53 protein-coding genes, 1 rRNA gene and 3 pseudogenes are annotated in these 85,223 nt (G+C 37.9%); 36 read left to right on the top strand and 21 right to left on the bottom strand.

The features are described from left to right. From ACFILH_RS00460 to ACFILH_RS00450, 3 genes are all read left to right on the top strand, one after another. Positions 1 to 136 (top strand): autotransporter outer membrane beta-barrel domain-containing protein (locus ACFILH_RS00460; protein WP_375667198.1); only part of this gene is annotated, 136 nt, incomplete at its 5' end. Between the two features lie 638 nt (positions 137 to 774). Next, positions 775 to 6,459 carry an autotransporter outer membrane beta-barrel domain-containing protein gene (locus ACFILH_RS00455; protein WP_375667195.1) on the top strand — a complete coding sequence of 1,895 codons (5,685 nt, stop codon included), beginning with the start codon at positions 775 to 777 and terminating at the stop codon, positions 6,457 to 6,459. 650 nt (positions 6,460 to 7,109) lie between these two features. After that, positions 7,110 to 10,859: an autotransporter outer membrane beta-barrel domain-containing protein gene (locus ACFILH_RS00450; RefSeq protein WP_375667194.1), complete on the top strand. Its 3,750-nt coding sequence runs from the start codon at positions 7,110 to 7,112 to the stop codon at positions 10,857 to 10,859. Between the two features lie 111 nt (positions 10,860 to 10,970). Here ACFILH_RS00450 and ACFILH_RS00445 read toward each other — a convergent pair. Next, a pseudogene (locus tag ACFILH_RS00445) lies at positions 10,971 to 11,560 on the bottom strand (integrase arm-type DNA-binding domain-containing protein); the annotation flags it as partial. A gap of 2,367 nt (positions 11,561 to 13,927) precedes the next feature. On the opposite strand from ACFILH_RS00445, the gene ACFILH_RS00440 reads away from it, so the two are divergent. The 3 genes from ACFILH_RS00440 to ACFILH_RS00430 all read left to right on the top strand — a co-directional run bounded on the left by ACFILH_RS00440 (position 13,928) and on the right by ACFILH_RS00430 (position 21,579). Next, complete coding sequence (locus ACFILH_RS00440; protein ID WP_375667193.1) at positions 13,928 to 16,399, top strand: autotransporter outer membrane beta-barrel domain-containing protein; 2,472 nt, start codon at positions 13,928 to 13,930, stop codon at positions 16,397 to 16,399. Between the two features lie 518 nt (positions 16,400 to 16,917). Further along, positions 16,918 to 19,335 carry an autotransporter outer membrane beta-barrel domain-containing protein gene (locus tag ACFILH_RS00435; RefSeq protein WP_375667192.1) on the top strand — a complete coding sequence of 806 codons (2,418 nt, stop codon included), beginning with the start codon at positions 16,918 to 16,920 and terminating at the stop codon, positions 19,333 to 19,335. Positions 19,336 to 19,482: 147 nt separating this feature from the next. After that, the gene (locus tag ACFILH_RS00430) at positions 19,483 to 21,579 is read left to right on the top strand and encodes an autotransporter outer membrane beta-barrel domain-containing protein (protein WP_375667191.1); all 2,097 of its coding nucleotides are present in this window, start codon (positions 19,483 to 19,485) and stop codon (positions 21,577 to 21,579) included. Between the two features lie 291 nt (positions 21,580 to 21,870). On the opposite strand, the gene ACFILH_RS00425 is transcribed toward ACFILH_RS00430, so the two are convergent. Next, positions 21,871 to 22,329, bottom strand: coding sequence for a hypothetical protein (locus ACFILH_RS00425; RefSeq protein ID WP_375657851.1), 459 nt, complete (start codon positions 22,327 to 22,329; stop codon positions 21,871 to 21,873). A 223-nt stretch (positions 22,330 to 22,552) separates the two neighbouring features. Here ACFILH_RS00425 and ACFILH_RS00420 point away from each other — a divergent pair, with 223 nt between their 5' ends. Continuing rightward, on the top strand, positions 22,553 to 24,697 hold the full coding sequence (locus ACFILH_RS00420; protein WP_375667197.1) for an autotransporter outer membrane beta-barrel domain-containing protein: 2,145 nt from the start codon (positions 22,553 to 22,555) through the stop codon (positions 24,695 to 24,697). 1,326 nt (positions 24,698 to 26,023) lie between these two features. Next, positions 26,024 to 26,138, top strand: a 5S ribosomal RNA gene (rrf, locus tag ACFILH_RS00415). Between the two features lie 405 nt (positions 26,139 to 26,543). Here the strand turns inward: rrf and ACFILH_RS00410 are convergent. The 6 genes from ACFILH_RS00410 to parA all read right to left on the bottom strand — a co-directional run bounded on the left by ACFILH_RS00410 (position 26,544) and on the right by parA (position 33,723). Continuing rightward, positions 26,544 to 26,948, bottom strand: a complete 405-nt coding sequence (locus ACFILH_RS00410) for a flagellar protein FlgN (RefSeq protein WP_273790974.1) — start codon at positions 26,946 to 26,948, stop codon at positions 26,544 to 26,546. A gap of 3,857 nt (positions 26,949 to 30,805) precedes the next feature. Next, entirely contained in the window at positions 30,806 to 31,024 is a 219-nt protein-coding gene (locus ACFILH_RS00405) for an EexN family lipoprotein (RefSeq protein ID WP_273790972.1), read from the bottom strand. Positions 31,025 to 31,027: 3 nt separating this feature from the next. Continuing rightward, a complete protein-coding gene (locus tag ACFILH_RS00400; protein WP_375654526.1) occupies positions 31,028 to 31,297 on the bottom strand; it encodes an EexN family lipoprotein in 270 nt (89 codons plus the stop codon). Positions 31,298 to 31,486: 189 nt separating this feature from the next. Then, the gene (locus tag ACFILH_RS00395; protein WP_273790970.1) at positions 31,487 to 31,774 is read right to left on the bottom strand and encodes an EexN family lipoprotein; all 288 of its coding nucleotides are present in this window, start codon (positions 31,772 to 31,774) and stop codon (positions 31,487 to 31,489) included. Between the two features lie 1,092 nt (positions 31,775 to 32,866). Continuing rightward, positions 32,867 to 33,097 (bottom strand): plasmid partition protein ParG, encoded by a 231-nt coding sequence (locus ACFILH_RS00390; protein WP_273790969.1) that lies wholly within the window; start codon positions 33,095 to 33,097, stop codon positions 32,867 to 32,869. Next, positions 33,094 to 33,723: a ParA family partition ATPase gene (gene parA, locus ACFILH_RS00385; protein ID WP_273790968.1), complete on the bottom strand. Its 630-nt coding sequence runs from the start codon at positions 33,721 to 33,723 to the stop codon at positions 33,094 to 33,096. Before parA ends, ACFILH_RS00390 begins: the two co-directional genes overlap by 4 nt. A gap of 994 nt (positions 33,724 to 34,717) precedes the next feature. Between parA and ACFILH_RS00380 the strand changes: the two genes are divergently transcribed. Continuing rightward, entirely contained in the window at positions 34,718 to 35,047 is a 330-nt protein-coding gene (locus ACFILH_RS00380) for a TIGR01244 family sulfur transferase (protein ID WP_375610590.1), read from the top strand. 654 nt (positions 35,048 to 35,701) lie between these two features. On the opposite strand, the gene ACFILH_RS00375 is transcribed toward ACFILH_RS00380, so the two are convergent. The 3 genes from ACFILH_RS00375 to ACFILH_RS00365 form a co-directional block, all read right to left on the bottom strand. Next, complete coding sequence (locus ACFILH_RS00375) at positions 35,702 to 35,842, bottom strand: hypothetical protein (protein ID WP_375637739.1); 141 nt, start codon at positions 35,840 to 35,842, stop codon at positions 35,702 to 35,704. A 1,317-nt stretch (positions 35,843 to 37,159) separates the two neighbouring features. Further along, positions 37,160 to 38,161: a bifunctional riboflavin kinase/FAD synthetase gene (locus tag ACFILH_RS00370; RefSeq protein WP_273790966.1), complete on the bottom strand. Its 1,002-nt coding sequence runs from the start codon at positions 38,159 to 38,161 to the stop codon at positions 37,160 to 37,162. Continuing rightward, positions 38,161 to 39,006 carry a TIGR01459 family HAD-type hydrolase gene (locus ACFILH_RS00365; RefSeq protein WP_375660101.1) on the bottom strand — a complete coding sequence of 282 codons (846 nt, stop codon included), beginning with the start codon at positions 39,004 to 39,006 and terminating at the stop codon, positions 38,161 to 38,163. Before ACFILH_RS00365 ends, ACFILH_RS00370 begins: the two co-directional genes overlap by 1 nt. 1,182 nt (positions 39,007 to 40,188) lie before the next feature. Here ACFILH_RS00365 and ACFILH_RS00360 point away from each other — a divergent pair. Further along, complete coding sequence (locus ACFILH_RS00360; RefSeq protein WP_375637740.1) at positions 40,189 to 40,548, top strand: helix-turn-helix domain-containing protein; 360 nt, start codon at positions 40,189 to 40,191, stop codon at positions 40,546 to 40,548. A gap of 1,115 nt (positions 40,549 to 41,663) precedes the next feature. Here ACFILH_RS00360 and ACFILH_RS00355 read toward each other — a convergent pair. Both ACFILH_RS00355 and ACFILH_RS00350 read right to left on the bottom strand, forming a co-directional pair. Then, complete coding sequence (locus ACFILH_RS00355) at positions 41,664 to 41,765, bottom strand: hypothetical protein (protein WP_375662725.1); 102 nt, start codon at positions 41,763 to 41,765, stop codon at positions 41,664 to 41,666. Positions 41,766 to 42,845: 1,080 nt separating this feature from the next. After that, complete coding sequence (locus ACFILH_RS00350; protein WP_375667190.1) at positions 42,846 to 43,571, bottom strand: hypothetical protein; 726 nt, start codon at positions 43,569 to 43,571, stop codon at positions 42,846 to 42,848. Between the two features lie 398 nt (positions 43,572 to 43,969). Here ACFILH_RS00350 and ACFILH_RS00345 point away from each other — a divergent pair, with 398 nt between their 5' ends. From ACFILH_RS00345 to ACFILH_RS00250, 20 genes are all read left to right on the top strand, one after another. Beyond that, positions 43,970 to 44,290, top strand: a complete 321-nt coding sequence (locus ACFILH_RS00345) for a TrbC/VirB2 family protein (protein ID WP_273790962.1) — start codon at positions 43,970 to 43,972, stop codon at positions 44,288 to 44,290. Then, positions 44,291 to 44,599 carry a type IV secretion system protein VirB3 gene (locus tag ACFILH_RS00340; protein ID WP_273723684.1) on the top strand — a complete coding sequence of 103 codons (309 nt, stop codon included), beginning with the start codon at positions 44,291 to 44,293 and terminating at the stop codon, positions 44,597 to 44,599. A gap of 22 nt (positions 44,600 to 44,621) precedes the next feature. Then, a complete protein-coding gene (locus tag ACFILH_RS00335; protein WP_375637760.1) occupies positions 44,622 to 46,976 on the top strand; it encodes a VirB4 family type IV secretion/conjugal transfer ATPase in 2,355 nt (784 codons plus the stop codon). Further along, on the top strand, positions 46,973 to 47,458 hold the full coding sequence (locus ACFILH_RS00330; RefSeq protein ID WP_375667189.1) for a type IV secretion system protein VirB5: 486 nt from the start codon (positions 46,973 to 46,975) through the stop codon (positions 47,456 to 47,458). Before ACFILH_RS00335 ends, ACFILH_RS00330 begins: the two co-directional genes overlap by 4 nt. Beyond that, the gene (locus ACFILH_RS00325) at positions 47,445 to 48,422 is read left to right on the top strand and encodes a type IV secretion system protein (RefSeq protein WP_273790982.1); all 978 of its coding nucleotides are present in this window, start codon (positions 47,445 to 47,447) and stop codon (positions 48,420 to 48,422) included. Before ACFILH_RS00330 ends, ACFILH_RS00325 begins: the two co-directional genes overlap by 14 nt. A gap of 210 nt (positions 48,423 to 48,632) precedes the next feature. Continuing rightward, positions 48,633 to 48,947 carry a type IV secretion system protein VirB7 gene (locus ACFILH_RS00320; protein ID WP_273790959.1) on the top strand — a complete coding sequence of 105 codons (315 nt, stop codon included), beginning with the start codon at positions 48,633 to 48,635 and terminating at the stop codon, positions 48,945 to 48,947. Then, the gene (locus ACFILH_RS00315) at positions 48,901 to 49,605 is read left to right on the top strand and encodes a virB8 family protein (protein WP_273790958.1); all 705 of its coding nucleotides are present in this window, start codon (positions 48,901 to 48,903) and stop codon (positions 49,603 to 49,605) included. The genes ACFILH_RS00320 and ACFILH_RS00315 overlap by 47 nt, the downstream gene beginning before the upstream one ends. Further along, positions 49,602 to 50,468 carry a P-type conjugative transfer protein VirB9 gene (gene virB9, locus ACFILH_RS00310; protein ID WP_273790957.1) on the top strand — a complete coding sequence of 289 codons (867 nt, stop codon included), beginning with the start codon at positions 49,602 to 49,604 and terminating at the stop codon, positions 50,466 to 50,468. Before ACFILH_RS00315 ends, virB9 begins: the two co-directional genes overlap by 4 nt. Beyond that, a complete protein-coding gene (gene virB10 / locus ACFILH_RS00305) occupies positions 50,461 to 51,621 on the top strand; it encodes a type IV secretion system protein VirB10 (RefSeq protein ID WP_375631334.1) in 1,161 nt (386 codons plus the stop codon). Before virB9 ends, virB10 begins: the two co-directional genes overlap by 8 nt. Continuing rightward, positions 51,618 to 52,688 (top strand): P-type DNA transfer ATPase VirB11, encoded by a 1,071-nt coding sequence (gene virB11 / locus ACFILH_RS00300; protein ID WP_273790955.1) that lies wholly within the window; start codon positions 51,618 to 51,620, stop codon positions 52,686 to 52,688. The genes virB10 and virB11 overlap by 4 nt, the downstream gene beginning before the upstream one ends. 107 nt (positions 52,689 to 52,795) lie before the next feature. Further along, positions 52,796 to 52,969 (top strand): antitoxin VbhA family protein, encoded by a 174-nt coding sequence (locus ACFILH_RS00295; protein ID WP_375631348.1) that lies wholly within the window; start codon positions 52,796 to 52,798, stop codon positions 52,967 to 52,969. Between the two features lie 10 nt (positions 52,970 to 52,979). Further along, positions 52,980 to 54,611 carry a BID domain-containing T4SS effector gene (locus tag ACFILH_RS00290; RefSeq protein ID WP_375660104.1) on the top strand — a complete coding sequence of 544 codons (1,632 nt, stop codon included), beginning with the start codon at positions 52,980 to 52,982 and terminating at the stop codon, positions 54,609 to 54,611. A gap of 155 nt (positions 54,612 to 54,766) precedes the next feature. Then, a complete protein-coding gene (gene traG, locus ACFILH_RS00285) occupies positions 54,767 to 56,683 on the top strand; it encodes a Ti-type conjugative transfer system protein TraG (RefSeq protein ID WP_375667188.1) in 1,917 nt (638 codons plus the stop codon). 1,065 nt (positions 56,684 to 57,748) lie between these two features. Beyond that, positions 57,749 to 57,970, top strand: coding sequence for a hypothetical protein (locus ACFILH_RS00280; protein WP_375643570.1), 222 nt, complete (start codon positions 57,749 to 57,751; stop codon positions 57,968 to 57,970). Further along, positions 57,964 to 59,562, top strand: coding sequence for a BID domain-containing T4SS effector (locus ACFILH_RS00275; protein WP_375667187.1), 1,599 nt, complete (start codon positions 57,964 to 57,966; stop codon positions 59,560 to 59,562). The genes ACFILH_RS00280 and ACFILH_RS00275 overlap by 7 nt, the downstream gene beginning before the upstream one ends. Before the next feature lie 310 nt (positions 59,563 to 59,872). Next, positions 59,873 to 61,447, top strand: a complete 1,575-nt coding sequence (locus tag ACFILH_RS00270) for a BID domain-containing T4SS effector (RefSeq protein WP_375667186.1) — start codon at positions 59,873 to 59,875, stop codon at positions 61,445 to 61,447. 343 nt (positions 61,448 to 61,790) lie between these two features. Continuing rightward, positions 61,791 to 62,633: a BID domain-containing T4SS effector gene (locus ACFILH_RS00265; protein WP_375657844.1), complete on the top strand. Its 843-nt coding sequence runs from the start codon at positions 61,791 to 61,793 to the stop codon at positions 62,631 to 62,633. Positions 62,634 to 62,986: 353 nt separating this feature from the next. Then, positions 62,987 to 64,267, top strand: a complete 1,281-nt coding sequence (locus ACFILH_RS00260) for a BID domain-containing T4SS effector (RefSeq protein WP_375667185.1) — start codon at positions 62,987 to 62,989, stop codon at positions 64,265 to 64,267. A gap of 211 nt (positions 64,268 to 64,478) precedes the next feature. Further along, the gene (locus ACFILH_RS00255; protein ID WP_375657842.1) at positions 64,479 to 66,359 is read left to right on the top strand and encodes a BID domain-containing T4SS effector; all 1,881 of its coding nucleotides are present in this window, start codon (positions 64,479 to 64,481) and stop codon (positions 66,357 to 66,359) included. A 317-nt stretch (positions 66,360 to 66,676) separates the two neighbouring features. After that, the gene (locus ACFILH_RS00250; RefSeq protein ID WP_375667184.1) at positions 66,677 to 69,889 is read left to right on the top strand and encodes a BID domain-containing T4SS effector; all 3,213 of its coding nucleotides are present in this window, start codon (positions 66,677 to 66,679) and stop codon (positions 69,887 to 69,889) included. A 288-nt stretch (positions 69,890 to 70,177) separates the two neighbouring features. Here the strand turns inward: ACFILH_RS00250 and ACFILH_RS00245 are convergent, their stop codons facing one another. Beyond that, positions 70,178 to 70,336 (bottom strand): hypothetical protein, encoded by a 159-nt coding sequence (locus ACFILH_RS00245; protein WP_375631323.1) that lies wholly within the window; start codon positions 70,334 to 70,336, stop codon positions 70,178 to 70,180. A gap of 401 nt (positions 70,337 to 70,737) precedes the next feature. Here ACFILH_RS00245 and murJ point away from each other — a divergent pair, with 401 nt between their 5' ends. The 4 genes from murJ (at position 70,738) to ACFILH_RS00225 (ending at position 74,632) form a co-directional block, all read left to right on the top strand. Then, positions 70,738 to 72,309 (top strand): murein biosynthesis integral membrane protein MurJ, encoded by a 1,572-nt coding sequence (gene murJ / locus ACFILH_RS00240; RefSeq protein WP_273790944.1) that lies wholly within the window; start codon positions 70,738 to 70,740, stop codon positions 72,307 to 72,309. Between the two features lie 60 nt (positions 72,310 to 72,369). Then, a complete protein-coding gene (trpS, locus tag ACFILH_RS00235) occupies positions 72,370 to 73,440 on the top strand; it encodes a tryptophan--tRNA ligase (protein WP_375631322.1) in 1,071 nt (356 codons plus the stop codon). A gap of 62 nt (positions 73,441 to 73,502) precedes the next feature. Next, positions 73,503 to 73,994: a universal stress protein gene (locus tag ACFILH_RS00230; RefSeq protein WP_273790942.1), complete on the top strand. Its 492-nt coding sequence runs from the start codon at positions 73,503 to 73,505 to the stop codon at positions 73,992 to 73,994. A 59-nt stretch (positions 73,995 to 74,053) separates the two neighbouring features. Then, a complete protein-coding gene (locus ACFILH_RS00225; protein WP_273790941.1) occupies positions 74,054 to 74,632 on the top strand; it encodes a NifU family protein in 579 nt (192 codons plus the stop codon). 448 nt (positions 74,633 to 75,080) lie between these two features. Here ACFILH_RS00225 and ACFILH_RS00220 read toward each other — a convergent pair. From ACFILH_RS00220 to ACFILH_RS00210, 3 genes and pseudogenes are all read right to left on the bottom strand, one after another. Further along, a pseudogene (locus ACFILH_RS00220) lies at positions 75,081 to 75,161 on the bottom strand (DUF4102 domain-containing protein); the annotation flags it as partial. Positions 75,162 to 76,036: 875 nt separating this feature from the next. After that, positions 76,037 to 76,372 carry a zinc ribbon domain-containing protein YjdM gene (locus ACFILH_RS00215; RefSeq protein ID WP_375667183.1) on the bottom strand — a complete coding sequence of 112 codons (336 nt, stop codon included), beginning with the start codon at positions 76,370 to 76,372 and terminating at the stop codon, positions 76,037 to 76,039. A gap of 1,066 nt (positions 76,373 to 77,438) precedes the next feature. Continuing rightward, positions 77,439 to 79,067 (bottom strand): alpha-D-glucose phosphate-specific phosphoglucomutase, encoded by a 1,629-nt coding sequence (locus tag ACFILH_RS00210; protein WP_375667182.1) that lies wholly within the window; start codon positions 79,065 to 79,067, stop codon positions 77,439 to 77,441. 217 nt (positions 79,068 to 79,284) lie between these two features. Between ACFILH_RS00210 and ACFILH_RS00205 the strand changes: the two genes are divergently transcribed. Continuing rightward, on the top strand, positions 79,285 to 79,809 hold the full coding sequence (locus ACFILH_RS00205) for a peroxiredoxin (RefSeq protein WP_375667196.1): 525 nt from the start codon (positions 79,285 to 79,287) through the stop codon (positions 79,807 to 79,809). 881 nt (positions 79,810 to 80,690) lie between these two features. Here the strand turns inward: ACFILH_RS00205 and ACFILH_RS00200 are convergent. From ACFILH_RS00200 to pyrF, 4 genes are all read right to left on the bottom strand, one after another. Next, the gene (locus ACFILH_RS00200) at positions 80,691 to 81,224 is read right to left on the bottom strand and encodes a replication protein (protein ID WP_375637754.1); all 534 of its coding nucleotides are present in this window, start codon (positions 81,222 to 81,224) and stop codon (positions 80,691 to 80,693) included. 591 nt (positions 81,225 to 81,815) lie between these two features. After that, the gene (gene hisS, locus ACFILH_RS00195) at positions 81,816 to 83,300 is read right to left on the bottom strand and encodes a histidine--tRNA ligase (protein WP_375637755.1); all 1,485 of its coding nucleotides are present in this window, start codon (positions 83,298 to 83,300) and stop codon (positions 81,816 to 81,818) included. Positions 83,301 to 83,342: 42 nt separating this feature from the next. After that, positions 83,343 to 83,600 (bottom strand): hypothetical protein, encoded by a 258-nt coding sequence (locus ACFILH_RS00190; protein ID WP_375667181.1) that lies wholly within the window; start codon positions 83,598 to 83,600, stop codon positions 83,343 to 83,345. 49 nt (positions 83,601 to 83,649) lie between these two features. Next, positions 83,650 to 84,495, bottom strand: a complete 846-nt coding sequence (gene pyrF / locus ACFILH_RS00185) for an orotidine-5'-phosphate decarboxylase (RefSeq protein WP_375660904.1) — start codon at positions 84,493 to 84,495, stop codon at positions 83,650 to 83,652. A 479-nt stretch (positions 84,496 to 84,974) separates the two neighbouring features. On the opposite strand from pyrF, the pseudogene ACFILH_RS00180 reads away from it, so the two are divergent. Next, positions 84,975 to 85,223, top strand: a pseudogene (locus ACFILH_RS00180) (DUF3792 domain-containing protein); the annotation flags it as partial.

Below are 85,223 nucleotides of genomic sequence, written 5' to 3'. Positions count from 1 at the left end.
TGAAGGCGGCGTTGGCATTAATGCGCAACTGTCTCACAATTTCTCCCTTCATGGTGATGTCAGCTATCAACAAAAGCTTCAAAAAACTGGTATAAGTGGTGCAAACTTTTCAGGCGGCATACGCTATCAGTTTTAAATCAAGGTTGAAAAGTAGCCTATTCATTCTATTCAATTTTAAAAAAAGGCAGCACATCGTGCTGCCTTTTTATCTCTCCCCTATTCTTCTCTACCAATACACACCGCCAACATTTTTCTTTAAGAAAATTAGTTAAAAAACTCAAAACAATAAAATATCGCGCTTTCAACTAGTAAAAATATCCCTTGAAAAAAACTAAACGTCGATTGAAAAATCAATGAGCGCTATTTTATCGTAACCGTGTTAAAGAAAAACATGAAAGCTATGGTACCATCTTTGGTTTCATGATGTTGAAAGAGATCCCTATCAAGCTCAAGCATACAGTTTTTTTTAATTTTCTTGCCTACTCCTTTTCTTTAAGCATAAGAAACAAGTTTTATGCAAACATAACACATATCTTGAATAGAAAAACTTATAATACTTATATAATATTAACATAATGCATTCATATAATACTAAATGAATTTAAGTATAATACATTATATATTAAATGTATAATTTATTTTATACTTTACATAAAAATAAAAATCGCCTATTCACGTTCCATCTCTAAAGTACCCATCCATTTGATATCCTTCTTATAAGCGGGGGAAGAGTGTGTGGCACTTATAATTTACTTATAATTTAGGAAAATCTTGATGTGTAAAAAGTCCCTTTTATCCTGCACGGCTGTCATAACTGTCATGCTATTAAACACCCATCTCAATGTATATGCTGAAACTCTTGAAGTTTCCGGCGAGAAAAAAGAAGTATCTAACACAACGTATGAGATTATTAATGCGAAAGACAACGGGGAAATCACCGGCACACATTTAACTGTGGTTGGGAATAAAGACACGGATATTTATGCTGTAACAGCTGACGGTCTTGGCAGTGCGATTACATTACTGCAAGACACAGCCATTAAAGGAACTGATTTTGACATTCGTCTCGGTCTTAATGCAAAAGATGGTGCTACAATCAAAATGACTGGAGGCATTATTACGGTTTCTGAAATTGGCGCTTTCTTCGAAAACAGTATGAATGATAAAAACAAGCTGGAAGGTGTAACAATATCAAGCGGTAAAGATGACCACTTCATGGACAAGGGAATAAATGCCGACAACAAAAGCAAAGTTACTTTAGAAAACGTAACGGTTACGCAAGCAAACACCAGTATATTTGCAAATGATCATTCTGAAGTAACGATTTTAGGAGGAGCATTTGATGGAGAACTCAAAGGAATATCTGCTACGGAAGGCAGCGCTATTACTTTAACCTATAGTGAATTAGCCGATAATAAAAAAGGCAGTGTTCAAGTTACATCATCTCATGGTGACGGACTCTATGCAAATGGTGCACAATCCACAATCACAATGATAGGAGGATCAGTCACTGGAGAAAATACAGCATTACTTGCAGAAAATGGCGGACATATTGACGTCACAGATGTTACTTTAAAAAAAGATGGCACCGGAATCGGTGCAATAGCTAATGATGTTGACAGCACAATTGAACTGCACGGAAATACGGTAATTAATGACGCTGTAATTGGGCTTTATGCAACAAACGGTAGCACAATCACAATGACTGGAGGAACCATTACGGCTTTTGAAACTGGTGCGTTCTTCAATGAGAGTAAAAGCGATAAAAACAAGTTAGAAAATGTAACCATTACTTATGCAAATACCAGCATAAGTGATCAAGACAAGCTAGAAAATGTAAAAACATCGGACAATGAATTAGACCCTGGATGGGAAAGTGAATTAGAAAATGAAAAAGAAGAGTTTTTATTCACAGGAATAACGGCCTTTGCCGGAAGTCATCTCACTTTAGAAAATGTAACCATTACGCAAGCAGACACCAGCATATCCGCAGAAGATGGTTCACAAGTAACGATATTAGGAGGAGCATTTGATGGAGGATACACAGGGCTATCCGTAATGAACGGCAGCTTCATTACTTTAGCCAATAGTAAAGAAGGCAGCGTTCAAGTTACATCATCTAATGGTGATGGACTCTATGCAGAAGGTTTATTCTCTACAATCATAATGATGGGAGGGACAGTGACTGCGGGAAACAGAGCATTATTTGCACAAAAAGGTGGATATATTAAGGTCACAGATGTTGCTCTAACAACGATGGACGGAAACGGAAACGGGGCAGCTTCCACCGATCCTTACAGCTTTATTGAATTGGATGGAGAGACAACGATTACTAATGCTATAAATGGACTTGATGCGGAAAACAGTGGTGTCATCATAATGACGGGAGGAGCTGTAACTGCGAAAAGCGCAGCATTGTTTACCATGAACGGTGGATATATTAAGGTCACAGATGTTGCTCTAACAACGATGGACGGAAACGGATACGGTGCAGCTTCCACCGATCCTGAAAGCTTAATTGAATTGGATGGGAACACAACAATTAATAATGCTTTCATCGGACTTTATACAGAAAATAGTGGTAATATCGCAATGGCGGGTGGAACTGTAACCGCAACAAACATGGCATTGCTTGCAAAAAGCGGTGGACACATTAAGGTCACAGATGTTGCTCTAACAACAATGGATGGCAACGGATACGGTGCAGCTACCAGCGATCCTGAAAGCTTGATTGAATTGCATGGAAAGACAACGATTAATAATGCTTTCATCGGACTTTATACAGAAAATAGTGGTACTATCACAATGGCGGGTGGAACTGTAACCGCAACAAACATGCCACTGTTTGCAAAAAGCGGTGGATATATTAAGGTCACAGATGTTGCTCTAACAACAATGGATGGCAACGGATACGGTGCAGCTACCACTGATCCTGACAGCTTGATTGAATTGGATGGAAAGACAACGATTAATAATACTTTCATCGGACTTAATACAGAAAATAGTGGTACTATCACAATGGCGGGTGGAACTGTAACCGCAACAAACATGGCATTGCTTGCAAAAAGCGGTGGACATATTAAGCTCACAGATGTTGCTCTAACAACGATGTATGGCAACGGATACGGAGCAGCTACCACTGATCCTGACAGCTTGATTGAATTGGATGGAAAGACAACGATTAATAATGCTTTCATCGGACTTAATACAGAAAATAGTGGTACTATCACAATGGCGGGTGGAACTGTAACCGCAACAAACATGGCATTGCTTGCAAAAAGCGGTGGACATATTAAGCTCACAGATGTTGCTCTAACAACGATGTATGGCAACGGATACGGAGCAGCTACCACTGATCCTGAAAGCTTGATTGAATTGGATGGAAAGACAACGATTAATAATGCTTTCATCGGACTCAATGCAGAAAATAGTGGTACTATCACAATGGCGGGTGGAACTGTAACCGCAACAAACATGGCATTGCTTGCAAAAAGCGGTGGGCATATTAAAGTCACAGATGTTGCTCTAACAACAATGGATGGCAACGGATACGGTGCAGCTACCACTGATCCTGACAGCTTGATTGAATTGGATGGAAAGACAACAATTGATAATATTTTCATCGGGCTCAATGCAGAAAATAGTGGTACAATCACAATGGCGGGTGGAACTGTAACCGCAACAAACATGGCATTGCTTGCAAAAAGCGGTGGGCATATTAAAGTCACAGATGTTGCTCTAACAACAATGGATGGCAACGGATACGGTGCAGCTACCACTGATCCTGACAGCTTGATTGAATTGGATGGAAAGACAACGATTAATAATGCTTTCATCGGGCTCAATGCAGAAAACAGTGGTGCAATCACAATGGCGGGTGGAACTGTAACCGCAACAAACATGGCATTGCTTGCAAAAAGCGGTGGGCATATTAAAGTCACAGATGTTGCTCTAACAACAATGGATGGCAACGGATACGGTGCAGCTACCACTGATCCTGACAGCTTGATTGAATTGGATGGAAAGACAACAATTGATAATATTTTCATCGGGCTCAATGCAGAAAATAGTGGTACTATCACAATGGCGGGTGGAACTGTAACCGCAACAAACATGGCATTGCTTGCAAAAAGCGGTGGGCATATTAAAGTCACAGATGTTGCTTTAACAACAAAAAATGGTAACTATGGTGCTGCTGCAACCGATCCTGAAAGCTTGATTGAATTATATGGAAAGACAACAATTAATAATGCTGTAACCGGACTTGATGCAGAAAATAGTGGCACAATTATAATGACTGGTGGAACAGTAACTGCGAAAACCATGGCATTGTTTGCAATGAACGGTGGACATATTAAGGTCACAGACGTTGCTCTAACAACGATGGATGGCAACGGATACGGTGCAGCTGCCAGCAATCCTTACAGCTTAATTGAATTGCATGGAAATACAGCGATTAGCAATACTTTCATCGGACTTTATGCAGAAAACGGTGGCACAATTAAAATGAATGGAGGGACCGTAGCAGCAAAAGGATCAGCATTTGTTTTAAAAAATAGCGGATATATTGATGTAACAAATGTTTCTGCAACAGCAGAAAACAGTGGCATAACATTTGATAAATCCGAGGACGATAATGCCTTAGAAATCAACTTGACAAATACAAAGATTCGCACTGAAAATAGTATTGGAATTAACGCAGACCAATCAATCGGTATAGCCAATCTCAAAAATTCAGAAATCAGTGCCGATATTTTATTAGCAGCAAAAGCTTCAACTAAAGAAAATAATTTTGCTTTTACATTAAATGCTAATCACTCCGTATTAAAGGGAAGAGCAAAAATTGCAGAAAACAGAACTGTACGCTTTGATTTGACAAACAAGACAACATGGATATTGAAAACCAGTACAAAAGAAACCGATGATGACGGAAAACTGCTTGCTATTGCTCAAAGGTCACGTTCTGATATTTCTGTGCTCAATCTCAATGATAGTTCTATTGTTTTTAATGGACCGGTAGAAGATCATTATCATACATTGCATATAGGATCTGGAATACCGAACATTCTAGCAGTCTATAATGCCTCTGGTGAGGCAGAAATTCATTTCAACGCTATATGGAGTGATGGTGTTGCAATAGATGCACAAAAAACCGATAGGCTTCTCATTCACGGTGATGTAGCAGGCACCACAACAGTTTATGTCAAAAATGTTTCAGGGGATAAAGAGAGTGTAGAAAATGCCTCTGATCCTTCAAATATAGGTGGACTTTCACTTATTCAAGTTTCTGGAGAAGCAAAAGAAGACTCCTTTAAATTGAAAAATGGCTATACCACCATAGGAGGAACTCCTTATAAATATACGCTGACTGCCTATGGACCAGTCTCAAGCTATGGCAAAGCCAATGCTAACCAAAACTTATTCGATGAAAAGGATAAAGATTTCTGGGATTTCCGTTTGCAGCCTGAATTTTTTGACCCCGATTCAAAAGTAAGAGCAGTTGTACCACAAATGGCAAGCTATTTGGTTATGCCAAATGCCCTCTTTTATACTGGATTGGCCGATATGGCCAAGCAAAATGCACTTTTAGCCAATATGAGAACAACAGTCTTGGGAGAGCAGAAAAATCTAAAAAACAGTTTCTTCCTCTCTACCTATGGGGGTACAGGAACCTTATCCTCGAAACGCGGTCCCCTTAAATATGGTTATGGTGCTGATATTCGCTACGCTGCTATACAAGGTGGGGTTGCATTGACTACGTTAGAAGGGCACAGCACTACTACACATCTTGGTCTTTTAGGTACCTATGGGCAGCTGTCTTTCACTCCAAAAGAGATGCAGGATGCAAGTAAAAGCACCCTAGATAAATGGTCTCTCACTGCCTATGGTAGTGTACAACATGACAGTGGTTTCTATATCGATACGCTTTTATCCTATGGGATAATAAAGGGCGATATCACCAATGCTATCATTGGTAAAACCGCGAAATTGAACAATGTAAAAATGTTGAGTATTTCCACCACCGTTGGCAAACAATTTTCTACCGGAATGGAAGGTTTAACCTTCGAGCCCCAAATACAACTTGCTTATCAACATTTGATGTTTGATACCATTGAAGATGCTGATAATTTAAAAATTGATATGAACAATCCTTCTCAATGGTTGATCCGTGTTGGTGGACGTTTAACCAAAACCATTATGATCACTGAAAATGGTCCTGCCATTTCCTTCTATGGAAAAGCAAACTTGATCAAAACCTTTGGTGATGATGGTACCATCCAGATTGGCAGAGATTTTGACCTTGATCCCATGGGAACAGCAATTGAGGGCGGCGTTGGCATCAATGCACAACTGTCTCACAATTTCTCTTTTTACGGTGATGTAAGCTATCGACAAAAGCTTCAGAAAACTGGTATAAGTGGTGCAAGCTTTTCAGGTGGCATACGCTATCAGTTTTAAATCAAGGCTGTAAAAATAGCCTATTCATTCTATTCAATTTAACAAAAAGGGCAGCACAATATGCTGCCTTTTTTGTACATTAAAGTCATCCTTTTTCCTTTTAAAGCACCCTTCCCTCTTAATACTTAGTTCTTTACGAAAATCCCCAAGACAAGACACAACAAACGCAACAGAGCACTTCTATCCCCAGTGGATGAAGAGTACTTCCTACTTTGAAAAAAAGAGAAGTCTATTAGAAATAAATTAATACCACTGTGTTGAAAGATGACAACCCACTTTAAGCCCAAGTAAGTTAGCTTTTTTATAAGCTTCTTCTACATCCTTTTTTGTTCCCTCATAACCCCAATTTGCGTCATATAATAATCCCTACCATCACGTAAAAGATGTTATGGTACCACTATATCAGTATCTCAGAATATTTCTCTGAATAATAATATTCAAAATTATAATTCTTTAAATAAAATCAATTATAAATACATTTTGTATTAGACATAATTAATATCAATTATTTTTTAATTTTGACAAAAAACCAAAAATGTCTTACCAAATAAAGACAATTACTGAAATTAATAACAATTATCCATTTTCACTTCTTCTTATGAAGTTCGCGGGGAAATGAATATTTGGGGGCTATCATAAGGAGAATACTAGTGTATAAAACATCCCTTTTATCATGCACGGCTGCAGCCGCTATCATCCTATTCAATATCCAGTTCAGTGCACATGCTGAAACCCTCGTAGTTTCTGGGGGAAAACAACAAGAAGTATCCGATAAAACCTACGAAACTATTCACGCAAAAGACGGTGGCAAAATCATTGGAAAACATTTAACCATTGTTACGAATAAAGATATAAACCAAGGCACAAACCAAACCGTCTATGCTGTAACAGCAGAAGGTGCTAACAGTGCGATTGAGTTACTGGATGGCACAACCATTAAAGGCACTGGTTCTGGTATTTTCTTAGGCCTTGAAGCCAAAGACGGTGCTACACTTCAAATGACTAAGGGAACAATTACATATTCTGGAATGGAGGCCTCCTCATCTGGCATTTTATCTAGCACTGGTGCTTCCTTTTCTGACAGTAAGAGTAAAAAAAACAAGCTGGAAGACGTGGTAATATCGAGTGAAAACGATAACAGTTCACTATCCTTAGGAATAAGTGCTAAAAACAGCACAGTAACCTTGAATAATGTAACCGTTACTCAAGCACTAACAGGCATATCTGCAGATGATCACTCGACAATAACAATCTCTGGAGGATCATTTCGTGCAAAAAATACAGCAATATCTGCTCAAAATGGCAGCACCATTACTTTAAACAACAATGTTACAGTCGCATCATCTAATGGTACTGGACTCCATGCAGATGGTATAGAATCCAAGATCACAATGAAAGGAGGGGCTGTCATAGGAGGAAGTTTGAATGGACATGAAGGCGCATTATTTACAGAACATGGTGGACGTATTGAAATTACGGATGTTACTCTAACAACCGATAACTTCGGAAACGGTGCACTTGCACTTGGTTCTGATAGCATAGTTGAATTAAAAGGCAATACAAAGATTAACAATGCTTTGAACGGTCTTGGAGCATTTGATGGTGGTAAAATCACCAGCGAAAATTTAACACTCATCGGTTCTGGAGCAAAAGAAGAAAGCACTGGTGTAGGAGTTGACCTGCCTAACAGCAAGATCGAACTAAATGGAAAAACAACCATTGAAAAATTCACACATGGGCTTGAGGCACGAAATGGTGGACAGATTGATGTCACGGATATAGCTTTAACAACGAATGACGCGGGAACCGGTGCACTTGCACTTGGTCCTGATAGCAGAATTGAATTGCATGGAACGGCAACGATTAATAATATTTTGAAGGGTCTTAGAGCAATAAATGGTGGCAAAATTACCAGCGAAAATTTAACAGTAGTCGGTGGTAAAGCAATTAATGAAAATCTCGGCAAAATAAGCATTGGTGTACGGACAGAGGATTCTGGTAGTGAAATTCAGTTAACCGGCAAAACAACCATTCAAAATGTCGATGAAGGTCTTTATGCAGACGGTGGAAGTCAAATCATTAGCGGAGATTTAACAATAACCGGTGGTGAGTCCGAAGCAGCAACCGTTGGTGTAAACATTTGGGATGCCGATAGTATAGTTGAATTCAATGGCAAAACAACCATTCAAAATGTTGATGTTGGTCTTTTTGTCATTGAAGGTAGCACAATTAAAACGAGCAATCGTGCTATTGATACTAATTCTAAAGGCCTAGATACCCAATCCGATACTCCTCAGAAGGGGAAGAAAAATACAATAGAAGCAAAAATGGCTGCGCTGGTTGTAATAAATGGCGGACATATTGATCTGACAGATGTTTCTGCCACAGCAGAAGTTGCCGGTTTACAATTCGCAACTTTCTTTGATAATAATCCGAATAGCTCGCATGATCCGCAAAAATATCATAGTAATGAGATCAATCTGACCAATGCAGAGCTTCATGCTGAAAATGGCACAGGAATTTTCGTTAGAGCTGTTGTTGAAAAAAGCATCGAAGATGCTACAGCTCCATCAATCGGCACAGTCAATCTTAAAAAATCAGAAGTCCATGCTGACGTATTATTAGGAGATGGTATTTTTTGGGACAAAACATCATGGAAAGATGAAGATTTGTGGGATGGTAAAGAGGTTAAAACGATCTCCAACGGCACCTTCACATTAAGCGCAGATCAGTCTATTCTAGAGGGCAGAGCAAATATTGCTAAAGACAGAAATGTGCACTTTGATCTGAAAAACAATACAAAATGGACGTTGAAAATCAGCAAAAATGAAAAAGATGATGATGGCAATCTCCTTGATATCGCTCAAAGATCTCGTTCTGATATTTCCACGCTTAATCTCGATAACAGCTCCATTATCTTTAATGGACCAACCGAAGATCATTACCAAACATTGCATATAGGTTCTGGTAAACCAGACACGCAAGAAGTCTACAATGCAATGGGTGATGCAAAGATTTACTTCAACACGGCTTGGAGTGATGGTGCTGCAATAAATGACCAAAAAACCGATAGACTTTTGATCCATGGGGATGTCTCTGGCAACACATCAGTTTATGTCACGGGGCGCTTAGAAGAGAACAATATCGAAGCAAATACCTCTGCTGCTGCCAATGTCCGGGGTCTTTCACTTATTCAAGTTTCTGGAAAAGCAGAGGAAAACTCTTTCAAACTGGTAAATGGCTATACCACAAGAGGTGGCTTACCAGATATGTATACACTACGTGCCTATGGACCAGACTCAAGCCAAGGCAACGCCGATATTGCACAAAACCTCTTTGATGAAAAGAATGAAAATTTCTGGGATTTCCGTTTGCAACCCGAACTGCTTGACTCCAATTCTGGTTCAAATCCTGATCCTGAAACAAATATCCCTACCGTTGCCCCTGTACCACAAACAGCAAGCTATTTGGTCATGCCAAATGCTCTCTTCTATAGTGGATTAACCGATATGGCTAAACAAAACGCACTCTTAGCCAATATCAGAACATCTGTCTTAGGAAAAGAAGAAGAAAAACAAACCGGTTTCTTCCTCTATACTTACGGAAACACAGGAACCTTATCTTCTGAACGCGGACCTCTCAAATATGGTTATGGTGCTGATATCCGCTATGCTGCTCTACAAGCCGGTGTTACATTCGCGGCATTAGAAGGACAAAATACCACAACACATTTCGGTCTTGTAGGCACCTATGGGCGGCTGTCTTTCACTCCAAAGGATATGGATGATGTAAGTAAGAGCACATTGGATAAATGGTCACTAACAGCTTATGGCAGCGTGCAGCATAACAATGGTTTCTATATGGATACACTGTTATCCTATGGAATTCTAAAAGGAGATATCGGCAATGCTATCATTGGCAAAACCGCAAAATTGCAAAATGCCAAAATGTTGAGTATCTCCACCACTGTTGGCAAAGAGTTTGCAACCGGAATGGAAAGTTTAACATTTGAGCCGCAAGCACAAATTGCCTATCAACATTTGATGTTTAATACCATTGAAGATGCTGATAATTTTACCGTTGATATGAACAATCCTTCTCAATGGTTGATCCGTGTTGGTGGACGTTTGACAAAAACCATTTCCACTGAAAACAACCGTCCTATGTCTTTCTATGGAAAAGTAAACTTGATCAAAACCTTTGGTGATAATGGTACCATCCAGATTGGCAGAGATTTTGACCTTGATCCTATGGGACCTGCAATTGAAGGCGGCGTTGGCATTAATGCGCAACTGTCTCACAATTTCTCCCTTCATGGTGATGTCAGCTATCAACAAAAGCTTCAGAAAACTGGTATAAGTGGTGCAAACTTTTCAGGCGGCATACGCTATCAGTTTTAAAATAAAACTGTCAAAACAGCGTATTTCTTTTCTATGCATTAACAAAAAAGGCAGCTACAATATGCTGCCTTTTCGCTTTATAAATCCTAATAACACTACACTATCCCTCCTTAAGAGAGCCCTTGCTTTTTCTACTGCCTGTAAAATCAACATCCACGCGCAACGCCCATGTTTAAAACAAAGCTTGAGACGCATCAGTGCTGTATTAACAGCTCCAGCTTTTGTATGACAGATGGGAGCGAGGATATTGCGTATTTCTGTTTGTGTAATCTCTGAAATAGGCAAACAGCCTAATTTGAGGAGAATATGGAGTTTTAAAGGTGAAAACCCGTTTCCATCTTTACCATCATTTTTAATTCAGCTTTACAACTTTCAAAAGCATCTAAGGCAATGTCTTTTAAGTAATGGAGATTACGCATTGCCTCACGTTTTCGTTTCTCACGTTCTTTAATGGGGGCACGCCCCTCACGTAAAACAGCACGCCACCCAGTTGCCAATTCACGAGCTTGTTTTAAAGAAACATCTCTCAAGGCACCCAAGTCCATTTAGCAACAGCGCCCCCCGTGAAAGATATAACGGTAAAGCCATTGAGTACCACCATCTTTACGTTTGTGAAGGAGCAATCCGGCACCATCATTATATTTTCCAGCTCGTGGGTGTTGCTAAAGCCCTTGGCTCTTGAGACGATTCATAAGAGCCATTTTTAGTCCTTTCTTATACATTTTTTACCCACACGCCAGCCCCGCTTGTGGTGTGCAAGAGAATGGTTTTTCTTGATTTAAGACAAACAGGTTTAAAATGAGAAAATCTTACGTTATTCAGAACTCTAATTCAATGAAAGTACCGATAAATTATCTTTATAAATCATTACATTATACCATTTTTATCAAGATAAAAGATAAGGTATTTTTATCTAGAATATGTCACAAAGTATGCAGCCTTTTCGAACATGAAATCCATTTTTTCCTGAAGTGTTTTCTTTTCTACTTAAATACAATTTTCCTCCTCTTCACATGGGTTGCGCAGCTATTCATCATCGAATTTGCCCATAAAGCTAAAAAAGTGTATTTTTAGATAATATAAAGATAACAGCATTAAGAATAAATCTTAAAAAATAGAAGATTTCTTGCTTTTTCACTTATGGAAGTACAGAAACTCTACCGTTTGATTATGCTCCTCTTTGAAGATAGATATGGTGCTAATATGCGCCATAGAGCTGTCCAAGCAAAGATGATATTAGAAAAATGAAAAGTTAATCACTACACATTTGAAATAGATAGGAACCTACAGCCACTCTCATTCACTCCAAAGGATATAGAAAATGAAAAAAAGCACACTGGATAAATCATCAATCATAGCTTACAATATAACAGAGCATAATGGTGTTTTCATATGGCTACACTCTTCCCTTGTGATATCTGTACAGCAGATATCTCTAAAACTTCTATAAAAAATACTATTAAAGTTATGCTGTAAAAATGTTAATTGCCTCAACAATTATTTGTCAAAAATTTGCAAAGAATAATCAGAGAACTAACCTTTTGAACCACGAACATAATTTGTGTGCTAAGGATTTGATTTTTACCAACTTTTAACATATTGATGATCTTAAAATTAAATCAGACAGCCTCCCCAGTTAGTCCGGATAGGTAGGTATCTAACAAAAACTATTGTTAGGACCGTAGAAGATTGTACCCCATCCTTGTATGAGAAAGTGAACTTCCTTAAAAAACTTTGATATTGATGATACTAAACAGATTGGTATTCATTTTTACCTTAATCCGATAGATCCTGCCATTAAAGGTGCGTTTAGCACAATACACAGTTATCTCACAATTTAACCTTCTATATTGATGTAAACTATCAGAAAAAATTTTAAAAGACGTATAGCCGAGACAAGTTTTTCTGATAGAATACACTACCAATTTTAATATAAAATTATAAAAAAATAAGCATATTGATCCGTTTACTATTAACAAAAAAACGGAGTGTATTTTTTTGTTATTTACAATCTATTATAGAAATAAAATAAATTCTTTCTTTACGATGTGTTGTCGCTATCTATAAAGATTTATTTACACTTCCATTGCTGGTTCTTCTAAACAAACAGTTTTGAGAAAATTAATGCATGAAAAGAAAATCTAACAACAAGCGCTTTATCTTTCACATACAAAACGCTCAAGAAAGCTAATTTTTTCATTTATAAAATGAAATAACTCAATAAAGTTCTTTTTGTATCAATAAAAGATGTTTTAAATGAAATATTCAAAATATTGATTTATAATGATAATTTAGCGTTACTTTCATTGAGTTAGAGTTCTGAATATCGTAAATTTCTCTCATTTAAAATCTGTTCCATGTTGAACTAATCAAAATCATTCACTTACACATTACAAGCGGGACTGGCGTGTGAAGCAAAGTTATATAAGAAAAGCCTAAGAATTCCTCTCATGCACCGCCTCAAGTGCCAAAGGCTATCCACACAACATTGGGAGCTAGCAAAGTATGTAATGGGGTTGCTCTTTTATTAAGCCGTAAAGGTATCGGCTTGCTCCTTCGTAAGTATAAAGATGATGGGACTCTATAGCTTTAGCGTTATAGCATTCATGAAAACCATCGCGAAATGGGCTGTGCGACCTTAGAAAAATGGACTTTGCTACCCTTAAGGAAAAGCTTCTTTAAAGAAAGCCTGTGAATAGCCCCCTCATCACTTCTTCTAGCAGAGAAAATTTTCTGATCGTTTTGGTGAGTACATCAAATAATACATCTCAATGCGATAGAGCTTTTATAGCGATTATCTTTAATAGACAGTTTTTAAATATCATACTTCATAGTGCTTTTAGCATAAGCTTAACCAAGCTAGGTTTTATGAAATCCACTTTTCTCGACTTTTTATGATCATGAACAAATTTTTCTGAAGCAAAACTTCAAATCATAGAGAACACCATAAATATAATTCGTTTTGTTATTTACAATAAAAACGTAATGATATAAAAACTGATCGGGTACTTGCGCCATCAGGGGAATGAAGTAAGCATCAAAGCATACCAAATACTAAAGGCATATCTATGTGTAAGAAATATATTTATAAGAAAAATTTTTTGTTATGTACAATTGCTGGAACTTTCATTTTTTCTCATTTTGCTCCAACTTATGCAAATAGACAACCTCCTGAAATTATTAGTGAGTTTAAGCTGGAGAAAGGAGAAGAAAAAACTCTTAATAATGTTTTTATCCGCAATGGACCGAGCGCAGTGTATGCCAAAGAAAAAGCAATTGCCACAATTACAAACTCAACAATACATTCAGCTTCGTTTGCTTTTGCTGCATCACAAGGTGGACGTATTAATGCTAAAGAAGTGAAAGTCAATGCCTTGGATACTGGTCTATCAATTGAAAACGGTATCATTAACATTGAAGATTCATTCATAGAAACCAAAAGAAAATCCGGTATTGTTTTTCATAGCATAAATTATCTGAAAGATGGTGAAGAAGTTATCAATAAGGCAATTCTTAACAATACAAAACTTCTTGTGAGAAATGGTGTCGGTATTTTAGGACCGTCATCTTCAAAGTCTGTTGCCGAAGTTCAACTTAGAAATTCAGAAATTCGTTCTGATGTATTATTACAAAACAATGTAAAAAAGAAAACAGATTCAGATCCTCATCCTGTGACTTTCGTATTAACTGCCGATAATTCGATTATAGAAGGAAGAGCAAGAACCTTAGCAGTAAATACGACTGTTTTTAATTTAAACAACAATAGCAAATGGTATTTAAATGTAAGTCAATACGACATAAATCGTGATTTTAGTCCATATAATTATGCACTCCATGACATTAAGCAACGAGCGCTGTCTACCGTTTCAGTACTGAACTTTAGTAATAGCTCTATTGTGTTTAATGCGCCACATAGGCTGGCAAAGAGTCAATATCAAACCTTGAGTGTAGGACGGACAATTGAGCTCCCTAATCCACATGAAAACAGGGACTCCGCTATAGAAACCGTTTATAATGCAGTAGGCAATGCAAGGATTTATTTCAATACAGAATGGAGTGATGGTTTAGAAAGAGAACAACAAAAAACGGACCGCCTTCTTATCCATGGAGATGTAACAGGCACCACAACAATTAGTTTCAATAGCCTTTCAAAAGGTGTGTCATCAAAAGAAGAAGCTTCTATTCCCGCGAATATGCGTGGACTGTCGCTCATTCAAGTATCTGGAAAAACAGATAAAAATGCCTTCAAACTAGCAAATGGCTATGTCACAATGGGCGGCTTGCCTTATAAATATGTCTTAAATGCCTATGGACCGACATCACGTCTTGGAAAAGCAGAGAGCACACAAAGCCATTTAGGAGAAGTAAGTCAACAATCACAAGAAAAGGACTCAAAAACCGACACGACCTTCGCTGCATTTGGCGGAATAGCTTTAAGGGATGAGAATAATATAAAAGTTGAATCAACACCAAATTCTGAGCAAATAGGGAGCATACAAAACCATTTGAGAGAAAATCAGAATTTCTGGGATTTCCGCTTGCAAAGTGCAACGCTCGATGATGAAGGAAAGATCAGAGCTCTCGTTCCTCAAGTGGCAAGCTATTTGTCCATGCCTAACGCACTATTCTCAGCTGGACTGGCTGATGTAAACAATCAAAACACTTTACTGAACACGATACAAGAAACAGGCTTTGAGAAAAAAAATCATAAAAACAAAGGGATCTTCTTCTCGACTTATGGCAATAAAATGACATTATCCTCTCACCGTACGCCATTACAATATGGCTATGGTGCCGATATTCACTATGCTTCTTTACAAGCAGGCTTTACATTAGTAGCTCTAGAAGATCAAAACATGACCACCAATGTGGGGCTTTTCGGGACATATGGGAAATTAGCTTTCACCCCAAAAGACATGGAAGGTGCTGACAAGAGTACACTCAATAAATGGTCAATTGCTGCATATAGTGGACTGCACCATAATAATGGTACATATATCCATGCTCTCTTTTCCTATGGAATGCTCAAGGGAGATATCACCACAGCTCTCATAGGAAAGACTGCAGAATTGAAAAACGCTGATACATTCAGTGCATCGGCGACCATTGGACAAAAGTTCGAAACCAGTACGAAAGGATTGGTCTTTGAACCACAAGCACAAGTTGTTTATCAGCGTCTCATGCTTGGCACACTCTCAGATGTCGATGGGTTTGATGTAGATATGGGAAATCCTTATCAATGGTTAGTGCGTGTTGGTGGGCGCTTAACACAAACGACGATTTCTATTGAAAAAGGCAGTATGCTTTCTTTCTATGGTAAATTAAATATTGTTAAAGCTTTTTCTAACAATGGCACCATACAGATTGGTGAACCATTCCACCTTGATTCTATGGGAGCTGCCCTTGAAGGTGGACTTGGTATAAATGCACAATTATCACAAAATATCGCCCTTCATGCTGATGTTAACTATCAACATAAGCTTCAAAAAACTGGTATATCAGGAGCAAGCTTTTCAGGTGGAATACGCTACCAGTTTTAAGAAAAAGCAAAAAACAATTTATAGTCTATTCATTTTTAATAAAAAAGCAGTACGAATGTGCTGCTTTTTTCAATCTTTCGGAAAGAGGCATCAATGATGGTTCTTTCTATACAGCTTTCTTGAAAGGATTAATTTCATTCAAACCAAATGCAATAAAACTCTTTATCTCTTAATGACTGTTGAAGTCTTTAGAGAGCTGCCTTTTTGATTTATAAAAATCGAATGGATTCAATAAAAATTATTGTATATCGATAAAAAATACAAAATATTTTGATTTTTAGCACTTTAAAACAAAAATACTTATCAAGCTCGATTTTATGAAGTCCATTTTTCCCGACTTTTTATGACCATGAAAAACGCTTTTCTTTAAAAAACTTTAAATCATAGAGAACACCATAAATATAATTCGTTTTGTTATTTACAATAAAAACGTAATGATATAAAAAACTGATCGGGTACTTGCGCCATCAGGGGAATGAAGTAAGCATCAAAGCATACCAAATACTAAAGGCATATCTATGTATAAGAAATATATTTATAAGAAAAATTTTTTGTTATGTACAATTGCTGGAACTTTCATTTTTTCTCATTTTGCTCCAACTTATGCAAATAAACAACCTCTTGAAATTCCTACGGTCCAAGTAGCTAATGGAGAAGAGAAGAGCCTTCATAATGTTTTTGTTCGTGGTAAGTATGATGCCGTGGTTGCTAAGAAAGGTCATATTGCCATTACAAACTCAGTAATGCACTCAGGCTTTACTTTGCTTTCTGCAACATCAGGTGGTCAAATTAATGCCAAAGGAATTGTGGGAGAGGCAAAAGAGCATGGTTTGTCACTCACAAACGGCACAATCCATATTGAAGATTCAACATTAAACGTCATAGGCCACGGCAAAGCCTATGGTATCAACTTTGGTTATATTGCAAGCTCTACAATAAAAGAAGGAGAAGAAGTTGTAAACAAAGCAATCCTTAATAATACAAAACTTCTTGTAAACGACGGTGTAGGTATTTTCGGACCTTATTATTCCAAAGCTGTTGCTAATGCAGTGTACCTTAAAAACTCAGAAATTCGTTCTGATATGTTATTAAAGAATGACGTTTTACCCTTCTTCAAGATTCAACCTACTACTTTTACATTAGACGCTGATAATTCGATTATGGAAGGAAGAGCCAAAACGTTTCCTCAAAATACAACGGTTTTCACCCTAAACAATAACAGCAAGTGGCATTTAAAAATTAGTCTATTTGAATTGGAAGATAGTTTTAGTCTATTTGATTACAAGCTCCTTGATCTTAAGCAACGAGCACAATCAATCGTTTCAGTCCTAAACCTTAATAATAGCTCTATCATATTTAATGCGCCGCATAAATTAGCAGACAATCATTATCAAACCTTGCATGTAGGAAGACATCCACAAAAAGCAGAGCAAAACAGAAGCTCCGATGCAACAACGGTTTACAATGCATTGGGCAACGCAAGGATTTACTTTAATACCGAATGGAGTAATGGTCTTACAAAAGAACAACAAAAAACTGACCGTGTTCTTGTTCATGGTGATGTCTCAGGCACCACAACGATCTATTTCAATAATCTTTCAAAGCATGCAGAACCATTCGATGATGAAGAAGATTCAATTCCTTTGAATGCGCGTGGTCTCTCACTTGTTCAAGTGTCTGGAAAAGCAGAAGAAACCGCCTTCACGCTGGCAAATGGCTACACCACAATGGATGGATTACCCTATAAATACATACTCAATGGCTATGGACCAACATCCAGCCGTGGGAAAGCTGATAGGGCACAAAGTCATTTAAGCGCAATACCACAAGAATCAAAAAAGCAAGATGCGCAAAATACCAATGCATCATCTCTTGGAAAAGAAAACAACGGACAAGCTCCCTTGGAAGAAAATGAGAATTTCTGGGATTTCCGCTTGCAAAGTGCTACTCTCGATGATGAAGGAAAGATCAAAGCTCTTGTTCCTCAAATGGCAAGCTATTTGGTTATGCATAATGCAATATTCTCCTCTGGCTTGGCTGATATAAACAATCAAAATACACTGTTAGATAATATGCACTCAACAGTTTTCGGATTAGAAGGTCATAAACAGAAAGGGATATTTTTATCGACTTATGGCAACAAGATGACGTTATCTTCCAGCCGTAGTCCATTGGAATATGGTTATGGTGCTAATGTTCACTATGCTGCTATACAAGCAGGCATGACATTAGCAACGTTAGAAAATCAAAATATGACCGCGAATCTTGGTCTTTTAGGCACATATGGAAAGCTCGCTTTTGCGCCAAAGGATATGGAAGGTTCTGACAAAAGCATACTGGATAAATGGTCCTTTACGGCCTATGGGAACCTCCACCATGACAGTGGTCTCTATGTTAATGCACTTTTCTCTTACGGCATTTTAAACGGACATATTACAACAGCCCTTATCGGCAACACCACAGAATTAAACAATACGGATACATTAAATATATCAGCTACCGTTGGGCAAAAACTAGCAACTGGTGTTGAAGGAGTGTCATTTGAACCACAAGCACAACTTATTTATCAACATATTGCCTTTGGCACTCTTTCAGATATTGATGGCTTCCAAGTTAATATAAAGCCCCCTCATCAATGGTTGGTCCGTATTGGAGGGCGTTTAACAAAAACAATGCTTCCTATTGAAAAAGATCGTGTTCTTTCTTTTTATGGTAAATTGAATGTCATCAAAGCTTTTGGTGAGAAGCGCACTATCGATGTTATGGAATCTTTCCATCTCGATTCTATGGGCTCGTCCCTTGAAGGTGGGCTTGGCATTAACGCGCAGCTTTCTAAAAATATCGCACTTCATGCTGACGTTAATTACCAACATAAACTTCAAAAAGCTGGGTTCTCTGGAATTAATTTTTCCGGTGGAATGCGTTATCGCTTTTAGAAATCTTAGCTCTCTATTTTGACGCGTAAGCAGCGCTGAGATGAAAAACAGTGCTGCTTATATTTTGCTACATTACAAAAAAACGCAATGTGTCAAAAAGTGGTTCATTTTTAGCAAAACAAAGAAAATATCTTAAGGAACATCTCTATGCATAAGAATATTTTGTTATGTACAGCCGCTTGTGCTTTATTTTTTTCTTCTTTTAATTTCACATCTACCAGCACCGACTCTGGTCTAAGCCACCAGGAACGCCATGCTCTTGAAGGGATCATGAAATTACCTGAACAATATCGCCATGCCATTGATTCAATAAACACACCAACACAAGCAGAAAAAAATCTTGAGAAGATAGCCTCTGGCGCCATGATGGAAGATAATTCGCACTTCAACCAAGCACTTGAAAATCATATGGATCGTGTAAGAGATACGATTAACAACTCTTTTGCAGGTGAAAGTCGTTACGGTTCTGATGCACATATGAACGTGGTGAACCACGAAGTGGATAATATACGTGCCCAAGCCATGGCAAACAAACACCATCTGGATATGCAACATATGATGAAAGCCATAGCATACCTTGAACAATTACGTCAGAACCGATTAAAAACAAGAGAAAATTTATTACGTGGCTACGACAAAGTAGTTTCCGATGCCGTGCAAGCAGAAAAAATTCTTGATGCTGATAATCAACAGCGTGTTAATACCGCGCGCCAACAATGGGTGAGCCAAGACAATCATAATTGGTTTGAACTGCAAAATAAAGCAGAAATATTACATAAAGCAGTACAAATAGATAGTGCTTTACAAGAACACAACAAGGAACTTTCCAACACTTTACGCAAAGCGGTATTAGAAGCTTTGAACAATAATGAAATAACCAACGTGGAGAGAAAAGGAGATATAACCTCTCCTTCATCTGAAGAGAATAGACAACCTCTTATTGTCTCCAGTACAAGACAAAGACGCTCTAGTGATAAATTACCACCCGCTCATGTTGCTGCCCAACACAAGGATAATTCAAAGGACAATTCATTCACAAGAACAGATCATGGAATGAGACAGCCTAAAATAAATGAAAATTCGCAATCTGATATTGATCCCCAAACAAACACCACTTCCTCGGAATCGAAAACGACTCTTCCATCCGAAAAAGCGCATATGAATTTGCTCCCAAAAGTTGGAAATACCGCTACCGCGGCTACAGAGAGCACCTTTAAACTTACAGATGATGATAAAGCAACTGCAACTTCTACTTCTCTTGAAGGGACAGCAAAAAGAACAATTCTTACACCACAAGAAGAAAGCTCTTTAGTCATGCCTATCGCGATGTTTGCTGTTGGGTTTAGTGATGTCAACAATCAAAATATCTTGTTAGACAATATGCAAATAACAATGTTTGAACCCAAAGATCATCCAGAAAGAAGCGTTTTCTTATCCTCTTATGGCAATAAGAGCACGTTTTCTTCCAAGGTTCAAGCAGAACAAGATGGTGTCCAAGCAGATATTCGCTATGCTGCATTGCAAGCAGGAGCAACATTAATAGCGCTAAAAGATAAAAATATCAGCAGCAACTTTGGCCTTTTCGGAACATACGGAAAATTATCTTTTACTCCTAAAAACAAGGAGAGCTTTCAAAAAAATATGTTTGATAAATGGTCACTCACCGCATATGGAAATATTCAGCATGACAGTGGCATCTATGCAAGTGCATTTCTCTCTTATGGAATTTTCAAAGAAAATAACGCCACAGCTCTCATCAAACATACCTCAAAAGTGAAGAATAGTAAAACATTAGGAGCCGCTGCAACTATTGGTCAAAAACTGTCAACCAGTTTGGAAGGTGTAATCCTAGAACCGCAAGCACAACTTGTGTATCAACGTCTCATGCTTGGTTCTTTATCAGATAGGAGCTCTTTCTCAGATGACGATAACTCTAAATCAGATGGCGATAACTCTAAAATAGACATAAGCAAACCTCATCAATGGTTGATCCGTATTGGTGGACGTTTGACACAAAACAAAGGCCATGCCCTTTCCTTCTACGGCAAACTGAACATGATCAACACTTTTAGTGAAAACTTTCCGTTTGCTGCTATGGAATCTTTAATCGAAGGTGGTTTTGGTATTCAGGCGCACTTATCGCAAAATATCGAGCTTCATAGTGATCTCAGCTATCAACATAAACTCAAAAAAGATGGCATCTCTGCAATAAATATTTCCGCTGGAATGCGCTATCACTTTTAAAAATACTTATATTCCTATCTTGAAATATAACGTGCTCTCATTATGTTTCGTTTTGTCTCTTACAAAATAAACATAATGAGGCCAAGGTTTTATCTTCTATTAAGAGAGGGGAAACATTTAGGAATACATCCATATGAAAAAAAGTTTTTTACTATACACAGTTTCTGGAGTTCTGTTTTGTTCTTCCACCAGCTTGTCTAATGCTCTTCATGATACGAATACACAACCTACGATAGCTCTCTCTTCTCTGCAACCCACTCATCAAATAGGTGCATCCAGACCTTCTAATCCCTATTCAAATGCATCATCTTCGTATCCACCTTCAACATCTAGGTCTACAAGAACGACCAGAAGCTCTTCTCCTACAGGGAGTGAATCTACAACGCCTACTTCCACGAGCACTCTACCTCCCAAAACGCAACTTGAAGGAAATACAGAAGATGTACAATCTACCCCTACAGCCACACAAGACACTATTACACAATCTCCAGCGATAGGAACAGCTTCAACGACAGGAATGGAAGCAAAATCTAGAAGACGTTCAGGGGCGCCATCCTCTTCTACAAACTCTTCCAGAAAAAAAACGCCCGAAAATTCTGCTGTATCCTCACAGTCAGAACCTACAAGCACGGAAGCTACAAGACTAACAACAGAGCTATCGCCAACGCCTAAAGAACCAGAACTCGCACAGCCAATATCTTTAAAAGTAGAAACTGGACAATCAGCATTACCGGTACCGCCAAAATTCATAAAACCAGCGCCCGTGCAATCTGCCTCAACACAAAAGGTATCTGCAAAATCAGAGCTTGAAAAACCAATATCACCAACAAAACAACCTGAAAAGCCTGCACAAACTGAGGATATAAGCTCTGGAGTTGAGGCTACAAACGGTAAGACCATAACGCTACATAACAAAAAAATTCAAGACAATGGTTTTGCTGTACATGCAGATGGAAATAATTCAAAAGTCAACATGATAGGGGGAACAGTTGATGCACGTTTTGTTGCACTAAGCGTATCAGATGGTGGAGAAATTGATGCTACAGGTATTACTGCAACAGCAGAAACAGCTGGTTTGCTAAACATGAGGGGCACAATCAAACTTAAGGATTCAAGCGTACATGTCACGGGAAATTATGAAGCAGACGGTATTATTTTCCGCAATAATCAATACTATACCCCTAGAAAACAATATACACGCAATGCTGAAAGGAATAACAATGTCGTTCAAGAACAAGCTATTCCTAATAAAGATAAAGTAACTCTAGAGAATACAAAGCTTTTTGTTGAACATGGTAGCGGTATCAACCTTTATGGAACAGGCGTAGACGGAGAAGTCAACCTTAAAAATTCAGAAGTCCATGCCGATATTTTATTAAAAAATATAAAGAACGAAAGTGCCTCCACAAACACTATTACATTAGTTGCAGACCACTCTTCTTTAGAAGGTCGGGTAAGAACTTCTAAAGATAATAGAACAGTTTTTGATCTAAAAGAGGGGACGAAATGGCTTTTAAAGGCGAATAAAAATGCCACAAATAATGATAATATTTTAAATGACTATAGACAGTTTGATGTTGATGAAAAATCATACTCTAATCTTTCTGAATTGCACCTTACAGACAGCGTCATTATGTTTGACAAGCCAATGGAGGGACATTATCAAACTCTGTTTATAGGACCTAATCTTTCTCAAGAAGACGAAACGACCCACACAGCAGCGGTTTACAGTGCAACAGGTGTTGCAGAAATTTATGTAAATACTCAATGGAATAAACATTCTCCTATCACGGAGCAACAGACTGATCGCATTGTGATTAATGGTGATGTCTCAGGGAGTACTGTTGTTCACATCAATCTCCAAGAAACAGATAAAAAAATAACCGATAGCTCTGCTGTTTGGGAAGAACGCATGGCGTCACTTCCTTTAGGGACACATGGGATTTCAATCATTCAAGTTTCCGGACAAGCAAATGAAAATTCCTTCACGTTAACAGGAAACTATATGACAATAGGGAAACAACCTTATAAGTATGTACTTACAGGCTATAAACCTGGAACATCTCATGAGAGCCAAAATCTTTTTGGTAAAAACAGTAATTTCTGGGATTTTCGCTTACAGAATGCCTACATTGATAAGGATAAAAAGGTTCGAGCCCTTTTACCACAGGTAGCAAACTATTTAACCATATCTAATACTTTGTTTTCTGCTGGATTTACTGATGTAAACAATCAAAACACGTTGTTAGACAATATGCGCACAACAGTATTTGGGGCAAAAGACAATAAAAAAAATGGTATCTTTTTCTCTTCCTACGGCGAGAAAGTCACCTTATCTTCCAACCGCGATCCATTACATTATGGCTATGGTGCTGATGTAAACTATACTGCTTTACAAATAGGTGTCATATTAGCCGCCTTGGAAGGCAAAGACATAAGCACACATTTTGGTCTCTTAGGAACATACGGAAAACTTGCCTTTACGCCCAAAGAGATGCAAGATTCTGAAAAGACAACTCTTGATAAATGGTCTCTTGCCGCTTACAGCAGCATCCAACATAGCAATGGTATATATGTAAACACACTTCTTTCTTACGGAACCTTAAAAGGAAATATTACCACGGCTCTTGTTGGGAATGCCGCAAAATTGGATGGCACCGAGATGCTTAATATATCTGCAACCATTGGTCAGAAATTAGCAACCAATACAAAAGGGCTGGTCTTTGAACCACAAGCTCAATTCATTTATCAAAATCTCATGTTTGATATTTTCTCAGATACCAATGGCTTAAAAGTAGACATGGGCAATCCACATCAATGGTTGATCCGTTTTGGTGGACGTTTAACAAAAACGATAATGGCTGTTGAGGAAAACAAGGCTGTTTCCTTCTATGGTAAAATGAATGTTATCAGAACTTTTGGCGATGGTAAAACAATAAAAATTGCTGATACCTTTCATGTTGATCCTACCGGCTCTTCAGTTGAGGGAGGCATGGGGGTGAACGCATATCTTTCTCAAAATATCGTACTAAACGCCGATATCAGCTATCGGCAAAAACTGCAAAAAGCCGGTGTATCTGGCACCAATTTGTCTGGCGGAATACGTTATCGTTTCTAAAGCAGAAGTTAATTTTAACTTAAATAAAAAAGCAGCACAAAGTGCTGCTTTTTTATTTAAATTTATATATATTTTTAAATTCTCAAAAATCATTATCACATCAAAGAAGATTTTGACTTATAATATTTCTTTTGCATATTGAATAAAAAACTGAATATCTTAGCATTCTCTCATCAAAATACCCCATAAAGTTTTATGTCTTATATCACCACACCTCAAGCGATGATGTTTTTACAGCACAACAGAATAAGCATTCATGCATATTTTTAAAAAAAGTCAGCCCCTTCTTCGCTGTGGACGCTCTATTTATTTTAGATGATGTGCATTTAATATACCTGCTATAAAGACTTAGTATCTGGTATAAATTCTTAAAGGCATGTTTTTCCTCTAAAATCTCAATGCTACAGCAACTCCATCATAAGACAAGCATTTGATTTATAAAGAAAATTAATTGTTTTGCATGTTAAATGAGAATCCAGAATATCGTAAGATTCTTTCATTTTAGACCTGTTCCATGTTGAATCAACCAAAACCATATCTCTTGCAAGTGACAAGGGGGAAGAGCCATAGGGATAAAAAACTATTAAGAAAGGATTAAAAATGCCTCTAATGAACTATCTCAAGTGCCAAGGGCTGTAGCAACATTGGAAGAAAGCAAAGAATATAACAATATCAAATTGCTCTTTTATTAAGCATAAAGATGGTCGTACCCTATAGATTTTATATTATTTCCATGGGGACTTTTTATTATACCATTCACAAGCGCCGTTGCATCAAAGATATCGTTGCGCCCCACAACCACCATCACGAAATAGACTTGAGAGCTTAGATATCTCTTTAAAACAAGGCCGTGAATTAGGAATAACAAATCCATTCTATTTTGAGCATTTTGTCGTGCATAAAGGACGTGCCCCCAGTAAAAAACACAATAAAAAAAGCGTGAAACAATACGTAATCTTCATTATTTAACAGATAGTGCTTTAGATACTTTTGAAAGACATAAAGCTAAATTAAAAGACGGCAGGACAGAGGGAAGCTGATTTCTCCCCCTTTATTCTTTCCCAATGAGATTGCCGCCCCATTTCAAATATTACGCCAACAAAGATATACGCAATATATCCACTCAAATCTGGATGCTCTCTCCAATCTGACATACAAAAACTAAAAACAGCAGAAAGAAAATACTAAACCGCTTTAATTTTTATCTCAAACATATAGATTTAAACAACGAACCGCTTCATATCACCACACTTCAAAGGACAATACTCCATGAGGCTTATAGGCAATACTCATCACATACTCTTCATCATTCATGCTTTTTGCTGACTTGGTGGTTATGGCGGAGTGAATGCACCAGATCCCATCCCGAACTCGGCCGTGAAACGCTCCAACGCTGATGGTACTTTGCTTTAAGGCACGGGAGAGTAAGTCGCTGCCAGATCTGCTAAATGCATGCAAAAGACTCTAATGTATGAACCTTACATTACCACAGCCCCAAGGAAGCTGTTTTTAAGGCATCACAGGCTGGTCTAAATATCCTCTTGATCGCCTCTCCCTAAACTAAAAAATGAAGCTCCCTATTAACTTAGTCTGCAAACAATTCTCTGTAAATAATCCGCCTTCTCTGAGTTCTCTTTCAGCCAGTTTCCCAAAGCATGCGGTTCACATCACTACACCTTAAAAGACACTGTTTTAAGAACAGCATTTTACAGTACAACAGGATAATAATTTAAATACCCAAATGCACTTAAAACAAGTCTACTCACTAAACGCACTATTTATCCAAATCAACTGCCCTACCTAATCATTGTCATGACTTAGAACAGCCCGTATTAAGCAGATTTGATCATTCCTCTATTTCTTTTGCACGTCCAGATAGCTGTATAGCTCTAGAAAGATCATTAACTGCATTTAAATGTGTTTGAAGTAATTCACTATTACGCTGTAATTTTTCTTGTAAATCAGACAACAAACTTTCAACCTCATGCTCAATATCTTGATTCATATAGCGCTTCACATCACTCATGGATTTATTAAGATCACGCAAACCACGTATTTTACGCAAATTTATTTCTTCGTAATCTGGAACACCACTGCTCTCTAGCATATTGCTTTCATAATCAACAACTTGAGCTAATCCTTTAACAGCAGCAACAAATTTTGTCATCGCCCAATCACGATCAATAAGATTATTATCAAGAACTTTTGCTTTTGCTGCAAAACTATCATCACCATATTGCACTACAGACATTTTTACTTCCCCTTCAACACTATTGTTCAATCTTACTTTCAAATGAGGGAGATTAAACAGGTTCTCTTCAATGCTGATACACTCAACCAAGCTCGTGGTGCAAACATTGCTCAAACAACAGCACGACAATCCTTCAAAGCGTATACCACTTCAACTTTCAACGCATTCTCTTCAAATATTTTTCTTGCTTTGCTCCAAAACCATCATTGCGGCTATACTAATTCATCAAAACGCTATAAACTCAAACCTTACGACAATATCGAAACTTCCATATTTGTTCTGTCTATTTCGCTTTACCGATTTTATCTTTGCCTATTTTATCACCAGTACGTCTTCAACAGAAAACAACAATGCTCTCACGAAAACTTCGGCCACAAAAACTATCTGCCGACAAAAACCCGCAGCCTATCTTGCAGCATATAAAAACGTAAGCCCATTAAAAATTTCAGCATTTTACCGATAGCAGCATTTTACCCTCCATAACCGTATGGCTCTCTCTGCACCTAAACCTGTATACCTTCTGGCGTCCCATAAGATGGCACCCTACAAGATCAGTTTGCACCCATTCAAAAAGACACCCCCTCTCCCATGCTCTTTCCGCACACATGCAGTATTTCGCATAAAACACAAAAAGAATGCTCTTTTGAACAGATCAGCCATACAGCAATATAAAAAAAGACATCTTAAAATAGCTAAACAGCCATCAATCTTCCTTTTTTAAGTTATCATTCGCTTTTCTTTGCAATGAACGACTATATAAGATTTTTTGAACCTTTTCAAGAGTTTCTTAGCCAATCAGTTCGATACGTCTTCAATCGCATATTCACGCGCTTGTTTTAAAGAAACATCTCTTAAGTGCACCCAAGCCTATTTCGCGCCGCGGCCCATGAATGGTATAATGATAAATCTTCCATGACATGTATAAAATCCATTGAGCACTTTCCATCTTTACGCTTAATAAAAGAAGCAAGCCAGCACCATCACATATTGTTCTAACCCCTTATGTTCTGATACCCTTGGCACTTGAGATGGTTCATAAAAGCGTGGCCTTTCTTGTACAATTTCTCTGCGCATGGGAGCTCCCTGCTTGTAACTGCAAAAGACATTGTTTTGGTTAATTCACCACGAAACAAATTTGGAATGAAAAAAATTCCAGTATTCAGGGCTCTAATTCAAGTTGAATAACGATAGATTATCATTATAAATCAAAATATTATCCAATGCATAATGCTTCATGCTCCCCCACATTGATATTTTCAGAATTTCCACAGTATCTTCCTATAGATTATTTCGCTCCATAAAACAGTTTGCTCTTAATATCGCGACTTTACATGCGCTACTAGTATAAAAACAGAGAAACAATCATTTTATAATCAAGGTACAATTTTTGTTACGAACTTTCTCTCGTTTTTAACCTTTTAAATGCGGCTCTTCTCTTTCATAATCATCACATTTCAAATCTATTCCATGTTGAATAAATTAACATCACTTGCTTGCACATCACAAACAACGCCCTGATGTGTTGATAAAATACGCTGAAAGAAAAATGCCTCTTATGAACCTTAGCAAATGCCAAGAACTATAATAAATATTGGAAGCAAGCGTACGATGATTGTGACTTGCTCTTTCATAAGTATAAAGATGATAGCATTCTACAGATTTTTATATTATTCAAAGTTTATATTATTTCACGAGAGCTTTACTGTTATACTAGTCACATTTACCGTTATACCATTTACGAGTGTCATCGTAAAATGTCTGTCGTGTGCGTTGAGAGATGTTTCTTTAAAACAAGTACATAAATATGCAATACTAATATACAACATAAGTATATTTCGTTTGGAACGTTCTTTACTTTTGTGTAAAACATGCCCCATTAGAACAGCATTAACCAATCTTGCTATGAGATAAACGATCAAAAAACATTTTTGTCTTCCTCCGCTCACTTTAAAGGACCAAGATCTTAACTCCATCTGCTCTGTACGCAGTCCGAATTTTTGTCAAACGATCTTCTCTTGACTTCCACTCTTGTGATTCACTTAAACGAAAGGCTCAACAAATAAACCTACGAATATTCATCGCACACTAAAAAATACTTAAACGTTCCAAGAAAACTTATATGCCTTATATTACCGTTATAAATGACAGTGCTTTATAGCATAACAGGAAAAAAAAGTTTCCAGCAACACAAAACTTACAAAAGCAATCAATAGTCCTTTTAAAGCTTTCTTTTTTAGGATTCACAATACTCCAACTCCTTAAGCTTTTATAAAAAAAGAACGATTTATAAGCTTGCCGAATATGTTGTATCAGCATATATTACAGATATGTAACATATTGTTATTCATAAAATCACCTCAAAAAGAACAGAAAGAGGTTTTTATGGCTGATCTCGTAAAAGCCGCTATGCTTTATTCAACCTTGATTATCACCATCAATGCTTTTGTTGTTATTTTAGTTCTCGTAATAGAAATATACTAAGCATACTCTCTTGGCTTATTGTAATTTGCGCAAATAAGCATCTTAATTTCACATAAGAGCAAAGCAAAATTTTAATTCTACAGATAAACCACACACAAAATTTCAAACATCGCTTGCAACTATTTGAGTGTAAACTCTGCTTTTTGTATGCATTTTTAACCATCAGTGTCCGTCTTTTCACGCTATCTTGAATCTCAACTTCATTCCCACCTTAAAAAACGAAATTTTCTACCAGATCCGATCTGTAAATAATTTGTCTCCTTATTGAGTAAGTTTCTCTTGCTCCCCCTTCAAGGGCATATCACAATTTTAAAGGATAATATTTCATGAAGCTTATAATAAATCTATTGAAAACCATCTTTACCCTTATGAGAAAATAAACCAGCAGCATCACACACTTTTCCAACCCCAAATGTTGCAAACAATCTTTAGCACTTGAGATCGTTCATAAGAGGCATTTTTACTTCTTTCTTCAACAGTTTTTATCCACACGGCTCTCCATGCTTGTAACGTGCAAGCAGATGGTTTTAATTGATTCAACCTAGAACAGATTTGGAATAAGAGAATCTTACTATATTCGAGATCCTTATTCAGTATAAAATAATTAAATTATTTTTATAAATAAAAGTGTTATTCAAAAAAAATATTCATCACACACTCGAGAACAAAAAACACCTCATACGTAAATTTTTATATGAGCTCCACCGCTCAACATGATAATATCACGACACAATCAAGATAAAAAAATAACAAGGGAAACCCTTGCAAACTCAGAAAAGAGAGGGGAAAAATAAAAAGGTGTGGAAGGCGCTCAATTCCTCACAAATCCGGCAAAATCGTCCTAGCAAAACTGCCTCACATCTTAACTAATGTTATAATATTCTCAAATCAAAAGCAATTTTTTAAAATAGTTTGAGAAAAACATTTGAGTATGAAACGATAATAATTACATTCAGAATGTTTTTCTCTTTATTAAAACAGAGAAAAGTAATTCCCAAACAAATGTTTCCTCCCAATTTTTCCGAAATTAGCCGCAACGCTTAAAGACGATCTTAGTGTGATGAAACATTTATTTGTGATAAAGGCAAAAAAACACCCCAAAGATAAATTTAATCTCATATTTTAAATACATGTAACCAAAACATTAAAAAATTAGTAGTAACACGTAACAACTCATTGGGAGGAAATACTATCTACAATTGAAAGCACTTTTGGGCTGAACAAATGACAGTATAGCATCCGTTTACACAAAGAGTACAGATCGTAAACGACTAATTCTTGAAGCCATAAAAAGACTCTCTAAAAGTTAGAGAGATCCTAAAAAACGCAATAGAATCAAGAACTAAACAATTCCTTACTTATTGAACTGTATGTTTTTAATGAATGCCAAACATAAGTTCCATATATGCTTGTCTGGCATGTTGGCAATTTTTAGATTTCTCCATAGAAGATTGATCCAGCTTTTCACATTTTTTTGCCCACTCTTCGAGTAATGTTTTATCTTTCTTAAATTCCGCTACGCTGTAAGTTTTTTCGCAACCAGCAACGACAAGTCCAGTACAAACCAGCAATGCTATAATAATGGCTTTATTCATGATTTAATTCTCTTCCTTTTTCTCTTCAGTGTTTTTCTCGTCATCATGTACAAAGCTCGAACCAGGCCAATCTCGGGCATGAACTTCACGATACGCTTTATCTGCGTTTTTACAATTTTGAGAATCTAAATCCCCTGATATCATGCATTTCATTGCCCATTGCTCGAGTAATTTTGGATCTTTCTTAAACTCTGCTACGCTATAAGTTTTTTCACAACCAGCAACGACAAGTCCAGTACAAAGCAGCAATGCTGTAATAATGGCTTTATTCATCAATAAAATTCCCCTTTTTTTCAAATTTACAAAGTTTAGGACACAATTTAGCACCCGATTAAAATTGTACATTCGGTTCATTGTGCATTTTCAAAAATTTTAAAATCCACTTCTGTGCGCGATTTTTCCCAATCTATGATGATAAATCGCGTACAAAGAAAAATACCGCTATCAATATATTTTTATGATTTAATTATTGTCCTGCTGTTTTTCAGTTTCATTCCCCTTTTTGCTACTTTCACGAAGTTCCTTTGCAAGATTTCTATAATGCTCTTGAAAAAGTTCCATATCGGCTTGCATGACATTTTGACAATTCTTGGTTGCAAAAGCAGAGGGGCCCATTTTATCGCATTTCTTTCCCCATTCTTGCATCAATTTTTTATCTTTCTTAAATTCTGCTACGCTATAAGTTTTTTCACAACCAGAAACGACAAGTCCCACGCAAAGCAGTAGCGCTGTTATAATGATCTTGTTCATGATTTAACCCCTCTCTTTGTTTTATATTTTATTAACAATATCTTTGGATTCACATCCCCTCCTATATTGTGACCTTGCGTCTAATTTTCCTTTGCAAATACGTACACTTCCAACGCAAACATGTTAAATCATGAAAACTGCCTTTCATTTATCAGACTTGTATTTGTAACATTATCTGCACGGCAGCTCTTTGTATTTGAAGTGTTAAAACTTCAGCAAAAATTCTGATATCTTGACACTCTCAAAAAGCTTTTTAATCATTTCTTTTCCTTCAAGAACCTCTTGGTAACGAGAAGCAGCACGATATCTTACCCAAAATTCGTCATGCCTATATTCATTGCAAATTCCCTGCAAACGAAAAAATACACCTTTTAATCAACAGATTGCGCTCTTATCATTTCTAAACCACCGGAAAAGAAAGAAAGCTTTAAGTCCCCCCTGTACTTTTTAAAAGCCAATAAAAATGCTAAAAAAGCGATCTTATACATTCCAATTGAAGAAAAAAGCCTATTGCCTTGCGTACCATTACAACTGGCATTAACTATTTAAGACTATAAAATCATATAAATGTAAGAAATATTGTCTATAATATGCTCAATGACTTCTTTTGTTTATTAGGAAAACTTATAGCGCGTCAATATCAGTAAATTTTACTTATTTTTAGCCCCCCCTTTATAAACAATGAATATAATTTAATAAAACGGATTGCTGCATAACAGAAAAAAATAATCAACGCTACTCTTAATTACATTATTTACGCATGTATTAAGTACAATAAACAAAAAAATAACCTGATGTTTAAAATCATTATCAAGATAATTTTTATGGAAGAATAAACTTATCTACTCATCTAGCGGATAAGATCACAAGTAGTATGATGATTATCACATTTATAGGGAAAAGTTTGAAACGGAGAATTTTTCGCAAACTCATAGCTCTTTCATGCGATGATACAGAACCTTATGAAAAACAACTTGAATGAAGCAACCATCGTGAAAAAAGAAGAGCACTTTTATTATTAACTTCGTATAAAAACAATCGATATCATCTCTAGAAAAAGCACTCAAACCAACGAAATTATCGTATCATTTTTTACACTTTTCCGTATTTTTGTGAAAGCAATTCGCGGACCTCATCAGCTATTTTAGTTCCACGACTTGCACAACTGACCTTAATCAACCGATGCAAACTTTCTGGTATATCAATCGTGAGGCGCTTCATACCTCCACTCATGCTCCCTTTGTGGCTTCCTACCCATGCATCCGCTGTTAAAGGAATTGATTTATTCGTTGGTTTTGTGCCGATTTTAATTTTTTTATTCATCGCGCTAACTCCTTGATTTCGGCTGCAACCGCTTCAATCTCTGCTGCTGCTGGTCCTTGCTTATCAACTTCATAAACCGCCTTCCCCTGTGCTGCTGCTTCTGCAAAAATCACGCGCTGCGCAACGCTAGAAGAAAGAACATGCACAGGGTATATGCCAAGAGCTTCGTTCACATCACGCCCTATCGCTGTATTGACTATTTTACGATTAATGACAAAAGCAGATTTGAGATTTTCTTTATAAACACGTGCTTCGTCAATCAGCTTTACAATTCCATCCGCTGCCCAAATATCATAGGGACTAGGCAAAACAGGTATAAGCACCAAATCCGAAGCCATAAGAGCACTACGAGCAAGATCAGTTACACGCGGAGGACCATCGATAATAATATGATCATAACCATGACCAATCTGTGTAATCTCTTTGTGAACCGTTGCACGCGGTAAACCAATAACCGAAAACAAAGGTGCATCTTCACGCGCAGCAGCCCAATCCAATGCGCTTCCCTGTGGATCAACATCAATAAGCAATACCCGTGCACCGGTACGGGCAAAACTGGCCGCAAGATTAACACTCAACGTCGTTTTTCCGACACCTCCCTTTTGATTCAAAAGTCCAATAATCATTTATTACGCCTTTCAGCATTATCGTTTTTACGATTATACAGAAAGTAATAAAAGAAACAAGCATCCAATACGTGCAAAATAACCATTTCTCCTATTTTTAGGATAAATAACAATAGCCCGCAATTTTTTATAATATTCTTTTAGCATGAGCAAAAACATTATGAAGATGATATTCTTGAAAAGAACAAAATAAATTTAAAAGAGGCATGCTCTTCTTCCCCCTCCCTAAAACGAAGATTCTTAAATCCATGTCGATCTGTAAACAATGCGCTGTAAATGATCCAGCTTCTTATTTTGCACCTGCCATTTGGGCTTCTCCCTTCATGCTATCCACTTAATACAACTCTACAAACAAGCTCCACTCTGAATATACAACAAACTATAAGGAGAATTCATTGTTTTACGCATTGAATGAGAGAGCTGAAATCAGGAAGATTCTCTCATTTCATGCCTCTTATATTAAATTAATCAAAATCATATCTCTTGTACGTTACAAGCGGGATTGGCGTGTGGGCAAGAACTGTACAAAAAAGGATTTAAAATGCTTCTTATGCAGAATCTCCAGTACCAAGAACTATTACAATATTGGGGGCTGGCAAATATAATAGGTGCCGACTTCCTTCTTCATAAGCGTAAAAAGGGTGGTGATCCATGAATTTTATACTCTTTGACGCTCGACAGAGTAAAATGGGCTTAAGAGAAATAAGGGTGCCTCTAGCAAGCGCGTAAACAAGCAACACAATGAAATGTCTATGTTTAGTAAACACTATAGATTATCCACAAAGACCAAACATCCGTCTTTCATAAATCGCATAACGAACATGTTGCGGAGTGAGATATTTTGCATCTTATAGCTCATTTTTCCCAAATAGATTTTCTCGACAAAAAGAATATTTTTGTTAAGATGCCACTGAAAAACTTACCTTCATTATGTTCTTTCTATATACCAGACCAGAGGGTATCGTGAAGATCATGCAATTGGGAATAAACAAAAATGAATTTACAACAAATTGAACCTGATATTTTTATCAGCGCCCAACTTAGCATAGAAAATATCAAAACATTGGCACAAGCTGGTTTTAAAACAATTATCTGTAACCGCCCCGATCACGAAGAGCTCCATCAACCTGACTTTTCTAGCATTAAAACGGTCGCAAATGAATATGGCATAAAAGCCTATCACATTCCCATTTCTCCTCCAACTATAGAAAAGTCAGCTGTTGAAGCCATGCAAACAATTTTAAAAACAGCCTCTCTGCCTCTTCTTGCCTATTGTCATCACGGATCACGCTCGCTGCATCTTTATCGTTTAGCGCGTCTTTAAACAGAGGTTTCGCACACTTCCTCCTCGCCTTAAAAGACGAAAATTCTTAAATACACATCGATTTGTAAAAAACAATCTGTCAATAATCTTTGTCTTGCGCCTTTCCCTTGGCTTGCCACTTCATAAAACTCTACAAGCAAGCTTTGCTCCTCAATATACAACAAGCATGCACACCCGACGCCATAAAAATGCGTGAAAATTCATATGATGATCAAAGAAAATTATTTTCACCTCACTTTTTATCACTGCTCCACCTTTTTTTCTCTTCCTTTACCAATACGAGCTCATTCGTACGCCACAGACACCTAAAACGACAGTAAAACCACTAAGAAAACCCCATATTCCGAATAAAAGGCGTGCAGAGTATTTTATAAAAAAAGCCGTAAGCCATAATCTATGATTAACTACAACATATTGATTTATAACAATTAATTATTTTGCACGTTGAATGATAAATCCTAATACCGTAAGATTCTCTCAAGTCTATTTATAGTGAAGCAATCAAAAGCGTGTTTCTTGCATGTCACAAGCAGGAAGTATTCGTGTGAAATAAAACGAGTTAAGAACAAACTCTCATAAACGCTCTCAAATAGCCAAGACTGTACAAAACTGAAGGCTTGTCAATATAACGGATGGTGTCGGATTGCTCTTTTATTAGGCATAAAGATGATAGCGCTCAACGAAGCTTGCACGATACCATTCATGAGAGCCATCATGAAAATGAATATGGGAAGCGTTGAGAGATATTTCTTCAAAAGAAGCGCATAAATTAGCAAAACAAGGATATTCCAGCATTTTATTTTACCTGTGGGGCGTGATATCCTATTCAAAGAACAACAAAAGCCTGAAGCTGTTATTTTCATGATTTAAGAGATATTGCTCTGGACCCTTTTGAAAGTAGCAAAGCCGAATTTAAAAAAGACTGTCATCTGGACTGATTTTCCCCTTTATAACTTCATATTTTCCCCAATAAAGCTGTAAACCGGTTTCAGAGATTACGCAAATGGATAATGCAATAGGGCTCTCCTCATCTAGCATACAAAAGCTGTAACAGTAGAGAGAGCATTAAAGCGCTTTAATCTTTGTCTCAAACATACTGCTCGCGTTGAGGAACACTAAAGAAAAAGTTTTATAAGAAAAACAACACCATAAAGTCATGAATAGACCGAACATAGATTGGAAAGATGTTCTAACTTTTATCCAATATTTCTATCAAAAAACAACAAAACATTATTGGCTTTGTGTTTTCATATCCTTACAAGACTGTCTTTCCTTTTCATTATAGGCGTTACATTTGTGAAAGACAAAGGAAATATATGGATAGTTTTTAACTTGAAAATCTGAAAGATTGACGTGTTACGACAACAAAATTGTGCCTTTATCCATCAAAAGCATTAGAAATTTTGAAACAAATACACCTGCTTTCTCGCAATGATTTCTTTTATCTACAATCAATCGCAGTCTCCTTAATATGCATTCCCCATCACAATATACAAGAGAAACGAAACGTAAAGCATTTTCCAGCAGCTTCATTCTCGTTTACGTGATTGGTTAGCACGAAAACTGCTGCTGAGCACTAAATCTTCTTCACAAGACTCGACAAACAAAACTTTTGTAAAAATATTCATTACATAATACAAAATATCACATGCGTAAGGTTACACGAACCAACTCTCATCATAAACGATGATACGGCATAAATGACATAATAAGCCAAATTAGAAAAAAGAAACAATAAACTTTTAAAATAAAAAAAGTCATCAATTAAATTTTATCAAACTATAAGCTTAAAATCGCAAGAAATTTTAAAAACAGCCTTTCTCCTTCTTCACGTCTATTATTGCTAAATAGGCTGGTTGCTTATTCTTTACTGCATCTTTTATGATGAGTTTTAACGTATCAGAAAGAAACAAGCAGTAAAGTTTTGAATGACAACAAAAACCATAAAGTTAACTTTGAAAAAAATGATGCCAAAATCAGATCTTCAGATATTCGATTCTCCCTCTCAACAACGGAAAAAACATATATTCCACGATGTTTTGGAATATATGTTTGTGATTATAATCACTTTAAGTGCTATTTTTACGGCTATTCTCTCTTTTTCAGATCAGTTTAGGACATATTTTTAAAAGTAAGCAGCCTATCCAACGTTGATAATGGTTGTACTGTCTTTAAAATTTCTTTTGCTTTTTTTTCATCACGATGCATTTGCGCAATCAAAGGTTCAAGCCCATCAAATTTTTCTTGTCCTCGCAAAAACTGGAAAAAAGAAACGGTACAGCTTTCCCCATAAAGGTCGTCGTTAAAGTCAAACAAATAGGTTTCCAAAAGGGGCGCACCATCTTTAACAACCGTTGGACGACAACCAAAGCTTGCAACACCATCATACAAAACACCGTTCGCACGACGCAAACGTACCGCATAAACACCATGAGCCAAACGAACTTGGGGAGGCAACATTTGATTAGCGGTAGGAAATCCCAAAAGACGTCCAAGTTTTTCACCTTGAATAATATTGGAGCGTATCCGATAGTGATACCCTAATAAATGGGCTGCTTTGTCCACTTCCCCTTGTGAGAGAAGTTGCCGAATAAAACTAGAAGAAATGATCAAAGGTTGTGAATCTTGAGAACGAGAAACGCAAGAAACTTGCACAACCTCAAATCCATATTTCTCTCCCCTTTGGCAAAGAAGATGTACATTTCCGCTTTTCTGATGACCAAATTGAAAATTTTCGCCTGTCACCACAACTGAAACATCAAAAACTTCCTTTAAAAACGACTTGATAAATTCGTCCGCTGAAAGAGCGGCAAACTGTGCATCAAACGGCTGTTCAATCACGCAGTCAAAGCCAAGGGTTTTAAAAATTTCAGCTTTTTCAGCTGCCTCTGTCAAACGATAGACAGGAGCTGAATGTTGAAAAAAACTTCTTGGATGGGGTTCAAAGGTTAAAACAACTGCTGGTTTCTTTTTTATACGGGCGAAATCAAGCGCTTTTTGCAACACCACCTGATGTCCGCAATGAACACCATCAAAATTTCCAAGTGCCAACACTGCTCCCCGCCAAGCCGAGGGAAACATATGAATTCCCTGAAGACGCAAAAAATTAGTCATTACTGAAGTGCCCACATGATTGCTTGTGGTTTATAACCATGACGTTCAAGAAAAGAATGCAAAGCTTGCTTATCAACCACACCATTTTGCGTATAATCATAATGATGAATCCCCCCCATAATATAAAGGGCATCAAGACCAAAATGAGCCGCCCCCTTAATATCCGTTAAAAGACCATCACCAATAGCTAAAACTTGACTTTTTTCTACTGTTCCCCGTATTTTTTGAAGTTTTTCAAAGGCACATTCATAAATAGGCGCGTGAGGTTTTCCAGCAATGCGCACCTCCCCCCCTAATTGTTGATAAAGACGAGCCAATGCACCAGCGCACCAAAATTCTTTATTTCCATAATGGACAATCACATCTGGGTTCGCACAAATAAAAGGTAAATTCCGCGACCGCATGCGACGAAACATCTCCTCATAAGCAGAGGGTTCTTCGTCAAAATCCTCAAGAAAACCGCTACAGACGACAACAGAAGCCTCCCATTCTTCAACAAATTCACACTCTAACCCTTCAAACAGCACCAAATCATGCTGTGGACCAATGAAAAAAACTTTACGCGGAGCAGTCAGAATAAGATCGCGCGTTACATCCCCTGAAGTGATAATGGCATCATAATAGTCGCTATGAACATTCATACTTTGTAATTGAGCAGCAACATCTTCCCGTAGCCGAGGAGAATTGGTCAATAAAATGACAGTTTTTCCCATTTGTCGGATTTTATACAACGCCTTCAACGCTGGTTCAAATGCATGTACACCGTTATGCACAACACCCCACACATCACAAAAAACAGCATCATAATGCGCTATAATAGTCTCAATATGGGTAACTTCATTCATGGTGCACCTATCTCTATTTGTCATTTAAAGCTGTCTTTTACTTCAAAATTACTTACCGAAAGATAATACTTGTGTCATCTGCTTTCTCAAACCATATCCCAACTTTTTATCGTCTATAGAGATCATAAGAAATGATAAAATAACTAAGTTATCATTAAGTTGTGCAAAATTCTAAAATGCTTGATAGCAAAAGCTTATCATTCCCCAATGCTCATTTTTCTCATAAAAATTTTAATTCTAACAACAAAGACGTTGGTAGAGTTTTTTATCTAAAATACTCAAATTCTTCACTGAGAAAATAAACGTATCCCCCTCTTAAAAACATGCATCATGAGAAAGCCCAATATATTTTCTCATTTCAAATCTGTTTATATTGAATCAATCAAAACTATTGACTTGCACATTATAAGCGGAGAGCCTACAGATAAAAACACGTGAAGAAAGAAAAAATAGCTCTTATGCTCCCTTTCAAAGGCAAAAACTGTCGTAATATTTTGAACTGGCCGAGAGTATATGCCGTCCGAGCATCTTTTTTTCAATATAGCTTTTATCCCATTCATAGAGGCTTTTACACAACACACTTTACGAAGCACCATTGTAAAATAGGCGCTAACATTGAGAAATATCTTCTTAAAAAAATGTGTGAATATACAACAATCAGATCTATAATGTTTTGAGTTTATTTTGCATGAGGGCTCTTTACTCATAAAAGCTTTCCCCTATCATCATGATATCTCAGACGCATCAAAACAAGCCATTTTGGTTATTGGTTAAGAGCAACACCGTAAGCGGTGCCTTGAGCTTAAAAACCAAGGTTTACCTTCGTAAAATGCATATCTGATGTCATGCGTTTAGTAAGCAAACCTTAAAAGTTTGAAAGGCAAACAACCTCTCATTTGGAAAAATCTTGTCCGTCTCAAGAAAAACTATTTTTATTGCCAATCTCCTAAAATTACTTTATGAGTCAGAAAGTGTCTTGGTCGCATACGCAACGACCAATAGGGATTAAAAGCCTGAAAACTCAAACATGAATTGACCCCGCTTTGCGGGTATCCCGGAATTCCGGGAGATTTTGCTATGTCCAAGTTCTTCTCAGCACTAAAAGCAAAATGCTGATTTGAGTTCAGTACTTTTAACTCCCGGAATACTCATGCGAGGGCGCTCGCAACCGGTGGGGGAAAAATGCAAGCTCCAAATCTTAATATTGATCTTTTTGTAGGCAAAAAGATTCGCTTTAGGCGAAAAATGCTAAAAATGTCTCAAAAAACATTAGGGCATTATTTAGGTGTCACTTTCCAACAAATCCAAAAGTATGAAAAAAGCTTAAATCGCGTGAGCGCAGGGCGTTTAAAGGAAATTTCCGATATTTTGAATGTTCCACTTGCCTTTTTTTACACTGATATCATCAAAAAAGACAACACCCCGTACCATTATGACGAAATCGCCTCGAGCAAAGAGGAATATTTGCTTTTAAAAAGTTTTAGAGTCCTCACATCTGTCAAGCAGAAAGCGATTTTAAACTTAATTTGTGATCAAAATTAAAACGCTTTAAAAGCATAGCTATAGGGTACTACACGCCCTATTCTTGGCTTTCTCCCCACACCTTCAAAGGATGCAACCCCCTTCTTAAACCGGTTGATGAATAATCCGCCTTCTCAAAAACAGCTCCTTCTCAGATTCCCATTTCATATGGTTCCTTTCACAAAATTATACAAGCAAGCCCTCCCTTGAATATTCACCACACTCTCTCATCAAAACACCCCATGTATAAAGTCTTATGTCTTATATCACCACACCCGCAAACGATAGCGTTTTACAGCACAACAGAATAAGCATTTATCCGTATTTAAAGGGGGCCCTTTTTTCGCTATGGACGCTCTCTTTATTTTAGATGATGTGCATTTAATATATCTTCTATTAAAGACTTAGTATCTGTTATAAAGTCTTAAAGGCATATTTTTCCTTTAAAATCTCAATGCTACAGCAACTCCATCATAAGGCAACACATTGATTTATAATGAGTATTCATTATTTTACATGTTAAATGAGAATCCAGAATATCGTAAGATTCTTTCATTTCAAATCTGTTCCATGTTGAATCAACCAAAACTATATCTCTAGCAGGTTACAAGTGGGAAGAGGCGTATGGATAAAAACTATTATGTAAGAATTAAAAATGGCTCTTATGAACCTTCTCAATTACCAAGAGCTGTAAGCAACACCCACAAGCTGACAAACTGTGTCATGGTGCAAGGCTTACTCCGTTATGAAGCGTAAAGATGGGGGGCTCAATGGATTTACCCTTATACCCTTTACGAACAGCGTCGCAAAATAGGCTTGGATACCTTGAGAGATATTTCTATAAGACAATGTATCTAGTTCTCTCATGATCATAATCCTCAATCTGATAAAGTTGAAACAAACAATAGGATTGCGAATATGATTTAGGGAGCTCATCTGAAAGATGAAAAATGATAAAAAATTCCGCTATAACAATTGAAGAAGCGAGCATTCGTTGAGCCGTAACTTCTTTATTTTAGAATTTTTATATCACACTTTACTGTTGAGATGCATGACCACTGTCTGTAACATCAAGCTTTGGCGAGAAAAACATTTCAGTATCTGCTTGTAAGACATTTTGACAGTTTTTAGATTCCTTAACAGCTTGTCCTGAAAAAAAAACACTTCATTCCCCATTCTTCTTTTAATTTTGCATCTTTTTTAAAATCTTCTACGCTATAGTTTTTTTCACACCCCACGACGAATAATAGAGCCGTGCATAATAAAATAATTTTTTTTCATTTTATCCCTCTTTAAATATCTTATCTGTTAATATCATCCCCCCAAATGAGGGTTGAATTTTCACACTGTATGAGAATACAGCCTCACTATCACTTACTTGCTTTCAAAGTGAACACTCTGAGTAAAATAACGCAAAGAAGAGCTCACAATAGCTATCATATGAGTTTGTCATAAAATACAATGAGAAGGAAAGAGCCCAAACTAAACACAAATGACGAAATCAGAAGGCGCATTAATGCTTTTGTCCAACTAATTTCAAATAGTTACATTGCAATAAGCATCGCCCCTAGCCCTATAGAAAGCCTATGAGCATTATAATACTTAAGTCTCACGATCAATGGGTGACAAAGCCATAACAAAAAAGTATGAGCTCTTTTTACCTATTTGTATGTTGATTATTGTTCCCCCATCGAATGCTTAAATAGAAACGTTTTACGGTACATAGAAAACAATCAACAAGGCAAATCATTTTTACGAAGATTTCTTCGTGTAGAGTCTACTTGAAATCCATCCATCTTTTAGAAATCTGAATTTAGAAGCAGATAATTATGAAAGCTTTTCAAGGAATGCAACAGATTGATCACTTTTAAAGAAGTAAAAAACGTGATCCAATCCTGAAGATAAAATTCTGATGAAGAAAACTTTTGCTAGGAATTCTTTTAAGGCATTGTAAAATATTCTATCAGTTATATCAAACGTTATCCCATTTTGGGGGCTGTTCATTTTTCACTTTTTCAACTTCGCTCTAGAAATCCGTTTCTTGAGCGTTTTTTATCGTCTCACTTTCTCCTTCAAACACAAATACTCAAAAATGCTTTGCCACCAACAATGAAGTTTTCCTGCTTGTATAAAACACATAAGTAAAAATAGAAGAGCGATTTTGAGAGCAAACCTCCCTGAAAAAGGAAGTATCATCCATTTACTTCATAAACGAAAATAATCTCACGGTTTATTCAAATTTGCTCTATGGTTTGGTACAATTTTATTGATAAAGCTTTCTCTATAAAGATTTAAGTAAATATGTTCGTTAAAACCAATCACGGACTTGCAAAGGGGTTGTAAGATCCATTATCTCTCCGCCATTTTAAAGGTTCAGTGAAATCACTTGACCAAAGACCAATCTTGTTGCCACGTGCTTTTTCTTCCGCATGATGATACTGGGCTGGAATAGGATTTTTTCTCTCTTTTGAGAGTACCAACATACCTTCTGTAAGACCTGCCTCAGCTAAATCAACCCCTTGAACAAAACATTGCGCATAATAAACACCATTGTGCATCAAAGCCTGTTTACAGGATAAATCCTGCCCAAGTGTTTTGGTGACAAGCCAAGCCATTGTAACCACACCACAGGGCCATTCTTGATCATTTAATCTTGCTTTTTGACGGGGTGCACATGTGTCTACACCATAAAGATGAATATCACGGATGATATGTGATCGCCAAGATTGTGCAGAAGGCGTCAGTAATTTAAATGTAACCCCACTTGTAACAGAGGCCTTACCATGAAAAACAACAGCATTATTTGCAACATCGTTTAATGAAACACTCTTCTGCAAATCGAGAGCTGATTCATTTTTTTCTAATTGCTGTTTGGTGATAGATTTACCCAACTTTTTTTCTTCTCGATAGAGATCGACAATATCTTGTATATCTTGCGTCTCAAATGTTTTAAGAATGCTGAAATCCATTTTATCTTTATATTGGCTTAATCCCCACACTATGGAACCCATAATGTAAACAATAACAATCAATTTAAATAGCATTTCTTAACACGCTCGCTCAAAAAATTCATTGTTTTTCTATCCTTTCACATTATTTATCAGCAATCCCCTTGTTTTTAAAGAAAAAATTCAAATATCTGTGTTGCATATTAACTACACTTTGTAAAGAATAATATTCCTTCTTGCATTGTTTTAATATTGTTGTTTTTACAAACGAGTACAACTTAAAATTGCCATTTTCATGTAGCACAATCTCAATTTGAAAAGACTTCTGTCTCTTTAAGAAGAAGAGCTTGAGAGTGAACAGATCCACGATCAAGGCTTTTAAAACAAACAAACGAGGAGAATTAAACTGTCATCAAATGACAACACTCTCCAGTTTGTTAGAGGCAATGGAATGTCGACATATGAACAAATATTATTTGTTAAAGAGAGGTAAAATGACAGATAATAGATTCCAAAACATCATTTTTATCGTGACCATGCTGCTTTTTACGGCAGTTTTTGTATCTGATCTTTCTTATGCTGCTCCTGCTGCTAGTGGAGGTGGTTTCGGGAATCTTGATGGTGTTTTAGGCAACATTGTCGCAATGATGACGGGTGCAACGGCAAAGCTTATTGCAATTATATGTGTTGCTGCTGTGGGGATTGGTTGGATGTACGGCTTTATTGACTTACGCAAAGCAGCTTACTGTGTTCTGGGGATTGCTATTGTTTTTGGTGCCCCTGCTCTCGTTGGTAAATTAGCGGGCACAACATAAATGAACGAAGATACTCTTTTCCTTGCCTGTACGCGCCCAGCCATGTTTGCTGGTGTTACAATGGAAGCGATGGCGCTTAATGTCATGGCGACATCCATTCTTTTCATTTTGACCAGTGATTTTACCATGTTTGGTCTTGGGATTGGGATACACTTTATTTTGCGAGAAGTGACAAAGTATGATCACAACCAATTTCGCGTATTATTTGCATGGCTCAATACTCGAGGAAAACAAAAAAACCTCAACAGATGGGGAGGAGGTTCGACCTCCCCTTTACGCCTTATCCGCACTTATAAGGAACTAAGCTGAAGGAACGAAGCCGGTGAAACAGATGTCAATAATGAAACGGGAAACTTTGCCTGAAGAATATATTCCCTATATACGCTACATCAACCAACATGTCGTTGCTTTAAATTCACGTTGTTTAATGGTTGTGTTGGCTGTTGAGGGTATAAATTTTGACACTGCGGATATTGATCAATTAAATTCTTTACACAACCAATTAAACACCCTTTTAAAAAATATCGCAGACGAACGGCTTGCTTTATATTCTCACATCATCCGCCGCCGTGAAACGATATACCCAGAAGGTCATTTTCTTTCATCTTTTGCAACAACATTAGATGAAAAATATAAAAAGAAAATGGTTTCACAAGAACTGTATAGAAATGATTTGTTTATTTCACTGCTTTGGAATCCGGCAGCGGATAAAACAGAAAAGCTGGTTTCATTTTTTCAGCGCTTGAGCAAAGCGAAGAAAACACAATCTGAACCCGATGAGGAAGCTATTCGTAAACTCGAAGAGTTAAGTCAAGATCTTATGCAAGGTTTGGAAGAATATGAAGTCCGTCTGCTATCAATCTATGAACATGAAGGACTTTTATTTTCCGAACAAAGTGAATTTCTCCACCAGCTGGTAGGGGGAAGACGTGAGCGTATTCCTCTCACATTTGGAACTATTGCTTCAACAATTTACTCAGATCGTGTTATTTTTGGGAAAGAAATTATCGAAATTCGCCATGAAAGCAATGAACGCTTTGTGGGCATGTTTGGATGGAAAGAGTATCCTTCTAAAACACGCCCAGGTATGACTGATGGTCTGCTTACGGTGCCATTTGAATTCATTTTAACACAATCCTTTGTCTTTAAAAGTAAGGCAGCCGCCAGTGCGATTATGAGCCGCAAACAAAATCAAATGATCAATGCAGCTGATCGTGCTAGCTCACAAATCGATGCACTAGATGAAGCGCTAGATGATTTAGAATCAAACCGTTTTGTTTTGGGAGAACACCACATTTCTTTAGCTGTTTTTGCTGATCATCCCAAAATATTGTCTGAAAACTTATCAAAAGCACGTTCCCATTTAACCAATGGGGGAGCGGTGATTGCCAGAGAAGATTTAGGATTGGAAGCAGCATGGTGGGCACAGCTTCCTGGAAACTTTAGCTATCGGGCGCGTTCAGGCGCCATTACTAGCAGAAACTTTGCCGCTTTATCGCCTTTCCATTCTTTTCCCGTTGGCAAACTGAACGATAATGTTTGGGGAGCTGCTGTCGCATTGCTAAAAACACAGGCTGGTTCACCTTACTATTTTAATTTTCATTATGGCGATCTTGGAAACACGTTTGTTTGTGGTCCATCGGGATCCGGTAAAACAGTGATTGTTAATTTTCTTCTTGCACAATTACAAAAACACAATCCAACAATGGTTTTTTTTGATAAAGATCAAGGAGCAGAGATTTTTGTACGGGCTGGAGGAGGGAAATACAAACCTTTAAAAAACGGGCAGCCCACGGGTATTGCTCCCTTAAAGGGCATGGAATACACCGAAAAAAATAAAATCTTTCTTCGTAATTGGATCTTAAAGCTGGTAAGCGCTGAAGGGCAAATCGTAACAGAAGAAGAGCGACAAGATATCGCCAAAGCTATTGATTCCTTAGAAAACTTACCCCCAACCCAGCGCTCTCTTGGTGCACTTCAACTGTTTTTTGACAACACATCCAAAGAAGGGATTGCCATACGGCTGCAACGCTGGATTAGAGGCAATGATTTAGGATGGGTTTTTGATAATGATCAAGATGATCTCAATTTAAATGCGCAATTCATTGGATATGACATGACCGATTTCTTAGACAATGAAGAAATTCGGCGTCCCTTAATGATGTATCTCTTTCACCGCATTCTTGATTTGATTGATGGGCGGCGCATCATTATTGTCGTTGATGAATTCTGGAAAGCTTTGGAAGATGATTCATTCAAAGCTTTTGCTCAAGATCGGCTAAAAACAATCCGTAAACAAAATGGCATGATGCTCTTTGCAACACAAAGCCCTAAAGACGCTTTGAACTCAACAATCGCGCACACAATTATTGAGCAGTGCCCCACTCAAATATTTTTTCCAAATCAAAAAGCAAATTATAATGATTATGTCGAAGCTTTCAAACTTACTGAGCGTGAATTTGAACTGATACAGTCAGAATTAAGCAGAGAATCCCGTCGTTTTCTCGTCAAACAGGGGCAAAGTTCCGTTGTTGCAGAACTTAACTTACGTGGAATGAATGATGAGATCGCCGTTTTAAGCGGCACAACAAAAAACATTGAACTCATGAATGAAATTATCAACGAATATGGAGCTGACCCTGACAAATGGCTGCCCATATTTTATCAAAGGAGAAAAAATCAATGAAAAAATATGGCTTAGTTACACTGTTATCTTTTTCTTTTATTTCTCATGCAATATCACAAACGACACCCGATGCGGAGGAATATTATAAACAAGCACTCGAGAACACACAAAAATTAGATGCTGCAAAATCAGAAACAGCTGAAAGCATTTATAAAAGTGCAACAGATACTGCAAAAAAAATTAAAGAAATAAGTAATCAACTTGAAAATATTAAATCAAAACCAGACACAAAACCCGAAGAATTGCAAGCCATTCGACAAGAGATTCAAGTAAAGCTTTCTCTTCTTCAAGCAGGTCTTCAAGTAAGTTCTTTAAAACTTCAGTCTCTTGATATGATTCAAGCAAGAGATACGAAAACAAAAGATGAATTACGTGAAGAAAAGGAACAACAAAAGCATAAATATCTTGAGGCACAATTAAAAGAAAAAGAAAAACAATTAAAAGAAAAACTTGAAAGTACGAATACAAATGTCAGACTTTAGTTTTTCTCCCTTTGAAAGCGTTTCTGGGTATATTTTAAAACCCTTAGATAATGTGATGGACACAACGGTGAGTGGGCTATCTTCTGCTATTTCAGCGCCCTTAAATCTCGCTGCAATCATTTTTATCTTTCTTTATGGCTATAATGTTATGACAGGTCGCGTTGCGCTTTCCATGCATAGTCTTCTCAATAATGTTGTTAAAATCGTTGTTGTTACAACAATGGCAACGAATGCGGATACATTTAATACTTACGTCAAGGATATTTTCTTCAAAGATTTATCCAACGCTATTGGGAATGCGCTTAACAGCAATCCTGCAAGCTCCAATGTTTTTGATTATATTTTGTTAAAGGCAAGTTCGCGCTATCAAGAAGTCTTATACAATGCTTGGTTTTTTGAAAAGATCATTGTGGGTCTTCTTGGTTCTATCATGCTTCTCGCGGTTATTCTTTTTTGTATAGGTGGTTTTATTGTGCAAATGTTTGCACAAGTTGCACTCGTCATGATTATAGGTCTTGGTCCTCTATTCATTAGTTTGTATTTGTTCAATGCAACGCGAAAATACTCCGATGCATGGATTACAACTTTGATCAATTTTACCATTTTACAAGTTCTCGTGATCATGCTTGGAACCATTATATGTCAAGTTATCCTCCAGGTTCTCAAAGTTTCATATGAATCAATCTATGTTCTTTTCCCCCCTGTCATCGTCATTTCGATCATAGGGGTTATTATCTTCCGTGCGCTTCCCGGTATTGCAACAGCGCTGGCCTCTGGCGGACCATACTTTAACACTGCTGTCTCTTCAGGAGGACAGGTTTTCACAATGCTTGCCAATAGTGCAAGAGCGAGTGGGAATGCAATAAAAAGTGCCACTTTACAAATCTCAGGAGCTGCCGGTAAAGGTGCGGCAGGTGCGGCGGCAAAAGCAGGAAGATCCGGAGGTGGACGTGGTCGATTTTAAGATAAAGCACCTCTTTAAAAGAATAAGCATTTTTGTTTTTGCCTTGCGTGCGCCCTTTGGCGCACGCACCATGATCTTTTTCCATGAAAGATCTAGCATCTTGGGTCTTACAACAAAACCAATAAAAATCTTGCATCATATAAATTTGTAAAAATGTTCAGAATAAAGGCTCTCATGCATTGTATTCCAAGATATTTGTGAGTTCAAAAAATGAAACGAAAAATAACTTTTGTTATGGTCCTAACAATCGCTCTTACTGGTTGTGCCTCTTTGAGTGGCCCTAAAAAACCACCACGCTGTAATGGCAAACATACACGTGCTTTAAATAAAGATAAGTGGAATTGGGACAATAAAAACGTTGTCCACTCAGAAAAGAGCGTAAAGCCTGTTACCACTCCCATCATTCTCAATACTTTGGAAAGTGAAAAGGTAACAGCCAATTTGGCACTCAATTCAGCTTTATTAAAGCCGGTTATTCATGAAGCACGATCTGATAAAAAAGTGGAGGTTATGCGTGAAAAGTGATGCCCTTGAAGAATATATAAAAGAAGCGCGCTCATTTGACATTGATCGCATGCATAGCATGCGCGTGCGGATGAAAATTTCCATGGCTTTAACAGTGCTTTTGGGATTGATGACGATTGCGCTGGCTTTAGCTGTCGCAGCTTTGACGCCTTTGAAAACAGTAGAGCCTTTTGTTATCCGCGTTGATAACTCAACAGGCATTATTGATACTGTAAGCGCCCTAAAAGAATCCCCTAACGACTATGATGAAGCGATAACGCGTTATTTTGCCAGCCAATATGTTCGTGCTCGTGAAGGTTTTCAAGCATCCGAAGCAGAAAACAATTTTCGCTTAGTTTCTCTTTTATCTTCTCCAAAAGAACAAAACCGTTTTGCAAAATGGTACGCGGGCAATAATCCAGAAAGTCCGCAAAATATTTATCATAACATGATTGCTACGGTCACAATCAAATCAATCTCTTTTATAAGCAAAGATCTTATCCAAGTTCGTTACTATAAAACGATCAGAGACTTTAATGAAAAAGAAAATATTTCCCATTGGATTTCAATCTTAAATTTTTCCTACGTGAACGCACACATTTCAACGTCTGATCGTCTTATCAACCCTCTTGGTTTTCAAGTATCGGAATATAGATCTGATCCAGAGGTGATAAAATGATCAGACTTTTACAAACAATCTCTTTAATTTTTACGATCACTTTCAGCTTTCACACAGTTCTCTCACTTGCAGAAACAGCGCCTGTCAGTGCACGTAAAGATAACCGCATCAGATTTGTCAATTATGACCCCTACAACGTCGTACAAATCATTGGCTCCATTCGCTCTTCGGTTCAACTAGAATTTGCCGTTGATGAAGAAGTAACCTATGTAGGAATTGGAAATTCGGTTGCTTGGCAAGTTGCTCCGGCTGGACACTTTGTTTTTCTCAAACCACGTGAAGTCCAACCTGTGACCAATTTACAAATTGTCACAAGCCGCCAAGATGGAACACAACGCTCTTATCAATTCGAGCTACAAGTCCGTGAAGGTGATGTTTCAGCCGGCAATGAGACGTATTTCTTGGTAAAGTTTCGTTACCCAGAAGATGAAGCATTACGTAAGAAATTAGCCGAAGCAGAAAAAGAAAAACAACGTGAAGAAAACTTTGTCAATGATATTTTAAATATCCATGAAGATTTTGGACCACGCAATTGGGCTTATGAAGCCCAAGGCTCTTCCCTTATTGAACCCGCTTCTGTCTATGATAATGGGAAAACAACAACCTTTATCTTTTTAGGCAACATTGAAATCCCTGCCATTTACATTGTATCGCCTGATGGGCAAGAAGCGCTTATTCCCAAATCGATTAAAGGCAACAAAGTTATTGTTCATGCAACAGGTGCACAATTCACGTTACGACGTGGGAATGAAGTATTGTGCATCTTTAATAAAAGGTTCGTACCAGAAGGAATTAATCCTGAAACAGGTACGACATCACCATCTGTACAACGTAAAATGAACCTAGGAAGCAGCCATGAATAACACCGTGGATGAAAAAAGCATTAATGATCGCGATACAATAAAAAATGCTCAAGGGAAAAGTCAACAGAACAATGTGGGGAAAGCTATTGCTCTTATTATTCTTTTCAGTGTCTGTCTTTATTTAGCCTATTCAACACTTGTTACAGACAAAAAACAACCAATTGAATCTTCAAAAGAAGGAAACGTTATAAAACAAACAGAGCTTTTTCGCCCTGCAAAGCCTACCCCTCCCCCCTTTGAACAGCCTCAACGAAATAACGCTCTATTACCAAAAGTCGAGCTACCAACACCAAACATCAATCAATTAAATTCTGATAACTCACTGCTGGAAGCAGCACAACGTGCTCCTGTATTAGCTTATGCAAGTACACAACAAGGCAAAATAAATTCACAAACAAATAATGGTGTTTTGCCTCACCAACTTGAAAGCAAACCTGATGAAATAACACAACGTTTTAATCATCTTCTTAAACCCACAGTGCTTGAAGGTATTCGTGCTTCAACCCTTGGCAATCGAAACTACATCATCGCGATGGGAACGTCTATCCCTTGTATTTTAGAAACAGCCATCAACAGTGATCAACAAGGTTTTGCCAGTTGTATTGTTTCCAGAGATATCTTATCAGACAATGGTCGTGTTGTCCTTCTTGATAAAGGCACCCAAATTGTTGGTGAATATCGCGCCGGATTGAAAAAAGGCCAAACACGTCTCTTTGTACTATGGAATAGAGCAAAAACCCCCAATGGTATCATTATATCCTTAGCTTCACCGGCAACGGATGCTTTAGGGCGTTCTGGTATGGATGGAGATATTGATAACCATTGGCTTGAGAGGATTGGGTCTGCGCTTCTTGTATCACTAATAAAAGATGTAACACACTATGCCAATAAACGTTTATCAAAAAAACAGGAAAAAGAAGAAACTGAAACAGTCTCTTCAGGACAAAACATCGCAAACATTCTCGTAGAAAATTACGCCAATATTCCTCCAACATTATCCAAAAACCAAGGGGAAATGGTGAATATCTTTGTTGCCCGCGATTTAGATTTTTCCAGCGTTTATAAATTGAAAGTCATCGAAAACAAAAAACAGATTATCAATCGAGCTGTTTCAAGAAACTTTTACAAAAATTCGGCGGTAACTTTAGAATGAACTCAAACTTACATACCATGAGCGATGAAACCGTTGCGATTGTTCTCACAAAACTTGAACCCATCAGTACTTTTTTGAAAGATGATAGTCTCTTTGAAATTGTTATCAATCGTCCCTATCAAGTAATGACTGAAGGGTTTGATGGATGGAAAACAATAGAAGCTCCGGCTCTCTCTTTTAATGAGCTTATGGGGATTGCGAAAGTTGTCGCATCCTATTCCAAGCAAAACATATCGGACAAAAACCCAATATTATCTGCAACGCTACCAGGCAATGAGCGTATTCAAATTGTCATTCCGCCCGCTGTCGAAAAAGACACGATTAGTATGACAATTCGTAAACCGTCATCGCAGAGTTTTTCTCTCGAAGAGCTCGCAAATAAGGGCCTCTTCTCGCTATGTGAACGGGTATCTTTCACGCCCTTGCATGACTATCATTCTCGTTTTAACGAACTCAAAATCATCGAGCATAACTTAGCTCATGCCTACTGTAATAAAGACTTTGTCTCCTTTTTAAATCAAGCTGTAGAATGCCAAAAAAATATTTTAATTGCGGGAAAAACCGGTTCGGGTAAAACAACATTATCAAAAGCATTAATCGCAAAAATCCCTCAAGAAGAGCGTATTATCACCATCGAAGACACACAAGAATTGGTGATACCACACCCTAACCATGTCTCAATGTTCTATTCAAAAGATGGACAAGGCTTAGCCTCCGTTGGCCCCAAAGAGTTGCTTGAATCATCTTTACGGATGCGTCCTGATCGTATTCTTTTGCAAGAACTTCGAGATGGTACAGCCTTTTATTATATCCGCAATGTCAATTCAGGTCATCCAGGCTCCATTACAACGGTTCATGCCTCAACAGCCCTTGCAGCCTTTGAGCAGATGACCCTTTTGGTCAAAGAAAGTGAAGGCGGTGGTGATTTAGAGCGTGATGATATTCGAGGACTGTTGATTTCAATGATTGATATCATCATCCAATGCAAACGGATTGAAGGAAAATTTAAAGTCACAGAAATTTATTACGATCCCTTCAAACAACGAAACATCTTTGGAGGGGACTAAAGGAAGATCACACCGGCTGCCAAAGGCTCTTTTAAAGAAACGATTGCAAATAAAAGGAAAAATGCGTGAAAACCAAAGAAACAGAAAACAGAGAAAATCTTTTATCGATGACAGAAGAAGAATTGAAAAAACGCCGTGAAGCCGTTGAATCAGCCATCAGCACCCATGCAATAGAGGGAATAGCGCTTCATTCCAAAACGTTGAAAATTTTAGAAGAATACGCAAAGGGGAATATTTCACTCGAAGAATTTAATACTCTTATGGACAACACGACATTATAAGGAAGCTACAATGCCAAAAGCAAAATTAAAAAAAACAGATGTGACATCCACAGTGCCTTCCCCTGAATATTATATGTATCCTAAAAGCAAAACATTAAAAAATAAATATGGAATAACAAACCTTGACGCTTTTACGGCAAGATGTGCGCATGATTCAGCAAAAGCGATGGTTAATCTGCGTGAAGCCCCCTTACCAGAAAAGTTTGATAGCTCCTATCTATGCCTTATTCATCAATGTCTATTTGAAAATACCTTTGAATGGGCTGGACAAACCCGCAATGTTCCCTTTACATTTGAAGATGGTACTACTGCCGTCGCTCCAGTAATGAAAAAAATAACAAATTTTGCAGTCGGTAGCGAATTACAAGAAGGTTTACAAAAATTAGATCAAACGCTTGCCGAAAAAAATAATTTGCAGGATTTATCATGCAAAGAATTTGCTTATGAAGCAGCCAAAATATTTGCCTCTCTCAACTATACACACCCCTTTAGAGAAGGCAACGGACGTACACAACGGATCTTTTTTGAAAATCTTGCCAAAGCCGCAGGGCATCAGCTTGATTTTTCACTGGTTACAAAAGAACGCATGTTGGTTGCTAGTGTTGCAGCAATACAAAATGACAATCTAGAACCAATGCAACATCTGTTTGACGATATCTCTAATCCCAATAAAATACCTCTTTTAAAGGAATTCATGAGCAACACGAAAGAACTTGGGCGTAGTGTGAATGATCGCCCTGTTATGGTCACAAAGGAAGGTGAAACCTACACGGGCACCTATAGAGGTGCTGGTCTTAACAGCTTTGCCTGCAATGTAAAAGGAGCTTACATTATCGGCAATAAAGAACATCTCACACCAGAACAACTCAAAACATTAAAACCCGGTGATAAATTTACCTTTACCGTTCCCGAAACAAAAGAGCTTGAAAGCATTCTTATTCCAGAAGAGAAATTAGCCCCTTTGACAAAAAATGAAACGGCCCAAATGGTTGCAGAAGATGCCTGTGTCCACGTAAGCCTAAAACAGGTCCAGAAACTGTCAAAAATTGTTTATGGTAATACAAAAACATTAGACAAACAGATGGTAGAAATCATCAAAAATCCAAGCTTAGGCCAACAGCTCGCCAACAAGATTGAAAGGGCACCGAGCTCTGTTTCTCGTCTTGCAGGTTTCAGTTTATGTGGACTACAAAATCAGGCACGTGCAAACGCTAAAAATCATATTGGTATGCTCTGTACTGCCGTTGCAAATTTCGCGTATGCTGTAAAATATGCTGAAAAGGAAATCACGCAAGAACATGCAACAGAACAAAGTCGCCTTGCAAAAACAATAGAAATGCCAAGTCAAAGCTTGCAAGATCTCTTCGCCTTGCCAAAAGAATTACAGCAGGAAGCTTTAGCAAAAAATCCTTTATGTCAAAAAGAGCTCAGCAACTTTGTAAAAAAGATCAACACCCGTCTTTCACCAAATGAACATAAAGCAGTTCAAAATAATGATTATGAAACACTGGCTCAAAGCATTGGTGTATCAGAAAATAAAGCCAAACAAATTACACAAATTATTAAGCAAACCAAAGAAGTACATCAGCAAGCACAAATATGCACAATGCGCCATTCCAAAGCATTCGCTATGGCCTGCTAAGAATGGATAAAACCTTCCTCCTTGATGAGAAAGGCTCATAAACGAAAACTGTTTGGCGTTATCTGCACCTTTGCAAAAAGAGATGAGAGTTAATATCACGTACCTGAAAAAGAGCATTTCGCAACATATTCTGATAGAATTGAGAGTAAAATACAATGAAATATACCAAAACACAAATGGTACTTATTTTAACACCAGTCGCTTTAGGTGCTTTAACGATATTCCTTGTCCCTCATTTTTTACTGTTAATAACAAATGGACTAAAGAGCGATCAAATTTATTGGACTCTTCGTTCTGAGCCTTTATTAGTCTTAGCACTAACGGCTGCTGTTTCATTGTTGTATAGTCTGTCGCAAAAACTGCACTTACGTAAAATAATCACTTTTGTCTCCGTTGTTTTTTTTGGAACAACCGCTCTTTACTATATTGGTGGTGAAATAAAACGTTTAAGTCCCTATGTTGGCCAACAAGGAATAACGTGGAGCTATGCGCTTCAATTCATGGACCCCATGGTTGTCTTTGGCATCATCATTGGTGGTTTTCTTTCCATCATTCAATTCATAACAACCTCTCCACCTAAAAATAAGGTCAAGCGTGCAAAAAAAGGTGTTTTTGGTGAGGCCTCTTGGATGAATTTAAGAGAGGCAGCAAAAATCTTTCCTGCCAATGGGCAAATTGTTGTGGGTGAAAGATACCGTGTTGATCAAGATAATGTGTGCAAAATTCCCTTTGCGCCTGGCAATAAAACAACATGGGGAAAGGGTGGAACAGCCCCTTTGCTAACCTTTAATCTTGATTTTGGTTCAACTCATATGATCTTTTTTGCTGGTTCTGGTGGCTATAAAACCACAAGTACAGTAGTTCCTACGTGTTTAACCTATCCAGGGTCTATTGTTTGTCTTGATCCTTCAACAGAAGTTGCCCCAATGGTCAAATTTGCGCGTCAAAAGATGGGGAATAGAAATGTCATTGTTCTCGATCCCAATTCATTTTTAACAAAAAATTTTAATGTCATCGATTGGCTTTTAGACGACAGCGTACCACGCACACAACGCGAAGCGAATATTGTAAGCTTTTCCAAGTTGCTCCTTACAGATAAAAAATCAGACAATTCTTCAGCAGAATATTTCTCGACACAAGCCCATAATTTATTAACAGCTCTTCTTGCTCACGTTGTATTTTCTGATGAATATGAAGACAGCGAGCGCAATTTAAAAACATTGCGTGGCATTCTCTCTCAATCAGAAACAGCTGTTGTTAATCAATTACGCATGATTCAAGAAACAACACCTTCTCCTTTTATTCGTGAAATGGTTGGTATTTTTACAGAAATGGCAGAACAAACCTTTTCAGGAGTCTATACAACCGCCTCAAAAGATACCCAATGGCTTTCTTTGTCCAATTACGCAGATCTTGTCTGCGGAGATGATTTTTTTTCCTCAGATATTGCAAATGGCAATACAGATGTTTTTCTCAATCTCCCCGCAAGCATTTTAAACAGTTATCCAGCTATTGGACGTGTAATTATTGGCGCCTTTCTCAATGCCATGGTTACAGCAGACGGTAACTATAAAAAGCGTGTTTTATTTGTCTTAGATGAAGTTGATCTTCTAGGCTATATGAATATTTTAGAAGAAGCACGCGATCGTGGACGTAAATACGGTACATCCTTAATGCTTTTTTATCAATCCTCTGGTCAGTTGGTCAATCACTTTGGAGAAGCCGGAGCACGCTCATGGTTTGAAAGCTGCTCCTTTGTCAGCTATGCTGCCATTAAAGACCTCCAAACAGCCAAAGACATTTCAGAACGCTGTGGCCAAATGACCGTTGAAGTCACCGGAACAAGCAAATCAAGAGGCTTATCCTTAGGAAAGAGTTCATACAACGTCAATTACCAACAAAGAGCCCTGATTTTACCCCATGAAGTTATTCAAGAAATGCGTCAAGATGAACAAATTATTCTTATGCAAGGACACCCCCCTTTGCGATGTGGTCGCGCCATTTATTTCAGAAGAAAAGAAATGTTAGCCGCAGCTGCAAAAAACCGCTTTGCCCCACAAAAGAAAAACTAACCTCCTATTATGAGATCTTGACTATGAAAAGAACAACCACAAAAACAACATAGATTTCTATTTTTTAAAAACCCGTTAACAAAAAGTTTTTGAACGCTTCCTCACACATATAAGGAAAACATGATAAAAAAATCCGTGTTTTTTCCTTTTTGTATTTTGTGTATCGTTTTACCAGCGCCCATCATCTTTATAAAAATACCACCCCCTCAAATCACCTATAACTAAACCAACATCTCCACTTGGGAAAGTCTGCAAATACATTCCTACAAAGCTTTTTGTGTATAATTTATCTCCTACAAACAACCAAAAACATTTCACAACGCTAATCCCCAATATCAAGACTTAAGAAAAACAAAAGATTGATCTTTGAGACAAGAACTCTCAAAACACCCACACTCAAGAACATCGATTTTTCCCAAAAAACATTTAAGATATACATCAAAATGAATAAATCATTCTTATACAAGCTTTTCCCCCTTTACGATATCATAAAGTGTTCTATTTTAATGATAAAGCGCTGAAAAAGGCTTTTCTCCCAACCAAAGAAAGAGTTTTCTCTCTTATGGATCTTAGAGCAGCGCAATACAATAAGAGCAACAATACAAAATAAAAAACATTTTGTTGCAAAAATACACAAACAAGATGTTCGTATGGCAAGATATTCATATGGAGCAGTAAGAAAAACATAATGGAGAAAAATTCTTGATAACTGCTTTTACCCATAGATTCACCAATCTGAGTACTGTGTATAAAAAGTACCAGCACCATCCGCTAACCAAGAGCGATCGCACCCGCCATATCCACGCCCCTCATCAAAGCGCTCTTGCAAACAACTTTGTTAAAGGAAAAAAACAACAATTTTAAGCAACATTTTTCTTTTTGACCTCTTCCTTACACCTCAAAGAACGAAGATTTTACCCAAAGTCAATTTGTAGAAAATCCATTTTCTAACTACTCATGGGATTCATATCAAGGCCCTCAATACCAGTATTTTACAGCACAAGGTAATAAACAAAGGAACCATCAGAAAAACTTTTCAAAAATAAATGAAAAAAGAAAATAGGCATGAAAACAATCATAACAGAACATTTTGCACCTCTTACACCAAAAACCTTTCAAAAGCATCACAAAACGATTGCTACAACTATCCATACACTGGAGGGAAAAGTGCTTCCTCTCATAACTACCAAAATCTCAAAAGAATACGCGAAGGGGAATTTTTCACATGCAGCGTTTAAGACGCTCATCAACCACCACCCTACCTACTTAGGAGAGATTATATGTTAGAGCAAAATTATCTATATAAAGGTACCCCAACACTCAAAAATAAATATGGCATAAAAGACCCCAAAAAACTGTATGAACGCTGTGCTCATGATACCGCCAGAGAAGCCGTCAATTTTCGCCACGAACCACTTCCACAAAAATTTGATGCTTCCTATCTAAAACTAATCCACTGGAGCCTCTTCCACAGAACTTTTGAATGGGCTGGAAAAACCCGCGATACATCCTTTACATTTGAAGACGGCACCACTGCCCATATGCCGGCGATGCGTCCCAAAGGTTATGAAGTTCCTTTTGCTATCGGACCGCAGATTCAAAAAGAACTAAAACAACTCGCAAAAACACTTAATGAGAAGAACAATTTAAAAGGTTTATCGCGCCAAGAATTTGCTGAAAATGCCGCAGAAGTTTTTATGGCGCTCGAGCACGCACATCCTTTCAGAAAAGGGAATGGGCGCGTCAATCGAATGTTTATGGAAAAACTTGGACAAGCCGCAGGACATACCATTGACTTTTCTTTCATCACAAAAGGACGCATGACAGCAGCTTGTATTGAAGCCATGCAATATGGCAATCCCCAACCGATGAAAGATCTTTTTGAAGATATCACACATCCGCAAAAATCCCTTGTTTTAAAAGAATTCATCTCCCAAATGAGAAACGCGGGACTGGATGAAATTAACAATCGTGTTGTTGTTGCAACAAAAGAAGATGTAACCTACGAAGGCGTGTTTAGAGGTTTTTCAGCAGAAGGTTTTGTCATGGAAGTAGAGGGTGCTTTCGTCGTCGGCCACAAAGATGATCTCCCCCCAGAACTCGTCAAAACATTACAAAACGGTACTCGCCTCTGCTTTCAAAAAACCAACGTTCAAAATGTAAAAGAAATATTGATCCCAAAAGAAACATTAGAATCTCTCACCCATGAAGAGTTATTCACAAAGATTTCAAATGACGCTTATGTTGAAGCATGCCGAAAAGAAATCAAAAATTTATCAAAGACTGTTTATGGTAAAATCCACGCCTTAAATACAAAAATAGATATCTTAACGGCTGATCCAAGCTTAGGAAATCAATTTGCTGATGAAATTTTACAAAACCCTCAATCAATTTCTAAACTTGCAGGGAGAAAAATACTTGACATGAAAAGCCCAAATCGCAGACTGGCGGAACAAACTGCTCCACAACTCAGCCAAGCCCTTAAAAATTATGCCACAATAACACAACAAACAAAAGAAGAAATTTTAGAGCAACATCAAAGAGAACAAAATCGCCTGAGTCACACTGTCGAAACACCTGGAAAAAATTTACAAAACCTTTTTGCCTTACCAAGAGAACAACAAAAGGAAGCTTTATTGCATTCTCCAACACTACGACAAGAACTCCATCACTTTTCGCGCCAACTACACAATCGTCTATCCTCAGAAGAGCGTAAAGCCATACAAGAAAAAGATCATACCAGACTAGCGTGCCTCCTTGGGACATCGGAAAGCAAAGCAAAAGAAATTGCGAATACTGTAAAGAACACCCAAGAAGCACAATGTCAAGCCCGCAGCTTGAAAGTTAGTCGCTCTTCATCGCTTGCTCTTACCGGCTAAAAACGCGTGAACTTTTGCCTTCCAACTAACTCTTAGCGCCAATCATTTTATCTCCATTACGCTCACCAATTGTTTTAAAATGGTACAAAAAATAGTCCTAAAAATGAATCCTTTAATTTGATGTAACTTATTGATAATATTTCATAAAAAAACTGTATAAAAGACATAAATGTCCACTATATATCAATATGAATAGCGCGAAATCTTTGGAGGTCATTTAATTTGATATCTTACCTTATCCTAAAGTTGTTATCAAAAAAGTGAGGAATGCGCCAAAGAGGTTTTCTAAAAATATTGAAAGGAAACAGCCATGAAAAAAAGTCACCCACAACCAGCCCCCCAGAACCCACAACCCCAGAGCCAAGACCCCCTCTATGCCAAGGTTAATAAACCACCCAAAGAACAGCGCAACCCACAACACTATACACTTCAACAACCACCAGAAACGGTCTTTGCTCCCAAAAAGCCACTTGACCAACAAAACCTAGGATCTCCTAATGTAGAAGACCTCTACGCAAAGGTTAATAAACCACCCAAAGAACAGCGAAACCACCAACAATACACACTTCAACAACCACCAGAAACGGTCTTTGCTCCCAAAAAGCCACTTGACCAACAAAACCTAGGATCTCCTAATGTAGAAGACCTCTACGCAAAGGTTAATAAACCACCCAAAGAACAGCGAAACCACCAACAATACACACTTCAACAACCACCAGAAACGGTCTTTGCTCCCAAAAAGCCACTTGACCAACAAAACCTAGGATCTCCTAATGTAGAAGACCTCTACGCAAAGGTTAATAAACCACCCAAAGAACCGCGAAACCACCAACAATACACCCTTCAACAACCACCAGAAACGGTCTTTGCTCCCAAAAAGCCACTTGACCAACAAAACCTAGGATCTCCTAATGTAGAAGACCTCTACGCAAAGGTTAATAAACCACCCAAAGAACAGCGCAACCAACAACAATACACACTTCAACAACCAGCAGAAACGATCTATGCTCCCCAACAGCCACTAGGAAATCCCTATGACAGACTTGGTGGAAGACCAAGTGATGGGCGGCGTGCCCAAAAGCTCACAGATCCCTATGCCGTCGTTAATCTGGCAACGGGTGAGACAGAATCCGAACAGCTAATAAATCCCCTCTACGATACATCGAGGAGAAGCACTCAGGATTTGCAACGTTCCTCAAAATCAGAAGAACATCTCTATGCAGAGCTTAACTTTGATGAACGTGGTGAGCCCTCTCCCCAAAGACCACTCGAATCTGTCTATACAACGGTTGGCATGGGGGCTGAAGGCGGGCAAGAGTCTGAACAACTAGAAAATCCTATCTACCAAGGTGTTGGCAGAGGAGCAACACCCCCTCCCAGAACCCAAAAAGATGTGATTACAACAAAGCTTTTAAAAAACGTAGACTTTCAATATGGTATAAGAGAAACGCAAGAGTGGTGCAGAGTTGTTTATGGTAACGAACATGCTTTGAATAACCACCTTGCTAAAATTCTTGACAACCCTCAAAGTGCAGAGCAAATCTTATGGGAGCTTGCCGAACATCCTGAAGGTCCTGGCAAGCTTGCGGGGAGCAAAATACTTGGTGTAAAGTCTCCAAGCCGCAGAGAAGCTGAAGATGGTTTTTCTCCCCTTTGCTCAGCTCTTGAGAGGCATATACATACGGCACAAAAGCTCCATAAACAGTTTACACGGGAGCATGAAAGAGAAAGAGGTCAAAGACAAGAAAGTCCAGAAAGAGAAGCAGAACACAGACACCACCACCACCATCATCATCGTCATGCAAGAGGACAAGAACAAAATAGTCCAGAGCACAGCCCACAAAGACAAAGACATGGAGAAAAAGGAATGGCTTTTGCCATGTAAGTGGACATAAACGTAAAAACAGATAGTTTTTGTTTTTCATTTAATCTTTTTTTCATAGAATCTCTTGGCGCAAATCATTTCATAGCGATTGCGCCAAGAGTTGTTTTAGAATGTTACAAAAAATAGTTCTAAAAGTGGATCCTGTAATTTATTGTAACTTATTGATAAAATTTCATAAAAAAACTGTATAAAAGACATAAATGTTCATTACATATCAATATTGAATAGCGCAGAATCTTTGGCGGTCATTCGGTTGGATATCTTCCTTTATATAAAAGTTATCAAAACTAAAAGTGGGGAATGCACCAAAGAGGTTTTCTAAAAATATTGAAAGGAAATATGTATGAAAAAACATCATCCACATCCTTCTGCAAATCCAGAAGCCCTCTATGCACAAGTTAAGAAACCAACCAGAGGAAACCAGCGCGGTCCAACCCCAGAAGAGGAAGTTACATACGCAACTGTTAGCAGTGTTTCTCCTTCAAGAGGGAGACATCATGATCGGGGAAGAGAAAGTTCTGAAACCGATTACACAGAGGTTGCTCCCCCAAAACGCGAAGAAGAAGTTACATACGCAACTGTTAGCAGTATTTCTCCTTCCAAAGGGAGACACCATAATCAAAGGCAACCAGAATCTGAAACCGACTATACAAAGGTTGCTCCACAACAAAGAGGAAGACCTTCATCTTCCCTCACAGCTGATCAAATAAGTGTCATGCTTTTAAAAAGTCCACAAGTTCAAGCATATGCACAAGAGGTCGTGCATTGGGGTACAACTGTTTATAACAGTGACACGCTTTTCCAACAGCACTTGCAAGACATACTTAAAGATCCCACTAAAGGAAAAGAGCTTTCAAATCAACTTGCTGAAAATCCTGAATCTATGCACAGGCTTGCTGGACGCTCCACACTTGGCTTAAAAAATCAAGCACGCAAAGCAGCTGAAGACGGTTTTAAACTGCTCGTTGATGCCATTGATGGTTATACGAAAGCTGTAGAAAATGCAACGGAACAGCTATTGCACACCCCTCTAGCGGAACAAAGACGCCGTCAAGAAAATTCTCAGCAAGTTGAGAGACACCATCATCGTCATCATCATCACACAAGAGGACAAGAACACAATAGTCTAGAGCACAGCCCTCAACGACAAAGACATGGAGAAAAAGGATTTTCTTATGCCATGTAAGGAGGCATAGACGTAAAAACAGATAGTTTTTGTTTTTCATGTAATTTTTTTTCAGTGAGTTTCTTGGCGCAAATCGTTTCATCGCGATTGCGCCAAGAATTGTTTTAGAATGTTACAAAAGATAGTCCTAAAAATGGCGCCTGTAATTCACGACAACTATTGATAACTTATTGATAATATTTCACAAAAAAACTGTATAAAAGACACAAATGTCCATTAAGCTGATTGCAAATAGCGCAGATCTTTGGAAACTCATTCAGCTCGATATTTCTTTTGTCTCAAAGCGATCCAAGCATAAAAGGCAAGAATGCACCAAAGAGGTTTTCTAAAACAATTTTTGAAAGGAAACATGCATGAAAAAAAACCACCCTCATCCTTTTCCATCCTCTTCAATACAAGAACTTATAAAGCTCTATGAACAAGCAGCGGCAGAGGTCTCAGGCGCAGCCCCCCTTCCTAAAGAAACGCCTTCAAAAAGCAAAAGACTGTCATCCATACCGGAAGAAGATGAGGAAAGACAATCTCTTTTAAGCGAAGAAACTGTATATGCATCAACAAATCCAACAGCTTCGTTAACAAGAGGCAGCTCGACCAAAAGACCGCAAAAAACTGAAACGACACACGCAACAATTCCTTCACAAGTTTCCCAAAGGACAACAAGAGTTCTCTCAGAGGAAGAAATCATTCAATTGCTTCCACACCATTCATTGGTTCGAACCTATCAAGAAGAAATCCAACGTTTATCCGCAAGTGCTTATGGCAACCCAAACATTTTGCAAGAAAAAATGCAAGAAATTCAAAGAAATCCAGCTGCAGGAGAAGAGCTCTCATGGCGCATGGCAGCCTATCCTGAAAGTATTGCTAAACTTTCCGGCACCAGCGCGTTGGGCTTTAAAAATCGAGTGCGTAGACAAGCGGAAGAGAGTTATTCCACTCTCAGTGTCACCATTGATTGTTATACAGAAGCTGTAAAACAGGCAAGAGAGAACCTCTTACAATCTCCAGAGCAAGAACTCAAAAACTATGAACGCTTTATGGGGAAGGAAGCCGTCGCTAAACTTCTACAAAAACCAGATCAACGTGAAAAAGCAACGCTTTCAGAAGTAGAAATTTCTACCCAAATTCACCAACATTCAAAAGTCAAAAGACACCATGCCCAAATCCAATATTGGTGCGGTGTTGTTTTTGGCAACAAAAACATTTTGCAATCACAAGTGGAAACACTTTTCCAAAACCCTGAAACAATAGAAGCACTCGCACAGCAACTTGTCGGAAATCCTCAATCTTTTCACAAGTACGCTGGTCGTAACTTTTGTGGCTTTAAAAATCAAGCACGCAGGCATGCTGAAGCTGGTCTTTCTCACCTCATTGACGCCACTGACAATTATGCAACAGCTGTAGCACAAGTAAGAGAGAGCTTTTCAAAAACTCAGCAGACAAAACAAGAACACAATGAAGCATCTTCTGAGAGATCGCAAAACTTGCATCAACAACAAAGCGTCTTACAGTCTGCTCAACGCCCCGAGCCTTCAATAGTAACGCATGAAGAAGCAACAACCTCTACGCAACAAAGAGAAACAGATATTCGTCCTCGCAAAACTACCGCCCCAAAAGCGATGGCTTTTGCCAGCTAAACAGGACATAAGTTTTCACATTAAATCTAACATCTTGGCGCAACACAGAACAGGGGTGTTTGCGCCAAGAAAGCCCCATCTTGTGAAACCATTCAGTTTCATATCTGCTCTCGTAAAGACCGAGTAAAAAAGCATAAAACAGAATAAAAACCAACGTACGTTTTTAAATAGTATTTAAAAACAATATTGGAAGAGTTTGAAAGGAACATGCATGAAAAAAAGAAATCCCTCCCCTTTTATCACCGAAATGATGGAAAAATTTCAACAACCGGCTGAACAATCCCCCACCAGAACCCCTCCTTCCCAAGTTTCTCAAAATTTGCCAAAACCAACTGTAGAAAAACGCCCAGAAAATTTATCCCCCCACCCAAAGGTTGCGCCACCGCCCCCCCCCCGCATGAGAGCAAACACTCAAACCAGCACAATGCCCTCCAGCGCTAAAATCCCCAGCACCAAAACCCAAGAGATACCTCCTCTACAAACAAAAGTAGCTCCGCCCAAACCCCCACGCACAAAAGAAAATCTACAACCCAGCTCACAAATCCAAGAACGCTCCTCTCCGCACACAAAAACGCCTCCACAAAGACCACCACGTGCAAAAGATAGAGAACAAAACAAAACAACAGCTCAAGAGAGAGAACTCCTCTATGCAACGCCTACTTCGCAAACACCCCCACGCATGAGGGAAAAAGCACAAACCGGCACAAAAATCCCCAGCTCACAAATCCAAGAAAACTCCTCTCCGCACACAAAAGCAGCTCCACAAAGACCACCACGTGCAAAAGATAGAGAACAAAACAAAACAACGGTTCAAGAGAGAGAACACCTCTATGCAACGCCTACTTCGCAAACATCGCCACGCATGAGAGACAGAGTGCAAAACGGTACAAAAATCCAAAATCCTGAAACATACGACCCAAGTGTTAGACCCAAAACACCATCACATATGAAAGTCAGACAGCAAAGCAGTTCATCATCACAAGACAGTGGAACATATGCCGTCCCTCCTTCAAGAAAACCGCACCGTATGGGAAACAGAAAACAAAGCGATACTATCGTCCCAAAACCTGCCTCTCCACACACAGCAATTGAACAACCAAAACCGTCTCACGGACAAAAATCATCTATTAATACAATGGAAAGAGAGCTGTTACTCGTAGCATATCAAGAAGAAATACGATTTTTGTGCGAAAAGGTTTATGGCAACAGGCTTATTTTAGAAGAAAGAATAGAAGCAATCAAAGAAAACCCCAATATGGGAGAACAGCTCTTATGGGATATTACAGAACAGCCTAAGTCTATTTCTAAGCTTGCTGGTAGAAAAGTTCTCGGCATAAAAAATAACGCGCGCAAACAAGCTGAAGAAACTCTTCCTACCCTATGTGCTGCTATTAACGGTTATATGTATACTTCAAAATATACAAAAAGTGAAAATATTTCACAAGGTTTTCACACGGAACAACAACATCAGCGACAAGCACAAGAGAAAGAGCCAATAAATCAACATTTACAAAATTCGCTCAATTCAGAAAAGAAAATAAAGCCTCTCTCAAATCAGGAAATTGCCCGCAGAGTTCAACAAGATCCATCGGTTCAATATGGTCAAAGAGAGATCCAATATTGGTGCCAAATTGTTTATGATGATCCATTTATTTTACAATATAGAATGGAAGATATGCACAAAATTCCAGAGATGGGAGAAGAGCTTGTATTTCAAATTAAAAAGGATTCTACATCTTTTGCTCCACTTGCTGGTAGAAAAACCCTTGGCATAAAAAACGGAGCACGCAAAGCCGCTGAAGAAAATATCCCTACCCTTTGTACCGCCATTAAGGACTATGCTGATACAATAAAACAGTTAAGAGAAACCATTGTGCAAAACCATCAGGCAGAACAACAAAAACGTTATCAACCACCTACCGATCTCGATAAAAAATTACAAAAGCAGCAAAGCTTATCGCAGCCCCTGAAGCTGCCTGAACGCTCAACAGCAAAGCGGCATAAAGAGGTTACAGAAACTTCTAGACAAGAAGACCAGCCGCAAGTTCGACCGCGCAGAGCCGAAACATCAAAAGCAATGGCTTTGTCGTGATAAATCTCACAATTGTTGGCTTTTTATCCAAAACTTTGGTGCAATTATCTTGCCAAGATTGCATCAAAGACGGTGTGTGAAATACAGAAAACTTTGAATAAGACACCCCATTATTTTACAGAATTCATTGATAAAATTTCACGATAATACTTCAAAATTATAAACTTTAACTTTGTTCCATGCGAATAAGGTCAATTTTTTCAATCATTCAAATAGGCATTCTTCTTTGAAGAAAACGCTATGAAAATAACATAAGGCAAAAAATGTAAACAAAGAAGATTTCAAAAAATAATGTTACCATTTGAAAGGAAATATGCATGAAAGAAAACACAGAACATTGTGCCTCCTCTACACAGGAAGAATTGCAAGAACAACACTCTGTAATTAATGCAGCCATTTCAAAGCAAATCAATGAAGAAGCGCAAAATTTTTTCTACCCCAATAGCAAAGTGCTTAAAAATAAATACCGCATCAAAGATAAAGAAATATTAAAAGAATGCTGTTCTAATGATGTAAAAAAAGAAATGATAAAACTGCATCAAGAACCTCTACCAGAGCAGTTTAATGCCTCTTATCTAAAATACCTTCATCAACGCCTCTTTTCCCGTGCATTTGAATGGGCCGGACAAACACGCGAAGAGCCTTTTACATTTGAAGATGGTACTGTTGCTTCTATGCCCATTTTGAAAAGAAAAGAATTTACAAAACCTTTTGCGATTGGCAGAAAAATACAGAAGGGACTAGAAAAGTTAGATAAAACGCTTTCTGAAAAGAATAATTTACAAGGCTTAACGCGCGAAGAATTCGTTGAACAAGCCGCTGGAATAATGATAGATTTGCACCACTTGCATCCTTTCAGAGAGGGCAATAGGCGCACAAAGAGACTGTTTGTTGAAAAACTCGCTCAAGCAGCAGGACATGAGCTAGACTTTTCTCTTGTGAGCAAAAAACGTAAAGACTTTGTCCGCGCCGCTGCCATGGAACATGGCGATCCAGAGCCTATGAAGCATCTGCTTGAGGATATCTCAAATCCAGAAAAATTGCTCATTTTACAAGAATTTACCAACTCTATGAGAGAGCTTGGATTGGATGAAAAAAATTATTATCTCACTGTCGTCGCAAAAGAAGGAGAAACCTATCATGGTACCTACAGAGGCAGTGGACCCAATGGCTTCATGCTTGATGCCAACGGGACTTTCATCTTAGGAAATAAAAAAGATCTCACCCCAGAGCAAATACAGACATTAAAAATCGGTGACGCCCTCTCCTTTACAGCGCCCAAAACTCAAAACCCAGAAAAAAACATTGCTTCCAGAAAAAAAAGAGCCGTTCTCACAAACGATGAAATAACTGAAAAGAGCAAAGACAACGCATCCATTCAAACAAAGAAAAAAGAAAAAGCCCATTTTTCACCATGGAGTGCCCCTCATGCTTTACATGACAGCATTGAAGTTATGCCCGAAAATTTGCAAGAACAAATGACCAAACCAATTGCTCAATCTGCTTCCTCTATGAGGCAAATGCAAAAAGATTTCCAAAAAAACATTTTACAGACCAGCAATACAGCGACAAATAATCCAATATCTGTCCAAATGACAAAGGAAAAACGCTCTGATCATCAAGAAAGAATGAAACAGCCCCCAAAAAAAGCAATGGCATACTGGGACACTGGTACAAAAAAAACGGACACCGTCCCTCTCACCTTACAGGAGAAATTATCCTCATCGCCTCAAACTGAAGAAAATAAGACAATGTACCGTAATTTCTTTTGCCCTAATAGTATCACCTTAAAAAATAAATATGGAATAAACGACTATAAAAAATTAAAAGTGCAATGTGCCCATGATACAACAAAAGCAATCATTCATCTACGCCAAGAAGCGCCACCGCAAAAACTAACTTCCACATATCTCCAATATATTCATCACACCCTATTTAAAAATACTTTTGAATGGGCCGGACAAACACGCGAAAAACCATTTACATTTGAAGATGGTACCGTTGCTTATATGCCAATGATGAAAAAAGCTGGGATTTCTTTTGCCTCAGCAAAACAGATACAAGAGGGACTAGAAAATTTAGATAAAATACTTGCTGAAACGAATAGTTTAAAAGGCTTAACCCGCGAAACATTTATTGAACATGTCACTGAAATGTTGATACAGCTCAACTATACGCATCCCTTCAGAGAAGGTAATGGACGCACACAACGAATGTTTTTTGAAAAACTTGGGCAAGTTGCTGGCCACACACTCGACTTTTCTCTTGTAACAGAAAAACGCATGAATCTTGCCAGCATTGCATCGCTAAAACATAACGATAAGGAAGAGATGAAACATCTGCTTGAAGATATCTCAAATCCAGAAAAAATACTTATTTTAAAAGAATTCATGGACAATATGAAACATATCGGATTTGAGAGTCTTCATAATCATCTTATTATAACAGCAAAAGAAGGTCATACCTATAAAGGCTTCTACAGAGGCAGTGGACCCAATGGCTTCATGCTTGATGCCAACGGGATTTTCATCTTGGGAAATAAAAAAGATCTCACCCCAGAGCAAATACAGACATTAAAAATCGGTGACGCCCTCTCCTTTACAGCACCAAAAATTCAAAACCAGCAAGAAGTGCTTATCCCCGCACAAACAATAGCCCCCCTTACCAGCAATGAAATTGCCACAAGGATAAAAAACAACGCATCCATTCAAGCAAGAAGAAAAGAAATCGAAACTTTGTGCCAAATCATTTATGGCAATCGTCATATTTTGCAGGAAAGAATTGAGGTGATCCATGAAAATCATACTGAAGGAGAACAGCTCACCTATCAAATTACCACCTCTCCCCAATCTATTTCTAAGCTTTCTGGTAGCAATGTATTTGGCATAAAAAACAACGCGCGTGCCCATGCTGAAGCAAATATTTTGCCCCTCTGTAGAGCCATTGATCGTTATATCAATATTTTTAAACAAACAGAAAGAGACATTCTCCATACCCATCATGAAAAACAAAGGCGGTGTGAACAGTCGGTAAAAATTCCTGAGGCTTGGATGAAAAATCTCTTTTCCTTGTCAAAAGCACAACAGCAAGAAACTTTATCAAACTCTCCTGAATTAAGGGGGGAGATAAGGACTTATATCAAAAAAATCAATGAGCGCTTATCCTCAAGCGAGCATGAAGCTATAAAGGAAAATAATCCTGAAAAACTTGCGAAGAGTCTTGGTACATCAACCGTTAAAGCAAAAGAGATTATGGAAATAATCAAGCAGATAAAAGAGATAGAACAGCATATACAACCCATGTATTTTTATAACCATAAATTCGATGAGCGCTTAGCACCAAACCAGTATCAATCTATCCAGCATCAATCTATAAAGAAAAATAATGAAAAAAAATGTTCCAACACTCTCGATAAAGAATCAATTAAAGTGCAAAAAATGACAGAAAACGTCAATCAGAGTCCTAAAAGACAAGAAAATATTCAACCTCACAAAACAGAGCACGCAAAAGCGATGGCAATGAATATCTAAAGGGTCCATAAACTTTAACTTTTTTGCCCTCTCTGGTAAAAATGATAGCCTTTACCCCCCCCTGCCTTCATCGGCAAATCAATCGACCTCAACGAGAATGGAAACCATGAGAGAGCAATTTTATCTTATTTTCTCAGATGTTATCCTCATCAACTGTGAAAAGAAACCTGAACAGGAAAAATAAAAGGATCAATCATTTTTGAAAATGATAATGAATCACTTTCATTACCTGTCGTGCTAAAAACAGACAAAATGCTGTTGAAAGATCACGTCTTCCTATCCTTTTGTTTATGTAATCTCTAAAACGAAAAGGCAGCCAAATTTGGAGAGAACATAAAGCCGTAAAAGTGAAAACCAATCACCAGCTTTACCATCACCTTTTAGCTCAACCTTACGACTTTTTAAAACATCTAAAGCGCTGTTTTTTAAATAATGGAAATTGCACATTGTTTCATGCTTTTATTTTATTTGCGTTCTTTAAATAGGGTCATGCCCCTCACGTAAAACAGTAAGGTATTGGGTTGCATTATTCACGACATCAAAACATAAAGAGAAATTATCATTATATATCCTTATATGTCTCTTAAAACTGTTATGATATTTCTCCCATATTTCAGTTTGAAAAAGAAATTTTAATTATTTTATGGCAACAATAAAAATTTTAATGCAACAGTAAACAAGGAGCATAAAAAAGTCTTCAAGCACCATTGTTGACAGAGAGATAAACACCGTCGTAAAACGCTTTCCAAAAGTATCCTTGATTAGGATAGAGATCAGATTTTTACGATTTAAAACGGTTTATTTCTCCTGTCATCGCTTCTCTTTTACAACAAAGTTGATATATCTTTATGACATTGATTAAAAAAATTGCAACAGTTGCTTCCGGAACCCTTATGAGCCGTATTTTTGGCTTCGTACGCGAAATGCTTATGGCAGCAGCCCTAGGGACAGGTCCTGTTTCTGATGCCTTTAACGCTGCTTTTCGTTTTCCCAACACATTTCGTCGTTTTTTTGCTGAAGGTGCCTTTAACGCTGCTTTCATTCCTCTTTTTGCAAAAAAAATCACTGAAGAAGGTCACGAAACGGCATGCAAATTTGCAGAAGAAGTCTTTGGCGTTCTCTTTTCGCTGCTCTTACTGTTAACGATTGCGATGGAACTGAGTATGCCTTTTTTGGTACGAACCATTATTGCCCCAGGTTTTACCGAAGATGCAACAAAATTTAACGCTACCATTCACTTTACTGCAATCATGTTTCCCTATTTAACCTGCATGTCGCTTGCTGCCATGATGGGGGGCATGCTTAATGCTCTGCGACGCTATTTTATTGCCGCCATTGCCCCACTCTTTTTAAACATTATTCTGATTGGTGTGCTTGCCTATGCTTGGATCTATAAACTTGACGCTTGGCATATCGGCTTAAATCTCTCTTGGGGTGTATTAGCAGCAGGGCTTCTTCAACTCACCTTAATTGCCCTTGCTTTGCGTCAAAGTGGAATGAAAATTTCCTTCCGCCAGCCCCATTTAAGTCCTAATGTTCGCAAGCTATTAACTCTAGCATTCCCAGCAGCCATTACGGGTGGCATCACACAAATCAATTTGCTCATTAATACCAACATTGCTTCTAGTCAATCGGGTGCTGTCTCTTCTTTGATGTATGCTGATCGTCTTTATCAATTGCCTTTAGGCGTAATCGCCATTGCCGTTGCAACCGTTCTTTTACCAGAATTAACACGTGCTTTGCGGAGCAAAAAGCATAAAGAAACCCACCATTTACAAAATCGCTCTATTGAATTAACATTGTTGTTAACACTTCCAGCATCCATTGCTTTTTTGCTGCTCTCCACTCCCATTGTCAGTTTGCTCTTTGAGCGAGGACAATTTACCAGTCAATCAACACACCATGTTGCACAATTACTAGAACTTTATGGATTAGGACTTCCAGCTTTTGTTCTTATTAAGGTCTTTATTCCTAATTTTTTTGCCCATGAAGATACCAAAACACCGATGATTTTTACAGGTATTTGCGTTTTCATCAATATCAGTCTCGCCTTAACATTATTTCCTATTCTATCTGCACGAGGCATTGTTATTGCTGAAATTACCTCTGGATGGGCCAACACACTGTTGCTGTGGAGTGTCCTTATCAAACGCGGTTATTGGAAATACGACTTCCAACTGATAAAGCGAATATTATGTCTCATGATGGCAACTCTTTTGAGTGCACTAGCCCTCTATTACGGATTGAATGTGTTTGGTTTTTTGTCTTTTCCTTTATCCTCACAAGCATCATTTTTCTTGCGCGCGATCACCTTAGCTGGGATCATGATTGGCATATTTTTGATCTATTTTAGTGCCTATTTTTTATTCAACACCCGTTCCTTTTTTCACACGCTTAAAAATTTGAAAAAACGCTCATAATATCTATACTTTGTCAAAAAAAATAAAATGAATAACCTTAATTGAAGAAAGAGCACTCCTATGGATACCTTCACACCACTTGTCTTTTCCGGCGTACAACCGAGTGGTCATTTACATCTTGGCAATTATCTTGGAGCCATTCAGCGTTGGGTTGAACTGCAAAACTCTCATCACTGCCTCTATTGTGTTGTGGATATGCATGCGCTCACAGTCAACCCAGATCCCCTTACTTTACGCGAATCCACCAAAACAGTGACAGCAGCCTTTTTAGCCTCCGGTATTGATCCTCAAAAACACATTATTTTTAACCAATCACGTGTTTTTCAACATGCTGAACTCGCCTGGATTTTTAATTGTGTTGCCCGTATTGGCTGGCTTCAACGCATGACACAATTTAAAGATAAAGCAGGAAAAGATCGCGAAAAAGCATCCCTAGGGCTTTTTGCCTATCCCACTTTGATGGCCGCTGATATTTTAGTCTATCGTGCAACGCATGTTCCAGTAGGCGAAGATCAAAAACAGCATGTTGAACTCACACGCGATATTGCACAAAAATTTAACAACGACTATGCACAGCGTATTGCCGAATTAAATTTTGGTATCTCTATGCAAACAGATGAAGAAAAAAGACAAGGCTTTTTTCCCCTCCCAGAGGCGCTTATTGGAACAACAGCCACACGCGTTATGTCTTTGCGCGATGGGACGAAAAAAATGTCAAAATCAGATCCTTCAGATTTTTCACGCATTAATTTGACCGATGATGCTGATCTTATCGCAAAAAAAATACGCAAAGCCAAAACGGATTCGGCTCCTCTTCCCGATACCCTCACCGCTTTAAAAGAACGACCAGAAGTGGACAACCTGCTTGGTATTTATGCTGCCTTTGCCAAAGTTAGCAAAGAAAAGATTCTTTTAGAATTTTCTGGTCAACAATTTTCGCATTTTAAAACAGCTCTAGCCGACCTTGTTGTCCATAAGCTTGCCCCTATAACAGAAGAATTACGTCGACTTCATCAAGAAAGTGATTATATCGACTCTGTTTTGCATGATGGCGCTAAACGTGCTAGTATGCTCGCAGAAGAAAATATGAAAAAAATTCGTGAAATTATTGGATTTTTGCACGATACATAAAAATAATAAAACTAAAAACTGTAGAGAGCAAAAAAATCGTTTGTACAAAATAGAGAAAGTGCATGATTTCCAAACCCAAAAATCCGAAAAAAGAACCAAAGAAAAAAAACTTAGTCATTATCGATGAAACACCAGAGTGTCGGCGTGCCGTTGCGTTTGCCGCACAACATGCCCAAAACACCAGTAGAACATTGGTATTACTTTGTGTCGTTGATAGTGTAGAATTTCAACATTTTCTGGGTGTAAACAACGTTATGCGCACAGAATCAAAGCAAAGTGCTCATAAAATATTAGGAGACATTGCCAGTGAAGTCCGCACCACCCATGCGCTTGAAACAGAAATAGTGGTGCGTGAAGGAAAAAAAATTGATGAGATTTCCAAACTGATCGACGAAGATAAAAGGATTGCACTAATTGTTTTAGCAGCCAGTGGACATACAGAAGGACCAGGACCCCTTGTTCAATTAATCGGGAATAAAGGAACAGCTTTTTCAATCCCTGTCATTGTTATTCCTAGCAATCTTGCCGATGAAGATATTAGATCTATTGCCTAAAAAATATAATATTCTACAATGTAAGATCTTCCCAATCCTTCATTATAAAAGGAGAATCTATGTTTATTCAAACTGAAACCACCCCAAACCCTGCAACTCTTAAATTCTTGCCAGGACGCGTGGTTCTTTCTGAGGGCGTATTAGAATTTCGTGACCCTGAAGAAGCAGCTAAAAACTCACCTTTGGCGGCTAAACTGTTTAATATTCCCAATATCAATGGTGTTTTTTTAGGCTATGATTTTATCACCGTAAGCAAAAAAGAAGGGGAATGGCAACATCTCAAGCCCGTCATTTTAGGCACAATCATGGAACATTTTCTATCCAATGAGCCAGTGATCACCACCAACGCTACAACACAAGCACAAACCCATGCCCTTAACGAAGAATTTTATGACGAAAAAGATGCTGATATTGTCTTAACCATTAAAGATCTGCTTGAAACGCGTATCCGCCCAGCGGTTGCCAATGATGGTGGAGACATTACTTTTCGCGGATTTGAAAATGGTATTGTTTATCTCAATATGCGGGGCTCCTGCGCTGGATGTCCCTCTTCAACGGCAACTCTCAAACATGGTATTGAAAACCTTTTACGTCATTTTATCCCTGAAGTTTTAGGCGTTGAAGCCATGCCACAATAAATATTGACCTCAATAGATAAAATAACCACACCGATTGCCCCTCTTCAACAGCGCTCAAACATGGAATGTAAAGATCTTACGTCATTTTATTCCTGAAATTTTAGAAGTAAGCTATGCAGCCATAAAGATAGAGTACTGTTAAAAAAATCTGTCCAATAATGATACCTTCACTCACCTTTCACCTCCACATATGCCTTAAAAAGATTTCAAAGCCCCCTTTAAGAAGCATAAGTTATTTCAACAAACCAATCGTACACAGAAGTACAATGCATGGGTGTGCACTTTAAATTTATTTTGTTTTATAATCTTGTCATGCAATTTTAACGAGGAAAACACGACCTCGTTACAAAAAAAGAAAACTCAAAAAAGAAAACATTGTAAGATAGAGTGCTCATTTGCTCTATCTTTCTCAGTGCTTCCAACGACAAATCACGCAAAATACTCCTTGTAGCAAGCCGGCACCATCATCATATCTGCCAGCCCCTAATGATGCGACAGCTCTTTCATTAAGACGATTCATAAGAGTCATTTTAATCCTTTCTTTCCTCATTTTTACCCACACACCAGCCCCGCTTGTGGTGTGCAAGCAAGTGATTTTAATTGATTCAACATGAAACAGATTTGAAATGAGAGAATCCCACGTTATTCGGGGTTCTAATTCAATATGAATAACGCTAATTTACTATTATAAATCAATATGTTGTTTCAGCCACTCGACAAAGATCACATTTTGCAACTTGCAATGAGAACTCTGACATTCTTCTTATTTCAATTCTGTTTTTATTGCATCAATCAAAATCGTCCGCTTACACAGCACAAACTGGATAATAACAAAAACTATTTTTAATAGCTCTTATGTACACTTTTATAAGAGACTGTTGCAGTACTAAGAGCTGGAAAATGCATGGCAATAAGACCTTATCAAGATCATAGCGTCCTTTTTCCATTCTTAAAATCAAGAATTCCCCCCCTATCATTTTCAATCTCATTTCCATAAACATGACGCAAAAATATAACTACCTGTAAAAAATAAATACATTGAAGCCAGATCTATTATGGTTGTTTGAAAAATTATCTGATACAAAAAATGAGAATATTTTTTCAATTCAGCAGGAATAAGTTTGTCTACTTTACGGTATTGTTCTTCTCATAAAGCGCATACTTTTATTGTTGCTTGTGAGTCAACATCCAGTCCCCCATACCGCATATTAAAAGAAAAAGACAGAGTCGCTATTTCTCTGCGATACATGGCTTTGCAATAAAGGAAAACATATTGCTTCTATCTGATTGGTGTAATCTATGAAACAAGAAAAGAAGCCACTGGAGGAAAATATGCCCAATTAGAGAAGAATGTAAAAATAGAAAACCAACGAAATCCAAAAACAATTGCAAGAGGACAAATGCTTAAACTTTTTTCACAAACTCCGACTTTAAACTCATCTGACCAATCCCTGGAATTTTGCAATCAATATTATGATCTCCATCCACCAAGCGAATATTCTTTACCTTAGTACCACCTTTTAAAACAGATGAAGCGCCTTTTACTTTCAGATCTTTTATCACCATAACGGTATCTCCGTTTGTTAAAATCTGACCATTGGCATCATAAACAGTATTGACAAGAATCGTATCATCGTTTTTTTGCGGCCATTCATGTGCGCATTCAGGACACACAAAATTTTCACCATCTTCATAAGTATAAAGACAATCACAACGAGGACATTTGGGATATTGGGTCATAAATTCCCCTTTTAAAAGAAAAATCATTCATTATGACTGGTCATAAAGCAAGAAGTGCTTATTGTCCATTATTTTAGAAAAACATTTCCCTTTGTTTCAATCCTCATCTGCCAACTGTGTTCATGAATGCTATCATCACACACCATACATGAGTTTATAAAAATGATTGATCATTATATAACTTAAATGAGCCCCCGCATATCATAAAATTTACTCACTTCATTCTCTCTAATAAATTAATCAAAATCATTTTCTTACACATCAGCAATACAATTAACGAATGAATAAAAAACAATTAGAAAAGGAACATCTCTGAATAAAAACGCTTCCAAAGAGCTAAAAACTGAGAAACAAGAAAATGATAGCCTCAACTTGACCTTTTATTTAAGTAAAGCATTCATAATGTTAGAGAACAAACTAATTTATGATCATAGTTAATGGTTTTGTATATTGAATGAGAGCCGATAAATAAGCTGAGATTCTCTCAACCCCTTTTACATTGAAACAACCAAAGCCTTTTGTTTGCATGTTACAAGTAGGAAAATCCGTGTAAAACGATTATCCAAAATACTAAACACTCTCAAATATAAGAGCCAACATTGAAAGCGGGCAAAGTGAATGATGGTGCCGTCTTACTCTCTCATAAGCGTAAAAATGATGCTGCTCAATGGATGGCCGGTTATCCCTTTCAAAGCAACACGCATAAGATGCGTTTTTAGCGTCTTGAGAGAGAAGCTTCTTTAAAACAAACATATGAAATGTGCAACAATGATCGTATTTTGTTTTGTATGAGAAACATTCCCCTATTAAACAAAAATTTCTATCAAGCCATTGAGCAAACCCATTGGACATAAATGCTCCGATTATGCTCGATTATAATTTCCTACAGCATTTAGTTTTAAGAATCCGGCAGTTTTAGGAATCCGATTGATATGTAAGAGAGGAAAAAACAATTCTCGCCTAAAAATAGAGTTAAGCTCTGGCTTATGGCACATAAAATCACGCCCCTAAAATCACATCCATGTGATCAATCATCATACCTTTACAAAAAAACATTCCAATGATCTTAGGTGATAATATCAGGACGATCTCGCCCCAATGCTTGTTGTATGTTTAACAGTTTTAGTGCCACCTGTTGCAAAGGTTGGAGAACTTCTTGCGGATTAAAATTGTGTTTGCGCGGATCACTTTCATACTGTTCCAAATAAAGTCGTAAAGTAGCACCTAGCGTCCCTGTTCCCGACAAACGAACCACCAACCGTGCTCCATTCTCGAAAAAAATACGTATACCTTGCCGCGTGCTAACGCTCTGATCAACAGGATCATGATATGTAAAATCATCTGCTTTTTTGACGAAAAATCCAGCAATTTCAGTTCCTGCATGTGGTAAGTGCGCACGCAAATACTCTAGTAATGCCAAAGCTTTATCTGCTTCGACTTCTTCATAATCATGCCGTAACGTGTAAAAACGCCCATAGGTGGACCAATGCTGTTGAACAATCTGTGCGACAGTTTTTTCTGTTACCGCTAAAAGATTTAACCAAAATAGGACAGCCCATAAACCATCTTTTTCGCGGATGTGATGAGAGCCCGTTCCAAAGCTTTCTTCACCACAAAAGGTTACTTTCCCCGCATCCAAAAGGGTTCCAAAAAACTTCCATCCCGTTGGCGTTTCAAAAAAGTTTAATCCGTGTTTTTCCGCAACTAAATCAGCAGCACGCCCCGTTGGCATAGAACGCGCTATCCCTACAACACCTTTTCGATATCCTTTAATAAGGTGTGCATGTTCAGCCATAATAGCCAAAGAATCCGAAGGCGAGACAAATTGTTGACGACCAATAATGAGGTTACGATCTCCATCACCATCAGAGGCTGCGCCAAGATCTGGTCCTTGCTCTGACATCAATAAATCATAAAGAGCCTTGGCATAAACCAAATTGGGATCTGGATGACCGCCTCCAAAATCTGGCAAAGGAATACCATTAACCACTGTCCCTTCAGAAAATCCTAAGCATTTTTCAAAAATTTCATGAGCATAAGGCCCTGTTACCGCATGCATGGCATCAAACCGTAAAGTAAGACCTCGAGCAACGGCCTTAGCAATACAGTCAAAATCAAAAAGCTCTTGCATCAAAGCAACATAATCAGCGACAGGATCGATAATATCAATCCGCATGGCTCCCATAAAGACCGTACCTTGCCTATCTAAATCAATATCTGGTGCTTCAAGAATTTTATAAAAGGAAAGACGTTGCGATGTTGCAAAAATAGCATCACATAAAGAATTAGGAGCCGGTCCACCATTGGAAACATTGTATTTGATACCACAATCTCCCTCTGGACCACCAGGATTATGGCTTGCAGAAAGAATAAGTCCACCATGGGCATGAGTTTTACGAATAAGATGCGAAACAGCAGGTGTAGAAAGAATACCGCCCCTTCCCATTTTAACACAAAAAACACCATGCGCCGCCGCCATCTTCAACACAATCTGAAGAAGAGTACGATTAAAAGTGCGCCCATCCCCCCCAAGAATCAACATTTTTCCTTCAAGAGGCCCAATGTTATCAAAAAGAGACTGTATAAAGTTTTCTACATAATGGGGTTGTTGAAAAACAGACACTTTTTTGCGCAAACCAGACGTTCCCGGTTTTTGCCCCTCAAAAGCCGTGGTTAAAACTGTCTTTATGGTCATATCAATACCTTTATATGATTTCCTATAATTTTAAGGTGAAGAGTATCCAAAGTCGACCATTAATTCTACTTGACGGAAGTGTGAAATATTTGCACACTCGTTAGAAGTAAGAATTTTTAAAGAAGCCCTTTTGTTTAAAACGCTTTTTGCCATATGTTTTTAAATACGAAGGCTGTTTTAAAACAAAATTTTCGTAAAAGAATACAGGAGCATCATGATGATGAAAAAAACAGTTCCCAATGTAACATTCCACACACGCGTACGCGATGAATCAATGGCTGGAGACAATCCTTATCGGTGGCAAGAAGTTAACAGCGATGCTTACTTTAAAGGAAAGCGTGTTATTCTTTTTTCTCTTCCTGGAGCTTTTACCCCTACTTGCTCAACCTTTCAGCTGCCTGATTTTGAAAAACTCTATGATGAATTTAAACAAGCGGGTATTGATGAAATTTATTGCCTTTCCGTCAATGATGCTTTTGTCATGAATGCTTGGGGAAAAGCACAAAATATCAAAAACGTGAAATTAATTCCCGATGGCTCTGGTGAATTCACACGCAAAATGGGTATGCTGGTTGCAAAAGACAATGTTGGTTTCGGCATGCGATCATGGCGCTATGCAGCTGTTATTAATGATGGTGTGATTGAACAATGGTTCGAAGAAGCAGGTTTTTCAGATAATTGTGCAACAGATCCTTATGAAGTTTCTTCACCACAACATGTTTTAGAAGCCTTGAAAAGCTAATTCCCCCAATCGTCTATTTAAACAAAATTTTACGACACAAATTTCCTGAGGAGGAAGATTGTGTCGTTTACTTTTTACAACATCTATTCGTGAAAACAGACACGATAAGTTGATTGTGCGCCTTCTGTGAGAAAATATTACAGCAATAATTTTTTCAATAAATATTTCACGCTTTAACGGCTTTGAAAAAGTTTGAAAAATTGCTGATGAAAAATCTGGACCCGTTGTGGAGCTAAAAAATCAAAGAGTTAAAAGCTGTTGCACGCTATCAAAAAATGGGGATGCAATTGCCAAATGCGCAAATTCATGCAAAACTCTCTCAGAAACATCAAGGACTAACGTATTGATGAAATATGCAAGATCAATGCTAAATTTCTCATACTGAGAAAAACTTTGTATCGAACAATACTTTGATTTATAAAGATAATTTATAATTTTGCATATTGAATGAGAGGAGCCGAATATCATAAGATTGTTTTATTTTATCCCTTCTTATATTGAATCCCTTAAAACTATTTTCTTGCTCATTAGCAAGTGGGATTGGCATATGAATAAACGATTAAAAAGAGTAAAAATACCTCTCGTAAACGCGCCAAAATACAAGAGCTATGAACATCATTACTGCAAAGTTTACAAAAGTATCAAGAAAGAAAATACAGATCAAACATTTGTTTGAAGAGGTGCACAATTCAAATTAACTTATGTCTCATAAAAAGAAGAAAATATGGCATAAAAACTGCTCTGCATAAAGAACCATTCATGGAGAATATTAAATCAAAACAGATCCCGCAAACATTCCAATTCACATACCATAAACAGACTCATTGCTGTTCTCATAGCCATTTATTCTAAGCTTTTATTTTTCTCTAAGAGAAAAACGGTTAAAGGAGTTGTTTATTCGGGTATTCTACCGTAAAGTGTGCTTCTATCTCTTCCTCTTCATCGAACTCAAAATCTTCATCACATTCAGGAAGACCAAAAATATCTGGATTGATGAAATAACAATCTTTTTTTGTCCCCTTCGCTACAATTTTATTCTTTTCTAATTCTTTGATACCTTCTTTAAAACTTTCAAAATTAAGATATTCTGGTTCTTGAATTGAAAGATCGCAAGTCAAAAATTCCTCAAGAATATCATGATCCAATGTTATCTGATCAAACCATAAATCCACATCATCCCCCTCATCTAACATTTTCCCTATCTGCCACAACATCACAAAAAATGCTTTCATACCACTAAATGATAGCCCAAAAATCATACGCCGACATGACGAGGCGCCTGAAAAGGTAATTTGCGGAAGATCTTCAAATCCGAAATTTGAAGGAGGAAGTTTAAATGACTTTCCAATATTCTCAGGTCTTTCAAGAATAAAGGGATTTCGTTCATAGAGCAGAGTAAAATCATATTGGACCATTTTCATTTCTCCATTAAAGAGTTGATTTTATGAAATAATACATATTATCAGTCAGTTACCATTATGGCAGCTTACAATTCATCCAAACATGCTCCTGTAAAAAATTGTTCGATTTAAGTCATTCCATTGTTTTTTGAAGCTTAAAAAGTCTTTTAGGATAAAACGCTCTAGTTCTCCCTCCTTTTGCAATAAGACTAGATTTTGTAATGTCCAAGAAGAGAACATCAAAGGATTTGATGCTCATAGATGAGAATTCAAAGATGAAGCCAATATGAACTTGTCAATATTTTTATAAACTTTTGCAGAAGCGTTACGTAAAACCCTTTAATTTTCTCAGAGTTTTTTCTTCGTTAAAATTTTTTTGCTCATCTTAACGCATTATCATTGCATCCTCAGAAGGGCACATTTTATAGCAAATAGCGCTTATTTACCTCTTTAAAAATCTCTCTTTTATTCCGCACGCACTCCAAAAACTCGATTTTGAACGCGTGCGTCAGCACGTGTAAACGAGCAAAGTACAAATTTAAAAAATTGAGTTTCAAATTTCCAAAATATTTCGAACAATCACTTGTATAAAGACTTTTACCATTATCATTTTTGGGCTGCTAAAATATCCTGTACCGTTTTGACCAATTGATCTTCATCAACCGTCACTTGTGCTGGTCGACTTTCACGCCATGTTTGATTATCCTTAATTTCATGAGATAACCGCGCCCCTTCAATCAAATCTTTGATCTGTATTTTTCCACTCTCACGTTCTTGTGAGCCTTGGATAACCACACAAGGCGCTTGGCGTCGATCTGCATATTTCATCTGCGCTTTTATCCCCGATGCCCCCAAATAGAGCTCAGCACGAATTCCGGCACCACGCAACTGCATCACCATTTTTTGATAACCAGCAACCGCCTCTGGCTCTTTATCCATCATCAGCACAACAACCGGCCCTGTTGACTCTTTCATAGGCAACTTTCCAAGATTTTGCAAAGCAGCGATCAAGCGTGAGACCCCGATTGAAAAACCTGTTGCTGGAATGTTTTCACCACGAAAGCGTGCCACCAATCCATCATAGCGCCCACCACCACCAACGGAGCCAAAAACAACTTTCTGCCCATCATCATTGAAAACATCAAAAAGCAACGTAGCCTCAAAAACAGGACCTGTATAATAATCCAGTCCACGCACCACCGATGGATCAATCTTGATACGATTCTGAATGCCATTTGCGACAAAAATTGCTTGCATTTCCTCAAGCTCACGAATTCCCTCACGCCCTTGAACATGATCACCAACCACTTCTTTAAGAACCTCAAGCGTTTCTTCTGCTGTTTCAGCTCCAGCAACAGTTAAGGTAAGAATACACTCAATCTCTTTATCCTTAAGCTCCGCCCCTTTTGTAAAGTCACCACTTTCATCCAAACGCCCTTTTCCCAAAAGCAAACGCACCCCTTCAGAACCAAATTTATCCAGTTTATCAATTGCTCTTAAGACAGTTAAGCGCTTTTCAGCCTGCTCATTTCCCCCCAAACCAATTTTCTCTAAAACGCAATCGAGAATTTTTCTGTTGTTCAGACGAATGGCATATTCATGATGCTGAAACCCTAGTTTTTCCAAACTATCGGCTGCCATCATGCAAATTTCGGCATCAGCTGCAACCGTTGGTGTTCCAACAATATCCGCATCAAACTGCATAAATTGCCGAAACCGCCCTGGACCTGGTTTTTCATTGCGAAAAACAAAGCCAAGACGATAACTGCGATAAGGCTTTGGCAAAACTTCAAAATTCTCGGCAAAATAACGAGCAAGAGGCGCGGTAAGATCATAGCGCAAAGACATCCATTGCTCATCATCATCTTGTAGCGAAAAAACGCCCGCATTTGGACGATCTGAATCCGGTAAAAACTTACCCAGCACATCTGTATATTCAAAAATTGGAGTTTCTAGTGCTTCAAAACCGTAAAGTTCATAGACTTCACGAATTTGCGCAATCATTGTTTCAGTTGCATACAACTGTGCACTTGTACGATCCACAAAACCACGGGGTAAACGGGCTTTGGTTTTTTCTTGTTTTGATGACATGTTTTTCTCTAACAACAATATATATTCACCGATAACGTGTGTCTATCTTATAGAAACAAACGCTGCAATAACTTTATCAACTGGAAACTGGTAACAATATGCATAAGCTTTTGCTTTTGAAGGATGTAAACCCTTACCCTTAAGGCAATCTACTGAAAATATTTGTACTTTCAATAGGAACATAGCCTCCCGCTCAACATGAAATGCCCGCTTAACATTCAATGAAAAGACATCCGCGCTTTTTGAATGAAACCACAAAGCAACTGTTGATTCTGGATAAATCGGAAACATCCCCCTCAAAAGCCCTCCCTCTCAAAATTCTTCAGATTTATTACAGATGCAAAAATCCTCAAGACATCAGTGTGCTTTGCGCTTGTTCTGCAAAATGATTGATAACATTTTTTAAATCAACAATATTTCGTCCAGCATCTGTAATAGAGCGTGATACAGAGGGAATAACATTCTGCCAAAGTCTTTGTGGAAATTGATTTGCTAATTGTGTCATTGTTCCACCTTGGGCGCCAATACCCGGAACGAGAAACAGACTATTGTTTAACTGCTCGATTGTGTCTTTTGATTCAGATCCTAATGTCGCTCCTATAACCGCACCTATGGGACCAATATTATGATGGAGAACCGGAGACTGAGAATTATAATCACAAATACACTGTGCTAGATGAAGAGAGAGTGTCTGATCACCAATAAGCGCATTTCGTATTTGTTTCCCCTCTGGATTAGAAGACTGAACAACCACAAAAACTCCTGCTCCTGTTTCTTCTGCAACCTTTATCAGAGGAAGAAGAGCATCAAAACCCAAAAAAGGATTAACTGTGATGGCATCAGCTTTGAACGCACTGCTTGGACCCAGCCAAGCTTTACCATAGGCTTCAGCAGTAGAGCCAATATCTCCCCTCTTTACATCCGCCAGAACCAATATGCCTTGTTCGTGTGCATTTTCAATCAGTTCTTTGAGAGCTTGAAGACCTTCCACACCATATAATTCAAAAAATGCGACTTGCGGCTTTATAATCCCCACTTTACCCACAACCGCTGTTAAGAGGATATCACAAAAATCTTTTAGACCTTTATAATCAAAGCTTAGTTTCCACGATTGCAAAACTTTATGGCTCGGATCAAAGCCAATACAAAGAGGTCCATAGATTTCACGATTTTTAAAAAAAGTTGAACGAAACATTTTATATCCTAACAAGGTCTCTCTTTAAACTTTTTGATACAATCAAAAAGAAAACCATTTGTCAAAAGAATACAATAGCGAAAACACAAAGAAAGAGCTCTCTATACAAAATGTGCTTTTATTTATGAAACATAAATATATTCCCATTCGTAACGCTTATCATATGTTTATCGACCAAGACGTTGTCATGAGATAAAAATTCAAATTTATGAAAGAATATAAACAAAAAAGCATCCATATTATTATGACCTCATAAAGCCCTATAGGCGTACCTTGTCGTTTTCACACCCTTTTTTATGATCAACAAAAACTCTCTATGAACACGTTTTAAACAAAAGTTTCAAAAGAAAATGCCCCACCATGATGATCTCGATCTTAACTTTAGATCTTTTCTATTCCTTTTTAGCGGCTCTTTATCCCTTTTGGAACATAATTTGCAAAAAGGCATTGTATCTCCAGCATATTCAAGGAGATAAAACATGGAAACTCGCATTCCTGAAAACACACCATTTGAGACGAATTTTCTAGGAGAAACATCTCTAGAAGAAAAATATTCACTCTTTCACACACCCATTTCATGGTCCGCAATCTTTGCGGGACTGGTGACAGCTCTTGCCACCTCAATCTGCCTCTCTTTTCTGGTCGCAGCTTTAGGCTTAAGCCAAATGGATTTCACTTCTTCAACCCCATTTGAAGGCTCTTTCCTCTCCTTTGGCGTGGGCTCTGTT

The sequence above is a fragment of the Bartonella sp. CL435QHHD genome (assembly GCF_042195095.1).
GTDB lineage: Bacteria > Pseudomonadota > Alphaproteobacteria > Rhizobiales > Rhizobiaceae > Bartonella.
This window is presented reverse-complemented; position numbering and strand designations above follow the sequence as displayed.

What these genes read in the sequence shown, in the direction of transcription:
- ACFILH_RS00215 (WP_375667183.1), bottom strand. Translation starts at nt 76,372, where the DNA reads ATGACCCAATATCCCAAATGTCCTCGTTGTGATTGTCTTTATACTTAT.
- ACFILH_RS00200 (WP_375637754.1), bottom strand. Translation starts at nt 81,224, where the DNA reads ATGGTCCAATATGATTTTACTCTGCTCTATGAACGAAATCCCTTTATT.
- ACFILH_RS00380 (WP_375610590.1), top strand. Translation starts at nt 34,718, where the DNA reads ATGAATTTACAACAAATTGAACCTGATATTTTTATCAGCGCCCAACTT.
- ACFILH_RS00395 (WP_273790970.1), bottom strand. Translation starts at nt 31,774, where the DNA reads ATGAACAAGATCATTATAACAGCGCTACTGCTTTGCGTGGGACTTGTC.
- ACFILH_RS00210 (WP_375667182.1), bottom strand. Translation starts at nt 79,067, where the DNA reads ATGACCATAAAGACAGTTTTAACCACGGCTTTTGAGGGGCAAAAACCG.
- ACFILH_RS00205 (WP_375667196.1), top strand. Translation starts at nt 79,285, where the DNA reads ATGATGAAAAAAACAGTTCCCAATGTAACATTCCACACACGCGTACGC.
- ACFILH_RS00425 (WP_375657851.1), bottom strand. Translation starts at nt 22,329, where the DNA reads ATGAATTTTGGCGGTACCGGTAATGCTGATTGTCCAGTTTCTACTTTT.
- parA (WP_273790968.1), bottom strand. Translation starts at nt 33,723, where the DNA reads ATGATTATTGGACTTTTGAATCAAAAGGGAGGTGTCGGAAAAACGACG.
- ACFILH_RS00325 (WP_273790982.1), top strand. Translation starts at nt 47,445, where the DNA reads ATGTCAGACTTTAGTTTTTCTCCCTTTGAAAGCGTTTCTGGGTATATT.
- ACFILH_RS00250 (WP_375667184.1), top strand. Translation starts at nt 66,677, where the DNA reads ATGAAAGAAAACACAGAACATTGTGCCTCCTCTACACAGGAAGAATTG.
- ACFILH_RS00345 (WP_273790962.1), top strand. Translation starts at nt 43,970, where the DNA reads ATGACAGATAATAGATTCCAAAACATCATTTTTATCGTGACCATGCTG.
- ACFILH_RS00455 (WP_375667195.1), top strand. Translation starts at nt 775, where the DNA reads ATGTGTAAAAAGTCCCTTTTATCCTGCACGGCTGTCATAACTGTCATG.
- ACFILH_RS00335 (WP_375637760.1), top strand. Translation starts at nt 44,622, where the DNA reads ATGTCAATAATGAAACGGGAAACTTTGCCTGAAGAATATATTCCCTAT.
- ACFILH_RS00315 (WP_273790958.1), top strand. Translation starts at nt 48,901, where the DNA reads ATGAAGCACGATCTGATAAAAAAGTGGAGGTTATGCGTGAAAAGTGAT.
- ACFILH_RS00430 (WP_375667191.1), top strand. Translation starts at nt 19,483, where the DNA reads ATGCATAAGAATATTTTGTTATGTACAGCCGCTTGTGCTTTATTTTTT.
- ACFILH_RS00400 (WP_375654526.1), bottom strand. Translation starts at nt 31,297, where the DNA reads ATGAATAAAGCCATTATTACAGCATTGCTGCTTTGTACTGGACTTGTC.
- ACFILH_RS00265 (WP_375657844.1), top strand. Translation starts at nt 61,791, where the DNA reads ATGAAAAAACATCATCCACATCCTTCTGCAAATCCAGAAGCCCTCTAT.
- ACFILH_RS00390 (WP_273790969.1), bottom strand. Translation starts at nt 33,097, where the DNA reads ATGAATAAAAAAATTAAAATCGGCACAAAACCAACGAATAAATCAATT.
- ACFILH_RS00320 (WP_273790959.1), top strand. Translation starts at nt 48,633, where the DNA reads ATGAAACGAAAAATAACTTTTGTTATGGTCCTAACAATCGCTCTTACT.
- ACFILH_RS00350 (WP_375667190.1), bottom strand. Translation starts at nt 43,571, where the DNA reads ATGCTATTTAAATTGATTGTTATTGTTTACATTATGGGTTCCATAGTG.
- ACFILH_RS00255 (WP_375657842.1), top strand. Translation starts at nt 64,479, where the DNA reads ATGAAAAAAAGAAATCCCTCCCCTTTTATCACCGAAATGATGGAAAAA.
- ACFILH_RS00340 (WP_273723684.1), top strand. Translation starts at nt 44,291, where the DNA reads ATGAACGAAGATACTCTTTTCCTTGCCTGTACGCGCCCAGCCATGTTT.
- ACFILH_RS00225 (WP_273790941.1), top strand. Translation starts at nt 74,054, where the DNA reads ATGTTTATTCAAACTGAAACCACCCCAAACCCTGCAACTCTTAAATTC.
- ACFILH_RS00360 (WP_375637740.1), top strand. Translation starts at nt 40,189, where the DNA reads ATGCAAGCTCCAAATCTTAATATTGATCTTTTTGTAGGCAAAAAGATT.
- ACFILH_RS00270 (WP_375667186.1), top strand. Translation starts at nt 59,873, where the DNA reads ATGAAAAAAAGTCACCCACAACCAGCCCCCCAGAACCCACAACCCCAG.
- ACFILH_RS00245 (WP_375631323.1), bottom strand. Translation starts at nt 70,336, where the DNA reads ATGTGCAATTTCCATTATTTAAAAAACAGCGCTTTAGATGTTTTAAAA.
- ACFILH_RS00295 (WP_375631348.1), top strand. Translation starts at nt 52,796, where the DNA reads ATGACAGAAGAAGAATTGAAAAAACGCCGTGAAGCCGTTGAATCAGCC.
- ACFILH_RS00375 (WP_375637739.1), bottom strand. Translation starts at nt 35,842, where the DNA reads ATGCTGGAATATCCTTGTTTTGCTAATTTATGCGCTTCTTTTGAAGAA.
- ACFILH_RS00435 (WP_375667192.1), top strand. Translation starts at nt 16,918, where the DNA reads ATGTATAAGAAATATATTTATAAGAAAAATTTTTTGTTATGTACAATT.
- virB11 (WP_273790955.1), top strand. Translation starts at nt 51,618, where the DNA reads ATGAACTCAAACTTACATACCATGAGCGATGAAACCGTTGCGATTGTT.
- ACFILH_RS00275 (WP_375667187.1), top strand. Translation starts at nt 57,964, where the DNA reads ATGTTAGAGCAAAATTATCTATATAAAGGTACCCCAACACTCAAAAAT.
- ACFILH_RS00405 (WP_273790972.1), bottom strand. Translation starts at nt 31,024, where the DNA reads ATGAATAAAGCCATTATTATAGCATTGCTGGTTTGTACTGGACTTGTC.
- hisS (WP_375637755.1), bottom strand. Translation starts at nt 83,300, where the DNA reads ATGTCATCAAAACAAGAAAAAACCAAAGCCCGTTTACCCCGTGGTTTT.
- traG (WP_375667188.1), top strand. Translation starts at nt 54,767, where the DNA reads ATGAAATATACCAAAACACAAATGGTACTTATTTTAACACCAGTCGCT.
- ACFILH_RS00290 (WP_375660104.1), top strand. Translation starts at nt 52,980, where the DNA reads ATGCCAAAAGCAAAATTAAAAAAAACAGATGTGACATCCACAGTGCCT.
- virB9 (WP_273790957.1), top strand. Translation starts at nt 49,602, where the DNA reads ATGATCAGACTTTTACAAACAATCTCTTTAATTTTTACGATCACTTTC.
- ACFILH_RS00230 (WP_273790942.1), top strand. Translation starts at nt 73,503, where the DNA reads ATGATTTCCAAACCCAAAAATCCGAAAAAAGAACCAAAGAAAAAAAAC.
- ACFILH_RS00260 (WP_375667185.1), top strand. Translation starts at nt 62,987, where the DNA reads ATGAAAAAAAACCACCCTCATCCTTTTCCATCCTCTTCAATACAAGAA.
- virB10 (WP_375631334.1), top strand. Translation starts at nt 50,461, where the DNA reads ATGAATAACACCGTGGATGAAAAAAGCATTAATGATCGCGATACAATA.
- ACFILH_RS00440 (WP_375667193.1), top strand. Translation starts at nt 13,928, where the DNA reads ATGTGTAAGAAATATATTTATAAGAAAAATTTTTTGTTATGTACAATT.
- ACFILH_RS00365 (WP_375660101.1), bottom strand. Translation starts at nt 39,006, where the DNA reads ATGAATGAAGTTACCCATATTGAGACTATTATAGCGCATTATGATGCT.
- ACFILH_RS00410 (WP_273790974.1), bottom strand. Translation starts at nt 26,948, where the DNA reads ATGTCTGTAGTGCAATATGGTGATGATAGTTTTGCAGCAAAAGCAAAA.
- ACFILH_RS00330 (WP_375667189.1), top strand. Translation starts at nt 46,973, where the DNA reads ATGAAAAAATATGGCTTAGTTACACTGTTATCTTTTTCTTTTATTTCT.
- ACFILH_RS00280 (WP_375643570.1), top strand. Translation starts at nt 57,749, where the DNA reads ATGAAAACAATCATAACAGAACATTTTGCACCTCTTACACCAAAAACC.
- murJ (WP_273790944.1), top strand. Translation starts at nt 70,738, where the DNA reads ATGACATTGATTAAAAAAATTGCAACAGTTGCTTCCGGAACCCTTATG.
- ACFILH_RS00420 (WP_375667197.1), top strand. Translation starts at nt 22,553, where the DNA reads ATGATAGGGGGAACAGTTGATGCACGTTTTGTTGCACTAAGCGTATCA.
- pyrF (WP_375660904.1), bottom strand. Translation starts at nt 84,495, where the DNA reads ATGTTTCGTTCAACTTTTTTTAAAAATCGTGAAATCTATGGACCTCTT.
- ACFILH_RS00370 (WP_273790966.1), bottom strand. Translation starts at nt 38,161, where the DNA reads ATGACTAATTTTTTGCGTCTTCAGGGAATTCATATGTTTCCCTCGGCT.
- trpS (WP_375631322.1), top strand. Translation starts at nt 72,370, where the DNA reads ATGGATACCTTCACACCACTTGTCTTTTCCGGCGTACAACCGAGTGGT.